The 115,343-nt window shown below is 37.8% G+C and carries 117 protein-coding genes (1 of these 117 only partly in view); 83 read left to right on the top strand and 34 right to left on the bottom strand.

Annotation, left to right across the window (positions count from 1 at the left end):
• Positions 1-633, top strand: partial view of a GIY-YIG nuclease family protein gene (locus tag AC1DEF_RS10075; protein WP_043982045.1) — the 3' portion only. It extends 168 nt beyond the left edge of the window; only the last 633 of its 801 coding nucleotides appear in the window; its start codon lies off the left edge, out of view; it ends in the stop codon at positions 631-633.
• Between the two features lie 50 nt (positions 634-683).
• Here the strand turns inward: AC1DEF_RS10075 and AC1DEF_RS10070 are convergent, their stop codons facing one another.
• Positions 684-995, bottom strand: coding sequence for a hypothetical protein (locus tag AC1DEF_RS10070; RefSeq protein WP_016763842.1), 312 nt, complete (start codon positions 993-995; stop codon positions 684-686).
• Between the two features lie 243 nt (positions 996-1,238).
• On the opposite strand from AC1DEF_RS10070, the gene AC1DEF_RS10065 reads away from it, so the two are divergent.
• From AC1DEF_RS10065 to proC, 4 genes are read left to right on the top strand one after another with little or no spacing between them, the layout of a single operon-like run.
• On the top strand, positions 1,239-2,126 hold the full coding sequence (locus AC1DEF_RS10065; protein ID WP_097823622.1) for a 5'-3' exonuclease: 888 nt from the start codon (positions 1,239-1,241) through the stop codon (positions 2,124-2,126).
• Positions 2,127-2,172: 46 nt separating this feature from the next.
• Complete coding sequence (locus tag AC1DEF_RS10060) at positions 2,173-2,520, top strand: YojF family protein (protein ID WP_013056714.1); 348 nt, start codon at positions 2,173-2,175, stop codon at positions 2,518-2,520.
• 23 nt (positions 2,521-2,543) lie between these two features.
• Positions 2,544-3,206 (top strand): bacillithiol biosynthesis deacetylase BshB2, encoded by a 663-nt coding sequence (gene bshB2, locus AC1DEF_RS10055; RefSeq protein WP_013056715.1) that lies wholly within the window; start codon positions 2,544-2,546, stop codon positions 3,204-3,206.
• A gap of 3 nt (positions 3,207-3,209) precedes the next feature.
• A complete protein-coding gene (gene proC / locus AC1DEF_RS10050) occupies positions 3,210-4,013 on the top strand; it encodes a pyrroline-5-carboxylate reductase (protein WP_029321359.1) in 804 nt (267 codons plus the stop codon).
• 159 nt (positions 4,014-4,172) lie between these two features.
• Here proC and AC1DEF_RS10045 read toward each other — a convergent pair whose 3' ends face one another.
• Positions 4,173-4,571, bottom strand: a complete 399-nt coding sequence (locus tag AC1DEF_RS10045) for a thiol-disulfide oxidoreductase DCC family protein (RefSeq protein ID WP_013082859.1) — start codon at positions 4,569-4,571, stop codon at positions 4,173-4,175.
• A gap of 149 nt (positions 4,572-4,720) precedes the next feature.
• On the opposite strand from AC1DEF_RS10045, the gene AC1DEF_RS10040 reads away from it, so the two are divergent.
• Positions 4,721-5,287 (top strand): RNA polymerase sigma factor, encoded by a 567-nt coding sequence (locus AC1DEF_RS10040; RefSeq protein WP_025752052.1) that lies wholly within the window; start codon positions 4,721-4,723, stop codon positions 5,285-5,287.
• Positions 5,284-6,045 carry an anti-sigma factor gene (locus AC1DEF_RS10035; protein ID WP_095379563.1) on the top strand — a complete coding sequence of 254 codons (762 nt, stop codon included), beginning with the start codon at positions 5,284-5,286 and terminating at the stop codon, positions 6,043-6,045. Before AC1DEF_RS10040 ends, AC1DEF_RS10035 begins: the two co-directional genes overlap by 4 nt.
• Before the next feature lie 42 nt (positions 6,046-6,087).
• Here AC1DEF_RS10035 and AC1DEF_RS10030 read toward each other — a convergent pair whose 3' ends face one another.
• Positions 6,088-6,522: an Hsp20/alpha crystallin family protein gene (locus AC1DEF_RS10030; RefSeq protein WP_013082862.1), complete on the bottom strand. Its 435-nt coding sequence runs from the start codon at positions 6,520-6,522 to the stop codon at positions 6,088-6,090.
• Positions 6,523-6,751: 229 nt separating this feature from the next.
• Here AC1DEF_RS10030 and AC1DEF_RS10025 point away from each other — a divergent pair, with 229 nt between their 5' ends.
• Both AC1DEF_RS10025 and AC1DEF_RS10020 read left to right on the top strand, forming a co-directional pair.
• On the top strand, positions 6,752-7,132 hold the full coding sequence (locus AC1DEF_RS10025) for a replication termination protein (RefSeq protein WP_013056721.1): 381 nt from the start codon (positions 6,752-6,754) through the stop codon (positions 7,130-7,132).
• Positions 7,133-7,506: 374 nt separating this feature from the next.
• Entirely contained in the window at positions 7,507-7,785 is a 279-nt protein-coding gene (locus tag AC1DEF_RS10020; RefSeq protein ID WP_025752053.1) for an AbrB/MazE/SpoVT family DNA-binding domain-containing protein, read from the top strand.
• A gap of 86 nt (positions 7,786-7,871) precedes the next feature.
• Here AC1DEF_RS10020 and AC1DEF_RS10015 read toward each other — a convergent pair whose 3' ends face one another.
• The gene (locus tag AC1DEF_RS10015; RefSeq protein ID WP_097823621.1) at positions 7,872-9,245 is read right to left on the bottom strand and encodes an MATE family efflux transporter; all 1,374 of its coding nucleotides are present in this window, start codon (positions 9,243-9,245) and stop codon (positions 7,872-7,874) included.
• A gap of 220 nt (positions 9,246-9,465) precedes the next feature.
• Between AC1DEF_RS10015 and AC1DEF_RS10010 the strand changes: the two genes are divergently transcribed.
• On the top strand, positions 9,466-10,218 hold the full coding sequence (locus tag AC1DEF_RS10010; RefSeq protein WP_013082864.1) for an SDR family NAD(P)-dependent oxidoreductase: 753 nt from the start codon (positions 9,466-9,468) through the stop codon (positions 10,216-10,218).
• Between the two features lie 31 nt (positions 10,219-10,249).
• Here the strand turns inward: AC1DEF_RS10010 and AC1DEF_RS10005 are convergent, their stop codons facing one another.
• Positions 10,250-11,761, bottom strand: coding sequence for a phytoene desaturase family protein (locus AC1DEF_RS10005; RefSeq protein WP_097823620.1), 1,512 nt, complete (start codon positions 11,759-11,761; stop codon positions 10,250-10,252).
• A 136-nt stretch (positions 11,762-11,897) separates the two neighbouring features.
• On the opposite strand from AC1DEF_RS10005, the gene AC1DEF_RS10000 reads away from it, so the two are divergent.
• Together AC1DEF_RS10000 and AC1DEF_RS09995 are read left to right on the top strand one after the other, a co-directional pair.
• Positions 11,898-13,001, top strand: a complete 1,104-nt coding sequence (locus AC1DEF_RS10000; protein WP_097823619.1) for a glycosyltransferase family 2 protein — start codon at positions 11,898-11,900, stop codon at positions 12,999-13,001.
• A complete protein-coding gene (locus tag AC1DEF_RS09995; protein ID WP_255255716.1) occupies positions 12,944-13,456 on the top strand; it encodes a glycosyl-4,4'-diaponeurosporenoate acyltransferase CrtO family protein in 513 nt (170 codons plus the stop codon). Before AC1DEF_RS10000 ends, AC1DEF_RS09995 begins: the two co-directional genes overlap by 58 nt.
• A gap of 2 nt (positions 13,457-13,458) precedes the next feature.
• Here AC1DEF_RS09995 and AC1DEF_RS09990 read toward each other — a convergent pair whose 3' ends face one another.
• A complete protein-coding gene (locus AC1DEF_RS09990) occupies positions 13,459-13,911 on the bottom strand; it encodes a hypothetical protein (protein WP_013082868.1) in 453 nt (150 codons plus the stop codon).
• Between the two features lie 670 nt (positions 13,912-14,581).
• Between AC1DEF_RS09990 and ltaS the strand changes: the two genes are divergently transcribed.
• The 3 genes from ltaS to AC1DEF_RS09975 all read left to right on the top strand — a co-directional run bounded on the left by ltaS (position 14,582) and on the right by AC1DEF_RS09975 (position 18,500).
• Positions 14,582-16,519, top strand: a complete 1,938-nt coding sequence (gene ltaS / locus AC1DEF_RS09985; RefSeq protein WP_013056729.1) for a lipoteichoic acid synthase — start codon at positions 14,582-14,584, stop codon at positions 16,517-16,519.
• A gap of 166 nt (positions 16,520-16,685) precedes the next feature.
• Positions 16,686-17,330: a 5-bromo-4-chloroindolyl phosphate hydrolysis family protein gene (locus tag AC1DEF_RS09980; RefSeq protein ID WP_043982059.1), complete on the top strand. Its 645-nt coding sequence runs from the start codon at positions 16,686-16,688 to the stop codon at positions 17,328-17,330.
• Positions 17,331-17,354: 24 nt separating this feature from the next.
• Positions 17,355-18,500 (top strand): toxic anion resistance protein, encoded by a 1,146-nt coding sequence (locus AC1DEF_RS09975; protein WP_013056731.1) that lies wholly within the window; start codon positions 17,355-17,357, stop codon positions 18,498-18,500.
• Positions 18,501-18,545: 45 nt separating this feature from the next.
• Here the strand turns inward: AC1DEF_RS09975 and AC1DEF_RS09970 are convergent, their stop codons facing one another.
• Positions 18,546-19,121 (bottom strand): hypothetical protein, encoded by a 576-nt coding sequence (locus AC1DEF_RS09970; RefSeq protein ID WP_097823618.1) that lies wholly within the window; start codon positions 19,119-19,121, stop codon positions 18,546-18,548.
• Between the two features lie 21 nt (positions 19,122-19,142).
• Positions 19,143-19,652, bottom strand: a complete 510-nt coding sequence (locus AC1DEF_RS09965) for a hypothetical protein (protein WP_043982061.1) — start codon at positions 19,650-19,652, stop codon at positions 19,143-19,145.
• Between the two features lie 139 nt (positions 19,653-19,791).
• Here AC1DEF_RS09965 and AC1DEF_RS09960 point away from each other — a divergent pair, with 139 nt between their 5' ends.
• Together AC1DEF_RS09960 and AC1DEF_RS09955 are read left to right on the top strand one after the other, a co-directional pair.
• A complete protein-coding gene (locus tag AC1DEF_RS09960) occupies positions 19,792-19,935 on the top strand; it encodes a hypothetical protein (RefSeq protein WP_165575249.1) in 144 nt (47 codons plus the stop codon).
• On the top strand, positions 19,936-20,703 hold the full coding sequence (locus AC1DEF_RS09955) for a polysaccharide deacetylase family protein (protein WP_043982062.1): 768 nt from the start codon (positions 19,936-19,938) through the stop codon (positions 20,701-20,703). It begins immediately after the preceding gene.
• Positions 20,704-20,742: 39 nt separating this feature from the next.
• On the opposite strand, the gene AC1DEF_RS09950 is transcribed toward AC1DEF_RS09955, so the two are convergent.
• Together AC1DEF_RS09950 and AC1DEF_RS09945 are read right to left on the bottom strand one after the other, a co-directional pair.
• The gene (locus AC1DEF_RS09950; RefSeq protein ID WP_043982063.1) at positions 20,743-22,221 is read right to left on the bottom strand and encodes a potassium/proton antiporter; all 1,479 of its coding nucleotides are present in this window, start codon (positions 22,219-22,221) and stop codon (positions 20,743-20,745) included.
• 165 nt (positions 22,222-22,386) lie between these two features.
• Positions 22,387-23,763, bottom strand: a complete 1,377-nt coding sequence (locus AC1DEF_RS09945; protein WP_097823617.1) for a M28 family peptidase — start codon at positions 23,761-23,763, stop codon at positions 22,387-22,389.
• Positions 23,764-24,088: 325 nt separating this feature from the next.
• On the opposite strand from AC1DEF_RS09945, the gene AC1DEF_RS09940 reads away from it, so the two are divergent.
• The 7 genes from AC1DEF_RS09940 (at position 24,089) to AC1DEF_RS09910 (ending at position 34,349) form a co-directional block, all read left to right on the top strand.
• Positions 24,089-25,372, top strand: coding sequence for an ATP-binding protein (locus AC1DEF_RS09940; protein WP_097823616.1), 1,284 nt, complete (start codon positions 24,089-24,091; stop codon positions 25,370-25,372).
• A 104-nt stretch (positions 25,373-25,476) separates the two neighbouring features.
• Complete coding sequence (locus AC1DEF_RS09935; protein ID WP_013082877.1) at positions 25,477-25,845, top strand: hypothetical protein; 369 nt, start codon at positions 25,477-25,479, stop codon at positions 25,843-25,845.
• Positions 25,846-26,098: 253 nt separating this feature from the next.
• Positions 26,099-27,493 carry an L-cystine transporter gene (locus AC1DEF_RS09930; RefSeq protein WP_097823615.1) on the top strand — a complete coding sequence of 465 codons (1,395 nt, stop codon included), beginning with the start codon at positions 26,099-26,101 and terminating at the stop codon, positions 27,491-27,493.
• 79 nt (positions 27,494-27,572) lie between these two features.
• Positions 27,573-30,554, top strand: coding sequence for a type I pullulanase (pulA, locus tag AC1DEF_RS09925; RefSeq protein ID WP_097823614.1), 2,982 nt, complete (start codon positions 27,573-27,575; stop codon positions 30,552-30,554).
• A 128-nt stretch (positions 30,555-30,682) separates the two neighbouring features.
• The gene (locus AC1DEF_RS09920) at positions 30,683-32,176 is read left to right on the top strand and encodes an aldehyde dehydrogenase family protein (RefSeq protein ID WP_013082880.1); all 1,494 of its coding nucleotides are present in this window, start codon (positions 30,683-30,685) and stop codon (positions 32,174-32,176) included.
• Between the two features lie 107 nt (positions 32,177-32,283).
• Positions 32,284-33,570: a cytochrome P450 gene (locus tag AC1DEF_RS09915; protein ID WP_080781701.1), complete on the top strand. Its 1,287-nt coding sequence runs from the start codon at positions 32,284-32,286 to the stop codon at positions 33,568-33,570.
• A 119-nt stretch (positions 33,571-33,689) separates the two neighbouring features.
• A complete protein-coding gene (locus AC1DEF_RS09910) occupies positions 33,690-34,349 on the top strand; it encodes a serine/threonine-protein kinase (RefSeq protein ID WP_097823613.1) in 660 nt (219 codons plus the stop codon).
• A gap of 13 nt (positions 34,350-34,362) precedes the next feature.
• On the opposite strand, the gene AC1DEF_RS09905 is transcribed toward AC1DEF_RS09910, so the two are convergent.
• Positions 34,363-34,641: a hypothetical protein gene (locus tag AC1DEF_RS09905; RefSeq protein WP_013082883.1), complete on the bottom strand. Its 279-nt coding sequence runs from the start codon at positions 34,639-34,641 to the stop codon at positions 34,363-34,365.
• A gap of 140 nt (positions 34,642-34,781) precedes the next feature.
• Between AC1DEF_RS09905 and AC1DEF_RS09900 the strand changes: the two genes are divergently transcribed.
• The 3 genes from AC1DEF_RS09900 to motB all read left to right on the top strand — a co-directional run bounded on the left by AC1DEF_RS09900 (position 34,782) and on the right by motB (position 36,675).
• Complete coding sequence (locus AC1DEF_RS09900) at positions 34,782-34,925, top strand: hypothetical protein (protein ID WP_014460421.1); 144 nt, start codon at positions 34,782-34,784, stop codon at positions 34,923-34,925.
• A gap of 129 nt (positions 34,926-35,054) precedes the next feature.
• Positions 35,055-35,849, top strand: coding sequence for a flagellar motor stator protein MotA (gene motA, locus AC1DEF_RS09895; RefSeq protein WP_013056745.1), 795 nt, complete (start codon positions 35,055-35,057; stop codon positions 35,847-35,849).
• Entirely contained in the window at positions 35,842-36,675 is an 834-nt protein-coding gene (gene motB / locus AC1DEF_RS09890; protein WP_025752068.1) for a flagellar motor protein MotB, read from the top strand. Before motA ends, motB begins: the two co-directional genes overlap by 8 nt.
• A 35-nt stretch (positions 36,676-36,710) precedes the next feature.
• On the opposite strand, the gene AC1DEF_RS09885 is transcribed toward motB, so the two are convergent.
• Complete coding sequence (locus AC1DEF_RS09885; protein WP_013056747.1) at positions 36,711-37,043, bottom strand: hypothetical protein; 333 nt, start codon at positions 37,041-37,043, stop codon at positions 36,711-36,713.
• 199 nt (positions 37,044-37,242) lie between these two features.
• Here AC1DEF_RS09885 and AC1DEF_RS09880 point away from each other — a divergent pair, with 199 nt between their 5' ends.
• Together AC1DEF_RS09880 and AC1DEF_RS09875 are read left to right on the top strand one after the other, a co-directional pair.
• Positions 37,243-38,196 carry an NAD(P)/FAD-dependent oxidoreductase gene (locus AC1DEF_RS09880; RefSeq protein ID WP_097823612.1) on the top strand — a complete coding sequence of 318 codons (954 nt, stop codon included), beginning with the start codon at positions 37,243-37,245 and terminating at the stop codon, positions 38,194-38,196.
• 19 nt (positions 38,197-38,215) lie between these two features.
• Positions 38,216-38,911 carry a YqjF family protein gene (locus tag AC1DEF_RS09875; protein WP_097823611.1) on the top strand — a complete coding sequence of 232 codons (696 nt, stop codon included), beginning with the start codon at positions 38,216-38,218 and terminating at the stop codon, positions 38,909-38,911.
• A gap of 3 nt (positions 38,912-38,914) precedes the next feature.
• Here AC1DEF_RS09875 and msrA read toward each other — a convergent pair whose 3' ends face one another.
• Positions 38,915-39,871, bottom strand: a complete 957-nt coding sequence (msrA, locus tag AC1DEF_RS09870; RefSeq protein WP_141425870.1) for a peptide-methionine (S)-S-oxide reductase MsrA — start codon at positions 39,869-39,871, stop codon at positions 38,915-38,917.
• Positions 39,872-40,148: 277 nt separating this feature from the next.
• On the opposite strand from msrA, the gene nhaC reads away from it, so the two are divergent.
• Positions 40,149-41,555 carry a Na+/H+ antiporter NhaC gene (gene nhaC / locus AC1DEF_RS09865; RefSeq protein ID WP_097823609.1) on the top strand — a complete coding sequence of 469 codons (1,407 nt, stop codon included), beginning with the start codon at positions 40,149-40,151 and terminating at the stop codon, positions 41,553-41,555.
• 179 nt (positions 41,556-41,734) lie between these two features.
• Here the strand turns inward: nhaC and AC1DEF_RS09860 are convergent, their stop codons facing one another.
• Positions 41,735-42,388, bottom strand: coding sequence for a GntR family transcriptional regulator (locus tag AC1DEF_RS09860; RefSeq protein WP_034275912.1), 654 nt, complete (start codon positions 42,386-42,388; stop codon positions 41,735-41,737).
• A gap of 361 nt (positions 42,389-42,749) precedes the next feature.
• Here AC1DEF_RS09860 and AC1DEF_RS09855 point away from each other — a divergent pair, with 361 nt between their 5' ends.
• The 8 genes from AC1DEF_RS09855 (at position 42,750) to AC1DEF_RS09820 (ending at position 52,723) form a co-directional block, all read left to right on the top strand.
• A complete protein-coding gene (locus AC1DEF_RS09855) occupies positions 42,750-44,162 on the top strand; it encodes an amino acid permease (protein WP_025752074.1) in 1,413 nt (470 codons plus the stop codon).
• A 296-nt stretch (positions 44,163-44,458) separates the two neighbouring features.
• Complete coding sequence (locus tag AC1DEF_RS09850; RefSeq protein WP_043982078.1) at positions 44,459-45,460, top strand: acyltransferase family protein; 1,002 nt, start codon at positions 44,459-44,461, stop codon at positions 45,458-45,460.
• A gap of 25 nt (positions 45,461-45,485) precedes the next feature.
• Positions 45,486-46,361 (top strand): peptidylprolyl isomerase, encoded by an 876-nt coding sequence (locus AC1DEF_RS09845; protein WP_043982079.1) that lies wholly within the window; start codon positions 45,486-45,488, stop codon positions 46,359-46,361.
• A gap of 364 nt (positions 46,362-46,725) precedes the next feature.
• Positions 46,726-47,400: a response regulator transcription factor gene (locus AC1DEF_RS09840; protein WP_013056756.1), complete on the top strand. Its 675-nt coding sequence runs from the start codon at positions 46,726-46,728 to the stop codon at positions 47,398-47,400.
• Entirely contained in the window at positions 47,390-48,817 is a 1,428-nt protein-coding gene (locus AC1DEF_RS09835) for a sensor histidine kinase (protein ID WP_043982080.1), read from the top strand. The genes AC1DEF_RS09840 and AC1DEF_RS09835 overlap by 11 nt, the downstream gene beginning before the upstream one ends.
• 129 nt (positions 48,818-48,946) lie before the next feature.
• The gene (locus tag AC1DEF_RS09830) at positions 48,947-49,123 is read left to right on the top strand and encodes a hypothetical protein (protein ID WP_427076238.1); all 177 of its coding nucleotides are present in this window, start codon (positions 48,947-48,949) and stop codon (positions 49,121-49,123) included.
• A gap of 216 nt (positions 49,124-49,339) precedes the next feature.
• A complete protein-coding gene (locus AC1DEF_RS09825) occupies positions 49,340-50,704 on the top strand; it encodes an allantoinase (protein WP_097823608.1) in 1,365 nt (454 codons plus the stop codon).
• A gap of 528 nt (positions 50,705-51,232) precedes the next feature.
• A complete protein-coding gene (locus AC1DEF_RS09820) occupies positions 51,233-52,723 on the top strand; it encodes a peptide MFS transporter (protein ID WP_016763874.1) in 1,491 nt (496 codons plus the stop codon).
• Positions 52,724-52,750: 27 nt separating this feature from the next.
• On the opposite strand, the gene AC1DEF_RS09815 is transcribed toward AC1DEF_RS09820, so the two are convergent.
• A complete protein-coding gene (locus AC1DEF_RS09815; RefSeq protein WP_013056760.1) occupies positions 52,751-53,155 on the bottom strand; it encodes a hypothetical protein in 405 nt (134 codons plus the stop codon).
• Positions 53,156-53,652: 497 nt separating this feature from the next.
• On the opposite strand from AC1DEF_RS09815, the gene AC1DEF_RS09810 reads away from it, so the two are divergent.
• The gene (locus AC1DEF_RS09810; protein WP_025752079.1) at positions 53,653-55,362 is read left to right on the top strand and encodes an NAD-dependent malic enzyme; all 1,710 of its coding nucleotides are present in this window, start codon (positions 53,653-53,655) and stop codon (positions 55,360-55,362) included.
• A 143-nt stretch (positions 55,363-55,505) separates the two neighbouring features.
• Positions 55,506-56,849, top strand: a complete 1,344-nt coding sequence (locus tag AC1DEF_RS09805) for a 2-hydroxycarboxylate transporter family protein (protein ID WP_013082898.1) — start codon at positions 55,506-55,508, stop codon at positions 56,847-56,849.
• A gap of 48 nt (positions 56,850-56,897) precedes the next feature.
• Here the strand turns inward: AC1DEF_RS09805 and AC1DEF_RS09800 are convergent, their stop codons facing one another.
• Both AC1DEF_RS09800 and AC1DEF_RS09795 read right to left on the bottom strand, forming a co-directional pair.
• Entirely contained in the window at positions 56,898-57,719 is an 822-nt protein-coding gene (locus tag AC1DEF_RS09800) for a Cof-type HAD-IIB family hydrolase (RefSeq protein ID WP_097823607.1), read from the bottom strand.
• A 226-nt stretch (positions 57,720-57,945) separates the two neighbouring features.
• A complete protein-coding gene (locus AC1DEF_RS09795) occupies positions 57,946-58,971 on the bottom strand; it encodes an LLM class flavin-dependent oxidoreductase (RefSeq protein WP_097823606.1) in 1,026 nt (341 codons plus the stop codon).
• A 327-nt stretch (positions 58,972-59,298) separates the two neighbouring features.
• Here AC1DEF_RS09795 and AC1DEF_RS09790 point away from each other — a divergent pair, with 327 nt between their 5' ends.
• The 12 genes from AC1DEF_RS09790 to AC1DEF_RS09735 all read left to right on the top strand — a co-directional run bounded on the left by AC1DEF_RS09790 (position 59,299) and on the right by AC1DEF_RS09735 (position 68,087).
• Positions 59,299-59,829 carry a hypothetical protein gene (locus AC1DEF_RS09790; protein WP_097823605.1) on the top strand — a complete coding sequence of 177 codons (531 nt, stop codon included), beginning with the start codon at positions 59,299-59,301 and terminating at the stop codon, positions 59,827-59,829.
• Positions 59,830-59,839: 10 nt separating this feature from the next.
• On the top strand, positions 59,840-60,364 hold the full coding sequence (locus AC1DEF_RS09785; RefSeq protein ID WP_097823604.1) for a GNAT family N-acetyltransferase: 525 nt from the start codon (positions 59,840-59,842) through the stop codon (positions 60,362-60,364).
• Positions 60,365-60,390: 26 nt separating this feature from the next.
• A complete protein-coding gene (locus AC1DEF_RS09780) occupies positions 60,391-60,657 on the top strand; it encodes a glutaredoxin family protein (RefSeq protein WP_043982088.1) in 267 nt (88 codons plus the stop codon).
• A 69-nt stretch (positions 60,658-60,726) separates the two neighbouring features.
• Positions 60,727-61,548: an amino acid ABC transporter substrate-binding protein gene (locus AC1DEF_RS09775; protein WP_097823603.1), complete on the top strand. Its 822-nt coding sequence runs from the start codon at positions 60,727-60,729 to the stop codon at positions 61,546-61,548.
• A gap of 74 nt (positions 61,549-61,622) precedes the next feature.
• Entirely contained in the window at positions 61,623-62,321 is a 699-nt protein-coding gene (locus AC1DEF_RS09770; protein ID WP_097823602.1) for an amino acid ABC transporter permease, read from the top strand.
• 27 nt (positions 62,322-62,348) lie between these two features.
• The gene (locus AC1DEF_RS09765) at positions 62,349-63,059 is read left to right on the top strand and encodes an amino acid ABC transporter permease (RefSeq protein WP_097823601.1); all 711 of its coding nucleotides are present in this window, start codon (positions 62,349-62,351) and stop codon (positions 63,057-63,059) included.
• Entirely contained in the window at positions 63,056-63,829 is a 774-nt protein-coding gene (locus AC1DEF_RS09760; protein WP_097823600.1) for an amino acid ABC transporter ATP-binding protein, read from the top strand. The genes AC1DEF_RS09765 and AC1DEF_RS09760 overlap by 4 nt, the downstream gene beginning before the upstream one ends.
• A 165-nt stretch (positions 63,830-63,994) precedes the next feature.
• Positions 63,995-64,717 (top strand): riboflavin kinase, encoded by a 723-nt coding sequence (locus AC1DEF_RS09755; RefSeq protein WP_097823599.1) that lies wholly within the window; start codon positions 63,995-63,997, stop codon positions 64,715-64,717.
• 1 nt (position 64,718) lies between these two features.
• On the top strand, positions 64,719-66,041 hold the full coding sequence (locus tag AC1DEF_RS09750; RefSeq protein ID WP_097823598.1) for an LLM class flavin-dependent oxidoreductase: 1,323 nt from the start codon (positions 64,719-64,721) through the stop codon (positions 66,039-66,041).
• 135 nt (positions 66,042-66,176) lie between these two features.
• Complete coding sequence (locus AC1DEF_RS09745) at positions 66,177-66,713, top strand: hypothetical protein (RefSeq protein ID WP_097823597.1); 537 nt, start codon at positions 66,177-66,179, stop codon at positions 66,711-66,713.
• Positions 66,714-66,809: 96 nt separating this feature from the next.
• On the top strand, positions 66,810-67,808 hold the full coding sequence (locus AC1DEF_RS09740) for an N-acetylmuramoyl-L-alanine amidase family protein (RefSeq protein WP_097823596.1): 999 nt from the start codon (positions 66,810-66,812) through the stop codon (positions 67,806-67,808).
• An 84-nt stretch (positions 67,809-67,892) separates the two neighbouring features.
• Positions 67,893-68,087: a DUF8096 family protein gene (locus tag AC1DEF_RS09735; RefSeq protein WP_043982100.1), complete on the top strand. Its 195-nt coding sequence runs from the start codon at positions 67,893-67,895 to the stop codon at positions 68,085-68,087.
• Between the two features lie 56 nt (positions 68,088-68,143).
• On the opposite strand, the gene AC1DEF_RS09730 is transcribed toward AC1DEF_RS09735, so the two are convergent.
• On the bottom strand, positions 68,144-68,524 hold the full coding sequence (locus tag AC1DEF_RS09730; RefSeq protein ID WP_013056777.1) for a plasmid mobilization protein: 381 nt from the start codon (positions 68,522-68,524) through the stop codon (positions 68,144-68,146).
• Between the two features lie 472 nt (positions 68,525-68,996).
• Here AC1DEF_RS09730 and AC1DEF_RS09725 point away from each other — a divergent pair, with 472 nt between their 5' ends.
• Together AC1DEF_RS09725 and AC1DEF_RS09720 are read left to right on the top strand one after the other, a co-directional pair.
• Positions 68,997-70,856: an N-acetylmuramoyl-L-alanine amidase gene (locus AC1DEF_RS09725; protein WP_477727358.1), complete on the top strand. Its 1,860-nt coding sequence runs from the start codon at positions 68,997-68,999 to the stop codon at positions 70,854-70,856.
• Positions 70,857-71,010: 154 nt separating this feature from the next.
• The gene (locus AC1DEF_RS09720; RefSeq protein WP_097823594.1) at positions 71,011-71,913 is read left to right on the top strand and encodes a GNAT family N-acetyltransferase; all 903 of its coding nucleotides are present in this window, start codon (positions 71,011-71,013) and stop codon (positions 71,911-71,913) included.
• 19 nt (positions 71,914-71,932) lie between these two features.
• Here AC1DEF_RS09720 and AC1DEF_RS09715 read toward each other — a convergent pair whose 3' ends face one another.
• Both AC1DEF_RS09715 and AC1DEF_RS09710 read right to left on the bottom strand, forming a co-directional pair.
• Positions 71,933-72,481 (bottom strand): DUF4825 domain-containing protein, encoded by a 549-nt coding sequence (locus AC1DEF_RS09715; protein WP_097823593.1) that lies wholly within the window; start codon positions 72,479-72,481, stop codon positions 71,933-71,935.
• A gap of 83 nt (positions 72,482-72,564) precedes the next feature.
• Positions 72,565-73,296 carry a ZIP family metal transporter gene (locus AC1DEF_RS09710; protein ID WP_097823592.1) on the bottom strand — a complete coding sequence of 244 codons (732 nt, stop codon included), beginning with the start codon at positions 73,294-73,296 and terminating at the stop codon, positions 72,565-72,567.
• 285 nt (positions 73,297-73,581) lie between these two features.
• On the opposite strand from AC1DEF_RS09710, the gene AC1DEF_RS09705 reads away from it, so the two are divergent.
• Positions 73,582-74,790, top strand: coding sequence for a cytochrome P450 (locus AC1DEF_RS09705; RefSeq protein WP_477727357.1), 1,209 nt, complete (start codon positions 73,582-73,584; stop codon positions 74,788-74,790).
• A 29-nt stretch (positions 74,791-74,819) separates the two neighbouring features.
• Here the strand turns inward: AC1DEF_RS09705 and AC1DEF_RS09700 are convergent, their stop codons facing one another.
• Positions 74,820-75,398 carry an LOG family protein gene (locus AC1DEF_RS09700; protein WP_097823590.1) on the bottom strand — a complete coding sequence of 193 codons (579 nt, stop codon included), beginning with the start codon at positions 75,396-75,398 and terminating at the stop codon, positions 74,820-74,822.
• Positions 75,399-75,707: 309 nt separating this feature from the next.
• On the opposite strand from AC1DEF_RS09700, the gene AC1DEF_RS09695 reads away from it, so the two are divergent.
• The 3 genes from AC1DEF_RS09695 to AC1DEF_RS09685 all read left to right on the top strand — a co-directional run bounded on the left by AC1DEF_RS09695 (position 75,708) and on the right by AC1DEF_RS09685 (position 79,039).
• Positions 75,708-77,039: an NAD-dependent malic enzyme gene (locus AC1DEF_RS09695; protein ID WP_477727356.1), complete on the top strand. Its 1,332-nt coding sequence runs from the start codon at positions 75,708-75,710 to the stop codon at positions 77,037-77,039.
• Positions 77,040-77,181: 142 nt separating this feature from the next.
• On the top strand, positions 77,182-77,664 hold the full coding sequence (locus tag AC1DEF_RS09690) for a PH domain-containing protein (protein ID WP_013056785.1): 483 nt from the start codon (positions 77,182-77,184) through the stop codon (positions 77,662-77,664).
• Entirely contained in the window at positions 77,657-79,039 is a 1,383-nt protein-coding gene (locus AC1DEF_RS09685; RefSeq protein WP_255255715.1) for a PH domain-containing protein, read from the top strand. Before AC1DEF_RS09690 ends, AC1DEF_RS09685 begins: the two co-directional genes overlap by 8 nt.
• A 31-nt stretch (positions 79,040-79,070) precedes the next feature.
• Here AC1DEF_RS09685 and AC1DEF_RS09680 read toward each other — a convergent pair whose 3' ends face one another.
• The gene (locus tag AC1DEF_RS09680; protein ID WP_097823588.1) at positions 79,071-80,429 is read right to left on the bottom strand and encodes a D-serine ammonia-lyase; all 1,359 of its coding nucleotides are present in this window, start codon (positions 80,427-80,429) and stop codon (positions 79,071-79,073) included.
• A 163-nt stretch (positions 80,430-80,592) separates the two neighbouring features.
• On the opposite strand from AC1DEF_RS09680, the gene AC1DEF_RS09675 reads away from it, so the two are divergent.
• Both AC1DEF_RS09675 and AC1DEF_RS09670 read left to right on the top strand, forming a co-directional pair.
• The gene (locus AC1DEF_RS09675) at positions 80,593-80,802 is read left to right on the top strand and encodes a cysteine-rich CWC family protein (RefSeq protein ID WP_097823587.1); all 210 of its coding nucleotides are present in this window, start codon (positions 80,593-80,595) and stop codon (positions 80,800-80,802) included.
• A gap of 1 nt (position 80,803) precedes the next feature.
• Positions 80,804-81,742 (top strand): carbohydrate kinase family protein, encoded by a 939-nt coding sequence (locus AC1DEF_RS09670; RefSeq protein WP_097823586.1) that lies wholly within the window; start codon positions 80,804-80,806, stop codon positions 81,740-81,742.
• A 24-nt stretch (positions 81,743-81,766) separates the two neighbouring features.
• On the opposite strand, the gene cyoE is transcribed toward AC1DEF_RS09670, so the two are convergent.
• Complete coding sequence (gene cyoE / locus AC1DEF_RS09665; protein WP_013056789.1) at positions 81,767-82,684, bottom strand: heme o synthase; 918 nt, start codon at positions 82,682-82,684, stop codon at positions 81,767-81,769.
• A 388-nt stretch (positions 82,685-83,072) separates the two neighbouring features.
• Between cyoE and AC1DEF_RS09660 the strand changes: the two genes are divergently transcribed.
• The 4 genes from AC1DEF_RS09660 to AC1DEF_RS09645 all read left to right on the top strand — a co-directional run bounded on the left by AC1DEF_RS09660 (position 83,073) and on the right by AC1DEF_RS09645 (position 85,589).
• Positions 83,073-83,690: a poly-gamma-glutamate hydrolase family protein gene (locus AC1DEF_RS09660; protein WP_043982121.1), complete on the top strand. Its 618-nt coding sequence runs from the start codon at positions 83,073-83,075 to the stop codon at positions 83,688-83,690.
• A gap of 95 nt (positions 83,691-83,785) precedes the next feature.
• Complete coding sequence (locus AC1DEF_RS09655) at positions 83,786-83,962, top strand: hypothetical protein (protein WP_013056791.1); 177 nt, start codon at positions 83,786-83,788, stop codon at positions 83,960-83,962.
• A 60-nt stretch (positions 83,963-84,022) separates the two neighbouring features.
• Complete coding sequence (locus AC1DEF_RS09650; RefSeq protein ID WP_097823585.1) at positions 84,023-84,631, top strand: methyltransferase; 609 nt, start codon at positions 84,023-84,025, stop codon at positions 84,629-84,631.
• Between the two features lie 523 nt (positions 84,632-85,154).
• Positions 85,155-85,589 carry a MerR family transcriptional regulator gene (locus AC1DEF_RS09645; protein ID WP_013056794.1) on the top strand — a complete coding sequence of 145 codons (435 nt, stop codon included), beginning with the start codon at positions 85,155-85,157 and terminating at the stop codon, positions 85,587-85,589.
• A gap of 60 nt (positions 85,590-85,649) precedes the next feature.
• On the opposite strand, the gene AC1DEF_RS09640 is transcribed toward AC1DEF_RS09645, so the two are convergent.
• The 3 genes from AC1DEF_RS09640 to AC1DEF_RS09630 all read right to left on the bottom strand — a co-directional run bounded on the left by AC1DEF_RS09640 (position 85,650) and on the right by AC1DEF_RS09630 (position 86,588).
• Positions 85,650-85,862 (bottom strand): hypothetical protein, encoded by a 213-nt coding sequence (locus AC1DEF_RS09640; protein ID WP_013056795.1) that lies wholly within the window; start codon positions 85,860-85,862, stop codon positions 85,650-85,652.
• A gap of 129 nt (positions 85,863-85,991) precedes the next feature.
• Entirely contained in the window at positions 85,992-86,138 is a 147-nt protein-coding gene (locus tag AC1DEF_RS09635; protein WP_013056796.1) for a hypothetical protein, read from the bottom strand.
• A gap of 141 nt (positions 86,139-86,279) precedes the next feature.
• The gene (locus AC1DEF_RS09630; RefSeq protein ID WP_043982124.1) at positions 86,280-86,588 is read right to left on the bottom strand and encodes a hypothetical protein; all 309 of its coding nucleotides are present in this window, start codon (positions 86,586-86,588) and stop codon (positions 86,280-86,282) included.
• 220 nt (positions 86,589-86,808) lie between these two features.
• On the opposite strand from AC1DEF_RS09630, the gene AC1DEF_RS09625 reads away from it, so the two are divergent.
• Positions 86,809-87,168 carry a hypothetical protein gene (locus tag AC1DEF_RS09625; RefSeq protein ID WP_097823583.1) on the top strand — a complete coding sequence of 120 codons (360 nt, stop codon included), beginning with the start codon at positions 86,809-86,811 and terminating at the stop codon, positions 87,166-87,168.
• A 76-nt stretch (positions 87,169-87,244) separates the two neighbouring features.
• On the top strand, positions 87,245-87,424 hold the full coding sequence (locus AC1DEF_RS09620; protein WP_097823582.1) for an H-type small acid-soluble spore protein: 180 nt from the start codon (positions 87,245-87,247) through the stop codon (positions 87,422-87,424).
• Between the two features lie 69 nt (positions 87,425-87,493).
• Here the strand turns inward: AC1DEF_RS09620 and AC1DEF_RS09615 are convergent, their stop codons facing one another.
• The gene (locus AC1DEF_RS09615; RefSeq protein WP_025752107.1) at positions 87,494-88,564 is read right to left on the bottom strand and encodes a DUF3900 domain-containing protein; all 1,071 of its coding nucleotides are present in this window, start codon (positions 88,562-88,564) and stop codon (positions 87,494-87,496) included.
• A gap of 161 nt (positions 88,565-88,725) precedes the next feature.
• A complete protein-coding gene (gene gltC / locus AC1DEF_RS09610) occupies positions 88,726-89,628 on the bottom strand; it encodes a glutamate biosynthesis transcriptional regulator GltC (protein WP_013056801.1) in 903 nt (300 codons plus the stop codon).
• Positions 89,629-89,762: 134 nt separating this feature from the next.
• Between gltC and gltB the strand changes: the two genes are divergently transcribed.
• Together gltB and gltD are read left to right on the top strand one after the other, a co-directional pair.
• Positions 89,763-94,316: a glutamate synthase large subunit gene (gene gltB, locus AC1DEF_RS09605; protein WP_097823581.1), complete on the top strand. Its 4,554-nt coding sequence runs from the start codon at positions 89,763-89,765 to the stop codon at positions 94,314-94,316.
• Positions 94,317-94,332: 16 nt separating this feature from the next.
• Positions 94,333-95,814: a glutamate synthase small subunit gene (gltD, locus tag AC1DEF_RS09600; RefSeq protein WP_013082931.1), complete on the top strand. Its 1,482-nt coding sequence runs from the start codon at positions 94,333-94,335 to the stop codon at positions 95,812-95,814.
• 33 nt (positions 95,815-95,847) lie between these two features.
• Here the strand turns inward: gltD and AC1DEF_RS09595 are convergent, their stop codons facing one another.
• Both AC1DEF_RS09595 and AC1DEF_RS09590 read right to left on the bottom strand, forming a co-directional pair.
• On the bottom strand, positions 95,848-96,327 hold the full coding sequence (locus AC1DEF_RS09595) for a hypothetical protein (RefSeq protein WP_097823580.1): 480 nt from the start codon (positions 96,325-96,327) through the stop codon (positions 95,848-95,850).
• Between the two features lie 52 nt (positions 96,328-96,379).
• The gene (locus AC1DEF_RS09590; protein WP_025752110.1) at positions 96,380-96,850 is read right to left on the bottom strand and encodes a staygreen family protein; all 471 of its coding nucleotides are present in this window, start codon (positions 96,848-96,850) and stop codon (positions 96,380-96,382) included.
• Positions 96,851-97,051: 201 nt separating this feature from the next.
• On the opposite strand from AC1DEF_RS09590, the gene AC1DEF_RS09585 reads away from it, so the two are divergent.
• From AC1DEF_RS09585 to AC1DEF_RS09575, 3 genes are all read left to right on the top strand, one after another.
• Positions 97,052-98,452, top strand: a complete 1,401-nt coding sequence (locus AC1DEF_RS09585) for a tannase/feruloyl esterase family alpha/beta hydrolase (protein ID WP_097823579.1) — start codon at positions 97,052-97,054, stop codon at positions 98,450-98,452.
• A 248-nt stretch (positions 98,453-98,700) separates the two neighbouring features.
• The gene (gene folD / locus AC1DEF_RS09580; protein ID WP_016763907.1) at positions 98,701-99,555 is read left to right on the top strand and encodes a bifunctional methylenetetrahydrofolate dehydrogenase/methenyltetrahydrofolate cyclohydrolase FolD; all 855 of its coding nucleotides are present in this window, start codon (positions 98,701-98,703) and stop codon (positions 99,553-99,555) included.
• A 362-nt stretch (positions 99,556-99,917) separates the two neighbouring features.
• Positions 99,918-100,517 (top strand): DUF3298 and DUF4163 domain-containing protein, encoded by a 600-nt coding sequence (locus AC1DEF_RS09575; protein ID WP_097823578.1) that lies wholly within the window; start codon positions 99,918-99,920, stop codon positions 100,515-100,517.
• 2 nt (positions 100,518-100,519) lie between these two features.
• Here AC1DEF_RS09575 and AC1DEF_RS09570 read toward each other — a convergent pair whose 3' ends face one another.
• Complete coding sequence (locus AC1DEF_RS09570) at positions 100,520-100,786, bottom strand: hypothetical protein (protein WP_043982140.1); 267 nt, start codon at positions 100,784-100,786, stop codon at positions 100,520-100,522.
• Between the two features lie 171 nt (positions 100,787-100,957).
• On the opposite strand from AC1DEF_RS09570, the gene AC1DEF_RS09565 reads away from it, so the two are divergent.
• Together AC1DEF_RS09565 and AC1DEF_RS09560 are read left to right on the top strand one after the other, a co-directional pair.
• Positions 100,958-102,382, top strand: coding sequence for a phospholipase D-like domain-containing protein (locus AC1DEF_RS09565; RefSeq protein ID WP_097824362.1), 1,425 nt, complete (start codon positions 100,958-100,960; stop codon positions 102,380-102,382).
• A 190-nt stretch (positions 102,383-102,572) separates the two neighbouring features.
• The gene (locus tag AC1DEF_RS09560; RefSeq protein ID WP_477727367.1) at positions 102,573-103,085 is read left to right on the top strand and encodes a GNAT family N-acetyltransferase; all 513 of its coding nucleotides are present in this window, start codon (positions 102,573-102,575) and stop codon (positions 103,083-103,085) included.
• A 423-nt stretch (positions 103,086-103,508) separates the two neighbouring features.
• Here AC1DEF_RS09560 and AC1DEF_RS09555 read toward each other — a convergent pair whose 3' ends face one another.
• Positions 103,509-103,940, bottom strand: a complete 432-nt coding sequence (locus AC1DEF_RS09555; RefSeq protein ID WP_477727355.1) for a MarR family winged helix-turn-helix transcriptional regulator — start codon at positions 103,938-103,940, stop codon at positions 103,509-103,511.
• 191 nt (positions 103,941-104,131) lie between these two features.
• On the opposite strand from AC1DEF_RS09555, the gene AC1DEF_RS09550 reads away from it, so the two are divergent.
• The 3 genes from AC1DEF_RS09550 (at position 104,132) to AC1DEF_RS09540 (ending at position 106,334) form a co-directional block, all read left to right on the top strand.
• On the top strand, positions 104,132-104,536 hold the full coding sequence (locus AC1DEF_RS09550; protein ID WP_043982144.1) for a CidA/LrgA family protein: 405 nt from the start codon (positions 104,132-104,134) through the stop codon (positions 104,534-104,536).
• Positions 104,506-105,198: an LrgB family protein gene (locus AC1DEF_RS09545; protein WP_043982145.1), complete on the top strand. Its 693-nt coding sequence runs from the start codon at positions 104,506-104,508 to the stop codon at positions 105,196-105,198. Before AC1DEF_RS09550 ends, AC1DEF_RS09545 begins: the two co-directional genes overlap by 31 nt.
• 263 nt (positions 105,199-105,461) lie before the next feature.
• Entirely contained in the window at positions 105,462-106,334 is an 873-nt protein-coding gene (locus AC1DEF_RS09540; RefSeq protein WP_097823575.1) for an STAS domain-containing protein, read from the top strand.
• Between the two features lie 120 nt (positions 106,335-106,454).
• On the opposite strand, the gene AC1DEF_RS09535 is transcribed toward AC1DEF_RS09540, so the two are convergent.
• Together AC1DEF_RS09535 and AC1DEF_RS09530 are read right to left on the bottom strand one after the other, a co-directional pair.
• A complete protein-coding gene (locus AC1DEF_RS09535; RefSeq protein WP_013082943.1) occupies positions 106,455-106,931 on the bottom strand; it encodes a hypothetical protein in 477 nt (158 codons plus the stop codon).
• Between the two features lie 68 nt (positions 106,932-106,999).
• Positions 107,000-107,572 (bottom strand): GNAT family N-acetyltransferase, encoded by a 573-nt coding sequence (locus AC1DEF_RS09530; protein ID WP_097823574.1) that lies wholly within the window; start codon positions 107,570-107,572, stop codon positions 107,000-107,002.
• Positions 107,573-107,812: 240 nt separating this feature from the next.
• On the opposite strand from AC1DEF_RS09530, the gene AC1DEF_RS09525 reads away from it, so the two are divergent.
• The 7 genes from AC1DEF_RS09525 to AC1DEF_RS09495 all read left to right on the top strand — a co-directional run bounded on the left by AC1DEF_RS09525 (position 107,813) and on the right by AC1DEF_RS09495 (position 115,104).
• Positions 107,813-110,107: an ArnT family glycosyltransferase gene (locus tag AC1DEF_RS09525; RefSeq protein ID WP_477727354.1), complete on the top strand. Its 2,295-nt coding sequence runs from the start codon at positions 107,813-107,815 to the stop codon at positions 110,105-110,107.
• A 13-nt stretch (positions 110,108-110,120) separates the two neighbouring features.
• Positions 110,121-111,086 (top strand): glycosyltransferase family 2 protein, encoded by a 966-nt coding sequence (locus AC1DEF_RS09520; protein WP_097823572.1) that lies wholly within the window; start codon positions 110,121-110,123, stop codon positions 111,084-111,086.
• Entirely contained in the window at positions 111,079-111,483 is a 405-nt protein-coding gene (locus tag AC1DEF_RS09515) for a GtrA family protein (RefSeq protein ID WP_097823571.1), read from the top strand. Before AC1DEF_RS09520 ends, AC1DEF_RS09515 begins: the two co-directional genes overlap by 8 nt.
• The gene (gene galU, locus AC1DEF_RS09510; protein WP_097823570.1) at positions 111,480-112,367 is read left to right on the top strand and encodes a UTP--glucose-1-phosphate uridylyltransferase GalU; all 888 of its coding nucleotides are present in this window, start codon (positions 111,480-111,482) and stop codon (positions 112,365-112,367) included. Before AC1DEF_RS09515 ends, galU begins: the two co-directional genes overlap by 4 nt.
• 144 nt (positions 112,368-112,511) lie before the next feature.
• Positions 112,512-113,186 (top strand): response regulator transcription factor, encoded by a 675-nt coding sequence (locus tag AC1DEF_RS09505; RefSeq protein WP_013056822.1) that lies wholly within the window; start codon positions 112,512-112,514, stop codon positions 113,184-113,186.
• Between the two features lies 1 nt (position 113,187).
• Positions 113,188-114,567, top strand: coding sequence for a sensor histidine kinase (locus AC1DEF_RS09500; RefSeq protein WP_097823569.1), 1,380 nt, complete (start codon positions 113,188-113,190; stop codon positions 114,565-114,567).
• A gap of 372 nt (positions 114,568-114,939) precedes the next feature.
• Positions 114,940-115,104, top strand: coding sequence for a YezD family protein (locus tag AC1DEF_RS09495; RefSeq protein ID WP_013056824.1), 165 nt, complete (start codon positions 114,940-114,942; stop codon positions 115,102-115,104).
• Positions 115,105-115,343 lie beyond the last annotated feature (239 nt).

Here is a 115,343-nt window from a genome sequence, read left to right as displayed (position 1 = left end):
GCTCACGTTGCAGGAAAAGGCGTTAGCAACACAAAAAAATTCCACAAAGAAATTTGTGCTGTTGGATATATTGAAGTGCATGGATTAAAAAAAGAATTAGATATGCTGAGAACGATGCTTGTAAATGGTTATTTTCCAAAATACAATAAACAAGATGTAAAAAGAGAAAATGAATACGACATTTACACCGTTCACGGCAGGGTCCTCAGGGATACAGGAGTTGATAAGAAAAAAGTCTCCAAGCGAAAAACGGTGCTAAAGCCAACGTTAAAAGAGATAGAGATTCGTCAAGAAAACAGCGATATTACATATGCACGAGTCGCAAATATGAATGCTGAAGATCGAGTGAAAAAATTGTGGTCTTGTCAAGAAGCAGGAGCGCAGCTACATCTTCCGGAGTCGAAAGTGTTAGCAATAAGTGACCGGCTCTTAAAAGAGCAGTATACATTTCAGCGGGATATGAAAAAGAATATGATGTTTACGATGCGGGATTTAGTTGTTATTCAAGTGTTGTTAAATTTAAATCCGACCCATGATTTGAAAAAACGAGAAATAAAGGAAGCCATCAGTTTAGTGCGTAAATTTGGCATAGAAGAAGCTCTTCGCATCTCTGAAAAACTACTCAAAACGTAATAAAATCCATGATCATTGTGATCATGGATTTTATCATTTATCATTCACACTTAAGCTAATTCGTCAATAACTTTTGGTAGAGCCATAATGGAAATAACGCAAAGTGAACTGACAACTTGATGCATTTCAAAAATGGCAATGATGAATAACATCAGTGATATATATAATTGAAGGCCTTTTAATCCCCACGGCTTGCGATCGAAAAAAAAGTCGCTAAGTACAAATACAAAGAAAATGAGCGAACTGAACAAAATAATCATGGATGTAGACATGGAACGATCATAAGCAATGATAAATAACAAAGCGAGAAGCGACACAACAGATATAACTTTTAATGTTTTAATCATCGTGTTTTTATTCACTTTTTTCACCTTCATTTGTAGGATTGATCTTTCATCCTCATTTTATAGGATAGTCAAAAGTTCTAAAAGCCAAACGAATAAATCATAACAACAATTTAACATCTTTATACTACATTTACATTGAGAGAAAAAAATGGGCGTGTTTTGAGCTTTGTACGCTTCATTGACGCGTGCAAAGAACAAGTGCTATAGTATGTGTGCTCTAAAAGCTAAAGGAGCAAAGTTTTCAAAGGACGTGACTATGTGAACGAAACACTATTAGTAATTGATGGATTTAATTTATTAAGCCGCTGTTATTTTGCTACTTCTTATGGCAGAGATGAAGCAGCGTTGACAAGAAATAGTAAGGGCCAATTTACGAATGCCCTGAGAGTAACGATTCAAAAAATGCATGCATTGATTCACCAATATGAGCCAAGCCATATTTTCGTCGCTTGGGATGTTAAGCGTGAGGATACAAAACGTAAAGATACATACGCCCTATATAAGCAAACAAGAGCAGAGCTGCCTGAGCCGCTGATTCAGCAGTATGAAACGTTAAAACAATTTTTTGACACAGTAGGCATTTATCAAATGTCATTGTCTTCTTATGAAGCAGATGATTTAATTGGAGCACTTGCAAGCAAGTGGAGCAAGGAAAAGCAAAGTCCAGGGTACATCTATAGCAATGACCGAGACTTGCTTCAGCTCCTAGATCAACATATTTCGCAAATTATTGCCAAAAAGCAGGTTGGCGATCTTGTTTATGGCTTCAAGCACTTTCAAGAAGAATACAATATTCATCCTCGTCAATGGGTGGACGTAAAAGCATTGCTTGGTGACAAATCGGACAATATTCCGGGTGTTCCTGGTGTAGGAGAAAAAGCCGCACTGCCTCTTATTCAACAATATGGCTCTATCCATGAAATTTATGCACAAATTGAACAATTAGATCCAGCTTTTAATCGTTACAAAAAAAAGCTGGCCGAAGGAAAAGAACTAGGTATGCTTAGTCGTGAACTTGCTGAGATTATTATAGACATTCAAGAAATCAGTATGTTGAATTGGGGATATTTAACATTTATGTATGATTATGAACGATGGAATAAAGAAATTCAAAGTCTAGAACTAAACATTAGGATTCGCTCATGATTTTTAGTACAATACAATTTATGAACATGAGAAAGGAGTAACAAGCGTGCAACCAATTCATAAAGAAACAGTCCAAAAAAAAATACAAACATTTTTAAATAAAGACGTATATGTACACCTTGAAACGACAAACGGTGCATATGCTTCACACGTAAATGAAAAAGTAATGACAGTTGGGGCTTTTATTCGCAATGGTAAAGTCACTATTTCAAACGGAAAGATAACTGGAGAAGGTCCTTATCGTGTAGGTCTTCAAATTGATTTAGGATGGATTTATGCAGAGGGATTAACAGATTGGGAAATTGATGAAGAAGGCCGACTTCTTCTAGCTGGGCATGACTTTGAAGGTCGTTTAGCAGTTGCCCTTCAATTAAGTGAACATCCGTTTTCATAACAGAAAAGAGAGGAGAATAGAACATGGAAGAAAGATTATTAATTGTATTTCCGCATCCTGACGATGAAGCGTATGGAGCAGCAGGAATGATCACGCAAGCTAGACAAAAAGGAACGCCCGTTACATATGCCTGTGTTACGCTAGGTGAAATGGGACGAAATATGGGTAGACCGCTGTTTGCTAACCGTGAAACTTTACCTCAAATCCGAAAAAAAGAACTTTTAGATTTAGCGAACGTTTTAGATATTCAAGACTTGCGTATGCTAGGGCTTCGTGATAAAACGCTGGAATTTCTTGATATTGATGTTTTTGCAGATAAAATTGAAGAAATCATTAACGATGTAAAGCCGACTCACATTTTAACACATTACCCTGGCTTTGCGGTACACCCTGATCATAATGCTACGGGTGCAGCTACGATTCAAGCGGTAAAACGTATGCCAAAAGAAAAGCGTCCGGTTGTTTGGTGTCATGCGTTTTCGAAAGATCGTATTGAACATATTGGAGAACCAGATGTTATTTTTGATGTAACAGCGATGAAAGATAAAAAAATTGAAGCGTTAAAAGCCCATCGTTCTCAAACAGAAGGAATGATGAACGCAATTGACTTCGATCGCTTATCTGACTATCCGCAAATGGAACGTTTATTAACTAGAGAAGAATTCTGGACATATAACTGGGAGTAACAGATGAAAAAACAGCGAATTTTATTTATTGGAGCAGGACGAATGGCTGAAGCTGTAGCGGCTGGTTTGGTTACGAGCAGCGCTGACAGTATTGAGGCAGTGGTGATGTCAAACAACGGAGATATTGAGCGGTTACAGCGTGTTGAAACAACGTACGGCGTACAAACGACGCAAAATTGGCGCCAAGAAGTTGACAATTCGGATGTTATTATTTTAGCGATGCCTCCCGAGGCCCATCCTTCCGTGCTCAAGGAACTTTCAACTCATTTAAATCAACAATTTGTCGTAACGTTAGCGGCAGGGATTGGTCCGAGTTACTTAGAAAGTCATCTTCCGCAGGATACGCCTGTCGCTTGGATTATGCCAAATACAGCTGCTATGATTGGACAATCGATGTCACTATATACACTTGGAACTTCTGCCACAAAAGAGCATAAAGAAGTGCTTCAAATGATTTTAAAAGGAATTGGTGAAGCGCATGAGTGTTCAGAGAAAGAAGTACATGAGCTAACGGCTGTAACTGGCAGTGCACCGGCGTTTTTATATTATTTTGCAGAATCGTTAATTGATGCAACTACTGCTTACGGTGTGGACGAAAAAACAGCCAAAGATTTAGTTATTCAAATGATGTATGGCTCTGTACAAATGCTGCATGAAACCAAAGATCCTGCGTCTTTAAGAGAGCAAGTAACAACTCCAGGCGGCGCTACTGCCGAAGGGTTAAAAGTGATGAAAGAACAAGACTTTTCCCTAATAATAAAGCAGGCAATTGAAGCAACGAATAAGAAAGCAATGGGTGGAAGCTAAAAAAGCTCGTACAACCATATGTTAGCTGAAAAATCCGAACTATAGTTCAGCATTCTTTCATTGGAATGTTGAATCAGTTCGGATTTTTTAATGAATAGACTTCCTTAACATACATATATTCCTCTTTGGAACTGTTTTTTCTCTATGGCCCAAACTTTTTTAGTCATCAACAAACCGCTTTTTCATATCAGAAGTTGGGAGCATGCAGTGCTGCTGTTTGCCAAACCACTTATATCGGTTGCGAGCGATCCAGTTGTATACTATATCTCGAATAGGTGCAGGAATGATAATGAAAGCATATAAAAATTTAACGGGTCCATCTAAGCGCTTGGCGATTTTTAAAGCAGCCGTTGATTTTACATATCTTTGGTTTCCATGAATATATACAATGCTGTCTAATTGCTCAGGAAGTAAGCCGTGAGAGGCTAGCTGCTGCTTTCCGAAATCTGATTGAAGAGAAGCGAAAGAAAACAAAGCTTGTTCATCATGTTTAATAATATATTGAACACTGCTATTACATAAATTACATATACCATCAAAAAGAATTAAATGTTTCATTGGACGATTTCGCTCCTATTCCATAAAAAAAGTATAATTACTTGTCATTTTTGAAAAATAAAGGTACGTTTAAAAGATGTGAAAGTGATCCAAATTCAAAGGTAATTCGATTATATAATAAGGACTCATAAGAGTTAAAGGAGAAGGGTATGAAAGAGCAAAACGACGTTGTCTTATACAATAGAATAAAAGAACGAGACAAAAAAGCCCTTGAACTGCTGTATGACAAGTATGAGCGAATTCTTTATTCGTTTATATACCGGTTAACAAATAGCTCTGATATTGCTGAAGAAGCTGTTCAAGAAGTGTTTATTAAGCTGTGGAGAGGAAAAGGAGTTTACAGCGATGAAAAAGGGAAGTTTTCATCATGGCTGTTTACGATTACAAGAAACACCGCGATTGATATTGTAAGAAAAAGAAAAAACGATCCTATTTTCTCAGAAGAAATTTTTGATTTTATTGAAGATGATCATCCTCAGATTGACGAGCAGCTTCAGTGGAAAGAAGAACAGCAGAGAGTGCGGCACGCTGTATCAAAATTGTCTGAAGACCAAAAAAAGATTATTCAATCCGTTTATTTTAAGGGATTAACGCAGCAAAAAGTAGCAGAAGAGCAGCAAATCCCATTAGGAACAGTAAAGGGTAGGGTGCGATTAGCGTTGCGGAAATTAAAAACATATTTAGGTACTGATGCAGAAGGGAGAGCTGATTCATGAGTATGTGCAATAAACTAATTGATTACTATAATGATCAGTTGACTTCCCATGAGAAAAAAGAGTTTGAAATGCACTTGAAAAACTGTCAAAGCTGTCAAGAAGAACTAAGAGAGCTGGAGGAAGTTCTTGGAGATCTAACGTATTTGACACCAGAACAATCTCCTCCGCCAGAAATGAAACAGCGAATACTTGCGAATGTATTCGAAGAAGAACAAGGTGAGACAAAGAGAGAACCAATCGCTTTAAAAAATGAAAAACAACATGCTGCGTCTAAGAAATCAAATAAAAAGTCCATCATTATTGGATTAGCTGCGGCACTTCTTTTATCCCTTGCAGGAAACAGCTACTTTCTGTTGAAAGATGGGGACAAAGGCAAACAAGAGCCAAATGTTTCGGTTGCTCCTCAAAACGAACCTCTTACATCTGAAAAAACAATGAAGCTGCAGGCAGAGCCGAACATTTCTGGCGAAGCAACAGCATCTCTTACGAAAAAAGGTGGAAATCTAAATGTGGTTATTCAAGCGAATAACTTGAAAAACGTAAAGGGGAATGAAGTCTATCAGGTGTGGCTCATAAAAGGTGATAAGCCTCATCCGGCAGGTGCTTTTGTAACAGATAAAAATGGAAACGGGACAGTGGTCTATACGATGAGCCAAAAAGAACAGACTGAAAAGTGGGATGTTATGGCGATTACTTTAGAACCGAACGCGAATAATAAGACGCCAAAAGGAAACATTGTGTTAAGTTCAGCGCTCTAACAAAAACCCTTCTGCTAACAGAAGGGTTTTTGTTACGTGCAGTTAATCATCTTCAAATTGTATGGCAATGGTTTGATCATTTTCTATCTTATTCAGTCGAATTTCCAATAATCCATTTTTGTACTTAGCGCGAACTGGTTCGTCTGTGTAGTGAAAAGGAAGTTTGACCGTGCGAGAAAATACGCCTGTATGGCGTTCGTTGAGCTTTAACTTTTGTTTAGATGCTTCATAAGCATAAGGAACGTTTCCTTCAACTGTTAATATATTTGCGTCCAACTTGATTTGAATGTCGTTAGTTGAATGCAGTCCAGGAACCTCAACGACGATAATGCCTTCTTTATCGGTTTCATATAAGTCGACGTTTGGAAATCGCTTGGGCAAGATGTGATTTAAATCGCTCCAAAAGTGATTTCCAAGCATATCTTCTACCTTATGCTGAATCGAACCCCAATCAATCTCTTCATATTTTTTACTCAAAGGAAACCCTCCTTATATTCACGTAAATTCCTTCTATATATATGAAAAAAAGAAAATTCAATGCCTGCTTACAAAAAATGAGAAAAACACGTAAATAAGTGAAAAAATGTGAGAAAAAAAAGAGATTTTGAGTGAAAAAGAAGGATTATGTAGAATAAAAAAAGTATAATTACGTATAGAGCTTTCTATTATCCTGAATGAAAGCAAGTATGTGAAGGAGGAAGTTGAGATGAGAGAAAAGCGTACATCCAGTGGTTTTCTATTAAAACAACGTGCTTTCTTAAAATTATATATGATTACGATGACAGAACAAGAGCGTCTGTATGGCCTTCGGTTATTAGATGTGTTAAGAGATGAATTTCGACCTTTTGGATTCAAACCTAATCATTCTGAAGTATACAAAGCCCTTCATGACTTGATTGAAGACGGTGTCCTCAAACAGGTGAAGCGTAAAAAAGAAGGAATGAAGCTTCAAGAAGTGGTTTATTATACATTTACAAATGAGGGAGAAGAGAAAGCTAAATTATATAAAAAACAATTAAAAGTAGAGCTGGAGCGGTGTGAAGCTATGATTCAAAAAGCTATTCGTGACAACTTCGGGTCCAAATGAACGTGTCTTTAGGTAGAAAAGACACGTTTTTTCTATAGCTGATTTTGTCGTCTTATGTCGGAATAAAAGTTATAAAATGGGTACAAAGTAGTGTAAAAGATGGATATATAGTTATATTATGGATAAAATACACACTTTTAACATATATGGATGAATTCGATTTTAAAGATTATGCACTATTCATAAATAGTGTACGAATTGATATGATACAAAGTGTATATAAATCTATTTAATGCGTTATTTGCCATATTTTAAGAACTTATAAACCGTTATCAGACCATCATTCAAGCATTTTGGTTTTAGCAACTCTGACGAATTTGACTAGATTTGTATCGAGAAGATATTATTTGTTTACTATGAAAGGAATGGATTTTATGAAGTCTACAGGAATTGTAAGAAAAGTAGATGAATTGGGTCGCGTAGTAATTCCTATTGAATTGCGCCGCATTTTAAATATCAACACAGGTGATCCAGTAGAAATATATGTTGATGAAGATATTATTATTTTACAAAAGTATAGCCCGTATGGTGCTTGCTTAGTAACTGGGGAAATTACGCGTGAAAACTTAACCTTTGGGAATGGAAACGTTGTGTTAAGTAAAAAAGGTGCGGAACAGCTTTTACAAGAGTTAGAGCGTACCTTAAATAAATAAGAAGTTTTAGGCCTTAGTATAAGGAAGAGTATCAATCCATCTTTAAACAAAAAAAGAACGTTCTTTTGAGAACGTTCTTTTTTTGTTTAAGCCGTTCGAGAAGATTTATTCTCCTCTAGCAGCTGTTTTTTTTGTATTTTTATCAAACGATACGCAAGTCCTGTTGCGCCTGCAGCAAGCCCCGCAATTAGTCCAATCCAATAGCCAAACGCCTGCAAATCGGTGTATTTTGCTAAAACAATGCCTAAAGGTAGACCAATTACCCAATAAGATACCAAGGACATTAAAAAGGTAACATTTACATCTTTATATCCTCGCAGAGCGCCTTGAATAGGAGCTTGAAGAGCATCAGAAAGCTGAAAGAAAATTGCATAAATCAAAAAATGAGAAGTTAATGCGAGTACCTCTGCATCTTTTGTATACAAAGAAGCTACTGATTCTCGAAGAGTAAATAAAAGACCTGCACAAACAAAAGCCATGCCAACAGCGATAGTTACACCGATCCTGCTATAGCTTCGTGCATCTTGATGACGCTTAGCACCCGCTTCAAATCCCACAACAATCGTTAAAGCCATAGAAATACTCAGCGGAATCATATAGAGAAATGAGGCAAAATTAATAGCTGCTTGGTGAGAAGCGATCGTAATGGTATTATACGAGCTCATAAACAGCGTGACGGCTGAAAAAATACTTGTTTCGAAAAAGACCGAAAAACCGATAGGTAAACCAATTTTTAATATTTCTTTCCAAGTAGAAAAAGAGATACAATGAAATCTTTTAAATAAATCGAAGTTAGAAAAAGGTTCTTTTTTATGAATAATTACAATGGATACAATGAGTATGCACCAATACGTAACGGCAGTTGCATAACCAGAGCCTACTCCACCCAAGTGGGGAAAGCCCAGCTTACCGAAGATTAATACATAGTTTAAAGCTACATTAACCGGAAGCCCTAAAATGGTGATAAGCATAGACGTACGAGTTTGCCCTAAAGCATCAATAAAGTTTCGTAAAACCGTATAAATAAAAAGCGGAATAATACCAAAAGATAAAGCAATTAAATACTGTTTGGCAATGCGCATTACGTTTGCTTCTAAATTCATCCCTTTTAAAATAGGATCAACAACAAAAAAGCCGATTAAAATAATAACAACGGCCATTAAAATGGAGACATAAAGCCCTTGAATGACGGAGAACGGAACTTTTTTCTTTTGATTAGCTCCGACAAGCTGTGCAACAATTGGCGTAATAGACATTAAAATTCCGCTTAGCCCTGTAAAAACAGGTACCCATAAGCTTGAACCAATTGCTACCCCTGCCAAGTCATCTGCACTTACCCTTCCTGACATCATCGTATCAAAAAAAGTCATTGAAAACATTCCAAACTGGGTGACCAATATCGGAAATAAAATAAAAACGAACTGCTTAACTTTTTGAGACGTTGAAAACGTTTGTTGCATTAAAAAACCCCCAATTTGAAAACATTTACACCAAAAAGCATTATATCACGCCGTGGCTTGTTTTTGCTAAGAGTTCTGACAATAAATTCAAAGAATGTATCCATAAAACGCGGTGATTTAAAAGGAGTAAAAAGGTAAAACAGTATATGATTTTAATTTTGACATGCAGTGAGCTATGATAGAAAGTATAGTAATTATCATTTAACGTGGAGGGATACGTGTGGATTTACAGTTGCAAAGTAAAAATGTACTTATTACCGGCGGGTCAAAAGGAATTGGGAAGGCTATTGCTGCTTTGTTTATTCAAGAAGGAGCAAACGTTGGAATTGCGGCAAGAGGAGAGGAAGCGTTACAGGATGCACAGTCAGAATTAGAAAACGTGCGTACATATACAGCAGACCTAACAAACGAATCAGACAGAGTTGCATTAATTGAGAAGTTCATTAACGACTTCGGAAGCATTGATATTTTAATTAATAACGCTGGAGGAAGTAATGGAAGCACCGCGATGGAAACAGATTTATCCCTTTTCAAAGAAGCAATGGAGCTTAACTACTTTTCAGCTGTCCACTTGAGCAAGCTAGCAGCGACGCGTATGACAAAAGATGCGGCAATCGTTAATGTTACGTCTATTTTCGGAAGGGAAAGTGGAGGGAAAGTCACGTACAATAACGCAAAATCAGCACTTATCAGCTTTACAAAGTCGTTTGCAGATGAAATGATTTCTAAAGGAATTCGTGTAAATGGAGTAGCGCCGGGAAGCATTTTGCATGAAACGGGTAATTGGAAAAAAAGAATGGATGAAAATCCGGAAAAGATTAAGCAATTTGTTGAAAACGAAATACCAGCAGGGCGCTTTGGAGAGCCGGAAGAAGTGGCAAACGCCGTTGCCTTTTTAGCATCTTCTAAAGCTTCATGGATAGTTGGTGCGACGTTAAACGTAGACGGTGGACAGTCAAAAATGAACTTTTAAAAAAAGTGCAGGAATTTCCTGCACTTTTTCATTATCCAATATCTTTTTGCATAGGAGGAATATGGAAATCTTCATTAATTGCGTCCGCTGTAAGCTGGCCAGATAATGTCACCATTGGCACGCCGCCTCCAGGATGTGTAGAGCCGCCTACAAAATAAAGGTTAGAAAGAAGCTGACTTCTTGCCGGAATTTTAAAACCTCCATTTTTCTTACGGTCAGTTGCTACGCCATAAATGGACCCGCCGTTAGCACCGTAAAGCTCCTCGATATCGGTAGGAGTAAACGTATATTCAAACTCAATGCTTGAACGTAAGTCTTCTAATCCCATTGCCTCAAGCTTTTTCAATACGACATCACGATAGCGGTCTTTTAATGCAGCCCAGTCGTCGCCTTCTTTTAAAGGAGGTACATGAGTAAGAACGAACAGGTTTTCTTTTCCTTCAGGAGCTTGCGTAGGGTCTGATTTAGACGATACGCCAATGTAAATTGTCGGATCCATGGCTACTTGACCTTTGTTAAAGATTGTATCAAACTCTTCTTTCTGATCCTTTGAGAAGAAGAAATTATGATGTTGAAGCTGCTTGTACTGTTTGTTAACCCCTAATAAAAGAACAAGGCCAGAAACAGTAGGTTCAAATTTTGCAAGCTGCTGAGTTTGCTTAGCTGCTTGCGCATGATTTTTTAATAAATAGCGGTAAGTTGGAATTGCTTCTAGATTAGATACCACAATATCTGCTGATAGGCTTTCACCGTTTTCTAGTGTAATTCCAGTTGCCTTCGCTCCGCTTGTTGTGATTTCTTTTACCGGCGTATTTAGATGCACAGTGACGCCAAGTTCTTGAAGGAGCTTATCCATCGCTTCAGCAATTTTGTACATTCCGCCTTTTACGTAATAAATACCTAATCCTAGCTGAACGTGAGCAAGCTGCGTTAATACAGCTGGTGCATGATAAGGAGAAGAACCGATGTACATAATTAAAAAATTAAACAATTGACGCAAATGTTTGTTTGAAAAATATTTGCGTGTAGTAGCATCCATAGACCTCATTGGATCCATTTGAAGCAGTTCTTTTACCGTGTGCATCGTTCGTAAATCGTGAAGTCCAGATAAACTTTTTTTATAAAAACTTTTTAAGTTCGATTCATACATTTTATTTGCATAAGATAAATAGTCAAAAAAACCTTCAATGTCTTCTGGAGCAAGTTCTTGAAGCTGCTGAAGCATGCGAGGAAGGTCACTGGTCAAATCAATTTGTGTTCCATCTTGGAAAAAAGTTCTCCACTGAGGCTCAATTCGTTCTATTGTTAAGTAGTCGTGGATATTGCGGCCTGCACTGTCAAACAGCTGCTCTAGCACCCACGGCATTGTTAAAATAGAAGGTCCCGTATCGAAAGAAAATCCTTTGCCGCTGCGAATATTTAACTTACCGCCAATTCGCTCGCTTTTTTCAACGATTGTTACATCATATCCATCAGCTGACAGACGAATAGCAGCTGACAGACCACCTAAACCTGCGCCTACAACAATTACTTTCTTTTTCATCTTTTTCCTCCTTATAAAACAAAAGCGAGTTGTCAACAATGTGTATAAAATGACTTCACGCAAAATAAAAATAGGTCTACAACTTTTTATTTTGTCCAGTTTGCTAATTTTCATACGTGAAGGAAAGGAGAAAAGGATGTCTTTTTTACTGGTTGCTCTTGTCTTGACAGCTACGCTTGTCATCACTATCCCTACATTTAAACGTGTAAAAATAGTAAGAAACAATATGTCATGTTTGTCCATTATTATTCCAGCTAGAAATGAAGAAAGAAACCTTACCTTTTTATTGCAGTCACTCCAGTTACGGAACGCTGACTTTGAAGTGATTGTTGTAGATGACAACTCAACAGATAATACTGAGAGGGTAGCCAAAGCATTTGGCGTAAAAGTAGTGCAACCGGGCGCACTTCCAGCTGGGTGGCTAGGAAAGTCATGGGCATGCTGGAATGGAGCACGAGAAGCAAAAGGCTCGGTGCTTTTGTTTTTAGATGCTGATATTACAGTAGAGAAAGACGGAATTGAAAAAGTATTTTTCTATTATCAACAGCAAGGGGGTGTGCTGTCGGTTCATCCTTATCACCTTGTTAAGAGGCCTTATGAAATGCTTTCTGCTTTATTTCACTATGTTACGTTTGCATCGATTGGCGCGTTTCACCCCTTTAAAAATTGGAAAAGTCCTTCTGTCGGTTTCGGGCAGTGCTTGCTTTGCAGCGCAGCCTCCTACTTTCAAAGCGGAGGCCACGAAGGGATAAAAAAAGAAGTGGTTGAAAATATGGCGCTGGTTGAGAAAATGAACAAACAAGGTGAATTTATTACGTGTATGAGTGGACAGGGAGCTCTTTCCATGCGCATGTATCCAAATGGTATGAAAAGCCTTATAAGAGGGTGGAGTAAAAGTTTTGCTTCAGGTGCGGGGAAAACGGAAGCCATTTATTTATTTCTAGTAAGCTTGTGGCTTACTAGCATGATTAATTATATCCTTTTTTTACCTACTCTATGGAATCAACATGCAGGCTTGGCAATTAGCAGCTATGTTTGCTATGTAAGCCTCTTATTTAATAGCTTAAGGAAAATAGGTTCGTTTCCTTTTTTTTCTTTGTGCTTATTTCCTATTCATGTACTGTTTTTTCTGGGTCTATTCGTATGGTCTTTCGTCCAAACGGCGGTGAGAAAGCAAGTTAAATGGAAAGAACGCAGCATATCTATAGAAGAAGAAAAAAAGAAGAAAGTGATAAAATGACAGGTGCTCACCTCTTAATTAATATCATGGCATGGTTTGTGATTCACATGTTGATCGCCTACAGATGCACAAAAATTTCTGCCTTTTATTTAAAGAAGGACCTTGCGCTGTTTAAGGTTCAAAGCTGGGAAACAGTTGGGATATATAAAAAATTCGGGGTGCACCGATGGAAAACGTGGCTTCCTGATGCAGGAAAGCTATTTAAACGAGGATTTTATAAAAAGAAATGGGAGAGTAGAACGAAGGAATATGCACAGCTTTTTTTAATTGAAACAAATCGAGCAGAGTTAACTCACTGGATCAGCATACTTCCTTCTATTCTTTTTTTTATATGGAACTCTCCTTCTATAGGTGTTTGGATGGTTATTTATGCGATTGTCGCAAACGTACCGTTTATTTTGGTTCAACGATATAATCGAATACGAATTCATCAAGTCGTTTTGAAACTCAAATGAAATTAATTCACGTGCCTTTGGCTCCGAGTAGGGGCCTCGGTTTTTATTTTTTTCTCCTTATTCGAAGACAACAACCTCTTGGATAAAAGAAAAAAAGAAGCAAAGGCGATATAAATACTAAAAAAGACTAAAAATCCCCATAAACCTGCTATGGCATCATCAAATTCCATATTGCCCCGGGTGGTAATTCCTTGCTGAATTTCAATGGCAAAAACTAAGACAAGCATAACGGTAAGGGTATAGATAAAAGAAATAGCTGTAATACTAAATTTCCACTTTGACAATAATTTAAAGATCATATAAACGCTTAAAAACGTGAGCAGTCCAATAATACCAATAATCCAGAAGTGAAGTTCTTTATCTGAAAGAGAAAATCCTAGTAAATAAAAAATATAAATTAATCCGTCGTGCAATACATTAATAATATTTGTAATGAAAACAATACATTCTTTCATTTTTTCTCCTTTATAAAAATGTAAGACGTTTAAACTTCTAGGTATACAAGCATGCATAGCCCATACTCATTCCAATTTTATATAAAAAATGCACTTTCTAGATCAGACGTTAAAGAGATCTGAAATTTCAAATAATATTTATAATTTATATTATAAACAAAAAGGTAAAAAAATAAAAATTTTCGATGCAAACTGACACATTTTTTTCAAATTTAAAGAAAGAAATAACTCAAAATATGTGGTTTACTGTAGAAAGAAAAGAAAATAAGAGGTATTGGTATAACAAATATTCACAAACGCTTTTATGCATTCTCTTGTAAAGGAGAAGGAAAACTAAGGCAAGTGTTAAATTTATATGTATAGTGGACAAAATAAAAAATAAATATAAAATAGTGAAACTTAAAGAGAAGCTGTCCGTATTAAATAGTGAGAAGAAAAAAAGCATAGGAAACATTTGTGTTTGAAAGCCGATATAGCTGGGAATAAGAAAGTAGTTATTTTCTCACGTTTGGTGAAAATTATACGTAGCGGTGTTGACAATTTTTTTAAAAGAGTTAAAATGTGAAAGAACAGATTAGCTCTCTTACATTTTTTGTAAGGGAGATTTCTTTTTACATTTACTATAAAAATAAAAGTGAGCTTAAATTTCAATAGAGACAGAGGTGGGAATATGAAACAGCTCATGACAAACGGTAAAAATATTTTTTCGAAACAGCTGCCGTTATTTCTAATTGCAGTTTTGTTGTTTTGGATTAAAACGTATACCGTTTATCGTATCGAATTTAACTTAGGGCTAGATAATTTTATGCAAAAGTTTTTACTTTTCATAAACCCAATTGGTTCGGCAATTTTCTTTTTTGCCATTGCACTACTATTTAAAGGGCGGGGAAAAGTACGAGCACTGCTTGGAATGAATTTTTTACTTTCATTCATCCTGTACGCAAATGTAGTATACTATCGCTTCTTTAATGATTTTATTACTGTTCCTGTATTGACTCAGTCAAACAACTTTGGTCAATTAGGCGGCAGTGCCATGGCTTTAATTAGCCCAACTGATATTTTATACTTCACAGATTTCTTTATTCTTTTAGTTTTAGTACTATGGAAAAAAGTTGACTTACCAGCAACAATTAGTCGACGTACTGTGACAGGTGTATTTTTATCAGGGATTTTATTCTTAAGTGCCAACATCGCACTAGCGGAAATGGATCGTCCTCAACTATTAACAAGAACATTTGACCGCAACTATTTAGTGAAATATTTAGGAACGTATAACTATACGATCTATGACATCATCCAGAGCTCGAAATCTTCAGCACAGCGCGCGCTAGCAGATAGCAGTGATGTGGCTGAGGTAGAGAACTATGCAAAAGCAACATATGCTGAGCCGAACAAAGAATATTTCGGTCAAGCAAAAGGCAAAAACGTCATCTATATTTCATTAGAGTCACTTCAGTCATTTATGATTGGTTATAAGTTAAATGGTGAAGAAGTAACGCCGTTCTTAAATTCACTACTAAAAGATCAGAACACAATGTATTTCGATAACTTCTTCCATCAAACAGGGCAAGGTAAAACGTCAGATGCTGAATTCATGATGGAGAACTCATTATTCGGCTTACCTCAAGGTTCTGTATTTACAACAAAAGCAAATAACACCTATCAGTCGCTATCTGGTATTCTAGATCAGCAAGGCTATACAACATCTGTGTTCCACGGAAATGGAAAATCGTTCTGGAACCGTGATGAAATGTATAAATCAATGGGTGTAGAAAAATTCTTTGATTCAGCTTATTACAATATGTCAGACGAAGATACGCTGAACTATGGTTTAAAAGATAAACCATTCTTTAAAGAATCAATGCCGTACCTAAAAGGCTTAAAGCAGCCATTTAGCGCGAAGTTCATTACGTTATCAAACCACTTCCCTTATCCGCTAGATAAGGAAGACCAAACGATTGGACCTCACAATACGGGAGATAAGTCAGTTGACCAATACTTCCAAACGGCTCGTTATTTAGATGAATCAATTAAGCAATTCTTTGAGGATTTACAGGCCTCTGGCTTAGCAGACAATACGATGGTCGTGATGTACGGTGACCACTACGGTATTTCTGAAAACCATAAGCGTGCAATGGGCAAAGTAATGGGTAAAAACATCAATGATTTTGAACAAGCTCAACTGCAGCGCGTACCATTATTTATTACTTCACCAGGCCTTAAAGGCGGCGTAAATCATACGTATGGCGGAGACGTAGATGTTCGTCCAACAGTGATGCATTTATTAGGTCTTGATACAAAAGACTATATTGACTTTGGTACAGACTTATTATCAAAAGAACATCAGCAAGTTGTACCTTTCCGTAACGGTGACTTTGTTACACCTAAGGTAACAAAAGTTGATCAGAAAGTGTATGACAACGCAACGGGCAAGCAGCTTTCAGATAAGGAAGCGAAACAGTATGATAAGTATGATGAACTAGTTAAGAAAAAGCTAGAACTATCAGATAAACTTGTTTACGGAGATTTACTCCGCTTTCATACACCAGAAGGGTTCAAACCAATTGAACGCTCGAAGTATGATTACAACAAGCGCGAAGATCAATAAAAAACAGGCAGCTTTTAATAGCTGCCTGTTTTTTTGTTTTGTGAAACCTTTAAAGGTTTTATCCGTATATAAATTATAACAGTAATCGTTTTAAGAGACGGGAAGACAATGGTATAATATGTATACGTTTAAAAGTTCGGTCACATTTGAGATAGGAGTGAAAGCGATGAAAGTCGTTCGAATCATAAAAAAGATTCTTGCCATTTGGGCAACAGGAGCAGTAGCCGTTCCGGTCAGCTATTTTGGATTTAGTACCACGATGACTCAATCCTTTGGCATTAGTATAGGAGTAATGGTCGTGATGAGCCTGTTTTTTATTATGAGCAGTGCTCGACGTCATTATCAAAATCCGTATAGAGAAGAAATTGCATACGTTCGTCATCAAGTAAAAGAGGCAAGAAAGCAATTAAGAACCATTGGAAGCTATCGTTTTAAAATTCGGTCTGTTCATATGTGGACAGAACTTTCTAAACTACACAAAGTAGGTAAAAGCATCATTGAAATGGTAGAAAAAGAGCCCGCACGATATAAAGATGTTCAGCCTTTTTTTACGAACTACTTACAATCAACGGTTACCGTCATTGAAAGGTATATGTTTTTATTATCAAAACCAACGAAAAGCATAGAAGTAAAAGAAAGTCTTCATGAAGCGGAAGACATGCTGCGCGGGTTATCAGGGAAGTATGAGCATTTATTAACAAATGCTCTTTCACAAGATAAGCTGACGTTAGATGTAGAGCTTAAAGTGCTAAAACAAGCATTTGAAGAAGAGCAGCCGTATATACCGACAGCTACTAATCGCACGAAGTAACGTAAATGCAAAGGATGGGATTTTATGATGAAAGAATATAATCAAAATCAATCGTTAGATGCGCTGCTTGATGATCCTTTTGCGTCGCCTACCCCGCAGGTACAATCGGACTCTCGCGCTGCAAAAAGAAACACATACGATGATTTGACACCGGAATATCAGGAAAAAGCACAGAAAATCGCAAATCAAATTGATTATAAAAATCAGCAGGCTATCTTACAGTATGGGGTAGCAGCTCAGTCAGAACTATCTCAGTTTTCTCAATCTGTACTACAGCATGTGCAAACGAAAGATACGGGACCAGTAGGAGATGTTATAGGAGATTTAATGAGTAAGATTCGCCAAGTGAATCCCGATGATTTTTCTGCAAAGAAAAAAGGAGTCATCGGTCGATTATTTTCAGGAGTCTCTAGGCCCATTCAAAATTTATTAACAAAATATCAAAGCATTAATGTTGAAATTGATAAAATTGCAGATAAGTTAGAGCGCTCAAAACAAATGCTGTATCGAGACATTACGATGCTAGATAGCTTATATGATAAAAATAAACAGTTTTACGAGGCGCTTAACGTCTACATTGCAGCGGCCGAATACAAGTTAGTGGCGCTGCAGAATGAAACGCTGCCCCAGCTTCAGCAAACAGCATCTCAAAAAAATGACTACTTGATGGCTCAGGAGGTCAATGATTTAAATCAATTTATCAATAGGCTAGAAAAACGAGTGCATGATTTAAAACTGAGCCGTCAAATTGCCATTCAAAGTGCACCGCAGATTCGATTAATTCAAGAAGTCAATCAGACCCTTGTGGAAAAAATTCAAAGCTCTATTTTAACAGCTATTCCACTTTGGAAAAATCAAGTAGTAATCGCAACCACTTTATTACGCCAAAAGAAAGCAATGGAAGCCCAAAAGCAAGTATCTAAGACAACAAACGACTTGCTTACTAAAAATTCAGAGCTGCTCAAGCAGAACACGATTGAAGTAGCTCGTGAAAACGAGGCGGGGATTGTCGATATCGAAACATTGAAAAAAACGCAGTCCGATTTGATTACCACGTTAGAAGAAGTGCTAAAGATACAAGAAGAAGGACGTACGAAGCGTACCGAGGCAGAATCAGAGCTGTATCAAATGGAAAAAGATTTAAAAACTAAACTATTAGATATGAAATAAAAAAAAGTCGGTTTACACACTTTGTAAACCGACTTTTTCTCTGTTTTATGCATTTTGAAGCGTTCTCGCCATTTCTAAAAACGGAGTTAAATCTCTTTCAGATTTAGGAGCAAAGATCGTTAATCGGAAAGTAGGGTGTTGATTTTGCTTTCGAACGAGAAAACCGTATGCGTTACTTTTATCATCTGATGCTTTGTACGCAGCTGCTATCTCTAAGTTATGGTGAATGAGGTGCGTATCAAGGGAAGCCACTTCTGAAAAGCCAGCTCTTAAAATTTTTTTTGTTTCTTTATTGAGCTCCTCTACACTTTTATTTGGTGGAAACACTTCAATCCGCATCCACAAAGCATCATTTTTTTTGTTGTAAATGACATCTTTTCGTGGCTCTTCTTCTGTAAACTTGTATCCTTCTAGTACGTAAAGCGTATAGTTTTGATTGGTGCTTCTTTTAAGATAACCTACCTCTGTTCTGCTGCTTCCTTTGTAAGGATAGGTGAACTTTTGCTGTGGCAAGCGTTCTTTTGGAATTTCTTCTTGTGTGTTAATAAGCTCTTCACGAAAAGCAGTTGAGCAGCCACTCATCAAACATATAAAGCAAACAAGAAATATCTTTTTTTTCATAGCTGGCTTCCTTATCTATTTTCATTCATGCGTTTTTACTGAGTTAACAATTGAAATTAACTTTTTTTCATCATCAGAATTTTTAGCTGTAATCATCGTGATTTTTAAAGCAGGGTGCCCCTTTGTTTCTCTTAGTACATATAGCTTTGCCGTTTCTTTTTTACTCCCGGATGTAGATGCAAACACAACAGGCTGAATAAATAGGGATGTAGAAGAAATTTTTAACGATTTTCCAAACTGGTCATCAAATAATTCTTTTGAGCGATCTAGATATGATTTGCTTGTACTTTCTTTCCTGGAAAGGACTTCAATTCGCATCCACGTATAGGGAGTCTTGGTTGAAAAAAGAATATCTTTTCCATCCTCTTCTTTTTGAAGCGTATATTCATTGGGCAATGAAAGAGAATATCCTTGTTCGCTTACGGTCAGCTGCTGATGTTTCGTATTGCTTTCACTGACTGCTTTAACAGAAGGCAGTATAACCATGGTTGTGCTTATCATTAACAGAAAAGCTAAATAAAATTTTCGCATGTATATATCTCCTATTCAAAACGCTAGACAGCGTGTAGTTACTATAAAAAAATGTTTTCGCCATATTAGAACCCGTAGGTTTATTTTTGACTTTTTGGTAAAGCTAAAAACACAATTAATTAGTAATGGAGAGAAGACTATGAAAAACCGTAAATCAACTTCTGCAGCTAATCGCCGTCAACAGCGCGTGTGTTTAGGTGATGAACGATTATTTGCAGTTGGTATTAAAGCGTTTATTGACAATACGCATGAAGCACACCTAGACAAAAAAGGAGGTCATTGAGTGAAATGGTACTTGTCAATTATCATTATTGTTTCCATTAATTTCTATGGTATTCAGGCGGATGCTGCAAAGAAGAGCAGATTTTATTATGAAAAAAAAGGAGATATCGTGTGGGAAGTTCCCATGAAAGACGAGAAGTTAATTGCGCTTACATTTGATGATGGACCAGATCCTAAATATACGCCGACCATTTTGAATTTATTGCAAGAGTACGGTGCCAAAGCAACTTTTTTTGTAGTCGGAGATCGAGTAACGTCGTTTCCCAAGCTTGCTCAAAGAGAAGTTCGTGAAGGGCATGAACTTGCTAATCATACATATAGCCATTTGAAAGTAAGGGGCCAGGAAGTAGAGAGAATTGAACAAGAAATTGAAAAAGCGGATGAACGTATACAAGCTATTACAGGAATAAAACCTTACCTGTTTCGTCCACCTACTGGCTATTATGACGATCGGGTAGTAAAAGCTGCTAAAAATCAGCAGTATACCATTATTCTTTGGTCTTGGCATCAAGATACATTTGATTGGAGAAATCCAGGCGTAGGTAAAATTGTAAGTCAAGTGCTTAACCATGCCAGGTCAGGAGATATTGTATTGTTTCATGATACGGGAGGAGATCGAACCCAAACCATTGAAGCATTAAAACAAATTTTACCGAAGTTAAAGGAAGAGGGGTATAAATTTGTAACGGTCTCAGAACTTTTAAAACATCACCCCAATTATAAATCTCTTTATTTGATGCAACAGCAAAAACAGCACTCCGTTCAATAATCGGGTGCTGTTTTTCTCGTAAAGACTTTAACCAATTTTTTAACTAGTTTTTCCTTCTCTTTCGTCCCCATCAGACGTATTTTTTTGGAAAAATGCTTTTACTTTATCCCGTTTTTTCTTCGAAATAAGAATATATAATGTATCACCTGCAAAAATTTGTGTATTTCCTCTAGGGGTAAGTAGTTTATCATCTCGAATAACAGCAGTCACTAAAATGTCTTCAGGGAGGTGAAGTTCTTCAAGCGATTTTCCTGATATATCTGCATGTTCCACGAGCTTCAACTCAATCATTTCATTTTTGGTTTTGCCCATCGAAACAAGCTCGAGACTGTGAGGAACCGTCTCTTTTTCACCTTGAGAAAGGTTTAGAAATTTGGCTAAAGGAGCGATTGTTGCTCCTTGAAGAAGAGCGGAAGTTAAGACAACAAAGAAAACGACGTTAAAAATGAGCGTGCTGTTCTCCAAACCTGCCATCATAGGATAAGTAGCCAATACAATTGGAACAGCTCCTTTTAAACCGGCCCAAGAAATAAACAGTTTTTCTTTGGAAGAATATTTAGCAAACATCATCGAAAGAAATACGCCGAGTGGACGAGCGACAAACATAAGTAAAAGAGATAACAGTATACCCTGCCAAATGATATCTAGCAGTTGATTAGGAAAGACAAGAAGGCCGAGTAAAATAAACATTAAAATTTGCATCATCCATGCAAAACCTTCGTTAAAGCGGACAATTGTGTGACGATAAGTTAGATCTGCATTCCCTACTACCACTGCCATTACATATACAGCAAGTAGACCGCTTGCTTCTACAAATGTGGAAATTCCATAGGTTAAGGCGGCCAATGACAATGTAAGCACAGGGTAAAGACCTGAAGAATCCAAATTAATTCGATTAATAATCCAAACGGATGCTTTTCCGAGTACTAAACCAAGTACCAGCCCGATTCCCATTTGCCAAAAGAAATTAAGGATTAATGAGAGGATAGGAGAGTCCGGATGTTGAATTAATTCAATAATAGAAACGGTTAAGAAGATGGCCATCGGATCATTGGAACCAGATTCTGCTTCTAGCGTGGAGTTTAATTTTTGGCGGATATTCTGTGTCCCTAGTACAGAGAACACGGCTGCAGCATCTGTAGAGCCAACGATTGCCCCAAATAAAAAGCCTTCAAGCCAAGTAACACCTAAAATATATTTGGCAAGTACACCCGTTAAAACTGTCGTAATGAGGACTCCGAAAGTAGCTAATGAAACGGAAGGGCGAACAACGCGTTTAACATCTTTCCATTTGGTCTGCACGCCTCCATCAAAAAGAATAATGATAAGCGCTAATATTCCGAATCCTTGTGTTAAAAGAGCATTGTCAAAGTAGATGTAGTGGCTAACAACCATTCCTACAATAATAAAGAGTACAAGCGAAGGGACTCCAAGGCGAGTAGAGAACTTTGCAGTAAGTACTCCTATGACAAGGAGAATAGATAGTAAAAGAATTGAATGGTCTACCGTAAAATCCAAAAAATACACCTCTTTTGTTCAAAATTTTTATGTAAGCAATAAATGAGGTTCCTCTATAATAATTGTAGCATAATGGATTTAAAACCTTGAGAAATCTGCTTATCAAAAAAAGAGATGCATAAACATCTCTTTTTTTGATCATGTATGAATAACAGGGACAGATTCTTATTTAACATCTTGCTCGTGATAAAGATGAGGAGCTTTAAATGTTGCTTTCTTTTTAACTGAAGAACCTTGTTGATCGGGACGGGAACGATCGTAAATAGCTGTTCCAACAATCTCAGCCACATCTTGAAGTTTTTCTTTGCTTATTTTATCAAGGGTATCTTCAGGCGTATGATACCAAGGTTCAGACGGACTGTGAATAAATAGAGCAGCCGGTATTCCTGCCTCTGCAAAAGGAACGTGATCACTGCGGCCGCCAGCTTGGAATGGCGTAGGTGATCCATTTAATCTTGTACTTGAAGCTTGAGCTAATTCTGTGACAAGATTTGGTGTTCCATCAGCTGTATTCATCACCAAATCTCCCGCATCTCGACTTCCCACCATGTCTAAATTAAACATTCCAACAATACGATTTTTCTCATCTTCAGATAGCTCACTAACATAATGCTCGGATCCTAGTAAGCCTACTTCTTCAGCTCCGAATGTAACAAATCGCAGTTCTGTATCAGTAGGAAGAGTTTTAAATACGCGAGCTAATTCAAGCACCATTGCTGTTCCAGAAGCATCGTCATTTGCCCCAGGCGCTCCGGCCACAGAATCATGATGAGCACCTACTACAATAATATCATTTGTTCCTTTTTTCTTAAAAGTAGAAGGTTTAGTAGCGGTTACATTATAAGATGTTCGCTCACTTACGACAGCTCCTTCAATTTTTACTGTACCTGAAGGCTTTTCGCCTTTTTGAATAGAAGTAAGAATCTTTTCACCTTCTTCTTTGGTAACAGCAAGAGACGGAATGTAGTTATCATTAGCGCCGCCAAGCGTTCCGCTTAGCTCACCGTCTGTATTATTAAAAATAATGACGGCTGCAGCCCCTTTTTCAGCAGCATTTAATACTTTTTCACCAAAAGTAATAGTGCCTCGCTGAACTAATACAATTTTACCTGTTACATCTTTGTTTGCTAAATTATCTTTTGTACCCAGCCCTCCATCTACAATTTCAGCAGTGACATTTCCATTGGTGCTATAAGTAAAAGTTGTTGGAGAGTAGCTGGTACCGTTTACGCTTAGTGAAAAACTAGCTGCTGGTGTGTAACCGGTAAAGGTAAAAGGCTCTACTGCGCTCTCATAGCCTAGTTTAGACAAACGCTTTTGAACAAATGTAGCAGCTTCGCGTTCAGCTTCAGTTCCTGCCACACGAGGTTTTTTTGAGAGATACGCAATGTCTTGATAAATTTTCTCAGCATTGATTTTTTTTAATACTTTTTGTTCAGAACTTTGATGGTGAGAAGCATTTGCAGAAGTAGAAGCTTGTACACTTGTAAAAGATAAAGTCAAACTTGTTGCTACAGCCAAAGAAATCACGGTTTTTTTCATTAAAATCCCCCTAAATTTATCGATGTAGTTGGTACTACTAGAATTTACAATATTAAGAAAATACAAAAAAGAGTATTATTACCTAAATGTTCCAGGATATTCCGTATCTAAATTCCTATTTTGATAGAGAAAATAATTCAAATAAAATGAAAATGTGGAAACAACTAAAGAGGATAAAAGAAACTGTGTCAAAAGTAATAAAAAAAGGTATTAGATAAGAATAAAAAAATAAGGTAAACTAGTTTAAAAGTAAGAAGAATATTCAGAACTTAATTGATGAGACATAGAGAGTATTCACTTAAAAAACAAAGGCTGGTGGGAAATATTGATAAAAAATAGGGAGGGTGTACGAAAAGCAGCGGCGGTAGCGGGTCTTCTGCTTGTAGGGGTGTACATCGTCTTTCAAACAATGGCATTTTTTAAAGGAGCATATGCTCTTAGCAGTTTGATAAAAGATAGTTTACTAGTGGGCGTAACGGCTGGAACGTTTTATTTACTTCATAAGCGTTCGGTTCATACCCAGGTGTCTGATGAACAGTATCAGCTTGCTACATTAATAAATTCAATGCCAGATTTTATTTGTTTCAAAGATGGGGCTGGCAAATGGGTGGCGGTGAATGATTTTGGAAGAGAACTTTATCATTTAAAGGGTATTGATTACAGGGGTAAAACCGATGCAGAACTTGGGGAGCTTGTCCCTTTCTTTCAAGCTGCTTTCTTACACTGTATTTCATCGGATGAAGAAGCTTGGAGGAAAAAGGAAAAGGTACGTACGGAAGAAGCGTTTGAAATACCAAACGGCGAGGTCAAAACATTTGATGTTATTAAAGTACCTGTGTTTTTTGATGATGGCTCAAGAAAAGCTCTTATCACAATTGGACGAGATATCACTCAGCAAAAGCTTGCAGAAGCGCTTCTGATAAAAAAGGAAAAGCTTTCTGTAGTAGGCGAATTAGCTGCTGGAATTGCTCATGAAATTAGAAATCCGCTTACGAGTATTAAAGGGTTTGTTCAGCTCATGAAAGAAACAGACCGATCCGCAATAGGGTATGCTAACATCATGCTTGATGAGCTGGAACGAATTAATGGTATTGTCAGTGAAATGCTCCTTTTGTCAAAACCTGAAAGTGAACATTTTCGCGTGTTTTCTCTTACAGAAGCGGTTAAGTATGTAATGAGTTTAACTTCCCATGAAGCTTTATTGAAAAACATTGACTTCTTATACGATGAACAAACAAATAACGCTAGTGTGTATGGAAATAAAAACCACCTTATTCAAGTATTACTTAATGTTTTTAAAAACGCAATTGAAGCCATGGATAGGCCTGGAAATATTTACATTACAATCAAAACAGCGAAGGATAACCATATTTTTATAGAAGTTAGAGATGAAGGAGTAGGAATTTCTAAAGACCGTCTAGAACATATAGGAGAACCGTTTTTTACTTTAAAAGAAAAAGGAATGGGGCTTGGATTAACAATCAGCTCCAAAATTATTCATGATCATCACGGTACCCTGCAGATTGAGAGTGAACAGAACAAAGGGACGATTGTTAAAATCCGACTGCCTCTGTATGTCGAAGATACGGCGGTTTTTGCAAGCAAATGAAATGTTGTAAACGAAAAGTAATGAAAACGTCATCCATTTCTTATTGCTAAACGCAGCCGTACATGATGTAATAAAAGAAACGAACATGTCAGGAAGGTAGCAAAATGAGACGTGCAGATCAAAAAATTATATTACCGTATACACCGGAAAATTTAAGAATGCTATTGCTTCAAGTATGTGACGGAGAAAATCCGTTTTCCCATCAGGACCTTACGTATTGGTGTGATAAATATACTCTCCATTATTATGAGTATGAAGCGGATGAAACGCAGTGGATGAATGATATGCAGCAGACAGATAATAGACAAGATCTAGCTAAATCCTATGCCATTGCTAAAGATATTGGCTGGCAGTGGTACTTTTATATGGCTAGAGGGACGACGCTATCTGATATTCAATATGTCGAGCTTCACGAACTAGAATTACCCAGACATTTGTTTGTAAAATGGCTAAATGAATTATATGAAATGTAATCCTATATATGAATTGTAGTACATCCGGTGTAATGAAAGAAAGACCATCTCTGGTAACGGGGCAAAAGACCACTGAAGTACATACAAGCGTAAAATAGAAAGCTAAGGAAAATCCTTAGCTTTTTTGTTTTGTCAAAATTATTCAAAAAAACTGTCTTCAGGAAAAAACATAAAACCTAGTTGACTTATTGGTATTGTTATATTATAAGTAATAGAGACATGATTTATGGAAAAAATTACAGGGGGAACATCTATGAATAACTTATTAGTCATCATAAACATCCTCATTATGCTCGCATTGCTTGCGGGGCTGTTTATGATGCAGAAAAAGCATGTATCATTTTCAAAGCGTGTGTTTACAGCGCTTGGACTAGGGATTATTTTTGGCTTTGCTCTTCAGTGGGTGTATGGTCCGACTCATGAAGTAACGATGACGACCGCCGATTGGTTTAGCATTGTAGGAAGCGGATATGTTAAGTTTCTGCAAATGATTGTTATGCCGCTTGTATTTGTATCGATTGTAGCGGCATTCACTCGCTTAAAATTGACGAGCAATATTGGAAAGATTAGTAGTTTAATTATTGGGATTTTGCTTGTCACAACAGCGATAGCAGCTGCAATTGGTATTTTTACAACAACGAGCTTTAATTTAGAATCTGTCCAAATTACAAAAGGGGAAGCGGAACTTCAGCGCGGAGAGGACTTAGAAAATAATTTATCTAGTTTAGAAGCAAAAACAATCCCGCAGCAAGTAGTAGAATTATTACCTGCTAACCCGTTTCTTGATTTAACAGGCGCACGTTCAACTTCCACGATTGGAGTTGTCATCTTTGCGGCATTTGTTGGAATTGCGTATTTAGGCGTGAAGCGTAAAAAGGCTGAGGAAGCGGCGTTATTTTCAAAAATTATTGATACGCTTTATGCAATTGTAATGCGTGTAGTGACGCTAATTCTTCGGTTAACTCCTTATGGAGTACTCGCAATTATGACCAAAACAGTAGCAACGAGTGATATTGATGCAATTGTTAAACTTGGAAAATTTGTTGTAGCATCCTATGTCGCATTGGCAGCTATGTTTATTGTTCATTTAGTTATTCTAACAATCATCGGTGTAAATCCGATCACATATGTTAAGAAAGTATTTCCTGTATTGGCTTTTGCTTTTACTTCCCGTACAAGTGCTGGAGCATTACCTTTGAATGTTAATACACAAACAAGACAGTTAGGGGTTCCAGAAGGAATTGCGAATTTCGCAGGTTCATTTGGTCTTACAATTGGTCAAAACGGATGCGCTGGAATATATCCAGCTATGTTAGCCGTTATGATTGCACCAACGGTAGGTATTGATCCCTTAACGCCTTCATTTATTTTCACGTTGATTGCCATTGTAGCAATTAGTTCGTTTGGCGTAGCAGGTGTTGGCGGAGGAGCGACATTTGCGGCTTTACTTGTATTATCTTCTATGAATTTGCCCGTAGCGCTAGCAGGCTTATTAATTTCAGTAGAGCCATTGATTGATATGGGGCGTACGGCGCTTAATGTAAGTGGAAGCATGACAGCCGGAGTCGTCACTAGTAAATTAACAAAAGAGCTAGATACAAACGTATATAACGATCAAACTATCTCACCTGAAACAGCAGAAGTGTAAAAGAGATACGTCATCCATAGTTAACATTGTTAACTATGGATTTTTTTTCTTTATCGACATAAAATAGGAAAAAATACTTATGATAACGCTTTCAAAAAAGGTTATAGTGAAAAATGTGTACGTACTTTATTTTACGGGAGGGTTTTCATTGAAATGTAGTTGGACTAAATATGCAATGGTACTGATGGCTTTACTCTTACTAGTAAGCTCTTTTTTTAGCCCATTTATGCAATCGTTTGCATCTGCAGCAGACTCAACTAAAATCACGATTCACTATCAGCCTGCTCCAAATGATACAAAGGAATGGGGATTATGGGTTTTTCCTGAAGGAGGAGAAGGGAAGCCTTACGTATTTACAGAGGAAGATCAATTTGGAAAAGTAGCGGAAGTTGAATTACCCGGTACTTATGACAAAGTAGGTTTTATTGTTCGAACAGAGTCGTGGGAAAAAGATGGAGGAGACCGCTTCGTTTCGGTGGAGAACGGTGAAGGAGAAGTATGGGTGAAAAGTGGAGATGAACATACATATACGTCTCCTCCTGACGGTGAATACCGAGATTTACCGAAGTTCGATAAAGTAAACGTTACCTTAAATTATCATCGGTACGACGGAGATTACAGCGGGTGGAACATTTGGACATGGCCAGGTGATGAAAAAGAAGGGAAGCAAATCGAATTTACGGAAGACACGAATTTTGGGAAGAGGGCGACCTACGCCATTAACAGTGGAAGTGGTAATTTATTTGACAAAATTGGTTTTATTGTACGCCATTCTACTAGTGACAGCGATTGGGAAAATAAAGACGGAGGAGAGCGCTTTATTACCAAGGTTGGTAAAGATGGGAATGTAGAAGTATGGATTGTTCAAGGACAAAATCGAATTTATTATGATAGAGCTGGAGTAGATATCACTCGGAAAATCACGAAAGCGACTATGGATACATTTAATCAAATCACCTTAGAAACAAACGTGCCGTTTGACTCTTCTAAGAGTTTAGGAGACATTGAAATTGACGGAGCTCAAATTGAGAAAGTGATACCTTATAAAGAGGGAGAAGACGCTGCTACTACTAAAGTTAAAATCATAACAAAACAGCCTTTGGACGTTACAAAAACGTATAAAGTGAAGCAAAAAGGCTACGGCTCAGCTGATGTAGTCAATGGAAATGTCGTTCGCACGAAAGAATTTGACGAAAAGTATGCATATAGCGGAAACGATTTAGGAAACACGTATTCTAAGAAACAAACAAATTTTCGCGTATGGGCTCCAACCGCAAGCGAAGCCAAGCTAGTGACTTATTCATCATGGAACTCCAAAGCTGTAAAAGAAATTTCTATGATCAAAAGTGAAAAAGGAACGTGGAAAGCGGAGTTAAAAGGAAATCATGATGAACTAATTTATACGTACAAAGTGAAAATTGGGAACAGCTGGAGCGAAGCGGTTGATCCATATGTACGAGCAACAACGGTGAATGGAGATCGCGGAGTTGTCGTAGATTTGCCTAAGACAAATCCGAGAAAGTGGAGTGCAAATAAGCCGAAATTTAAAAATCCAGAAGATGCGATTATCTATGAACTGCACGTACGAGATTTATCGTCTCAAAAAGAGAGTGGTATCAAAAATAAAGGAAAATATTTAGGCGTAGCGGAGTGGAAAACGAAAGGACCAAATGGAGTAAAAACAGGACTCAGTCATATTAAAGATTTAGGTGTGACGCACGTTCAGTTCCTGCCTATTTACGATTATCGTACGGTGGATGAAACGAAATTAAACGAGCCGCAGTTTAACTGGGGATATGATCCGAAAAATTACAACGTCCCAGAAGGTTCCTATTCAACAAACCCATATAATCCCAAGACGAGAATCATTGAGCTTAAACAAATGATTCAAACGCTTCATGATAAGCAGCTTCGTATGGTAATGGACGTGGTTTATAATCATGTGTATGCAGTGAGTGAGCATAGCTTTGATAAATTAGTTCCAGGCTACTACTTCCGTTATAAAGAAGATGGAACTTTATCCAACGGAACAGGTGTTGGAAACGACACGGCGTCTGAACGGAAGATGGTTCGGAAGTTTATTGTAGATTCTATTGCGTATTGGGCAAAAGAGTACCACATTGATGGGTTTCGATTTGATTTAATGGGGATTCACGATACAAAGACAATGAATGAAGTGAGAAAGAAGTTAGATGAAATTGACCCTTCCATTATCGTCTTAGGAGAGGGCTGGGATCTAGGAACCGAGCTTGATGCTAAGCTAAAAGCTAATCAGAAAAACGCTCAGGATATGAAGCGCATCGCTCATTTTAATGACGGTATGCGAGATGGTCTTAAAGGCAGCGTATTTTTTGATCATGACAACGGATTTGTTAATGGAAAACAGGGGCAAGAAAAGCTCATACAGCAAAGTATAGCAGCTGGAATAGATTATGATCATTCCACTGCCACGTATGAAGACCCGGATCAAGTTGTGACGTATGTAGAAGCTCACGATAACCATACGTTATGGGATAAGCTTCAGCTGACGAACCCTGCTGACACCGAGCAAACGAAAAAGCAAATGCATAAGCTTGCTTCTTCTATTATTTTAACATCTCAAGGAATGAACTTTATACATGCAGGTCAAGAGTTTATGAGAACAAAAGGCGGAGATCATAATAGCTATCAGTCACCCGATTCTGTCAATCAGCTAGATTGGAAGCGCCGAGCAGCTTTCAGCCAAGAAGTAGATTATATGAAGGGACTTATTGCGCTTCGAAAGCAATATTCCTCATTTAGAATGACGAGTGCACAGGCTATTCATCAAAATTTACGCTTTGTTGATGCACCAGCAAACGTAGTAGGTTATACGTTAAATGCTAAAGCCAATAAAGATAAAGCAAACGAAATAATGGTAATTCATAATGCAAATAAACAAGCTCAAACGGTTCATCTGCCTTCTAACAGAACGTGGAGATTACTTGTTGACGGCGAGCAGGCAGGAACAAAAACGCTCCGTACGGTGAAAGGAAATACAGTAAACGTTTCGCCTCTTTCGACATTTGTGCTAGTAAGATAAATTTTAGATAACTAGAATAAATGTAGAAAAATTCAGAATATTGTATGCGAAATTGTTGATTTTACTAGATAACATGGTAAAATATTCATTGTTAGCGTTTTCAAAATTCGTGGGGAGGTATGTATTTGATGCAAAATCTTGGAGCGAAAAAAGTTGAAATGAGTCCGAAAGTAGTGGAGTTTTTAAAAGGAGTAAAACAGCTATACATTAACGGCGAATGGGTAGACTCTGTTTCAGGAAAAACGTTTGAAACAGTAAATCCAGCAACGGGTGAAAAGTTGGCAGATGTAGCTGAAGCAAATCCAGAGGATATTGATCGTGCCGTCAGAGCGGCTAGAGAAGCCTTTGATCATGGACCTTGGACAAAGATGTCAGCAGCTGAAAGAAGTCGACTTATTTATAAATTAGCTGATTTAATGGAAACACATCAATTGGAGCTTGCGCAGCTTGAAACGCTTGATAATGGAAAACCAATTCGTGAAACATCAAATGCAGACATTCCACTAGCAATCGAACATTTCCGCTACTTTGCTGGGTGGTCAACTAAAATGGTTGGACAAACTATTCCTGTGCAAGGAGCGTACTTTAACTATACAAGATATGAACCAGTAGGAGTTGTTGGCCAAATTATTCCGTGGAACTTCCCGCTTTTAATGGCCGCTTGGAAGCTCGGAGCTGCTTTGGCAACTGGATGTACAATTGTGCTCAAACCAGCAGAGCAAACGCCGCTTTCTGCACTTTACTTGGCTCGACTAGCCGATGAAGCAGGGTTCCCAAAAGGCGTGCTAAACATTGTGCCAGGCTACGGGAAAACAGCAGGTGAACCGCTCGTTCATCATGATCTTGTCGATAAAATTGCTTTTACAGGATCTACTGCTGTCGGAAAAGCAATTATGAAGCAAGCTAGCGACTCCTTAAAGCGTGTGACGTTAGAGCTTGGAGGTAAATCACCAAACATTATCCTCCCGGATGCAGACTTAACAAAAGCAGTTCCTGGTGCGCTTTCAGGTATTATGTTTAATCAAGGACAAGTATGTTGTGCTGGAAGTCGTCTGTATGTCCAAAAAAGCTTATATGATAATGTCGTAGCTGATTTAGTTTCTCAAACGAAATCTATTAAACAAGGAAATGGATTAGCAGATGAGACGACAATGGGTCCGCTTGTATCTGCGCAGCAGCAAAAACGAGTGAAAACCTATATTGATAAAGGAATTGAAGAAGGAGCGGAAGTACTCGCAGGAGGAAACATTCCATTTGATCAAGGCTATTTCGTAGAACCGACTATCTTTGCAGATGTCGATCATTCAATGACGATTGCTCGTGAAGAAATCTTCGGTCCGGTTGTAGCTGCTATGCCGTTTGACGATCTCGATGATTTAATTGCCAAAGCAAATGATACAGCATATGGTCTAGCAGCGGGCGTCTGGACACAGGATTTAAAGAAAGCACACTATATTGCTCATGGTATTAAAGCAGGTACAGTTTGGGTGAACTGTTACAACGTATTTGATGCAGCAAGCCCGTTTGGAGGCTATAAACAGTCGGGAATTGGTCGTGAAATGGGAAGCTATGCGCTTGATAACTACACTGAAGTGAAAAGCGTATGGATCAATATGGAATAATAAGTAAGAATTTTTGTGAAAATCAATAGCATATCTTTGTGTGAAAAAGAGTAGTCTTTAGTGGACTACTCTTTTATTTGTTTAAGTCCCGCATTTTTAGAAAAGGAGTGATAACATTGCCGGTTATACAGGGCCCCTCGTCGTATAAGCTTACCGGTCACCTGCAAAAGTTTAGAGAGAACCCACTGGGTTTTTTGGAAAACTTGACTCAGTATGGAGAAATTGCAACATTTAGAGTTGCGCACAAACGCTTTTATGTAACGAGAGACCCTCAACTTATTAAAGATGTAGTCATTACAAACAGCAAGGCGTTTCAAAAAATTAAACTAACGCATATGTTTAAAACGCTGCTAGGCGAAGAAATGTTATGGACAGATGAAGCATTATATATGAGCCCCATTCAACCCTCACAACTAAAACAACATCTAACTTATAATAAGGAAGCAATCGCAAAAATAATTGAAAAGCATACGGAAACGTGGGAAGAAGGGCAGCTTCGAACGATAGTAAAAGACATAAGACAGATAGTCGTAGCTGTACTCCTTCAACTTGTATTTGGCATTTCGATTGAGGAGAAAGATAAAATTCACTATGTTCAAGCGCTTATGAGAAAAAAAGAAAAGTTAGGCAAAATTTATATTCGTCTACCTTTGCACCAGCTTGACTCAGATGAGCAGCTAGAACAACTCCTTTTTGAACGCGTTCAAATGCGTGTTCAAAACAAAACCGAAGGAAATGATTTACTGCAGTATATATTGAATTCTTACGGAGAAGACAGCGATGAAAGAGAAATATATGAACAGCTAAATTCTATATTCCTTTCGATGTATGAAATGATTACGCACGTATGCAGCTGGTCTATTCATTTACTGTCTCAAAATACTAGGGAGCACCTTCAGCTGCATAAAGAAATTCAAGCCTATGCTAGCGGCGAATCACTTTCAACCAAAAATCTGACCTATATGCGCAAAATAATTGCTGAAAGCATGAGGTTGTATCCGCCTCTTTGGCTATTTGGGCGTCAAGCACGTGAAGATATACAAATAGATGGCTACAGTATCAAAAAAGGGGAGATTATGTTAATTAGCCCTTATATGATGCATCGCCATGAAGATTATTTTTTAGAGCCAAGTGAATTTTTACCTGACCGTTTTGAAAAAGGAGGGTCCATTGATGTCCCAAGCTATATGTATATGCCGCTTGGGATTGAGCATCAAGCGGAAAGGGGCATGGACTATATCACTGAAATAGTAACCATTTTTCTGTCAGAAATGACAAAGCGCTTTTTATTTCAGCTGACTGAGCCCGAATCTATTGCTCCGATGGCGGGCGTAATGCTGAATATGAAAGAAGAACTGAAGGTGAATGTTCACAAAGTTCACGCGCAGTCTTGAATGAACGGGAATACTTTCCCTCTTTATATCAGGCTGTCAATTTATTGACACATCCTGCATTGAGATTTATCATAGGGTAATATTTGATAGAGATTACTGAAGGATTTTTAGAGGGGACTATGGATAAAACAATTAAACAGTTAGTGTCGCTAGTTGAAACATCATTACTAACGCAAGTTACGATTCAAAGTGAAAGTGACTATGATCCAGTTGAAGTTACGAACAAAACAAAAGAGTGGGTACTTATTGGTAAAGGAAACTATGCCGGTGTGTTTACGCACGAAAATTATCCTGAATTTGTCGTGAAAGTATACGGAAGAGAAATTTATGGTGTAAAGAAAGAAGCGCAAGTGTATAGACAGCTGGGCGTTCACCCAGCTTATTCTCAACTTTTTCATGAGGGAAAGACGTATTTGATTTTAAAAAGACTTACAGGCGTTACCTTGTATGATGCCGTCCAGCGGGGAATAAAGATTCCAGAACAAGTCATAAAAGATGTGAACGCAGCTTTGGACTATGCAAGAAGCCAGGGTTTAAACCCGTATGATGTGCATGGTAAAAATGTCATGATGAAAGATGGAAGAGGGTATGTGGTGGATATCTCTGACTTTTATAAAGAAGGTATTGATAAAAAATGGACAGACCTTGTAAAAGCTTATTACACCTTTTATCCGTTTATTGATAAGTACCATATCCGCTTGCCGTATCCGCTTTTAAACGTTATCAGAAAAGCATATCGTCTATATCGTAGAATCAAATCAAAAAGGAGTTTCCGCTAAAGGGAACTCCTTTTTAAGATGAAATACAGCGCAATACATGCTGCTGCTCAAAAGTTGGTTTTAATTTGAATAGAATGGTTTGTAGTATTTCAGATTGATAGACAAATTTTAGCGTATGTTTAAGGGAAAGAGGATGTAAGAAAGAACGTATTCTTTTTTCAGCATAACGTATCACCTGTTCTTCATAAAATAAAGTACGTGCGGAGATTTTAGCGTGAATGTCTTTTGTTAGTTCGATTGTAAACTGGATAATCAATAAATCAGTGTCTTTACAGTATTTTTCTAGTAGCATGATATCACCTCCATTTTGTCAACTCATTTACATAATCTTAATATAAAATTTACAAATGTCAATAAGACACGGAAAAATAAATGGTAAGACTGTTCTTTTTATATGTTGAATAAACAAGAACGTGACAGAGGTGAATAAACTTGAACATTAACGTCGGATTTGCCATTTTAGCTGATATTGATAATAAGATGACGGCTGCTATTTATGTGGAAAATCAAATTGTAGCGATTATAGCTGGACCTTCAGATATTCTGTATGAAAAGTTGAAAAAAGTGTTTTTATAATAGAGAAAAGCTGTAATTATAAATATGATTCATAAAAGGCTTAAAAATTCTATGAAATAGTCGAAATAAAAGATGAGGATAAAATACACAAAAAGAAAGAACAGGAAGTTAAGGATAGGAGAATTACATATGGATAAAACATCTTTTATTGGACTGATTTTAGGAATAGCCTCTCTTATTGTAGGTATGTTTTTCAAAGGGGTTAATCCATCTGTGTTAGGAAATCCCGCTGCTATTTTAATTATTATTGTCGGAACCGTCGGAGCAGTAGTGATTGCATTTCCTTCAAATGAAATCAAAAGAGTCCCAAAACTGTTTGGTGTCCTGTTTAAAGAACAAAAAATGCTGCAGCCCGTTGATTTAGTATCCATGTTTTCTGAATGGGGACAAGTTGTTCGAAAAGAAGGGTTACTATCACTTGAAGCCCAAATTATTGATGTAGATGACCCTTTCTTAAAAAATGGTTTGAATTTAGCTATTGATGGTCAAAGTGCGGATTATATACGAGACGTGTTGTCTGAAGAAATTGATGCTATGGAAGAAAGACATCAAACGGGTGCAAGTATTTTCGCTTTAGCAGGTACATATGCTCCAACTCTGGGTGTACTTGGAGCTGTTATAGGGTTAATTGCTGCGCTTGGGAACATGGAAGATACAGATACGCTAGGACATGCGATCAGCGCGGCGTTTGTTGCTACGCTTCTTGGTATTTTTACTGGGTATGTACTATGGCATCCGTTTGCAAATAAACTAAAGCGTAAATCGAAACATGAAGTAAAGGTAAAGTATATGATGATCGAAGGAGTGCTTTCACTTTTAGAAGGAGAAACACCAAAAGTAATTGAGCAAAAGCTGGCTTCTTATTTGCCAACAGCGGAACGTAAAAAGCTTCTTCAAGAAAGTGAAGTGGGCATAAATGAGTAGACGCAGAAAACGAAAGCATGAAGAGGACCATGTTGACGAAAGCTGGCTGCTTCCTTACTCAGATTTGCTTACACTTTTACTTGCTTTATTCATTGTATTGTTTGCAATGAGCTCAGTGGATGCGCAGAAATTTAAGAACCTTTCTCGCGCATTTAATGAAGCGTTCGTTGGAGGAACGGGCGTGATGGAATTTCAATCTCTGCAGGAATCTGAAGAAGCGGTTCAGCCTTCAAATACCCCTGCAGCTAAAAGTACGGAAAAAACAAATGAAGTGGAGACAGCCCCCAATCAGTCTCCTGCTTCTTCACAATCGTTAACGAGCGAACAAAAGGAGCAAACCATTCGAGAAGCTGATCAAGAAGAGCTTCAGCAAATTCAATCTAAAATTAATGCGTATATTCAAAAGAAAAACCTAACAAATCAATTACAGACTTCGTTAACCGAGGAAGGTCTCTTAATTTCCATTCGAGACAATGTATTGTTTGATTCGGGAAGAGCACAAGTTCGGAGTGAAGATACAAAAATCGCCAATGATATTTCAGAGCTTTTGGTGATTGATCCTCCTCGTAATATTATTATTAGCGGTCACACCGATAACGTACCTATTCGCAACGCTGGTTTTGAATCCAACTGGGAGTTAAGCGTGATGAGAGCAGTTAACTTTATGAAAGTTATCTTAAAAAACGATAAGCTTAATCCAAGCATGTTCAGTGCAAAAGGATTTGGAGAGTTCAAGCCGGTGACATCTAATAATACAGCAGAGGGACAAGCGAAAAATAGGAGGGTTGAAATATTGATTACTCCTCGTACAATTAAACAGCCGTAAAAGCAGTCCTGCTTTTACGGCTGTTTTTCTATGTGTCATAAAGCTAAGAGTCTTCTCTTTTCAAAGTTTCCTCGTACTAACTTGAGATCCATTCCATCTAAAATCAAGTCAATGAGAGCTCCTTTAAAGACATCCGCTGTTTTTTTCTTATCATTGGACTGCAAATATTGCACGCGATACCACTTGTCTTCAACTTGAAAGTACATAAAACGTCCATGCGTAAAGTCAATCCAAAACTTTGTAGGTTGTCCATTGAGATTTTTATAAACATATCCCCAGCTTCGGCCTTGGTGAGCGTCCTTCATTTTAGGGCGAGCTGTATTAAATACTTCGTAATATACTTTGTGCTTAATATCATAGAGCATCATATGACAGTCCTCCTATCTATAGACGTGCTAGCAGGTAAAGATATATTTGTATACAACAAGTATACTCAGCTGAAAGGAATCGTAGACTACTTTTTTGAGACAAGCAGAAATGCAGTTAAATGAAAAAGACAGTTTAAATTAGCTCAATCATTCCGCTTTTTTTATACTGTAAGTAAATGCGTTAAATAAGGAGGAAAAAATGAGACGAGTAGGAATAGTAGGTGCTGGAATGGCGGGCCTTACAGCAGCGGCTGAATTACAAAGAGAAGGAATAGAGGTCTTTCTTCTTGATAAGGGTAAAAGTGTAGGGGGACGAATGGCTACCCGAAGAGTAGGAGAGGGAAAAGCAGATCACGGAGCTCAATTTTTTACAGTGAGATCCGATGAATTTCAACAAGACGTAAATAAATGGATAGCTGATAGAAAGGTTAAGAAGTGGTTTGGTGACCATCATCCTCGGTATCAAAGTATGAATGGGATGAATGCGCTAGCTAAATATTTAGCTGAAGATTTACGCGTATACGTGAATCGAAAAGTTCAAGCTATTGATTTTCGAAACGGAAGGTATCAGCTGTATACAGAAGAAAATGAGATTTTTGAAGCGACTGATATCATTCTTACAGCTCCGTCTCCTCAGGTTGTTGAGGTACTTAATAATAGTAAGCTGCAAGCGGACCAATCAATTCTTAATACACTGAAATTTAGTCCTTGCTTGGTTGCTATCGTGGAGCTTTACACAGAGATGCTGTATGGTGATCATGGTCAAATCACGAATCCTTCTGGCACAATCCAAAGAATCGTTAATCATGAGCAAAAAGGAATATCAAAGACGCCCGTTCTTAGCATATATATGAATAAAGACTGGTCAGAAAAACATTTTGATGAACATGAACATGAGCTGCTGCGGGCGATAAAAAATGAAATAAAAGAATGGATAGGTGCAAATCATATTAAAAGCATTCAGTTAAAGAAATGGCGCTATGCAGAGGCTGAACAAGTTCTTCATCAGCCCTTTGCTAAAATTATGCCGTCGCTACTGGTGGCAGGAGATGCTTTTTTAAGAAGGGAAGACGAAACAAATCACTCACGGTTAGAGAGCGCATATTTGTCAGGGAAATCGGCAGCCGCTGAATTAATGGGAAAGAACATCTAGAAAAAGGAGGGACCAAGAAGTGAAAAATAATTGGATAATGAAACAAACGTGGAAAGATTTACTGTTTATTCATTGGCCTGTAGATCCGGCATTTTTGGCTTCTTTATTGCCTAGTCAGTTAGAGCCTGACACCTATGATGGTCAAGGATGGATTGCACTTGTGCCTTTTACGATGACAGACATTCGATTTAAAGGAACGCCCGCAGTTCCTATCTTTTCACGGCTATATGAGCTGAATGTGCGTACATATGTTACATATAAAGGGGAAAAAGGCGTTTATTTTTTTAGTTTAGACGCAAGCAATCCACTAGGGGTATGGATTGCTCGTCAGTTTTTTCATTTGCCTTATTACCACGCTGCTATGACATTCAACAAAACTCAGAACCATATTTCTTTTCAGTCAGTTCGAACGCACAGAGACTCACAAAAAGAGCGAGTAAAGCTTACATATAGAGGTATTTCTCCGTCCTATCGCAGTAGAGAAGGAGAATTAGCTCATTGGCTTACAGAGCGCTACTGCTTATTTACCACTCATCAAGGAAATGTCTACAGAGGAGATCTTTATCATGATCCTTGGGAGCTGCAAAAAGGGGAGTGTGAAATAAGAGATGATTCTATTACTCAGCCTTTTTTTCGTCCGGCGGACAATCGCGATTTAATTGTGCACTATGCCAATCAAGTCACTGCTTATTTTTATCCTTTTAAAAAAGTATAAATATCAAAACAAAATTAAAAAGTCTTCATACCCTTCTTCTTTAAGCTTCTCTTTTGGAATGAAGCGCAAAGCCGCGGAATTTACTTGATAGTATTCGCTGTTTTCTTCGGTTAATAGTAAACCCAAATAGTTATTTCCTTCTTTGCTTTTTAGTGCTGTTTCATGCTGCATCGGAACTTTTTTTATATTTCCGTATAAAATAGGGCGTTTGAAAACCGGCCACCCTGTATGGGAAGGGAGTTGATCTGACGTTTTAAACAGTGCTTCTCCCGTTAGAAGATCAACGTAAATTCCTTGTTTTTTGTTATTCCAATATAAATTTGTAAAAGGAGGTTCGGTTCCGTTTTCCTGCGTAACAAAATATTGCATGGGCGTTAGAACCTTTTTTAGATAGGAGCGGTCCGTTGGCCAATGCTGTGTCAAAAAATCAGTTCGCCCCGAGCCTTCTTTGTATAATTTATAGTGAAATGTGTTTTTTCGATAATAATCCTGCTGCTGCTCTTCTGCTTCATAAAAAGAAGAAAAAGGTAAAATAGGTGTGACGATAGCACGCTTAAAGCGTCCGCTTTGGGCTAAATTTTTTTTAGAATCGAAAGCCGCTTCTTTTTGTTTTTCGTCGTGATAAAAAATAATGGCTCGGTATGACGGTCCGCGGTCTGAAAACTGTCCGCCGGAATCCGTAGGGTCAATTTGCTGCCAATACAGGTTAAGCAGTTCTTCAAACGTAATATGAGAAGGATCCCATAAAATTTGTACTGCTTCTACGTATTCGCTTTCCTGTTTAGCTTCAGAAGTGATTTGTTTATCTTTAGCGTAGCCTGAGCGGATACTGCTGATTCCGGGAAGCTGATCAAAAGGAGCGACCATGCACCAAAAGCATCCTCCCGCAAATGTTGCATATTCTTTCACGTTACTTACCTCTTTTCGTTGAATGAAATAAATAAAAATATATTTATGCATTAAAATGTATAAAAAATCAGAAAGCGCTTTATAACTAGTCTTGTAAGAAAGCACGCTCTTGTGGTATTATGACCACTGGATAAAAGAAAAATGGCTTATTGTTTATACGAGTATCCTTATTTTATGTTCTTAAAAAGATGCAGTTTATTGTTTAAGCATTCAAAGAAGTACATAGGTTCAAGCAGTAAGAGGAACAATTAAAGAATAGAATAAGGACGTTTTACTCTTAAACGATACCACATTCCAGAATCTACATACCAGTTTAGGAGGAGCTAGTTTGAACACAACCCGTTTACCATCTATGTGGGAGATAATGATTGTGCTTGCTTTATTTTTAGCAGTTGTTATTTCATTTGCAACTGTTTTGGATTTACCTATTCAGCTCGCTTTATTTATTTCATGGTTTATTGTTATGGCGCTAGGAGTACGACTTGGGTATACGTATAATCAGCTGCAAGGAGCCATTACAAGAGGAATATCAAACGGCTTAGAAGCTATTTTAATTTTATTAGCCGTCGGTACGTTAATTGGAACATGGATTGCCGGAGGAGTTGTTCCTTCTCTTATTTATTTTGGACTAGAGTTTATTAATCCAACATTCTTTTTACTTGCTACACTTATCATTTGCTCTATTACCTCGATTTCAACAGGAACATCTTGGGGAACGGTTGGTACAGCCGGAATCGCGATGATGGGAATCGGACAAGGCTTAGGCATGCCGCTTCCTTTAGTAGCTGGAGCTGTGATTTCAGGAGCTTATTTTGGAGACAAGCTTTCTCCTCTTTCTGACAGTACCATTTTATCTGCGTCAATGGCTCGAGTGAACGTTATTGATCATGTAAAAGCAATGTTAGTGTTGGATATTCCTGCTTACGTCATTACGGCAGTATTATTTACGGTAACAGGGTTTATGTATGGAGGAAAAGATTTTGATGCTGGACGGGTAGACGGATTAAAATCTTCGCTGTTGGATACATTCCATATCAGCGGGTGGATGCTGATTCCGGCTTTGGCTGTTATTGTCCTTTTAGCATTAAAGAAACCTTCTCTTCCATCAATTGCCATTGGCTCATTATTAGGAATTATATGGGCAGTTGTCTTTCAACATATGGATGTGGCGAGCGCATTTAATACGGCTTATGAAGGATTTAAAATTAATACCGACAACACATTTTTAAGTGAGCTGTTAAATCGTGGCGGAATTTTAAGCATGGTCGGTTCCATTATTGTCATTATTTTTGGACTAGGCTTTGGCGGGTTATTAGATGAGCTCGGTGTCTTAGAAGTCCTGCTATCTAAATTCGAAAAAATTCTTGTCAATTCAGGAAACGTTACGGCTTCTACTATTTTGGTTGGATTATTAGGGAATATATTTGGTTGTGCAATGTATGTTTCATTAATTTTAACACCGAAAATTATGGAGAAAAGTTATGACAAGTTAAGAATACAGCGTCTAGTGCTTGCCCGTAACTCAGAAGTAGGGGGAACCTTAACTTCAGGGATGGTTCCGTGGACGGACAACGGTGTATTTTTAGCTACAACGCTTGGGATTTCTACATTCGCTTATCTGCCGTTTATGTGGCTCAGCTTTGTCTCTATTATTTTGGCGATTATTTACGGATATACTGGGAAATTCATTTGGTACGTAAAAGAGGAAAAACAGCGTTCTGCTATAGCAAAATAAAAGAGGCTGCGACAACAGTATGTTAGTTGAAAGAAGATCCGAACGATGAATTAAGATTCTTGATGGAGAATCAACTTCGTTCGGATTTTTTTATTGGTATGATAAACGTAGGTTTCATGTATTTTGTTGCTTCTAGCTGTTGACTGGATTGATTTAGTTATGTCTTAATCTCTTTTTGATCAAATCATTTCTGGATATTCGATTTTCCAGTGGACATTTTGAAGGTAAAGCTGAACATCCGCCTTTTTTTTCTGCTTCAGAAGTTTTAGAATATGGCGGTGATGTTCATTCATCACATGTAAAATGGCGTATAGCTCTTTATTGTCATCGCTAAAGTACGTTTGTCTGATGAATCCGTCTTGTAAAGATATAAGCTGTTCTTTTAAGGTCACATTACCGCATCGGTTCAAATATACTCGATGAAAATACGTTTGGTATTTTTGATAATCCTGATAATTTTCTAATTCAATCGAAACATCAATTTTTTTAATAAGCTCATCCATCTTCGTAAAATCGTCTTCCGTTAAGTGATCAATCGACAGGGAAGCTGCAAGACCATCTAAAGCACCGACGATTTCAAATACTTCTAGTTTTTTTGGTGTATCAATTTCCTTTACGGTAAATCCTCTGCGCGGTCTGTACTCTAATAGGTTGTCTGATGCCAGTTTAATAAGCGCTTCTCTCACAGGCGTTCGGCTGACATTCAGCTGAGAACAAATGCTGGCTTCATTTATTTTGTCGTTAGGCAGCAGTGTACCGTCTTGAATTTGACTTGCTATGTAGTTATATACATGATCTTTTAATGAATGATAAATCATAGGCCCCTTGTTCATTGTTTCCCCCTAAAATAAATATCGCATCAGCCGTTCTTTCTCATTATGTCATGGTGATGAAAGAGTATAAAAATAGCGTGAAAGAACGTACAGGTGTAAAAATAATCATATCATATCACTTCGTCTAATCTTAGTTAGAATATAAAAAATAGAATTATTGAAATATTTTTTACTGTTGATTGTTGTAAAAAATCTGAAAAATGATATAATCGAAAAAAGATTTAAGAAGTGTATATTGTATACAATATACAAAATTTGTACATATCGAAGAAATAGAGCCTACTCCTTCAGAGAAGAGACTATAGAGAATATGTAAATAAACCAAGTTTTTAGATGGGTTTACTATAAAAGGAGGTACATAATGGGAGAGAATACAACATCTATGAATCAGTTACAAAGAAAAATGAAAAGCCGTCATTTATTTATGATTTCTCTTGGCGGTGTTATCGGTACGGGGCTGTTTCTTAATTCAGGCTACACAATTAATGCAGCAGGTCCTGGGGGAACACTCCTTGCTTATTTAATCGGTGGATTAATTATGTATTTAGTCATGATATGTCTAGGGGAACTAAGCGTAGCAATGCCTGTGTCAGGATCATTTCAAGTATACGCTACGAAGTTTATTGGGCCTGGAACTGGTTTTGCGGTTGGCTGGCTTTACTGGCTGACTTGGGTGGTGTCTGTCGGTTCGGAGTTTACAGCGTCTGGATTGCTTATGCAAAGATGGTTTCCTGACGTTTCGGTTTGGATATGGAGCGCGCTGTTTGCCCTTTTATTATTTGGTTTAAATGCAACATCTGTACGTTTTTTCGGTGAAACAGAATTTTGGTTTTCAAGTATTAAAGTATTAACCATTATTGTATTTATTATTTTAGGCGCAGCAGCGATGTTTGGATTCATTCCCCTTAGCGGTCATGAAAAAGCGCCGATGCTTTCTCACTTTACAGGAGAGGGCGGTTTATTTCCAAATGGACTTATGCCTGTATTAATTACGATGGTTTCTGTTAGCTTTGCTTTTTCGGGAACAGAATTAATTGGTATTACGGCTGGGGAAACAGAGGATCCGGAAAAGAACATACCTCGCGCAATTAAAAATATCATTTGGCGTACGTTCTTCTTTTTTATTGGCGCCATGTTTGTACTATCTGGATTGATTTCATGGAAACAAGCAGGAGTGTTAGAAAGTCCATTTGTAACGGTATTCGATCAAATAGGTATTCCTTACGCAGCAGATATCATGAACTTGGTTATTTTAACAGCTTTATTATCAAACGCTAATGCAGGATTATATGCATGTTCGAGAATGCTATGGTCATTATCTGATCAAAAAATGGTCAGCACTTGGTTAGGAAAAGTAACGTCTAAAGGAGTTCCATTTAATTCGTTGCTTATCAGCATGGGAGTGGCATGTCTGTCCTTGCTGTCAAGCGTAGTTGCACCAACAACTGTTTACTTAGTATTAGTTTCTATTTCTGGATTTGCGGTTGTAGCTGTATGGATGGCTATTGCGGCTTCTCACTTTATGTTCAGAAGACGCTATATTAAAGAAGGGAATGATGTATCGAAGCTTGTTTACAAAGCTCCTTTATATCCTATTGTACCTATTTTAGCGTTTGTTTTATGCTTTGCTGCTTGTGTAGGACTGGCTTTTGATGAGAGTCAGCGTATCGCATTATACTGCGGTATCCCCTTTGTCCTTTTTTGTTACTTGTTTTATTATTTGAAAAATAAAAAAGGAAACAGAAAAAACGAAAGTCAGCCTATAGCAAAATAAAAAGCAGAAGACCTAGGTCTTCTGCTTTTTTTGCATACAAAAACACCCTATCCATCCGTACTGGTTAAGTGTCCCGCAACAAGCGAAATTGAATTGGATAGGGTGCGTATCTATATAGTAGAGAAAGAGGCGCCGTTTGTCAAACTTATTTAGCCGCGCCTTATTTAAAAATAGAACTAAGCAAGGTTTTCACTGTTTTTTCATTTTCACTATGTATAGTAAGGAATGTAAAGAAAAGATATTCGCAGCAGCACGTCGTACAGATCCGTAGAAGGCGAAAGAAAGGAGGAGATCAAATGGCTAAGCGGGATGCGTATTTTGATAACGTAAAATTTATTTTAATTGTATTAGTAGTATTTGGCCATTTGTTAACTCCCTTCATTAATGATGAACAGTGGCTACGGACGCTCTACATATTTATTTACACCTTTCATATGCCAGCGTTCATTTTAATAAGCGGCTATTTTGCAAAGGGATATCGAAAAAAAGGATATATGTGGAAGATGGCGAAGAAAGTATTACTTCCTTATATTATTTTTCAACTTATCTATGCGGTATACGACTATAAACTGTATGATGAATCCACATTCAAAGTTTCAGTGTTTCAGCCAGCTTGGTCGCTATGGTTTTTATTGAGTTTATTTTGTTGGAACGCCATGTTGTTCATTTTTACAAAAATCAAATATCCTTTAGCCGTTGCGGCAGTTTTAGGGATTATGATTGGCTTATACGAACCGCTGGAAACAACGTTAAGCCTTTCTAGAACCTTTGTGTTCTTTCCCTTCTTCTTAGCAGGATTTTATATGAAAAAAGAACATTTTAAAAAGTTGACGTCGGTTTCTTGCAAAAAAGTAGCTGGAGGCACTTTGCTGATTATTGCTCTATGGATCCAGTATATAGCACCGGACTTTGAGAAAGAGTGGTTATTTGGTTCAAAATCTTATGCCTCTTTAGGTGTAAATCAATTAGAGGGAATGACCATTCGTATGCTATTTTATAGCATCAGCTTAGCAATGACGATTTCCTTTCTAGCTTTGATCCCTACACAAACAATGTCCTTTACATCTCGAGGTGCTCAAACCTTTTATGTATATGTGCTACATGGGTTTCTGATTAAATATATACGCCTATCTTCTTTTGGAGACTGGATAGAAAGTGTACAAGGATACAGTATTCTTCTAATTGGAGCTTGTGGAGTGGCGTGGTTGTTGTCGAGTAAATACGTATCTACTATTGCAAGACCTTTAATTGAGCTTAAACCGTTACCAACGCGCAAAAGTTTAAGTTTAGGTAAGTAATGAGAAATGGAAAAGGAGTTTAACGATGTCTAAAAACAAAATAATTATGATTATTGCAGCCGTTGTGGTTATTGCTGCAGTAGCTATCGGTGCCGTAGCAATGAATAAATCAAAGGTGGTTGCTACCGTTGGTGATGAAAAAATCACAAAAGATCAGCTGTACGATGCTCTTCTTGCTCAAGGAGGATCAAGTGTCCTTGACTCACTGATTGAACAAAAAGTCATTTCAAAAGAAGCAGCTAAACAAAATATTAAAGTAACCGATAAAGAAATTAATGCTGAATTAGAAAAGCTTAAAAGTCAGTACGGGGGAGAAGATGCATTAAATCAAGCATTAGCATCTAGCGGTGTAAAATTGTCAGAGCTGAAAAAAGATTTAAAGACGAATATTGAGGCAAAAAAAATGGTCGAGTCGACTATTAATATTAAAGATAGTGAAATGAAATCGTACTTTGATCAAAATAAAGATTCACTAGCTACAGAAGCACAGGTGAAAGCTAGCCACATCTTAGTAGCAGATGAAAAGACAGCGAAAGAAGTAAAGGCAAAGCTTGATAAAGGAGAAGATTTTGCGAAGCTAGCAAAAGAATATTCAACAGATACAGCTTCTAAATCAGATGGCGGAAACCTTGGATACTTCAAAAAAGGTGATATGGTCGAAGCTTTTGCCAACAAAGCATTTTCAATGAAGGTAAATGAAGTAAGTGATCCTGTTAAAACAGAATACGGTTATCACATTATTAAAGTAACAGGCAAAAAAGAAGCGCAAAAAGCAACATATGAAAATAGCAAAGCAAAAATCAAGCAAACGCTGCTTGATCAAAAATACCAAACAGAGTATCCAACATGGTTACAAAAGCTAAAGAAAAAGTATGATATTACAAACAAACTTGATTCATAAATAATACCTTAACGAAATGAGGGGATGGATATGAAACAAACAGCGTCTTATAGTAAGTTAGAAAAAATCGTCGAGCAATTGAAGCACAGAGGTGTACGAGCTGAGATATGCCGGCGTGTTGTAAAGGTCACAGAAACTGTTAATGGATCAAATCCTTCATATTCAAATCAAATCGTTAGGCATTCATAAAGAGTACAAAAGACGCAAACTGCTGGACAGCGGTTTGCGCCCGTGCTGAGTATAGCTAAGGGAATTTAAAATGAAAAGAGATCAGTAGAGGCAGCTTGTTTCTGCTGATTCTTTTTGTATAATAAAGTAAACAAAAGGATGCAGCGACATGTATCGAAGGAAGGAGTTACGCGGAATGAATGTACTGCTAGCAGAAGATGATTTGCAGCTAGGTGAATTAGTTAGTTATATGCTAAAGAAAAAAGGAGGCTATAACGTCGAATGGGTGACGGAAGGGAATGATGCATATGATTATGCATCTGAAGCGCATTATGATGTGTTAATTCTTGACTGGATGATGCCCAATGGAGACGGAATCGATGTATGTAAACGTCTAAGAAAAGAAGGATACGCCGGAGCTATTCTGATGTTAACAGCAAAAGATGCGGTTCAAGATCGTATACAAGGTTTAGATGCGGGAGCGGATGATTACGTTATTAAGCCATTTGAAATTGACGAGCTGCTTGCAAGGCTTCGTGCTTTGTCTCGTCGTAATTATGCACCGATTTTAGAAGAAGAAGTAGAGATTGCCAGCATGATATTAAAAAGAGCAAGTCAAACCGTACAGTTTGACGAGGAGTTTATTCAATTAAGTCCTCGTGAATTTCAACTTCTAGATTTTTTAGTGAAAAACAAAGGACAAGTTCTTTCTCGAGATATTATTTTAGACCGGGTATGGGGATATGAATCAGATGTTTCAATTAAAACGATTGATGCGACGGTTAAACTTTTGCGAAAAAAACTAGAGAAATTTAACAAACAGGATCTTATTCAAAGCATTCGCGGAGTAGGCTACAAAATTGAAAGCTAAACTCCTTACAAGAGCTAAACAGAAAGTAAAACAAAAAGTAAAGCAAGATTTATTCAGCCAGACGCAAAATCGTTTAACATTCCGATATAGCGCATTACTAATGCTGTTTTTGCTATTATTCGTGTTTATTGTTTATGCATTGGTATATGTGGTTGTATCCAACAGTCAGCAACAAAACTTAAATAGCATGCTAAAGCAAGAGTCCCGAATTGTCCAAAGCATCTTAATTAAACAAGCGATAAACAGCTCGAATCAACAGTCAAAAGAAGAGTACAAAAACATTGTCGTAGCCGGTGAAGATCAATTTTTTTATTACGTAATCAGTCCTGAAGGGGACCTTATTATGGGAAACGAAGCGAGCGAGCGGCTTCGCTCTAACTTATTAAATTTAATTGATGGCTGGATCCCTATTGAAAATGAAGTGAGGAAAGAACGAATAAAAGCCCCGCGCCCTAGTTTCGAACATATTGAAGGAGTAAAAGGGCAAAACGGGGAAGGCAAAATAGATATTGATTTGATGATGGCGGGTGAACCTATTTTTTATAAAGGTCAATTTTTAGGGATGCTTTATATTGGAAAAGACGTTTCATTTCTTTATCAGTTGTTAAAGTGGCTCCTTATTATTATGCTGAGCCTTACCGTACTGTTTGTAGGAGTAGCCATTTATATCAGCCGCTTAATGTCAAAACGGGCCATGGTCCCAATTGAAACAGCTTTTCAAAAGCAAAAAGAGTTTGTGGCGGATGCATCCCATGAGTTAAGAACGCCGCTTAGCGTTATGCTTTCTTCTATCAATGCTTTAGAAATGCAGGAGGAAGTAACAGAAGATCCTTTTTCTAAAAAATTAATCAATAATATGAAAGCTGAAGTGAAGCGCATGACGAGTCTCGTCAGTGATTTGCTTACGCTTGCACGTTCAGACTCTAATAAAGTAGAAAAAGCAATGATGCCCTTTGATATTACAGATGCGGTGCAAAAGGTAATGGAATCCGTTGAAACTCTAGCGGTTTCTAAACATATTGATTTGCAGCTGGATACACCGGAAAAATTAGTGGTAACTGGAGATCAAGAGCGTCTAACTCAGCTGATTTACATTTTGTTAGATAATGCGATTAAATATACGACTCCTCATGGAAATGTCAACATTCAAGTAGTTCAGCATGGAAGTGAATGTATATTAAAAGTACGTGATACGGGCGTTGGGATTCATCCAGATGAAAAGGATCGAATCTTTGACCGCTTTTATCGTGCTGACAAATCGCGATCTCGTCAAATGGGAGGTCATGGGCTAGGCTTAGCAATCGCTAAATGGATCGTAGAAACACATAAAGGGAAAATTGACGTAGAAAGTGAACAAGAAAAAGGAAGTACATTTACAGTAAGGTTGCCAATGTCACAAAAAGTGAAAAAGAGTTAAAAGAGGCTGTGACAAAATTGGTTGAAGGAAGATCCGAACGAGTTTGATTCTTGATGAGGAATCAAACTTGTTCGGTTTTTTTATGTTTAGGGTGAACGTAGATTTCATGTATATAGTTGCTTCTAGCTGTTGATTGGTAGGCAAGGCGAAGATTCCTGCGGGAAAAGCGAAATAGGAGGTGAGAGCCCGCAGAAACGAAAGGCTTGCACGGAAATCAACAGCAGTGTCACAAGCGATCTATACTTGTCCCTTTATCCAATTTGTTCGTCCATTCATTTATTTATGTCTCAATCTCTTTTTAGTTAGTGAAAGTGACCAAATAAAAAAGAAAAGTTTAGACAAAATAGCGAGTGTAAAAATCAGATAATTCAGTTATATTTACTAGCGTAATAACCAGTCTATGTGTCAGGTTTCTTTACAAGGATAAAGACTTTTTGAAGGAAACAATGCATGATAGAACAATAGCAGACTGCTTCGTTTAATAAGAAAATGGAGTAGTTAAATAAAGGGGAGTTTGATAACATGTACGATTTAATTATTCGGGATGGTTCGGTCGTATTAGAAGACGAAATAGTAAAAGCGGATATAGGGATTAAAAAAGGAAAGATTGCAGAAATAGCGCAAGGTGTTAGCATACCAGCAAAAAAATACGTAGATGCTAAAGGCAAATATGTTCTGCCTGGAATGATTGATATTCACGTGCATTTTGATGAACCGAGCCGAGACCATTGGGAAGGGTTTGATTACGGTTCAGCATCTATGGCCGCAGGAGGCTGCACTACATATTTTGATATGCCTTTAAACGGCGTTCCGCCTACCGTAACAGAAGCAGCGCTGTGGGAAAAGAAAAAGCTGGCTGATCAAAAGTCAGTAGTAGATTATGGTCTATGGGGAGGGTTGGTTCCTGGTAATAAAGAAGAATTAGCCAAAATGGCTCATTCGGGTGTAATAGGTTTTAAAGCATTTATGTCAGAAGCCGGTTCTGAATTTGATTTCTCAGATGACCTCACATTATATGAAGGAATGAAAGAGATTGCAAAACTAAATAAAGTGCTTGCCCTGCATGCTGAAAGAAATGACTTAATACAAAAGATTGAACAGGCTAAACAGAAGCAAAAGCAAACTGCTATTAAAGATTATTTAGAAACGCGACCGATTGTAGCAGAAGTAAACGCAGTAAAGCAAGCGCTTGAGTACGGTGAAGAAACGGGATGTCCGCTTCATTTTGTACACATTAGCAGCTATGAAGCAGTGCAGCTTATTACGGAAGCAAAGAAGAATGGAATGAACGTTACGCTTGAAACTTGTCCGCATTATTTACTTTTTACAGAGGAAGACTTTGAAGAAATTGGCGTAACGGCTAAGTGTGCACCTCCTCTTCGCAGCAGGAGTCAAAAAGAAAAATTATGGGCTTGTATTCAATCAGAGGAAGTAGATATGATTTCTTCGGATCATTCTCCTTGTCCGATTGAGTTAAAAACAGCTCATCAGAATGATTTATTTAAAGTTTGGGGTGGAATATCAGGCGGTCAGTACTCTTTGCAAGCAATGATTAGTGAGGGAGCCATCAATAGAGGGATTTCTCTTTCTCACATTTCAAAGCTTGTATCAACGAATCCAGCTAAACGATTCGGTTTATACCCTAAAAAAGGAAGCATCTTGCTGGGATCCGATGCGGATTTGGTTATCGTTGATCTGGATCAAACTGAAAAAGTGACAAAAGAAGGAATGGTTTTCAAACATAAGCACAGTATATATGAAGGAACGGTATTTAATAGCGTTATTTTAACTACCATTAATAGAGGAACGATTGTATACAATAAAGAAGAAGGTGTGTTTCCTCTTCACAAAGGACAAATGGTAAACGGTGAATACGTAAAATTGTAGGTACAGTGAAAAAAGAGATGAAAAATAAACCTTTTATCTCTTTTTTTACATAAAAAAATGAGGATGACTTATATTAAAGGTAATACATAGGGGGAAAATGAGTATCTACTATAACAAAACAGATATTTTTAAAGAGGTTTTTATTATTCTGAAAAAGTATATTTTCGATTGAGGGAAGCATAACGAAAAAATAATAAAGCTTCTTTTTTAATATAGAGAAAAAATTTCCAAAAAGAAAAATATTATCTGGTTGTATGAAAAGTAGATAATCAGATGCTTTGTAATCAAGGGTTTTGTATAAAAAAAATTTCAAAAAGATATTTCAAGAAAAGAAATCTTGATTTGAAGCTTTTTATAGGTGCAATTTTATAATGAAAAACCGTATTTTATGCACTCATTGTAAAATTCTGATATTGACAGAATCATTTTATAAGAATAAAATTTTCTTGTTTCTATTTTTTTATATCATCATAATTTTTTGACAGTTTTGTCTATGGTGGTTTACGGTTGAAAGAGAGGTTAAGGAATATGTCGGTAGAGAGAGAAAAAGTGTATGAAACAGTTCCTCAAAAAGGATTCTTCGGACATCCTAAAGGGTTATTTACCTTGTTCTTTACAGAATTCTGGGAGCGTTTTTCATACTATGGAATGCGTGCGCTACTTGTATTGTACATGTACGATACAATTGCAAACGGTGGATTAGGAATGGAACAAGGAACCGCTTTAGCGATCTTTTCTATTTATGGTTCCCTTGTTTATATGTCTGGAATTATTGGCGGTTGGATTGCAGACCGCATTTTAGGTACGTCTAATACGGTGTTTTACGGTGGTATATTTATTATGCTCGGCCATCTAGTGCTTGCGTTGCCAGCAGGTGTAACCGCGCTGTTTATTTCAATGTTCTTAATTATTATCGGAACAGGTTTATTAAAACCAAACGTTTCAAGCGTTGTGGGCGATATGTATAGCCCTACTGATAACCGTCGAGATGCTGGATTTAGTATCTTCTATATGGGTGTAAATGCTGGAGCATTTATCGCGCCGCTAGTTGTTTCAACAGTAGGTGAAAAGTATAACTACCACTTAGGTTTTGGAATCGCGGCAGTAGGAATGCTTTTAGGTCTAATCGTATTTATGGCTACACGAGGCAAAAACCTAGGTCGTGCAGGCAGACAAGTTCCAAACCCTTTAAAACCAGAAGAACGTAAAAAAGTTTTTGGTACCATTGCACTTGCTGTAGTTGTACTGGCAATCTTTATTGTACTGACTTCTTTAGCGGGCATTTTAACTGTTGAAGGCGTTATTTTATTTGTAAGTATTTTAGCGATTGTTATTCCTATTATTTACTTTGTTGTTATGTATAAGAGCCCCAAGACAACAGCTGATGAGCGTTCACGCGTATTAGCGTACATTCCTCTTTTTATCTCTGGAGTAATGTTCTGGGCGATTCAAGAGCAGGGATCAACAATTTTAGCAACATATGCAAAAGATCATACGCAGCTAACGTATGGTGGTTTTAAAATTCCAGTTGGCTGGTTCCAATCGTTAAATCCACTATTCATTATTATATTTGCGCCAGTTTTTGCAGCGGTTTGGGTAAAATTAGGAAACAGACAGCCTTCTACACCAAAGAAGTTTTCGTTAGGACTTTTATTTGCAGGGCTTTCTTTCCTTGTCATGGTTATCCCGGCTAGCATTCATGGAAATGAAACGTTAGCGAGCCCGCTATGGCTAGTGCTAAGCTTCTTCTTAGTTGTAGTTGGAGAGCTTTGTTTATCACCAGTAGGGCTATCAACTACAACAAAACTAGCACCTGCAGCGTTTTCTGCTCAGACGATGAGTTTATGGTTCCTAACAAGCGCAGCGGCGCAGGCAATCAATGCTCAGCTTGTTCAATACTATGAAAACATTTCGCAAGTTGTTTATTTTGCTGCATTGGGCGGAGTGTCGGTCATTTTAGGTGTAATTGTGCTAATGATTTCGCCAAAAATTCAGCGTTTAATGAAAGGTGTTCAATAAGAAAAACCGTCCTTAAGGACGGTTTTTTTATGATTTATTTGAAAAAATATTCATGAAGGAGGCGTAGGTCTGATCGTCCTCACCCTCATAGAACGCAAGATTTAAAAGTCTGTTAAGTTCGTTTGTTGATTTTTCAGTTTCTGCAATAATTTGATGCATATGAGCAATTTTAGACATAGATCCGTTGCCATGAGCATTTTTGATTTGATTTAATGTTAAATGAAGCGATAAGACCTCTCGGCGAAGAGCTTGTCTTAATTCAGAGGAAGCAGGGATAAAAAAGCGTTTATAAAAATAACTCGCTTCTTCAAACACCAATTCTCCATTTTCTAGCTCTTTAGCCGCAATTTCTTTAATCTCTTGATCGTCTAATCGACTGGCCGCTTCTTCGATAAGAAATCCAAAAATAATAGCCGTATCTGGTTTTAACATACAATAACCTCCATTATTATAAAAAAGAACTATGTAGTTAATATGTATAGATAGAAAGGAAGAAATATTCATAGTAATTCACTAATCAGCATAGACAAAAAAATAAAAAATATTCTTTATAGGTAAACTAAAATTATTTCAAAATAAATTTTTTATAATTAAACATTTTTTTCATATTAAAGGATTATTTTTACTTTTAAGAAGAGATGAATAGAATAAAGAGGGTTCTTAGTACCTATATAAAAAGAAAATTGATAAAAGATATTAAATTCAGAAATTTCTACCTCTTTATAACTGAAAAATTGCTCTACTAAAATAGTTGACAGCAGAAATAGATAGGCATAAAATATACTATTGTCAAATGAATTAGCAAGCTATTCATAAAAAGTTAACGGACATTTGAATAATATGAGTAATATTCATATAAGGTATTAATTACTTAAATCTAACCAACTTGTATGCTTGTCATACAAGTCTACAGAAAGGAAGATAGTCGTATGCGCAACGTATTTTTTGCAGATAATGAAACAATTGAAACGACTTTACGTGGGAAAGAAATTTTAGGAGCTCCAATGTTAAACAAAGGAGTAGCTTTTACAAAAGAAGAGCGTAAAACGTTAGGATTAGAAGGTTTACTTCCTCCAATGACTTTAACTTTAGATGAGCAGGCAAAGCGTGCATATGAGCAATTTTTAGCTCAGGCAGATAATCTTGGTAAGAATGTGTATTTAAACGATTTACAGAACCGTAATGCTGTATTATTCTATCGTTTATTGCAAGATCACTTAAAAGAAATGCTTCCAGTTGTTTATACACCAACAGTTGGACAAGCAATCCAAGAATACAGCCACGAATATCGCCGTCCGGGTGGCGTATACTTGTCAATCGATAATGTAGAAGGCATTGAAGAAGCTCTTAAAAATATCGATGCAAATAGTGAAGACATTGATTTAATGGTTATTACAGATTCAGAAAGTATTTTAGGAATTGGTGACTGGGGCGTTGGCGGTATTAATATTGCTATCGGTAAATTAGCCGTATACACAGCTGCAGCAGGAATCGATCCAAGCAGAGTACTTCCAGTTGTTCTTGATGTAGGAACAAACAACGAAAAATTATTAAATGATCCTTTATATATCGGAAACCGTCATGAACGTATCCGCGGTGAGCGCTATGATCATTTCGTAGATCAATTCATTTCAAAATCTCTTGAAATATTCCCTAATGCACTGTTACACTGGGAAGATTTCGGTAATGTAAATGCTCGTAACATTATTAACAAGTACGGAAAAGAAATTCTAACGTTTAATGATGATATCCAAGGAACAGGTGCTGTAACGCTTGCCGCTATTTTCTCAGCAGTTCAAGTGTCTAAAATGCCACTTCGTGACCACCGCGTTTTAATCTTTGGACCGGGTACAGCAGGTATCGGTATTGCAGATCAAGTTCGTGACGCAATGGTATTAGACGGTATTACAGAAGAAGAAGCATACAAAAACTTCTGGGCAGTTGATTTCCGAGGCCTTTTAACAGATGACATGGACGACTTATTAGGTTTCCAAACGCCTTATGCACGAAAAGCAGAAGAAGTGAAGGACTGGAACCGTGAAGAAGACAAAATTTCTCTTCTAGAAGTTGTCAGACAAGTGAAGCCAACAATCTTAATTGGTACGTCTGGTGTAGCAGGCGCGTTCTCAGAAGAAATCGTAAAAGAAATGGCGAAGCATGTAGAACGCCCAGCTATTTTACCAATGTCAAATCCAACTCCGCTTGCGGAAGCTACTCCTGAAAACCTATTAAATTGGACAGAAGGAAAAGCGCTTGTAGCGACTGGAAGTCCGTTTGAACCAGTTAACTACGATGGTGTGGAATATGAAATTGGTCAATCTAATAATGCTTTTGTTTTCCCTGGTCTTGGTCTTGGATCAATCGTGGTAAAAGCAGAAGTTATTACAGACAGCATGTTTGCAGCATGTGCACACGCTGTAGCTCAAATGGTAGACAGCAGCAAGCCGGGTGCTTCATTACTACCACGCGTAGAAGAATTACGTGAAGTATCCTATAACGTTGCTTTAGCGGTTGCTAACGCAGCAATTAAAGATGGCGTTGCAAAAGAAGTTCCAACAGATGTTAAAGCGGCAGTAAAAGCAGCAATGTGGGAACCAACATACAAAGAAATTAAAGCTTTAGAAACAGTAAATGCTTAATTTTTAGATAGAAAAAGCACAGCTTCTGAAAAAAGAAGCTGTGCTTTTTTTAGTTACAAAAAGAATTCTTAAGTTACATAACGTATATAGTTTTTTGAAATTTGTGTATGATTCTCTATATTAGAACCACAGGGGGTTATGAGATGAATACAGCACGTAAATTGGAAACGTTTACTCAAGATTCACAGCCTGAAAATAAGGGTTTTTGGAACCGAATCAACAATATTAAAGTAGGAGTTATTCCTCTGCCGCTATACGTTTTACTTGCATTAATTGTATATGGCGCGGCCGTTTACAACGAGCTTCCTCCAGATATGATTGGCGGATTTGCGATTATTATGGTAATGGGAATGCTGCTTGGTGATTTAGGATTAAAAATTCCGATTTTAAAAGATATTGGCGGCCCAGCTATTTTATCACTGCTTGTACCTTCCGTATTAGTTTTTTATAATGTTTTAAATCCCGCATCTATGGAAGCGGTAACAACTTTGATGAAAACATCAAACTTTTTATACCTTTATATTTCTTGTTTAGTAGCCGGAAGTATTCTTGGTATGAACCGTAAAGTTTTAATTCAAGGCTTTACACGTATGTTCGTACCGCTTGTATTAGGTACGTTAGCCGCTGTAGCTGCAGGCGTAGCTGTTGGGATGTTATTTGGTTACGGAGCAAAACATACATTTTTCTATATTGTTGTACCAATTATTGGAGGAGGGATTGGTGAAGGTATTTTACCACTTTCACTTGCTTATTCTCAAATTTTAGGTAGTTCAGCAGAATCTTTTGTGTCGCAAATGATTCCAGCTGCTGTTATCGGAAACATCGTTGCTATCGTATGTGCTGGCTTAATGAAGCGTCTAGGAGAGAAAAAGCCAGAATTAACAGGTAATGGAGTTCTTGTGAAGACAAAAGGCGGAGATGGCATCTCAGAAGATACAAATATCAAGAAACCAGTAGATTTTTCGTTAATGGGCGCAGGTCTTTTAATTGCATGTAGTTTCTTTATTTTCGGGGGCTTAGCACATAAGTTTTTAGGAATTCCAGGTCCAGTTTTAATGATCGTAGCGGCAACGCTAGTCAAATGTTTACAAGTAATGCCTGCTAAGATGGAGCAAGGTGCTTACCATATGTACAAATTCATTTCTACGAGCTTAACATGGCCGTTAATGGTGGGGCTAGGGATTTTGTATATTCCTCTTGAAGATGTAGTGAAAATTGTTACACCAGGTTATGTGGTCGTATGTGCAGCAGTTGTTATTGCTATGGTAGCAACGGGTTATTTTGTAGGTAAAATGATGAAAATGCATCCAGTGGATGCTGCAATTGTAACAGGTTGTCACAGTGGTTTAGGAGGTACGGGAGACGTAGCGATTTTATCAGCTTCCAACCGTATGTCACTTATGCCATTTGCTCAAGTAGCAACAAGACTTGGAGGCGCTTCCACTGTTATTTTAGCTACGCTTCTTATGAAACTTTTAGGAGTATAAAATCAAAACAAAAAAGCAGCTCGGTTCGTATGAGCTGCTTTTTTTGTCTTATGAAACGCTAACAGGTTTTAAGATAAATTCTTCCACAACTTTTGCCACACCGTCGTTCATGTTTGTATCTGTTACATGGTTGGCTTTTTCTTTAATATCTTCAGGAGCATTTCCCATTGCTACGCCAAGTCCTGCAAATTCAATCATGGCAAGATCATTATAACTGTCGCCAATGGCAATCACTTCATCGCGTGTAATGCCAAGCTGTTGAATTAATAAGTGGAGACTTGTCCCTTTTGTGACGCCTTCTTCTGTAAATTCAAGGAAGTATGGTTTAGAGCGCATTACGCTTAGCTCTCCTTGAAGTTGCTTTTGAAGTTTCTTTTCAACGTGAACCAGCATTTCCGGTTCTGCAAGCATGAGTACTTTTACAACAGGTTCTGTAACGGCATCAGTAAAAGATGAAACAACACGGATCGGCAGACCTGTAATGTCACTTTCAATATCGGTAAATTTATTTTCTACTTCGGTTATAATTTCATCTCCCACGTACGTATGAATTAAAACGCCTTCTTCGCGGCTAATATCGTCGAGACGTGCAACAGTTCTCGGAGACAATGTACTGCTAAATAGCTCTTCATTTGTTAGGCAATTAATGATTTTTGCCCCATTAAACGATAAAATAAAGCTTCCGTACTTTTCTAATTCGAGCTCTTTCGCAATGTGAACCATTCCGTAAGTTGGTCGTCCAGAAGCAAGTACAACTTTCACTCCCGATTCTTGCGCCTTCATTAATGCTTCTTTTGTGGGCGGAGAAATAGTGTGATCATCGCATAATAGTGTATCATCCAAATCTAAAACAATCATTTTGTAAGGCATATTTTTAAATTCCCTTCTTCTACTAGACTCATATCTTCATATGGTACTATAAAAAAACGTTTGATTCAATTTAATGATTTTTTGAAAAAATGAGAGGTATGCGTATACTTTGTTTGAACTCCTCGGAAGTAGATAAAACAATGAAAAACACGAACTAATAATCGGTAATTTTGATTATTAGTTCGTGTTTTATTTCTGCTAAAACACTTTTATCTCAGCTTCTGGATTAGTAAGCAGCTAGAGTTTGATTAATTTTCTGCACATCTCCTTCATTGAATGCTTCTTTTAAGAGCGTATAAGATTGCTTTTTTTGTTCGAAATTCTGAATAGCGGTAAGTATGATAAATTCATCAATAGAAAATTCCTGTTTCAAAGCTTGAAGCTTTTGACGAATGGTTTCTTTTGTACCGTATATAACGTTTGCTTCTTTTTCTTCAATTCGATAGCTTTCTTTGGACTGCTGACCAAATTCGTCAGCTTTTTCTTTGGACCCTAATGTAGCGGACTTCCCATTTTGTAAGTATACTTTAAATATTTTTGTGCTGGATGCTAATGCTTTTGCTTCTTCTACGGTATCCGCTACGATGACGGAAAGGGCAACGACAAGCGAGCGTGCGCGAGATGAAACGTGCTGATTATAGACAGAAATCGCTTCTTCCAGCACTTTTTGATCGCCATTAATAAATTGAGCAAATACATAAGGAAGGTTTAATGAACCCGCAAGCTCTGCGCTTGAAGCACTTGCTCCCAGTAAAAATATATCTGCCGATTTTTCGGGCCTTGGATAGGCTTTTAAACCGTAAAGAGGGTGATCTTCCGGCAGCGTATCGTTTAGGTATTGTTTAAGTTCTATCAGTTTGTCTGTTAAGGACTTAGTGGGCTGAGAGTTTTGTTGCAAGGCTTGAGTAGAATGAGGTAGTCCTCCTGGTGCTCTACCGATTCCAAGATCGATGCGATTTGGAGATAATGAGGCTAAAACATTAAAATTTTCTGCTACTTTATAAGGGCTGTAGTGCTGAAGCATAACACCACCTGAGCCGATACGGATATGATGCGTTTTAGCGAGCAGGTGAGAAATTAACACTTCAGGTGATGATCCTACAACATGTGCAGAGTCATGATGCTCCGCTACCCAAAAGCGGTGGTAGCCAAGTTCTTCTGCTAGCTGAGCTAATTGTATAGTATGCTGAAATGCATCTTCAGCACGCTCACCTTCATAACGTGGGCTTTGATCTAAAATACTTAATTTCACTGAAAACACTCCTTAAAGTTGATAAAAAAGGTAAGAATAATTGGGATTAATTTTAGCAAAGGATTTTCCAGATGAAAAGAGTTTTTTTAAAGAAAAATATTTTTTGAAAAATAAGTTGACTTTGCCATTTTGAGGCTATATAGTTGAATCATCAAACAGAAAAGCCGATAAAACAACTTGGATAAATAAGAATTAAGTGAGTATGTTTCAAAGACACTTCACTTCATTCTCCGGTTTTATCAAACAAACAGTTAAAGCTGATTGGTCTACCAAAGGCTCCTGAGGAAACTCCAGGAGCCTTTTTGCTATAAAAAGGAGGGGAAGAAAGTGAGCGATGTATGTATTTTATATAACGGAAGCTCTCATAATTATCAACAAATAGCTTTAGTGAAAGATGAGCTAGAAGCTTGCTTAACCTCAAAAGGAGTGCACGCAGAAACTATTTTGTATCATGATGTACACGCTTTGAAGCAGGAAGCACAGAAGGAAGTAAAGGGATTTATTTCAAAATTGAACCAAGCTAAAAGTATTATCGTTCTGTTATCTGGAGTAAATGAAACATACGTACAGTCTTTTGAACGGCTAACAAAAATATTGCCAGAAGATTTATTGCATGAAAAAATACTTCTGCCAATTCTTATTGGTGAAAATGTGAATTCTTTACTAAAAGCTAAGTATGATTTAAAACTTTTAGCGTCTTTTTTAGGTAGGCCTTATTGGCTCAGCAGTCTTTTTCTGCTGCATGAATACGTCTCTTTTACAGGCATCAACAATGCGAATGCCAAAAGTCGTTTAAAGGAAGCTGTGGATGAGCTGATTTATAAAGCCGATCTATCTCTTCAAACATTTATAAAATGAGGTGAAGAAAATGAGTGAATTATTTCGATTAGCAACCGTAGAAGATGCTAAAGAACTGTTGAATTTAACACTTCGAGCATACGAGCCGATTCGAGAGCTAGGAATTAAGTTTCCAGCCGCAACGGCAACGATTGAACTTGTAAAAGAAAACATTCAAAACAGCCGTTGCTACGTGCTGGAAAGTGATAAAAAAATCGTAGCTACGATTACAGCAAGAACGTATAAAGAAATAACGAACTGGCCTTTCTTATGGTGGTTTGCCGTAGATCCTTTGGTTAAAAAGAAAGGAGTAGGTTCTAAACTCTTAACATGGGTTGAAGAAACGATTATTCGAGATCAACTGGGGGCTCCTGCCGTTACATTAGCTACTTCTGATCAACACCCGTGGTTGATTCCTATGTATGAAAGGAAAGGGTATGAACGCTTTTTTGAAGTCGATCAAGGAGAAGAAGGAAAAGGCGTATTCTTAAGGAAAATCTTACATCCCGAAAGATATGAGTTAGAAAAACACAAGGAGTTACAAAAAGCTAATTAATCATTTAAAAGAAAAGAGGAAAAACCATGTCAGCAAAGATTTTATTATGGAATCGAAAAGGTTGTCATCATTGCGAGGAACTAAAAGCATATTTTCATGAGAAAGGATATCAATATGAAAGTATCGATGTAGAAGGAAAAGATTATTTGCGGGATTTACTTGAAATTAAATACGGTATTCGCCATGTACCGGTCGTTGAAATTGGAGACGAGGGGCAGTTTAAAGGAGTAATTGAAAAAGATTATGAACAAATAGAAAAATTGATTGAAGACTATTCACCAATCGTTAAATAGCTGGAACATCTATTTTATTCATTCATTAAAACAATAAATTATTTTGAGACATAGTGAGGGACAAAACACATGAAAAAACTACAGCTGATAGCTATCTTTTTATCACTTCTTTTATTACTAGCCGCTTGCGGAACACCAAATAAAGAAACAGCGGCTAACGCAAGCAAAGACAAAGTACAAAAAATTATTGTAGGAACAGGTACGCAATTTCCGAACATTTGCTTTCTTGACGATAAAGGAAATCTAACAGGGTATGACGTAGAACTTGTTAAAGAAATAGACAAACGTCTTCCAAACTATAAGTTCGAATTTAAGACAATGGATTTTTCTAATTTACTTTTGAGCTTAGAATCGAACAAAATTGATTTAGTAGCCCATCAGATGGAAGTAAATGAAGAGAGAAAACAAAAGTTCCTTTTTAACAAAGAACCTTATAATATCTTTCCGCTACATGTAGTTGTAAACGAAAAAAATACGTCTATTAAATCAATTAAAGATTTGAGCGGTAAAAAGGTAATTGTAGGAGCAACGAGTAATTCTGCTAACTTAATCGATAAGTATAACAAAGAACATGGAAATAAAATTAATATCGTCTATTCAGGCCAAGGATCTGATGATACAAAAACGCAGCTGAAAACAGGGCGTGCGGATGCCACGATTAGTACGCCGTTTGCAGTTGACTTTGTCAATAAACAAGCGGACGCAGAGCAAAAAGTTGTAGGGCCTGCTATTTCAAATTCAAAAGTATATTTTATGCTTCGCAAAGATGAAACAGGTTTACAAAAAGATGTGGATAAAGCGCTAAAAGAAATAAAAGAAGACGGAACATTGACAAAATTAAGTAAAAAATGGCTGGGAGAAGATTATACAAAAGCAGCTGGAAATAACTAAAGCACTTACTGTGACCCAAGCCTTGAACTTGGGTCCTTTCGCTACCTGTAGAGGGAAACAAAGGAGAGAAAAAGATGGGAAAAGCATTTGATATAGAGTTGATTTTCACCTCTATTCCTCAAGTATTATCTTATTTGCATATTACAATTTGGATTTTGATTGCTTCACTTGTGATTGGCAGTACCTTGGGATTGTTTATTGCCCTGCCTCGTATTTATAAAATACCGGTGTTAAGTCAAATAGCAGCAGTTTATATTTCTTTTATGAGGGGAACCCCTATTTTAATTCAATTATTTTTAGTTTTTTACGGGATACCTGCCCTTTTACAATTGATTCATATTGACGTTTCAAGAATGGCTCCGCTCGTATTTGTTATTATCACGTATTCACTGAGCACGGCGGCGTCTTTTTCTGAAATGATGCGCGGTGCCATTAATAGTGTAGATAAAGGGCAAACCGAAGCAGCTTATAGTATAGGAATGAGCGGAAAACAAACGTTCACTCGAATTGTGCTGCCGCAAGCTCTCGTTGTAGCCTTTCCTAACTTTGGAAATCTTGTGATTGGGTCCTTAAAAGATACGTCTTTAGCCTTTACCATTGGTGTGATGGATATGATGGGAAGAGGAGATACCATTATCGCTGCAACGGCTCATGCAGTGGAGGTATATATCGCACTTGCCATTATTTATTATTTGGTGGCGATTATATTAGAGAAATTTTTTGTGAAATCAGAACAGAAGCTGCAAAAACATGATCAGCCTGTTCATATATAAAACGAGCTTACTAAAAGAGGTGTAAACATGATTATTGATGTACCGTTTATATGGACAGCATTTGTAGAAATTTTAAAGGCATTACCTTTAACACTCCTTATTACCACCGGTCCGTTACTAGGCGGGTTGCTTATTGGTATTGCTGTTGCGGCTGTGAGAATCAATTCAGTAAAAATAATAACGCCAATTGCCAACGTATACGTATCATTTTTCCGAGGAACGCCTGCTATTCTTCATATTATGGTTATTTACCTAGGGTTCCCGTTATTTATTAATAAAGTATCGAGTTACTATGGATGGGGCTTCAATGCAAACAGCATTCCTATTGTCGTATTTGTATTAATCGCTTTGTCTTTTACAGCGGGAGCTTATATGTCAGAGATTATTCGCTCTGGTTTGTTAGCTGTAGAAAAAGGACAAATTGAGGCCGCGTATGCCATTGGGATGAATCGTTTTCAATCAATGAAACGAATTGTTTTTCCACAGGCGTTTGCTTTGTCTTTACCGAATTTATGTAATATTTTCATCGGCTTTTTGCATACGTCTTCTATCGCATTCATCGTATCGCAAAAAGAGCTAAACGGTGCTGCTAATATCGTAGCTTCGAATAATCTCAAGTTTTTAGAAGCCTATATTGCTGCTGCTCTTATTTATTGGATGCTGACGATGTTAATAGAAGGGATAACAGCGCTGCTTGAACGAAAATTAACGGTTTATAATCGAGGAGGGGTTGTATGATTGTACTAACAAATATAAGAAAAACATTTGGTGATAATACAGTATTGGACGGTATTGATTTAATTGTTAAAAAAGGCGACGTTGTGACCATTTTAGGACCGAGTGGTTCTGGAAAGACTACGTTTTTACGCTGCATTAATTTCTTAGAAAAAGCAGATGAAGGAGAAGTTTCGATTGATCAATTAACGGTTCAGTGCCAAAAGCCAAACCGCAAAGACATTTTAACTCTTCGACAAAAAACAACGATGGTTTTTCAGCAATACAATTTGTTCAAACACAAAACCGTTATTGAAAATATTATGGAGGGGCTAGTTATTGTTCAAAAGCTGCCAAAGGAAGAAGCGAAACAACGCAGTTTAGACGTCCTTGAAAAAGTGGGGCTTGCTGAAAAAGCAAATGCTTATCCAAGTCAGTTATCAGGAGGTCAACAGCAGCGAGTGGGCATTGCTAGAGCGCTTGCTTTAAATCCTGAAGTCATTTTATTTGATGAGCCGACGTCTGCTTTGGACCCTGAACTGGTGGGTGAAGTACTGTCTGTTATTCGTAAAATTGCTGAAGAAGGAATTACAATGATCATTGTTACGCACGAAATGAGTTTTGCCCGTGAAGTTTCTAATCACGTGGTATTTATGGACGGAGGAAAGATTGTCGAACAAGGTCATCCTGAAGACATATTTTTAAACCCAAAAGAAGATCGAACAAAGCAATTTTTCAAGCGTATTAACCCAACGCATTCTCCTTACTCTTATATTTATGAAAAAACAATCTAATATTTTAATCGAAAACCAACTTGACTCATAGGAATAATAAGTATATGATGAAATCATCAAATTAAACAAACCGACTAGATCACTAGAGGTTCTTTGCACAATGTCACACATTGTGCAAAGAACCTTTTATTTTTTACTAGACTTAAGGGAAGAAGGGTGAACGTAGTGAATAGAGGAGCATTAAAAGCTAAAACAAGCAAAAAACTTATTATAAAAGGGCAGGTTGTACCTGGAAGGCAGCAAGGAAGACACTTAGGGTTTCCAACAGCTAATATAGATACTCAGCATGAGGAATTAAAAAATGGCGTGTATGGTGTCCTCGTTCATCTGCGGGGACTTGAACATATAGGAGTTATGAATGTAGGGGTTAAGCCGACATTTGGATCGGAACTATCTAAAACATTTGAGGTTCATATTCTGGATTTTAACGACGTTATTTATGGAGAGACAGTTCAATGCGACGTGATCTTTCGGGTGAGAGGAGAGAAAAAATTCCCTTCTATTGAATTTTTAAAGCATCAAATTAAAGCTGATACGCTACAAGCAAAGCAAAGATTTCAACATATGGGTTATGTATCTAGTGAAGCTTCAGCTTCCAAGCTAGGGCAAACGAGATATTTAAATCTGCCTGATCTCCAGTTTTTTAATTGGTGCCACAGTCAATTCAGAGTCAATAAAGGGATTTACAATACAATTGATCAATGGTTTTATGACGAAGGAATTGAAAATATTCATCCTAGAAGAGTTCACGTTATCGCTTTTTTGCAATTTGCACAAGAAGGAAATGGAAGAAAGACAGAAAAAGAAGGAGTCCTTCGCTTTGGAGCAGGCGGTTTAACCAATCAATTACGAGAATTTATGAATGGGTATGAAAAAGGAGAATGGTAATATGACACATCAAAGACAATTAAAGCTAGGGGCTATTATTCATGGAGTCGGAGGTAATATGGGGGCGTGGAGACATTCTGAAATTTTGTCAGATGCCAGCGTTAATTTCGGTTTTTACAAGCAGCAGGCTCAAAAAGCGGAAGAAGGAAAATTTGATTTAGTGTTCATTGCCGATGGGTTATATATCAATGAAAAATCGCTTCCGCATTTTTTGAATCGTTTTGAACCTCTTACTATTCTATCAGCACTTGCTTCTGTCACTTCTCATATTGGCTTAGTCGGCACTCTATCGACTTCGTATAGCGAGCCGTTTACGGTGGCTAGACAATTCGCTTCACTTGATCATATTAGCAGCGGCCGAGCGGGATGGAATGTTGTAACATCTCCATTAGAAGGATCTGCGCTTAACTATGGAAAAGAGCACCCCACTCATGACAAACGCTATAGAATAGCTGAAGAGTTTCTAGAAGTAACAAAGGGATTATGGGATTCTTGGGAAGATGATGCATTTATTCGAAATAAAGAAACCGGACAATTTTTTGAGGAGAAAAAGCTGCACCGATTGCATCATAAAGGCGAATTTTTCTCTGTAGAAGGTCCGTTAAACATTGGGCGCTCAGCTCAGGGGCAGCCCGTAGTGTTTCAAGCAGGATCTTCTGAAAGCGGAAAAGATTTAGCAGCAAAAACGGCTGACGCAGTGTTTACGGGACAAGACAATTTAGAAGAAGCAAAAGCTTTTTACCAAGATGTAAAATTGAGAGCCGCAGCGCAAGGACGCAATGAAAACGAACTTTTAATTTTTCCGGGAATTGGTCCTATAATTGGTAGTACAAACGAAGAAGCCGAAAGAAAATATGAAGAACTTTCTCAATTGGTGACAATTGAACATGCGCTAAACTACTTAGGACGCTTTTTCGATCATTTTGATTTTTCACAGTTTCCATTAGATGATGCATTTCCTGACTTGGGGGATATAGGGAATAATAGTTTCCGCAGTACAACCGACAAAATTAAAGAAAACGCCAAAAAATATAAGTGGACACTGCGAGAAGCAGCGCTGCGAATTGCTACACCTAAAACACAATTTATTGGGACGCCAGAGCATATCGCTAATTTGATGGAACAGTGGTTCGAAGAAAAAGGAGCTGACGGCTTTATTATTCATTCAAGCGTTCCGCATGGCTTAGATGACTTTGTTGAACATGTTGTACCGATACTGCAAGAAAGAGGCCTGTATCGTACAGAATACGAAGGGAGTACGTTAAGAAGTAACTTGCATTTGAATGTTCCTAAAAATCGCTACACACAGGTAAAAGTTAACTGAAGTGGATTCAAAGAGACTCGAAGGAGTCTCTTTTTTAATATTTTTAATATTAAAAATATGGTAAAATTCTTTTTGTAGGTTATTCGTTTCAGTTCATAAGGCCTAAAGGGTTTTGAATACCCGGAAAGGAGTCAAATGGAAAAAAGACATAAAAGTAAGAAGAAGCGTATGATCATTTCGGTATCTTTATCCTTTTTTTTAGTCGGGGGAGGAGCGACAGGATGGATATTGTACCAAAACGGAAAAATTCCTTTTTTATCACAGCAAAGTATAAAGGCAAGTGCCATTAAAGTGGATCAACAAAAAGTTGATAAGCTGGAAAGCAGCGATCAGCAGGCAAAAGACTTTATTGCTGAACATCATGACGTACTAAATGATTTGACGGGGTGGAGTGCCATTGAGCATCCAGACTGGCCTGCCGTACAAGAAGAAGCCACAGCCATTAATAATACGATTGGCACGATTGAAGTAAAAGATTCTGTTTTAAAGAAAGACTTTCAGCATATGGAGAAGCTCGCTGGACAGCTAGAGCAGACGAAAGATCAAGCACTGTTAAAAGAGCTTCATCGTTATTTTCATGACTTAGATGTTGTGATCAATGAAGACGATGGATCAAATACATATTTTGATGTTACCAGCTATGGTAAATCAGTTGTAAAGACTTCTAAATGAGTCATAGTAAAAAGCTTTATACATAAAAGTAGTTTTATATAACAAACGTCTTCGCTTATTCATGCATATGCTACGGATAAGGAGGAGACAGGTTATATGAAAAAAATTTATTTAGATGCAGGTCACGGAGGGGCAGATCTAGGGGCTGTCGCCAGCGGGTTATATGAAAAAGACTTAGTGTTAGCTGTTCAACAGTACATCATCTCTTTTCTTTCTACTCACTATGAAGGATTTTCTCTTTGTACAACGCGTACAACCGATGTGTTTTTGTCATTAAATGAACGGGTCAACAAAGCCAATGCGTGGGGTGCTGATGTATACTTATCTATTCATATAAATTTAGGCGGCGAAACGGGATATGAAGATTTTATTTATAGCAAAAATATAAATAACCAAACCATTGTGTTACGAAACGATATTCACGATCATGTGAAATTTGTTCTCACTAAATACAATCACTTTAACCGAGGCAGGAAATTGGCTAATCATAGTGTGTTAAGACGTTCCTATATGCCGTCTGTACTAACTGAAATCGGGTTTATTGATACAGAAAACGATGCAAAGCTCTTAAAAAATCCTCAATTTCTAAAAGATATGGGGGTGGCATATGCACAAGGGATTGCGCAGTTTTTAAACTTGGAGTCTAAATCTACAAATTCTGTGGGAGATTCTGACGAGGAAGGTTTTCCAAAGCCTACTTTTTTATATAAACCTTTATGGATAAAAACAACCGAGGATACGGAGACGTATAAGGATGCAAATATGTCAGAGAGAACAGGTTATTTAAAAAAGAATACCTTCTTTCAAGTTTATGGTGAAACACGTGCAGCCTGGGTGATGGATGGACAACATTTTATTGAAAAAAAAGATACAATCATTGAAGGAGAAACCATCACAACTGCGGAATTAACAAAAGAGAATATGGAAACATTAAAAGTGTTTGTGACAAAAGAGAAATTAGAAACAGCCGTAACCTTTTCCAAAGAAGGAGCCGCGGCAGCCATCATTACCCTTCGCGATAAAAAAATACTGAATGTAAAAGCATTTTTAGATAGAGAAAATTGGTGGTACAAAGCTGAACGGATAAAAAAATAGTGAAAAAACCTGCTTGTTTTTTGAAGCTTTCACCCTAGTAATTTTACTTATTTTTGATAGAATATAAAGAGCTGAATCGTAAAGATGCATAAAGGTGTGATGGAAATGGAAGAGCAACAAGAAGCGATTGATTTAACAAAAATATATGTATATGAGGAGTTTCCGGATAAAGTTGCAGGCAGATGCGATAACTGTGGACATGTGAAATTTAAAAGCTTAGTAAAAGACTTTATTTTTATCCGTACATGCGCAAAGTGCGGCATGAAAAAAAGCATTTAAATCCCTACTTCTTTATAAAAAACGCTCTTTTCTGAAATGAAAAGAGCGTTTTTTCTCTATTTAACGTATAAATGATCGCTAAGCTGCTCTGAAATAGTCTCTACATCTTCTTGTACATGTTTTTGTTTTTTCATCATTTCTAGTAGGATTTCTTCAAGATTCTGTGAATGGTTTTGCTTATCTTTTGGTTTATGTAAGTACTTTGCAATTTGATGCATATTATTGCTTAGCCGGCTTAGTTCAGACTCAATCTTTCGCAGGTTAACCAATAGTTCCACACCTGCTTCTTTGCCGATTAAAGGAGGCTTAACTTTTCCATCCATAATAAATTTTCGAATGAGAGACGTTCGTTTTAAATTATAGTGTTCAATAAGTTCCTCTAATTTTTCTTTTTCTTCTTCATTCAACTTAATTGCTGGAATGCTGTGTCCTCTCATAAGGTATCTCCTTTCAAGAGCAGTTCTTGCTGCGTTCAATCATATGTAAACATTCTCTTGTCTTTAATAATAGCAACCTTTTCCATGGTTAACTATGGTGAAAAGTTACTAAAATGTCGAACGTACAGTCTGTTAAAAAACTGGTAAATTAAGAAATTTGGTTTAGTAATAGTTGAATTATAGAAGGAATGTCATTATCTACAATATTGCTGCTTTATTAAAAAGGCAGCAAAAGGGATGAATGGACCGCTGTTGTACTCAACCATTTTTGAGAGCGCAGCTTTAAAGAAGAGGGATGATTTTTATGATTTTTTCCTCATACCACATCTTTCCTCCTAGTAACTCTGTCGAATCTTCTAGACTATTGTCTCAAGGGAATAGAAAGAAAGAAGACGAAATGGTTGAGAACGAGGTAAAGTCATATTATGTCTTTATTGACCTCATTTACATACTTTACGGGGGAGGAATACGTTTGAAACTAAAAAAAAGATTAAAACTAAATAAGATAGGGGTAGCCATGCTTACGGCTGGTGTCATATGTACAGCTTATATGCCCCTTCATACGCTGCAAAAGCCTGTAGTCGCTTTGGCGGCAGAGAATCAGTCAGATTCTTTAGAGCGAGCATTTGCACAAGCATCTAAAGAATTTGGTGTGCCAGCTTCGCTTTTAAAAGCAATTTCCTACAACAAGTCGCGCTGGGAAAGTCATAATGGAAAACCTAGTGCAGCCGGGGGATACGGTCTTATGCATTTAACAGACATCCCTTCTTTAGAAGATGGAAAAGGAAACGGAGCTGTGCCTTCAAAACCAGCATATGATAAACAGCAAACTCTCTCCTTAGCTGCTAAGCTGCTTAACTCAGATAAAGAAAGATTAAAAAAAGATCCTGTGCAAAATATTCGCGGTGGCGCTGCTGTGCTGGCTTTTATCGCAAAAGACAAAAATGGAAACATACCGTCCACTGATCAAAAATGGTACGATGCAGTCGCCGCTTACAGTGCTTCTCAGGATAAAGAAAACGCTCAAGTATTTGCCGATGATGTATATGAAACGTTGGAAAAAGGAGCAGAGCATACAACGTCAGACGGACAGCATCTTAAAATTTCCCCTCAAAATATAGATATGTCGATTCCTCGTGCTGAAAATTCCAATACGAATAAAGCGGATTGTCCGGCATCTTTAAAATGTGAATACATCCCTGCTTTTTACGGGAAATTCAGCGAAAGTCCTTCAAATTATGGAAACTATGATATTGCAAACCGCCAAAAATCAGATGTTCGCTATATTGTTATTCATGATACAGAAGTAAGTTATGATGGAACGATTGATTTGTTTGCTAACCCTAATAGAGCCGCTGCAAACTATGTAATCCGTTCAAGTGATGGTCACATCGCACAGATGATCCATAACAAAGACGTAGCATGGCATGCAGGAAACTGGTATTTTAATACACACAGTATTGGAATTGAACATGAAGGATTCGCCCTTGAAGGATCTACTTGGTTTACGGAAGAAATGTATCGTTCTTCGGCAAGACTCGTACGCCACCTTGCCAAAGAATATAATATTCCATTAGACCGAGCTCATATTATTGGTCATGATGAGGTGCCGGGTTTGTCTCCTAAGGCTCAATCAGGTATGCATTCAGATCCCGGGCCGTTTTGGGATTGGGGGCACTACATGAATTTAGTAGGAAGCCCGGTCGAGCGCCAGCATACAAACAAACTAGCCGTTACGATTAATCCAGTCTTTCAAAACAATCAGCCAGAAGTATCAGATGCACCAAAGCAGCCGGCCAACTTTGTGTATTTGCATCAAGCTCCCAGCAATGATTCACCGCTGCTGAATGAGCCTGCAGCTTCAGGGCCTGGAACGAAACAAACGTTAGACTGGGGAAGCAAAGCAGTAACTGGACAGACGTATGCAGTAGCTGAGACAAAAGGAGAATGGACAGCGATTTGGTACGGAGGACAAAAAGCCTGGTTTTATAATCCGCATAATAAAAATACAAGTGAAGGTACAGGCATATTATTAACGCCAAAACCAGGGAAAGAAAGCATTCAAGTGTACGGAGGAGCTTTCCCGGAGGCTTCAGCCTATCCTTCTGATATACCAGTTAAAGCTATGGTGCCACTTCAGTATAAAATTTCTCCAGAGCAGGTGTACGTGGGGGTAGAGAAAGTAAGGAGTGACTATTACTATGCCCCAACTTTTACAACAAACCCAAACGATCACAAAATGATTGTTGGAAAAGACGAATATTATCAAATTTATTTTAATCACCGCTATGCGTTTGTGAAAGCGTCAGATGTAGAGGGTAAAAGACAATAGAATAGAGTGTTAAAAGAAAAGAAAGAGACAGGGTGTTTAAATGGTATGTCTCTTTCTTTTTTTTAAAACCACAAAAATTCAGAAGGTTATTGATGATGTTTTCTTATAATGATTTTCTAGCTTATTATCTTTTTACAAAAGGAAGGAATGTCCCGTGATTATAATTAAGCCTCTAAGCCAGTGTTCTTTTTCTGATGCATTACAAGCATTCAATAAGGGTTTTGAAGATTATTATCTTCCGATTGAGCTGTCACTAGATCAATTCACTTGTAGGTTTGGTTTTGATCAGCTATCTGTCGACCATTCTTTTATGGCTTTTTATAATAATACACCAGCTGGAATTATGTTAAATGGAATAAAAAAGGTCAAGGGAAAAAAACATGCTTGGAATGGAGGTACAAGCGTAGCCTTACCTTACCGGAAAATAGGAATTGGAGAAGCCTTACTAAAAGCTACACTTGAGAGATACCAGCAGCAAGGAGTAGTGGAAGCCAGTCTGGAAGCATTTAAAGTGAATGAAAAAGCCATTCACCTTTATCAGAAATATGGATATGAGATTGTAGATACCCTTTTATTTCTAAAGCATAGAGGTAGTTTTCACGCTTCTTTACTTAAAAAGAAGAATCAGCTTACGTATTCGTTAAAGCGAAGGCTTGCAAAAGATATTCAGAACCTACCCTTTTATACATACGATGTTCCGTGGAAAAATCAGTTTGACTGTATTCGTGATGGAGAATCGTTTATTGCGTTGAATGAAAGAAACGAAGAAGTTGGCTATCTGTTATTTCAAAGGAATTTTTCTTCCATAGGCATTGTGAATTCCATTACTTTTTATCAAGGAAGCGTTAAGGAACATATCTCAAATTCAGAGGACGTTCTGGGCTTTTTATTAGCAACTATTTTTAATATGTATGGACCAATTGCTTACAATACATATAATGTACCTGAAAAAAGAAATAGCTTACTCGTGAAAATGTTAAAATCATTTGGTTTTCAAGATTTATATACAGATGAAGGAATCAAACTTGAGCAGGTGTTTATGAAAAAACAGCTTTAAAAGCGGCCATGGGCCGCTTTTACTGCATTTCTGTAATTGGATGTGCATCATAAAATTCCTCGATTTTTTCTTGCTGTCCTTCGAATTTTTCTTTCCATACTTGTTTCACGTCATTATAATTCCGAAGATCTATTCCGTAGAAGTCCTTTAACTCTTTTCGAGTAATGGTGATTGTCTGAGGAACAGTCGTATTAATAGTAAAGTGAACGCTGTCAGCATTTTGTACGGCAGAAAGTAAGATGGTTGCGTTATGTAAAAGTATGCGTTTGGTTTTAACAGACGTCCAGCTTTTTTCAAACGTATGCTGATTATTATTTATTGCAGCGTAATTAATTGTTAAGTAATAAGGTTTTTGCGTATCTTGGAAGGTTATACCTTTTAAATAAACGTGTCCTGGAAGCTTATTTGTAATTTCCTCTATTGAAGCCTCATGTTTTGAAGAAGAAGTATGTTGAATAGAAGAAGCAGAGACTCTTTCGGCAGACAGATTATTATGAGGTGCATAAGCACACCCTGATAGGCAAGTGAGTACTGTGCAAAGTGTAAGAGAAGCATATATTTTTTTCATAATGGTAACTCCTTTTATTTATATCTACTTGTAAAGACGAAAGACTTATATATTTTGTTTCATACAAAATATAAGTTTATTCATTAAAAAGACATATAATCCAAAATAATAGAAGTTAATAACCCTAATGAAGCAATAAAACCAATAACAGGACCACCTTCTTCAAAAGCTTCTGGCAACATCGTCGAAGCAACCATTGCCACAATGCCACCACCGGCGAATGAGGCAATAAAACCCATCATGTTTGGGGTAGCATTTTGAAGAAATAGATATCCAATCCAAGAACAAAGAGCCGATATAAAGAAGACAGAAAGCCATAATGAAAAAATTTTCTTTTGCTTATATTGGCTTTTTAGTAGTCCGCTTGTCCCGGAGATTCCTTCGGGTATATTGCTGATAAAAATAGAAACAACAAGCAGCCAGCTAACGTGGTGCTGTTCAATCAAACTTGCGCCAATCATCAGTGACTCAGGTATAGCATCCATAATGGTACCAATAAAAATGGCTAGTCCCGAGCTAGCGGGGACAAGGTGGTCCGAACGTTTTCTTTTGTGAGCGCCTTTTTTAGCTAAGGAGATGTCAAGAAGAGTAAAAAGTGCTGAGCCTGTTAAAAAGCCTAAAGAAGAAGAAATGATTCCTGCTTCTTTTACCGAATCTTGAATGAGCTCGTAAGCAGCAGCTCCTAACAAAACGCCCGTGCCAAAAGCCATAATATAAGCAGTCAACGGTTTTTTTAAAGGTACAAAAATAGCTATAATAGCTCCAATTAATACAGCTGAGCCTGAGACACCACCCCACATAAGGGCATCTATCACATGAGATCCCTACTTTCTTACGTACTTACTTGTAGTGTAACCATCTCTATGATTATTATGAAACAAGATAAATGAACTAAAAAAATGGAAAAAAATCACTTATTTAGACCTTAAATAAAATAAGTCTTCTGTATAATTGACAAAATTTTCTGATTATGTCCGTTGAAAGTGAAAAAACCTTGTGATAGTCTGATCAAAAGATACAAAGATGGAAAAAAATTCTTTGATCTGTAGAAGGTTAAAAAACTTAACGAGGTCACTTTTAAACGAAAGAAGGAATACGAGATGAATTCAAAAGCAGTAAAAAGAGAAAATCGCTATGCTAACTTGATTCCTATGCAAGAAATCAAATCAGTTGAACAGCAACTTTACCCATTTGATATTTATAACAGTCTGCGTCAAGAGGCACCTATTCGTTACGATGAAAGCCGAAACTGCTGGGATGTATTTGATTATGAAACAGTAAAGTATATTTTAAAAAACCCGTCGCTTTTTTCATCCAAACGAGCAATGGAAGAACGCCAAGAAAGTATTTTAATGATGGACCCTCCAAAACATACAAAGTTACGAAACTTAGTAAACAAAGCTTTTACGCCAAGAGCTATTCAGCACTTAGAGAGTCATATTGAAGAGATTGCAGATTATTTATTAGATGAAGTAAGCAGGAAAAAAAAGTTTGATATAGAAGACTTTGCTGGACCACTGCCGATTATTGTAATAGCAGAATTGCTAGGAGTACCAATCCAAGACCGAGAACTGTTTAAAAAATACTCCGATGACTTAGTGAGCGGTGCTGAAAATAATTCAGACGAAGCTTTTGCGAAAATGATGCAAAAGCGTAATGAAGGCGTGATTTTTTTACAAGGGTATTTTAAAGAAATTATCGTGGAGCGTCAGCAAAATAAACAAGAAGATCTCATTTCGCTTCTTTTAGAAGCAGAAATCGACGGCGAGCATTTAACAGAAGAGGGAGTGCTGGGGTTTTGTATTTTATTGCTAGTAGCAGGTAATGAGACAACGACAAACTTAATTACGAACGGAGTCCGGTATATGACAGAAGACGTAGACGTGCAGAATGAAGTTCGTCAAGACATATCGCTAGTTCCGAACCTGGTAGAAGAAACGCTTCGCTATTATCCTCCTATTCAAGCGATTGGACGCATAGCTGCTGAAGATGTAGAACTTGGAGAGTGTAAGATTAAAAAAGGGCAGCAGGTAATTAGCTGGGCAGCAAGTGCAAATAGAGATTCAGCTAAGTTTGAACGGCCTGACACTTTTGTCGTGCATCGTAAAACAAATCCTCACGTGAGCTTTGGATTCGGCATCCATTTTTGCTTAGGAGCACCGCTAGCAAGAATGGAAGGGAAAATTGCTTTTACTAAGTTACTAGAGAAAGGCGAGTTTTTAAAAGTTGAGAATCAGTCTTTAAAGCCAATAGGCAGCCCTTTTGTTTTTGGCGTAAAAAAATATGAGATTACTTTTAATAAAGCTTAAAAAGCGAGCGCAAATTATGCGCTTGCTTTTTAGCGTTCAGTGTTCCATTTTTGGTCCTCTGAAGGAGACGTGTACGTGTCCATTGAAGAGATAAGCTGTTCAGGAGTATCAGAAATATTGATGAGACGAATAGCAGAATCTGTAGAAAACCCTTCATCTACGGCATGCTGAACCATTTGCATAAGCGGGTTGTAGTAGCCGTTCACATTTAATAACCCTACTGGTTTTTTATGTATACCAATTTGAGCCCAGCAAAGAGCCTCAAACAACTCTTCAAATGTCCCGAAACCTCCAGGAAGCGCAATGTAACCATCAGCTAACTCGTGCATAGTTGCCTTTCGCTCATGCATGCTCTCTACTTCGATGAGTTCTGTCAGCGCGGTATGAACAATTTCACCGCTAAACAAACCGCGGGGCATAATGCCGATGACTTCGCCTCCATGCTGAAGCATTTCATTTGCGACTTCTCCCATCAGGCCCATTCGTGAGCCTCCGTAAATCAGCCGGTAGTTTTTTTGGGCCATGTAGCGTCCTAGCGAGACGGCTGTCTCTTTATATTCTGTTTTTATTCCAGCGCTTGATCCTGCAAATACACAAATTGATTTCAACTGCTTCACTCCTTTGTTTCTTTTCTATATAAGTCTTTTCTGTTTATGAAGAACAAATTCCTTCTTAATAATTTATGAATTTTCACAATGTCATCGCTTGATTATTCTAAAAACTTTGCTTATAATCAAAGCGAAACGTCTGTTTGAAAGCGTTATCTATTGCTTTTCTTTTAATAGAAAAGACAGTACGTATGGATCTACTTGTAAGATAAGTAGGTAACATGAACTTATAGGAAATTTGACCGTTTTAAACGCTTCATTTAGTAAGTGTACGCACTTGCAGGATTAAGACAAGGGGGATATGGGGATATGATGAACAATTTAATACGCACATTAATGGTACAAACACCGACCGTACCAGGAAACTTAGGAAGAGTAGCAACAGCTATCGGAAATGTTGGAGGAGACATTGGCGAGGTTGAAACCGTTAAAGTAGGACATAACTACACCATGAGAAGCATTACGGTTCAAGTAGAAAGTGAAGACCAGCTTGAGGAATTGCTTGAAGCGGTTCGCAGTTTAGAAGGCATTACTTTACATACAGTATCAGATGAAGTTCTTCATGCCCATGAAGGCGGCAAAATTCAAATGAAAAGCAAAATGAAAATTGAGTCGATCGCTGACTTAAGAAGAGTATATACCCCTGGTGTAGCAAACGTTTGCCGTGCTATTCAAGAACAGCCGGACAAAGCGAAGATTTATACGAGCATTGGAAACATGGTTGCGATTGTAACAGATGGTACCGCTATACTAGGATTAGGAAATATTGGTCCAGTTGCAGGAATGCCTGTTATGGAAGGAAAAGCTGCGTTATTTGATCAACTTGCCAATGTAAACGCTATCCCTATTTTGTTGAATGTAAATGAGCCGGAAGAAATCATTCAAACGGTTAAAAATATTTCACCGGGATTTGGCGGCATTTTACTAGAAGATATAGGGTCGCCTCACTGCTTTGAAATTGAAGAACGTTTAAAAGAAGAGCTCGATATTCCAGTTATGCATGATGATCAGCACGGAACAGCAGTTGTGACGCTAGCAGCAGCTATCTCAGCTTGTCGCAGCACAGGTGTGAATTTGAAAGAAGCAAAAGTAGGACAAATCGGCTTAGGAGCTGCCGGCATCGCTACTTGCAGAATGTTCATGGCTTACGGTGTCAAACAGGTGATAGGAGCTGATAAGTCTCCTGAAGCGAATGAGCGCTTAGTCAGCTACGGTGGAAAAGTAGCGGATTCATTAGAAGAGCTTATGGAGAACTGTGACATTGTTATTGCGACAACAGGTGTACCTGGATTAATACAAAAAGAATGGATCCGAAAAGGGCAAATCATTCTAGCACTTTCTAATCCAAAGCCAGAAATTGAACCTGAAGATGCTCTTGAAGCAGGAGCTATTTACGCTACGGATGGAAGGTCAGTGAATAATGTACTTGGCTTCCCAGGTATTTTCAGAGGAGTGTTAAATGCGGGGGTGCGTGATATTACGCATACGATGCTTGTAGCTGCAGCTGAAGCCATTGCAAATTCAACGCGTCCAGGCGATTTAGTTCCTCATCCTCTTAATCTAGCTGTACATGAAGCAGTATCTGAAGCAGTTGAAAGAGCGGCTGTTGTACACGGAGAGAAAGACGGCGTTTATCGATAACAAACAAGGCTGCCTCGAAATAGGCAGCCTTGTTTGTTTTTTATCAAAAAATAATAAGAAAATAGCAAACTGTGAAACTTTTTTCCTTTTTTAACGTAATATAGTAATAGAAATAGTAAAAAAGGTAGAGAAAGGAGTTTTTATGGAGTTTGAACATTTAAAGGGCAAATTGCCCCTCGAGGCTAAAAAAGCGATGCGCTGGCAATCCATTTTTACGCATAGCCTGTGGCTTCTTGCAACAGCGGGTTATTTTCTACTCGTTCATTTTTTTGATTGGTGGTCAATTATTGGATGGATATCAGCTGGATTATTAGTCGTGAGCTTTATCATATATACAATTATAGCTCCAAATGTATATATGAATGTATATTCATATGAAGTCACAGATACTCAAATTGATGTACAAAGAGGGCTATTCATCTGGTATCATACGAAAATTCCGCTTGTGAAAGTGCAGCACGTTGAAACATTGACAGGGCCGATTTTTCGGAAATTTGACTTGGCATCTGTTAAAATCATTACAGCAGCTGGAAGCGTCGAAATTCCTGCACTTGTACAAAGAGATGCTGAAGCACTGCGAGAGTATATTGCTAGACTAGCAGAGGTAGATGATGAAGATGAGTAAGCGGCTGCATCCGCTATATATTGCAATAGCATTTATTGAACATATAAAAAATAATATCCTGCCTTTTGTGTTTGTATTTATTGTCAATCGGCACCTATTGTTTACATATTGGTGGGCAACGCTGTTGGCGGGAGGCGTAGTCGCTTTATTTGCTTTTTTTACTTGGAAGGAATTTCGTTACGAGGTAACAGAAACGGAAGTGCGTCTGTATAAAGGGATTTTTAAAAAAGAAAAACGATTTATTCAACGCAATCGCATTCAATCGATTCAGTTAGATCAGCCGTTTGTTTTTAGAATTCTTCGCTTAGCCCGGCTTCGTATTGACACGGCCAGCAGCGGTACGGATGCTGAAATTGATTTATCTGGTATTTCACTAAAAGAAGCGCACCATCTTAAAGATACGTTAAAGCTGTCGGGGAGTCAGCCGGAAATAAGGGAAAAAAGTCCTGAACGTACGATGAAAGTGTCGGTGAAACAGCTGGCGTTAGCTGCTGCGTTTTCCGGGAATTTTGGCTATATATTTGCTGCTCTTGGTTTTCTCTATCAGTATATTGATACGTATATCAACCGCTGGTTGAAGACAGCTTACGAAGAAGTGATTCATCAATCGATGCTTGGTTTATTTGTATTAGTGGCTGTAATTGTGGTGCTTGCTTATTTGCTGTCTATTGTTTTATATGTAATACGATTTGGCGGTTTTACAGTAGAGCGCTACGATCATTATCTACATATTAAATACGGATTGTTAAATAAGAAATCCCTTACGATTCCTTTTCATAAAATACAGGCTGTTACGATAGAGGAAGGGTTGGTCCGGCGCTTATTTGGATGGTCTTCCGTTTCGTTAAACGTCGTAACCTCTGATTTAAAAGAAAAGGTCTATTTACACCCGTTTATCCAGCAAAAAGAGATTTCAGCATTAATGAACGTATATGTGCCGCACTATGAATATATAAAGTGTCCAAGAAATACAGCGATTCAATATGCGTGGTATCCATTACTATTACCGGTCTTGTTATTTGCGGCAGCAGGGATTGGCATTAGCTTTTGGAAATCAATGTTTGTGTGGATTATTGCTGTGCTATGCCTTATATACGTACTTATTCACTTGTTGGGCTATCGTCAAGGCGGCTTGATGATGAACGATGTATTTGTCAGTATTCGATCGCAGTTTTTAACACGAAAAACAACGATTATTAGAAGGAAGAAAATAGAAGAAATTGAGGTGTTTGCAGGCACTTTTTTATGGAAAAAAGGATACAGGAAAATAAAAATTGCAACTATGGGTACAAGCGGAAGCTATAAGTCCGGATATTTTCCATTTGAGATTTGGCATCCTATCTTTCTGCAAGCTACTTCAGCTAAAAAGGCATGAAGAACATCATTGTTCTCCATGCCTTTTGACGTTATCTATTCATTAAATTTTTCCCTTGCTCGTAATAGCTGTTCATCACTTCAACTGGCACCATACTGCCTCCAGTTGACCATACAAGGTGAGTAGCTTTTGACATATCGTTTTCTAGTCCTTGCGCTTGTATATAGGACGACCCGCTTTCCAACAGGTGGAGAGGGCCTTGTAAACCAGCCGCTGCTGAAGGTTCTATATACATGTTTTCACGATTGGCTAGCTCATAAATAAATCGGAAAAGCTGATCATCTTCTACGGTATAAATTCCGCTAATAAGCGATTTTATCGTTTCACCTACAAAGCTAGATGGCCTTCCTACAGCTAGTCCATCGGCAGCTGTTACATTGTCAAGTCCAATATCCGTAACGGAAATGCCGTCATGCAGCTCGGTCATTAATCCAAGCAGCATGCAAGGAGAGTGAGTAGGTTCAGCAAAAAAGCAGTGAACGTGATCACCGTATATTGCTTTTAGTCCAAACGTAATACCGCCAGGACCTCCGCCTACTCCGCAAGGCAAATAGATAAATAAAGGGTGTTCGGCGTCTACTTGAATCCGCAGCTCGGCTAGCTGCTTTTTCAAACGTAAAGCCGCCACGGAATAACCGAGAAATAAATCTCTAGACTGTTCATCGTCAATAAAATGACAGGCGGGGTCTGCTTCGGCTTGCTTTCGTCCTTCCTCCACGGCTTTTCCGTAGTCAGACTGATATTCAATAACGGTTACACCTTTAGAACGAAGCAGATCTTTTTTCCATTTTTTAGCGTCCGCTGACATATGGACCGTGACGTTAAAGCCGAGAGTAGCGCTCATAATACCAATGCTTAAACCTAAATTACCGGTAGATCCTACTGCAATAGAATAAGAAGAAAATAACTTTTCACATCGTTCTTCAGCTAGAAGAGCGTAACTGTCTTCCTCGGTAAGCAGTCCTTCTTTGATAGCAAGACTTTCAGCAAATTTTAATACTTCATAAATACCGCCTCTTGCTTTAATAGAACCTGATATGGGAAGAGCGTGATCGCATTTCATCAATAATTTTCCTTGCAGCTTATTATTCATTTGTTGATTTAAATAGTCTTTCATGTATGCAACTTCTTGAAGAGGTGATTCAATGATTCCTTTTGATGCTTTCAGCTCCGGAAAAGCGATTTGAAGAAAAGAAGAAAAGCGAAAAAGTCGTTCTTTTGCATCTTTTATATCTTTGGTATGTAAAGAAAGAGAAGAAAGTGCTTTTTGAGCAGGTTTTATATAAGGATTTATCCAAAGTATTTCCTGTTTATTGATTAAAGGTGTTAATAAAGGATATTCATGCATCCATGTAGCAAGGGGTTTTTGGTGAAATAAATGAGTTGTCATAAAAGCTCCTTTCGCAATATGTTATTTCCTTTATATGTATAGTACCAAGAATAGAAGAAGTTGAAAACGAAAATATCAAAAAGCAGAACGCACATTTTAACCACCTCTTGTATACTAATAAAGATAATCTATACAACTGCATAGAAAAAAAGGAGAGGAATTCATGCCATTTTCAGGCGATGATAGCAGATGTCCTATCTGCGGAGAAAAAAATAACTGTGCTTCTGTACAAGGCAGAGAAATAGAAAAGTGTTGGTGCATGCAGAAAGTTTTTACTCCTGATCTGTTTAAACAAATTCCTTTAGGAAGCAGAGGAAAAGCGTGTGTATGTGTCAAATGCGTTGGGAGACAGAAGAAAGAAGGTGAGGATTAACTTGAAAAAAGGAATTATTTCATACGGTGAGGCATTTATTGATTATATTGCTAAAAACGAATTTAACACTAGCTTTGCCCCTTTTTTAGGAGGCACAACCGTTAATGTAGCAGTCGGCGTTCAGAAGTTAGGAGCAAAAGCATATTATATCTGTAAGTTAGGCAGTGATGAAACAAGTGATTTTGTAAGAAAGAACCTTTTAATTGAAGGAGTGAATCAAAGCGGCTGTGTAATATCGGAGACTAAAAAAATTTGTGAAGTGTATGTACATAAAAGTAAAGAAGGAGATCGTTACTTTCATTCCTACATAGATTCTACACCTCATGAGCAAGTGTACAAACATGAGCTGCAGGAAGCTTTATTTGAGCAGGCAGCGATTTTTTATTTTGGATCAGGTACGTTGTTTCATCCGATTTCCCAGGAAACTACAAAAGAAGCTGTGAAGCTCGCAAAAAAACATCGTATGCTTGTAGCGTTTGATCCAAATATTCGAATGAAAAGATGGGAAAGTGAAGCAGCATGTAGAAATATCGTGACACCGTTTTTGTCCGAAACAGACATTTTGAAAATCTCTCAAGATGAGCTCCTATTTTTGATGAATTCAGCAGACCTGACAGAAAGCCTAGAAAAACTGAGCGCGTATCATATTCCGTACGTATGGGTCACTCAGGGAGAAAATGGCGCAGCAGCCGTTACTGCAAATCAAACGCTTCATGTGAGTGCAAATGAAGTGCAGGTGATAGACACGACGGGAGCGGGTGATGCATTTATGGCAGGAATTTTATGGTGTGTTCACGAAAAAGGATTACCTGAAAGTGAGGAGTCACAGAAGCAGTACACAATGTTTGCTAACGCGTTAGGTGGAGCAGTTTCGGCAAGGTACGGAGGAATGATTTCGCTTAAAGCAAAAGATGTATCTAGTATAAAAGCAGGTAGCTGATAGCTACCTGCTTTTGAACGTTTATTATTTAAAAAATGACAGTATAATCATAAGGGCAAAAATAATCGTAAGATGGTTCAATGAGAACACAAACATTAAAGTAGCCCATTTTGTATCTTCTAATTTTTTAAATCCAACAATTCCAAGAAGCATCCATACTAGTGTTAAACCGAACATTGTAAATGCGATAATTTTACTAAACGACAAAAATAAGAAAGATGCCGCTAGCAAAATAACTAGGTATACAAGCGTTTGGACTTTGGAACGACGGATACCTTTTACTACAGGAAGCATTGGTACACCTGCGGCTTTATATTCCTCAAGTCTTCTAATGGCAATAGCGTAGAAGTGAGGAGGCTGCCATAAAAACATAAATACAAACAATCCAATGGCTACCGGATGAAATAAGTCTGGTGAAATAGCGGCCCAGCCAATGATTGGAGGCATAGCTCCAGAAATACTTCCAACTTCGGTATTATAGATAGTTGTACGTTTTGTGAGCATAGTGTAAGGCACTACATAAAAGAAAAATCCTAAAATACCCATAATGGCGGCCATGTTAGAAACTAAAAATAAAATGCCTACACCGATAACAAATAAAGCCAGTCCTAACCATAGAGCAAATTTAGGGTTGACCGCTCCTGTTACCGTCGGTCTGTCTTTCGTACGTTTCATGATCGCATCAATATCACGGTCATAGAAGTTATTAACTGCCCCAGCTCCTCCTACGACAAAGGATGTCCCAATTAAAGCCAAAATAATGATAGGAATTTGTGTCACAAAGCTTAAGTCATTAACAGCAATTGCGAGACAAAGCCCAGCAACCATTCCTAGTGAGTTCGATTTAATAATCCCAGTTTTTATAATAGCACTGATTACTTCCCGGGAAAAATACTGATTGATAGGAAGTGATTCCTTTGTGATAACTTCGGTATTTTTCACAGCAATTCTCCTTTTTGAGCTTATTCCTACATGAATAAACCTAATCTTTATTAATCAACTAAACTATTTTAACAAAAAAATATCGTAATTACATCAAGGTTGCTCGTAAAATTTGTTAACATTCCTTGAACTTTTTAAAAAAACAAAGAATAATGTCGAATTACCAATTAAAAATAAGTACATCCTTTATTATAAGATAAAAATGGAATGCTTAAAAATGAAAATTTTGACTATCTGGTGAACTTTTAACGAGCAAGAAACTCGAACTTAATCGTACCATATTTATTGGTAATTGCAATCACATAGTGTGTGATGAAAGAAAAGATGTGGTACATTAAAGAAAGAACTAATAAGTTTGTTTACTATGTCTTATTCACAAGGAGGATATATGATGCCAGATAAATATGCTAGCTTCTCTGAACTTGCCTCTCATGAAGTATACAACCAAGACTACAAAATTCAATTCGAAATCAGACCTTCTAACATTATTATGCTTGCGATACACGGCGGAGGTATCGAAACTGGAACATCCGAACTTGCTGTTGGGCTAGCAGGAAACGAATACTCGTACTATATATTTGAAGGGTTAAAGAAAGCAGGAAATGCCGATCTTCATATCACATCCACTCATTTTGATGAACCTCATGCGCTAACTATTATATCGAAAGAAGACTATGCCGTATCTTTTCATGGATACAATGATAAAAGTGAAAAACACACTAAAATCGGCGGTGCTGACAAGGCATTAAGATCCAAAGTGTATGAAGCGCTTGTTTCCAAAGGTTTTAGTACAGAAATTTTATCAGATCAAGACCCTTTTTCCGGTACAAGCCCTAGAAATATAACCAATAAAACAGCTAGGCGGATGGGTGTGCAAATTGAGATAAGTAAAGCGCAAAGAGAAGCTTTTTTTGCAACTAACACGAGAAATGAACGTAAAAATTCGAAAACTCAGGAATTTTTTGAGTATATATCAGCTATTAGAAGTGCATTTCCTCTTAGATAAATCAGATACGTTTAGTATTTATTAAACAGGTTAGATTTATTACGGACATGTTTGTGGTATACATATAGTAACTACATATACTGGAGGAGATAATCATGAAAACATTTGACCAAGAAGATACCCTAGAACGTCTTAAAGCCTCTTATCGATATTTAAAAAGCGTAGACGTACGGGGAATCAGCACATTAGATGATCAAAAGCGAGCGGAAGCTGTGCAGTTAATCGAAGAGATTGGTCTTAAAATATCAGAAATGCGTGTGAAAGTAGAGTGAGAAAAAAGAGAAGGACATCTGTCCTTCTCTTTTTCAACAACTATAAACAGGAGATTGGCCATGAATGAGCAATATTATGACGCTTTATTAAATATAAGAACAACGGGAGAACAAAAGGGATTTAATGATTCATTTCATTACCATCGTTATGAACCCACGCCTTATAGTGCATTAGAAACACTTTTCACTCAGTATGAGCTAACAAGCAGCGATAGAATTGTCGACTTCGGGTGTGGAAAAGGAAGGCTAAATTTTTATGTGAACTACCTGTGCAATGCCACCGCCGTAGGGATAGAAATGAATGAACACTTTTATGAGCAGGCCATAGATAACCAGAGGCGCTATTTGAAAAAAGCCAAGGGCCGCAAACATCCTATTCATTTTCAGTGTTGTTTAGCCCAGGAATATAAGATTCATCCATTAGACAACTGCTTTTATTTTTTTAATCCTTTTTCAGTTCAAATCTTTATCCAAGTAGTGAACAATATTTTGCTTTCGTGGGAAGAGAATAAGCGCGAGATTGATTTGATTTTATATTATAGTTCGGAGGATTATCTTCATCACCTCGAAAAACATCCTTCTTTCATTTTAAAAGAAGAGGTAATGCTGCCAGAGTTGGATCGTAAAAACCCATATGAACGGTTTTTGATTTATAAAGTAGCTTATTAAGACGATCTATTTACTGTTTGATAATGCTGGATCTTGCCGGTTCTATTTAACAAATCAGCAGGAGGTGGAAAAAGACCTGCTGATTGTATTTATAACTTTTTAGAAATTAAAGCATAACACTTTATTATGTAAGCGCTTTCTGTTATAATGAAATTAGGTTGGATAGCATGCGTGGCTATCGGTGTACTCAGCGCAGGCGGGGCTAGTACAGAAAGAGAAGGCTACATACAAGTTAATAAACATTTAGTGGATAGAAATAAGAACTCTCAAAAACAAATTTATTAATTTGTATGCTAAATCGTAAATTAACAAAAACGGCACTTATGATAAGGTTTTAGAGAAAAGAACCCAGCATATACTGTATAAGCAATTTTTTTACTCTAAAAAAGGGTAAAGAAATTGCTTATTTATTTTTAAATAAGTGCACAGCTGTTCAGATTTGTTTTGAGATATCTAGCGTTAGTGTATAATAGTAACAAGTATGAAAAGTTGACATTGTGAATTGATTAAAGGGGATTTAAAAATGAGTGAACTAAAAATAGATGATGTAGCGAAGCAAAGCGGTTTAACAAAACGTACGATTCGTTATTATGAACAAATTGGACTGATGCCAGCACCTCCAAGAAGTGAAGGTGGATTTCGTCTGTACACTGAAGAACATGTAGAATTTTTAAAGAAGATTACGAATGCCAAAGAAGTCATGGGTTTTTCACTTCAAGAATTACAGGAATTTCTTGCTTTAAGTGATACTCTTGAAATACAAAAGATGGATTATAGGCAAGTGAAAGGAACAAGTCAACAAAAAGAAAAGTTAGAGCAAGTGTTACATACGGTAGAAGAGCAGCTCAAGCTGATTGAACAGAAAAAGAAAAATATCTTAAAAGTAGAGTCTGACCTTCTGTCATTGAGAGATCGTGCTAAGACTGCAATTGTAAAATTTGAGCAGGAAGAATCATAAAAAGCAGGCGCATTCACCAGAAGAGTGCGTCTGCTTTTACGGTTTTTATAGGGCATTCATTTATGATTGTGAAGTGTTTTCTTCTAGCTGTACCCCTAAAAGAAGTAAAATAGCCTGTATTCCATCGGCTTTTCCACTGTGAAAGCTTCTTGTTTCAGCATCCAAAGCTTCATTTACAGATTCCATCATATTTGATTCGTACAAGTCTAAAATTAATTGTTTTCCTTCCGGACTCAAATGCAGCTGCCCGCGTTCCTTCATTTTAAACTTCAACTTCTTCAACTCCCTTTCCCATAATACTATCAGTATACAAAAATAATAACATTTACGTAAACGTTAATTTTTGTATATGGACAGAAGAACGTATTGAGTATAGGTACTAAGTGAGGTGAGAGATACTGATTATCCTTTGCTTGTTTTAATGTTTGTCAGCTTATAGCCGCAAGCTGAGCATGTATAGATAACGTTTTGATTGGACTGAGCAGTTAAAACGGTAGCAAGCTCTTTTTGAGAATGACAGTTAGGACAAATAACAACAGGGGATTTCATGTGATTTTCTCCTTTTCTTTTTCATAGTCAAATTTTATTTTATGTAAAGTTTAATCAAATATCCTGTGTGCTATCAAAAATGACAGAAGACATGTAAAAAAGCATTCTCGCTCAAAAGAAACGGGAATGCTTAAGGTGAGTTTAAAATCCGTCCTGGCTTGCTGTAAATGGAATGTTAAGTCTTCTTTCTACATTGCGTAAGCGCTGATTTAATCTGTTTATACGATCAGTATGTCGCTCCACAACGCGATTTAAACGAGTAATTTCTCTGACTTGCTCCTCATTTTGTCTCTCAAGGGCACGAATTCTTCGTTCAAATCCTCCAAGATTTTGAAGCTGCTGTCTTTCATCGTATTCTTCATGCTGTGGTACGTAAGGGGGGTAGTATTGTTGAACTGAGTAATCAACTTGCTGAGGACTGTATCCAGGGTTGAAATAATAAGGGTTCATTAGGGCACCGCTCCTTTTACATAGTAATTTCAAATCAAACACGATATAACGTATGCGAAGATAAGAAAAATGCTATAGGCACATACCTAAAGACATTCTATATTTAAAAAAGGAAAGTATTTTTAAAAGTCAAAAGGAGATAGCCGGTCCTTTCTTGAATATGCAAAATAGAAAAGCTTCTTTTTTAGACACTTTATTTAAGAAAGAGGGAAAGTGACCGATGGCTCAAGGAAAACAAAAACCAGCACCTAAAATAGAAGAATCAAAAGCTCCGCCTGCAAAGAAACAAAAGTCGAAGAGCCGAAGCACTAAAAAAGCGGAGCCTCCTACATCGCCCTGGGTAAAAGCTGCTTCCATTTTATCTAACATTGATTTCATTCGTTTGTTTCGAGTGCTGTTTCTTGCTTTAGTGGTTGCTTTTATTGTGTATCAATATATTTTACTTACAAAGGGAATCTTCATCAAAACATATGCGGCCCTTTGGCATCATCACAAAATGCTCTTGCTGGCTGGAGCTGCATTCATGACCTATACTTCTTTCGTTTTTTACCTTGGCTACCGCACAGCTAAAAAACGATAGAACTGCTCTAGGGGCGAATAGCATTTATTCTTTGAGCAAACCTTATATGTATATCAGCATAGAGGGGGGAAGAAACGTGGACAAGCAGCGAGCAAAACAAATTGCTGATTCACCCGTTATGGCTAACGTTACGTATAACGATACGGCCGTTTATATTCAACATGTAAGCGAAGGAAATGATACGGTAAGAATTTATCCGCTAGGTCAGCCGGAAAATGAACAAAATGTTTCCGTGAGCCAATTAGTAGAGAATTAAGGTGGATAAATAGAGCTGGTTTTTCAGTTAAATAAAAGCTAGAGAGCTACATAGCTCTCTAGCTTTTATTTATTCTTCCCATTTCTTACTGCTGATCTTTTCAATAATCCCGTGCAAATCACCAGGCTTATGAAACTCAATCGGCGAAGCGCCTTTTTCAAACAGAATCGATTCTGCTTCAATTAACGCCACGTAGCGTCCGTTTACTTTTGCTAAGTGAATATTTTCACCGAAATCAGCTAACAGCCCTTTAATCTCTGTTTCGCCAAGCTTCATTTTAAGCTCCGCATCAGGCGTATGCTCGACGATATGAGCAGCAGCTTCCATGACTTGATGCGTATCTAGACGTTCTTGAAGCTCACGCTTTTCACTTGTTGCCCACAGTTCCATGTCTGACTCAAACTGTTCAAGTTCTACGCTTTCTGCTTCAAACGTTTCGCTGACGTGTTCACGCACCATATCCATCACTTGTGTTTTCATAATCTCGGGCATCGGCTCGTTGTAGTCAATAAATTTCAAGAAGTCCTCAAAGTAACGGGCGTGAGACGCTTGATGTATGACGAGTTCACTTTCTTCGACCATGCCTTCTTCAGGCATGTAGGGGTATTGAATAGATTTCATGTTTTTAGTAGTAATCGCCATTTCTACGTGACGAATAAGGGTTGATTCATCTGAAATTGAAGCCACTTTTGGTTCGAAGTCACATTTTAAAATAAACACAAAAGCATGATCAAAATATTTTCTTGGAACAGCAGATACAACTAAAAATGCTCCTCCTCGAACGGCTGCAGTATCAAGGTATGCATTGATAAACTGTTCGCTATTTTCTTCAAATTCTTCTTTGGTGGTGGCAAAACGAGTGCGGTGAAATAAATTATAATTAGGGTTTGAGTCGAGAGCGTGCCCTGGTTCAACTATAAAATACCCGAGCTTTGTAGGCACTTGTTCTGCTTTGGGGTGTCGCTCTACTTTGCGTTTTACAATTTTTTTAAATTCACCGTCTAAAAAATCTTTAATGGAACTTTCGTCATATTCTTCTGTATCAAGCGTTTGAAAATGCTTATATTGTTTAGAAGCCTGTTCTTCTTTTCCTTCTACTTGTATTACGTAAAATGATAAAAAATTAATTTTAAAATCCATAGCAGTCACCTTGTTTCTTTTTAGTCAGTTACTTCAGTATAAGAAAGAGTCCGGTAAGCGTCAATGCCTGTTAGATTTAGGGGAAGAAGAGCTATTTATACAATTGATCAGCTGAGGAATAGTGTATAAAGCAAAGAATAAGAGAGGCAGGGGGGCCTCTCTTATTTATACTGCTCCAGCCGTTCAAAAAAGGTTTTGACAAACTTATAAAAAATTTTATCAGAAGGTGCTAAATCACGATTTCGAGGAATAATCATCCCGACTGTACGCTGAAGCTGCGGCGTATGAATAGGGAGTTTAGTCGTAAAACGAGGAGTCGTTTCAGACACTGTGCTTTCAGGAAGAAGCGTGACGCCGATTCCTGCGGATACAAGACCTTTAATCGCATCTAAATCTTCTCCTTCAGATGAAATATTGGGCATGAATCCTGCTTGTTTGCAAGCGTCGAAGGCCATTTTATGTAAAATGAATCCTTTTGGAAATAGCACAAAATCTTCATTTCTTAAATCCCGTAGCCGAATGTTATCCCGTTCAGCGAGCGGATGATGAGAAGGAACAAGGGCTAAAAGATTTTCAGTGAATAGAATATGGCCTTCTATACTCTGGTCCTCTACAGGTACAGGACCTAAAAAAGCAATATTAATATCTCTTTTTTTAACCGATTCAATTAAAAATTTATACGAACCTTGTCTAAGATGAAAAGCAACATTTGGGTGTTCTTCTTTAAAGGCTGATATAATAGTAGGAAGAAGGTGACTGGCAAGGCTTGTGGGAAATCCGATTTTAATCGTTCCTCTTTCGGGATCCAGGTATTCATCAATTTGTTCTTTCGCATAGTCAATAGCTTTCATAGCCGTCTCCGTATGCTCAAGAAAGACTTTTCCTATTGCTGTTAACTTGACATTTCTTCCTTCGCGTTTGAATAAACTAACACCTAGCTCAGACTCCAGGTTCGCGATTTGACGGCTGATCGCTGATTGAGCTACATGCAGATATTCTGCCGCCTCAGATACGTGTTCTCTTTTTGCAACTTCCATAAAATAGCGTAATTGACGCAGTTCCATAGGCATCCTCCATCTATATATATCAAAATTAGATTAGTTTTATCTAAATTATATATTGTTTATATTGATTTGAAAACTTACAATGTAAACAGGTGATCTTAAAAAGATAAAGAAAACGAACGGGGGAGAAGAAGATGACATACAATCAAATGCCAAAAGCTCAAGGTCTCTACCGTCCTGAATTTGAGCACGATGCATGTGGAATCGGACTATACGCTCAATTGAAAGGCGTAGCGTCACATGATATCGTTAAAAAAGGACTAAATATGCTTTGCCAGCTTGACCATCGAGGCGGACAGGGAAGTGATCCGCTAACAGGAGATGGAGCTGGATTAATGGTACAAATTCCACACGCGTTCTTTAAAAAGACATGCGTTGAATTGAACTTGCCTGAAAAAGGTCGTTATGGAGTTGGAATGATCTTTTTCTCAAATAACGAAGACGAGCGTCGAGAAATCGAAGCTTATATTAATAAATTAATTGAAGAAGAGGGACAAACGTTACTAGGTTGGAGAACTGTACCTGTAAATGTCGGAAAAATCGGAAAAGTTGCAAAAGAAAGCTGTCCGTACGTACGACAAGTATTTATTGGGGCAAATGACAGTATTCAAGATGACTTAGCGTTTGAACGCAAGCTATATGTTATTCGTAAGCAAGCGGAAAATTGGGCGCAAGCGCGTCAAAACCGTTTTTATTTTACGAGTCTTTCAAGTAGAACAATTGTGTACAAAGGGTTATTAACGCCTGAGCAAGTTGATGCTTTTTATCTTGACCTACAAGATGAAGATTTTACTTCAGCGTTCGCTTTAGTGCATTCTCGCTTTAGCACAAACACGTTCCCAAGCTGGGAAAGAGCACATCCAAACCGTTATTTAATTCATAACGGTGAAATCAATACGCTTCGCGGTAATCAAAACTGGATGAGAGCACGTGAACAACAGTTTGTTTCGGACGCATTTGGTAAGGATTTGCCGAAGGTTCTTCCGATTTTAGATGCTGAAGGAAGCGACTCCTCCATGTTAGATAATGCGCTAGAGTTCTTTGTATTGGCCGGCCGTAAGCCAGCGCATGCAGCGATGATGCTTATTCCAGAGCCTTGGTCTGAGAATCCGCACATGTCAAAAGAAAAACGTGCTTTCTATGAGTATCATAGCGCATTAATGGAGCCATGGGATGGTCCGACTGCTATTTCGTTTACGGATGGAAAGCAAATCGGTGCTATTTTAGACCGTAACGGTCTACGTCCAGCTCGCTACTATGTTACAAAAGATGATTACATCATCCTTTCATCAGAAGTAGGCGTCATTGATGTTGAAGATGAAAATGTATTATATAAAGATCGTTTAAGCCCAGGTAAAATGCTTCTAATCGATTTAGAGGAGGGCCGAATTATTTCAGACGAAGAAATTAAATCTGAAATGGCACACGCTGAGCCTTATCAAGAGTGGTTAGATGAACAGCTGGTAACGTTGCCAGAAGTGCAGGAAGAAAAATCTGAATACTTCGATGATTTGGTCATTCGCCAGAAGTCATTTGGCTACACGTATGAAGATATTCATAAATATTTAGTTCCAGTTATTACAGAAGGAAAAGATCCGCTTGGTTCAATGGGTAACGATACTCCATTAGCCGTGTTGTCTGATCTTCCTCAATCGCTGTTCAATTACTTTAAGCAGCTATTTGCTCAAGTAACGAATCCACCGATTGATGCTATTCGTGAACAGTTGGTTACATCGACAATGACATTGCTTGGTGCAGAAGGGAATTTACTGCATCCAACCAAAGAAAACATTCATCGAATTCAGCTTGAGACGCCGGTTTTAACAAACGATCAAACTGATCAGCTGAAGTCTGCCATTCATCCGGATTTCAAAAGTGCCGTTATATCTGCTGTATTTACAAATGATTTAAAAGCAGATCTTGATCGCGTATTTGCTGAAGCTGAAGCGGCAATTAACGCAGGTGCTAGCATCCTTGTTCTGACAGACCGTGAAGCGGGAGCTCAATCCGTAGCTATTCCAGCTTTATTAGCTGTCAGCGGGCTGCACCAGCACCTAGTGCGAAAAGGAAACCGTACAAAGGCGAGCATTGTAGTGGAAACGGGAGAAGCGCGTGAAGTGCACCATTTTGCAGCGCTGATTGGTTACGGCGCAGACGCAATTAATCCATATCTTACTTTTGCAACATATCAAAATGAAATTAACGCAGGTACGTTGAACGTATCGTATGATTATGCTGTTGAGAAATATGTAAAAGCCGTTACTGAAGGTGTCGTAAAAGTAATGTCTAAAATGGGTATTTCAACGGTGCAAAGTTATCGGGGCGCACAAATTTTTGAAGCGGTTGGAATCAGTGCAGAGGTTATCGAGCAATATTTTACAGGTACTGCCTCGCAGCTTGGCGGTATCGGTTTAGATGTTATTGCAAAAGAAGCAAAAACGCGTCATGACAATGCTTATGTTGAAACAATTGAGCAAACGTTAGAATCAGGAAGTGACTTTCAGTGGAGACACACGGGCGAGCATCATGCGTTTAATCCAAAAACAATTCACACGCTGCAGTGGGCTTGCCGTAAGGGAGATTACAGCTTATTTAAAAAATTCTCTGAATCGGCTAATGAAGAACGCATCGGTTTCTTGCGCAATCTGTTCTCGTTTAATGGATCGCGTTCATCTATCTCCATTGATGAAGTGGAATCAGTTGATTCGATTGTAAAACGTTTTAAATCAGGTGCTATGTCGTTTGGATCTTTAAGTCAAGAAGCTCATGAAACATTAGCGATTGCGATGAACCGTTTAGGAGCACGCAGCAACAGTGGAGAAGGCGGCGAGCATCCTAGCCGCTACACTCTGGATGAGAATGGAGATAATCGCCGCAGTGCGATTAAACAAATCGCTTCTGGGCGTTTTGGGGTGAAAAGTCACTACCTTGTGAATGCAGATGAGCTTCAAATTAAAATGGCACAAGGTGCAAAACCTGGAGAAGGCGGTCAGCTTCCAGGAAACAAAGTATATCCATGGGTGGCAGATGTGCGTGGATCAACGCCAGGAGTAGGCTTAATTTCACCTCCTCCACACCACGATATTTATTCGATTGAAGATTTAGCGCAGCTTATTCATGACTTGAAAAATATAAACCGTGATGCACGAATCAGCGTCAAGCTCGTTTCAAAAGCAGGTGTAGGAACGATTGCTGCCGGAGTAGCAAAAGGAGTAGCGGATGTTATTGTCATTAGCGGTTACGACGGAGGTACGGGAGCATCTCCAAAAACAAGTATTAAACATACTGGACTACCGTGGGAACTTGGCTTAGCAGAAGCTCATCAAACACTTATGTTAAACGGTCTTCGTGAAAAAGTAGTGCTTGAAACAGATGGGAAATTAATGACGGGTAAAGATGTAGTCATGGCAGCACTTCTAGGAGCAGAAGAGTTTGGTTTTGCTACGGCACCTTTAATTGTTTTAGGCTGTATCATGATGCGTGCGTGTCACTTAGATACATGCCCAGTTGGAGTGGCGACGCAAAATCCAGAGCTTCGTAAAAAGTTCCTGGGAGAAGCGGACCACATCGTTAACTATATGAAATTTGTTGCACAAGAAGTGCGCGAAATTATGGCTGAACTTGGATTTAAAACAGTGGATGAAATGGTTGGACGTACAGACGTATTAAGCGTTAGCGAACGTGCAAAAAATCACTGGAAGGCTCAGCACTTAGACTTAACAACTCTTTTATATCAAGCTGAAGGTGTACGTACCTTTAAAACACCTCAAAATCATAAAATTGACGAATCTCTTGATATGCAAAAGATTTTGCCTGCGGTACAGCAAGCAATCGAGCATAAGTATCAAGTCGAGTTAGAACTTCCAATTTCTAATATTAACCGTGTAGCTGGAACAATTGTGGGAAGTGAAGTTACAAAACGTTACGGTGAGAAAGGTCTGCCAGAAGATACGATTACTCTTCGATTCACTGGCTCAGCAGGACAAAGTTTTGGTGCGTTTGTTCCAAAAGGAATGTCTATGTATCTAACTGGAGATGCAAATGATTATATCGGAAAAGGTTTATCAGGAGGTAAAATCATTGTTGCTCCACCTAAGGAAACAACAGCTGTGTCAGGCGAGAATGTTATCGTTGGGAACGTTGCATTTTACGGTGCAACAAGCGGTGAAGCTTATGTTAGCGGGCTAGCAGGGGAACGTTTTGCAGTTCGTAACAGCGGTGTGAACGTAGTGGTTGAAGGAATTGGCGATCATGGCTGTGAATATATGACTGGCGGACGCGTTGTCGTATTAGGCGATGTAGGTAAAAACTTTGGTGCAGGAATGTCAGGCGGTATTGCTTACGTATTTGCTGATGATCAAGAAGCATTCAAAAACCTTTGCAATAAAGACATGATTGGGTTTGAGGGCTTAAAAGGCGAAGAAGCAGAAGAAGTAAAAGAGATGGTTTCAAATCATCTGAAATATACGAACAGTCATAAAGCAGCATTTGTCTTGGAAAATTGGGAACAATCACTTTCAAAATTTGTAAAAGTGATTCCGAATGATTATAAACGCATGATGAATCGCATTGAAGAGCAAAAAGCAGCTGGACTAACGAAAGAAGAAGCAGCTATGAGTGCGTTTGAGGAGAATGCAAAACAAGAAAAGAAAGCATCGGCAAAACAACAAGAAGCGGTAGCTCAGTAAGAAAGGGGAGAGTACGATGGGAAAACCAACAGGATTTATGGAAATCAAACGTGAAAAAGGGAAGGAACGTGACCCGTTAAAACGTTTAGGTGATTGGAAAGAGTATGCTGCTCCTTTATCTGATGAAGCGCTAAGCCGTCAAGGGGCACGATGTATGGATTGTGGCACACCTTTTTGCCACATGGGAATGGATATTAATGCTTTTACTTCTGGATGTCCAATCTATAACTTAATTCCAGAGTGGAATGATTTAGTTTATAAAGGACGCTGGAAAGAAGCTTTAGAGCGTTTAATGAAAACGAACAACTTCCCGGAGTTTACAGGACGAGTTTGTCCTGCTCCGTGTGAAGGTTCCTGTACGCTTGCTATTTCAGATCCAGCCGTTTCGATTAAGAATATCGAACGCGCTATTATTGATAAAGGCTTTGAGAATGGGTGGATTACTCCGCGTATTCCGGAGAAGAGAACAGGTAAAAAAATTGCTGTTATTGGCTCTGGGCCAGCAGGCTTAGCAAGCGCAGATCAGCTGAACCAAGCGGGTCATTCAGTAACGGTATATGAAAGAGCAGATCGTGCTGGCGGTTTATTAACATATGGAATCCCGAATATGAAGCTAGATAAAGAAGTAGTGGAAAGACGTGTTCGCTTATTGACGCAAGAAGGTATTGATTTTGTAACGAATACGGAAGTTGGAAAAGACATTACTGCTGAAGAGTTAAAAGAACAATATGATGCTGTAATTTTGTGTACAGGGGCTCAGAAGCAAAGAGATCTAGTATTAGAAGGTCGTGAAGCAAAAGGAGTTCACTTTGCAATGGACTACTTAACAACTTCAACAAAAAGCCTTTTAGACTCTAACTTCAAAGATGGTCAATTTATTGATGCTGAAGGAAAAGACGTTATTGTTATTGGAGGCGGAGACACTGGAGCTGACTGTGTAGCTACTGCTCTTCGTCAAAAATGCCGCAGCGTTGTTCAGTTTGGTAAACATCCTCAACTTCCTGCTGAGCGTACGGCAGATAATATGTGGCCTGAATATCCACATGTATTTAATCTTGAATATGCTTATGAAGAAGCACAGGCGAAGTTTGGGGACGATCCACGTGAATATTCAATTCAAACGAAAAAAATCGTGGCAGATGAGCAAGGCAATCTAAAGGAACTTCATACGGTTCAAATGGAAAAAGTAAAAGGTGAAAATGGACAGTACATCTTTACCGAAATTCCAGGAACAGAAAAAGTATGGCCAGCTCAGCTTGTCTTTATTGCGATTGGGTTTGAAGGTCCAGAGCATCCGGTTCTATCAGCGTTTGGTGTTGAAACGAAAAATCGTCGCGTAGATGCAGCGTATGGAAATTACAAAACAAATGTTGAAGGTGTTTTTGCTGCTGGTGACGCTCGTCGTGGGCAAAGTTTAATCGTATGGGCTATTCATGAAGGTCGTGAAGTAGCTAAACAAGTTGATAGCCATCTAATGGGAGCAACTGTATTACCATAACAAAAAACCGTCACAATTGTGGCGGTTTTTTGTTTATCTAGTATTTGGCACTTCATTTCCTCTACGTAAATTCTCAAATGAAACGGTTAAAATCGTGCTGGTAATTCGAACTTGTGAAGCGGGGGAAACGCTGTATAAGTTAAAAAGTTCAAATATCCAGGGGTCACGTTTTTTTAACTGTCGCGCGGCTTTTTCAACGCGTTCGTTAATAGATCCGCTGTAATTGTTATAGTTATCATCAACAAATCTTACAATGGAACGAAATAAGTATTCTGTTAGTTTGCTATCCATCCCGCCTCGTTGAGCATCTCTGTAGATGGACTGATACTGTCGTTTTAAAATTTTCATCACTCTGTCTACATCGCGTGTAGATCTAACTTCCTCTTCTTCATGCAGGATATAAGAAAATAAGTCTTCATTGTATCTATAAGGTTCTAAATAATTTTCATTCGTAGTAGGAACCACTGGATGGTAATAGCGCGGCATATAGGGGGAAACCCATTGACTGTACATGAAACATTCACACCTTCCTCGTTCATTTCCCATTAGTTTATGCACAAGCGTGCTAGCTGCTGCATGTTTGTTTTAAATAAAATTTAGGAGTTTGATAATAGGACCACCCTCTAAATTCTTGATAAGTCGATATAAAATAAATGTAAATTGGTGTATTTAGCAAGTCGGGATAATGTTGAAAAAACGCTTGATCTCCGTAAAACATTGCTTCTAAAGCAAGGGGGAGTTCACGACGGAAAATTTGATAACGAAGCTGCGCTTGCTCGCGGCTGAACTCGCCTCCGCTAACAAAAACTTCGCCTTGAATAACTGCTTGTCGGTCTGTTACGTGAAGCGCAGCTAGTACTTCATCACGCATATTTTTATCTATCGCCTTGTTGTTATATGAGCATCCGATGCTTAAAAAAAGCTGACCGGTTGTATCAGAATGAGTAAGAGTATATTTTCTTCCGGAAACCGGATAGGAGGAAGTAGCAGGGGGAATAAGAGTCGTAGAAAGTTTTGAAGGATTAAACGAACTCATAGTCATTGACACTCCTTTTTTTGAATAAATTTCAATATTATACGGCGCTATAGGCTCAGTTGTGATAAATGTCTACTTTCTTTCTGTAAGAAAGGCGTTTTGATGTACTTTTTGAGAAAAGGATGGTAATATTTAGCTGGAATTATGCGTGTACAGTCCCCAAGAGTGTCTTCAAAAGCAAATGTGAATGGAGGTTATCACTTGAATATCACAACGTTTGACGGTAAGTATGGAAACTGGCTAACGACTAAAAATCCTCTTCAATTTCAAGCAGCGACTGCCTATGGGAACATTGGGCTGGCTCCTATCTATTGGGGAACAAAAGAAGAAAAAAATGGATGGTATTACATGTATCAGCCTGAAGAAATAACGGGCGTTCAAGTAGAAGGTGAAGTTGATGGTGGTAAATTTCTCATTCGAATTCCTGATGATTGGAATGGAAAGTTAGTTATGTCAGGAGTCCCAGCTACCCGAGATGAGAAATCAACGGATTTACTATTCAGTGACTATGTGTTGGCAAAAGGGTTTGCGTTTGCTGCTTCTGATAAAGGAACTCAGGGAGAAGAAGTGAGAGATGATCCATTTGCTAAAGCAAAGAACGCTCTAGTCAAAGAAGAAGACTCCATTAGAAAATGGCATATTCAATACCGAGAAGTAACAAAAATAGCTCAGAGATTTTTGTTTGAAAATTATCGTCACAAACTTCAAAAAGAAGTGACGGAATATTTTGATATAAAAACGTATGCGTTAGGTATTTCTAATGGGGGTTATGTTGTTCGCTATGCTTTAGAAAACGATGGGAAAAATGGGGAGCCTCAGCTTTTTAATGGAGGCGTTGAATGGGAAGGGGTTATGTGGCGAGCTGATCACGATAACTTGATTACTTCCTTAACCCCTGTTGTAAATCATGCCGAAGAAGCACTGTACACCGTAGGTGAATCGCAAAAAGAAGCTTTGCACCGTTTGTATCAAGCAGGGTTGCCAAAAGGATCTGAGTTTTTATGGCCATATCATGATCAGTATTATTGGTTTTTAACGCTTAATATATATAGAGATGAGTTTGACAGTCAAGCACCTGGAAGCATTCCATGGCAAAAATACTTGACTCTTTTTGAAAACGGAGTTAGAGATCGTTCATTAGATTCTATTTTTGAAAAGTATGATTATCAAGAAAGACCGCAAGATGTAAAGCAAAGAGTTCGTGAAATTGAAAATACAGGTGATATTTCCGTTCCGTTGATAAGCATTACAGGGTCGTTAGATGCTCTTATTTTTCCGGATATTCATGCTTTTCCTTATGAACAACTGGTAAAAGATTCTGGTAAGCAGCACCTTCATCGTCACTATGTAATTGAAAATGGCAACCACATTGATAGCTTAGTATGGAATCATCAAATTGACCCAGATCGAAAGCTTCAGCCTCTCCTGCCTTATGTGTATCAAGGATTTGAACTGCTATGTGATTGGGTGGAGAATTTTGAAGAACCTCCGAAAAATAAGAAAATAAGTGCGCCTCTCAAGGAAATGCATGTAAAGGATCTAAAAACAGAGGAAGACGTGCTGCCGTTGACTACAAAGAAAAGCATATCAACAGAAAAATAAATCGTTCAAAACCGTGCCAAAGGTGCGGTTTTTAATTTGGAAAAGCAATGTTTGAATAAAAACACCTTTGGTGAATACAAAATATTATAGTACGATAAGAACGGAATATACGTTATTTGTTATTTATTTTCATCTATTTAAAATAAAAATAATAAAAACATTGAACAAAACCGAACTTTTGTGTTAGATTAATAACTATAATTCGTACATTTATTAAATGGCTACAGTTGAAAGGAGCAAAAAACATCATGACAGCGAAAGTAATTAAAGGAAAAGAAGTAGCGCAAGAACTGCGCGCCGCATTAAAAGAAGAGGTAGCTCAATTAAAAACAAAAGGTATCGTTCCTGGTTTAACCGTGATTTTAGTAGGAGAAAATCCTGCTTCTCAATCATATGTAAAAGCAAAAGCAAAGGCTTGTGAAGAAATCGGTGTTGCATCTGAAATTATCAAACGTGACGTATCGATTACTGAAGAAGAGCTTTTAAACGAAATCCATCACTTGAATGGAAATCCATCTGTTCATGGTATTCTTATTCAACTTCCATTACCAAAACATATTGATGAAAAAGCAGTATTAAATGCTGTATCTCCTAAAAAAGATGTAGATGGCTTCCACCCAGTAAGCGTAGGGAATATGGTTATTGGCGATGAGTGCTATTTACCATGTACACCACACGGTATCGTTGAGTTAATTAAACGTTCAGGTGAAGAAATTTCAGGTAAACATGCGGTAGTAATTGGACGAAGCAATATTGTTGGTAAACCAGTATCCATGCTGTTACTTCAAGAAAGTGCAACGGTAACAATTGCTCACTCTCGCACAAAAGATTTATCTGCTTTAACAAAACAAGCTGATATTCTTGTGTCAGCTGTAGGACAACCTAGACTTATCAAAGCAGATGATATTAAGCCGGGTGCCATTGTAATTGATGTAGGTAACACAATGGAAAATGGTAAACTCGTTGGTGATGTTGATTACGAAGCGGCTTTAGAAGTTGCAGGTTATATCACACCAGTACCAGGCGGAGTTGGTCCGATGACCATCACAATGTTATTGAAAAATACGGTAGACGCTGCTAAAACAATTAACAACGTAAAATAATAAGAAGTAAAAAAGAGGCTGAGACAAAGGTATTTTCGTTGAATGAAGATCCGAACGAGTTTGATTCTTGATTGAGAATCAAACTCGTTCGGATTTTTTCATTGATAAAGTCAACATAGGTTTCATGTATGGAGGTGCTTCTAGCTGGTGATTGGAGGGCAAGGCGAAGACTTCCGCAGAAAGCGAAATCTTGCGCGGAAATCAATAGCGGTGTTACAAGTGACAATACTGGATAATTTATCCAGTTTGTTCGTCTTTAGGTTGGATTGATTTCGTTATGTCTGAATCTTTTTTTGCTTCAGTAATGGAATGGAGGCTAATAGAATAGAATGTAACAACCTGTATACAAAGAGGAGGAAGCGATGGTTACGTTGCCTGCAACCGTATATTCTCAACAAATGGTGAAGAAAAAGTTAAACGTTTACTATCCAGTTGTACATTTGACTAATCAAGCTGTTCAGCACAGCATGAACAGTAAAATTTTGCAGCGCACGAATGAATTAATTCGTCAGCAGGGATATGGAGAAAATCCGGATACAGAAGAAACGGGTTATTATGAGTTGAAAACAAACGAGCGAAATGTGCTCAGCTTAACACTTGTCAATTTTGCTTATTCCGGGGGAGCGCATGGATTGACCGTTGTCGTTCCATTAACGTTTAATGTGCTGACTGGAAAAACGTATCAAGTCAAAGATCTATTTAAAAAAGACAGTAATTACGTGAGCATTCTTTCTAAAATAGTAGGAGAGCAAATAAAAGAGCGTGATATTATGGTTCTTGGAGAATATAAAGGAATTAAACCAGATCAAGATTTTTATATCGCCGATAAGTCACTTGTGCTCTTTTATCAGCTGTATGACCTGGCTCCTTACGCATATGGAATTCCTTACTTTCCAATTTCTATCTACGCTATTCAAGATATTATTGAAGATGAAAGTCCACTTGGACAAATGTTTGGATAAAGTTATAAAAAATTGCGGTGCGGCCGTACGTATCTTTTTAATTCGGCCGCTAACTGCTGACGAAGCGAACGAACGCCAATCGCTTCAGCAATATCTTTTGCTACAGGAAATACCCCCACTTTAGTGATATGAACACGAAGATAACCCTCATACAAGCATCCTCGGTCTGCATGCTTGATTTTGGTGCGTACAACAGCTTCTATTTTATCGTTTTCATTTTGCAAAGGGTAAGAATCTGTAATATGAAAACGAAAAGAATATTCCTCCATCACCATCATCCTTTTTCTATGATATGTACTAGCATACTACACAAATAGTGAATCAGAAAAAATAAATGTGTCAAAAAGGCAAAGCGCAAAGCAATCAAGGAAGCAGTTTCTTGTATGTAATGATTATTATTTGTGAACGATAACAGAAAAAGACAAAAAGCTGGAGTTGCGATGATAAAAATAGCATTCAAAGGATTACTTATTATTTTATCTCTATATATTCTGTACGTGGTTATAGCGGCGGTGGTTCTCTTTTATGTACCTTTAAAAACAGGAGAGGAAACGACCTCAATTAAACCGGCTAGCTTTTTTGGTCACAGGGAGTCTACGGACCGAGTGAGACTTCTTGAAGATGGTTATGAGGCAGGAAGAGTTCGTATTCAAATGATTCAAGAAGCTGAGAAATCGATTGATATTGCATATTACTCAATAGGAAAAGGAGAGTCAACTGATTTAATTATGGCCGCTCTTTTTAAAGCAGCTGATCAAGGCGTCCATACTCGCGTTCTTTTAGATGGGATAGCTAACGGCTTGCGGGGAAACCGAAGAGGCGTGCTCTACGCATTAGCCTCACATCCTAATATTGAAGTGAAGTATTACGAACCGCTTCAATTGTTTAAACCTTGGGCGTGGCAAAATCGTATGCATGACAAAATAATGATTGTAGACGGACAGCTAGGTATAATAGGGGGCCGGAATATAGGGGACAAATATTTGGCTAAAAAGCCTCCTCCAGACTTTGTTTATGATCGTGATGTCTTTATTACAAACAGTAAACATAAACAAGATAGCGTCATCACTCAAATGCAAAATTATATAAATGAATTATGGGCTCATCCTTACACTAAAAAAGCTTTTTATCATCTCACGCAGTACCAGGTCGATCAGGGAAAGAGGATGAAAGCTTTGCTGCTGCAGCAATATGATAAAGCTAAGCAAGTAGGAGAAACGTTTGCAACCCCTAAGATTAATTGGAATGCTTCCACCGTTCCTACAAAGCGTGTTTCTTTTATTCATAATCCAATTGAACGTTTTAATAAAAGACCTTTTATGTGGAAAACGTTTATTAACCTAGCGGAGGGAGCTAACCGCTCTGTTCTTATTCAAAGTCCTTATGTGGTGCCAACCAATGCGATGAGAAAGTATATCACAATGAAAAAGAATCCAGCTGTTCAATGGACGCTACTCACAAATTCAGTGACATCTACGCCCAATGTGTTGGCTTTTTCCGGGTATATAAGTATGCGTGATACGATTGTGAAGACGGGTGTAAAGCTTTACGAATATCAAGGACCTTATTCGATTCATGCAAAGTCTGTGATTTATGATCAAAGACTCAGTGCCGTAGGCTCTTTTAATTTAGATTCCCGTTCTACATTTTTGAATAATGAATCAATGGTCATTATCGATAGTCAAGAATTTGCAAAAAAGCTGACGATGGCGATGGAAAACAAAATGGATAAAAGTATCCTTATTGCCAACCATAAGCGATGGATTAAATCTCCTGACATCCAAAAGAAAGAAGAACCTGTTATGAAGCGGACCTTCCTATACGCCCTTGCAAAAGTGACGAGGTTTTTTAAGGAATTTATTTAAACAATCGGCAGTAGAACAAAAAGCACTCAATGGATATACCATTGAGTGCTTTTTGTTACATATCTTATAAATAATTGAATAAATAAACTTATCACATAACGTAAATTATCCTCTTTTATTTATTGGAAAAACTAGGTAGTATAAACATAATAAACAAAAAGGAGGAAGGCACGTGGAGACCGCCGTTTTAATGAAACCAGATGCAGCTTATAAAGAGGCTTATATGAGCTTTTATCATGAGTGGAAAGCAAGCGGAGAAAAAATGATTCCGTGGGTAATTGCTAAAGATACTGCTTACTTTGAAAAAATGGTTCAAGAGTTGTTAGATGCAGAAAAAGGGATCGGATTAAAAAAAGGATATGTACCCGATTCCACCTACTGGCTAATGCATCACGAAAAAGTAATAGGCGTAGTTAATATCCGCCATGAGCTAAGTGAAATACTGCGAAACAGCGGAGGACATATAGGTTATGGTATTCGGCCAAGCGAAAGACAAAAAGGATATGCGAAGCTGCTACTGAAGTTATCTCTTCAAGAAATTAAAAAGCTGGGAGTTCAACGGGCATTAGTTGTGTGTGATGATTGGAACACTGCTTCTCGTCGAACTATTCTGGCAAACGGTGGTATACAAGACGAGGATTATATAGAAGAGGACGGAGCTGTCGTTCAACGCTTTTGGATTCATACGGATAAAATGGCATAAGAAAGAGGTGAATTTTTCAACTCTCCTCTTTTATGCTTAGTCATATTGTTTTAAAGCTAACTTCAGCCGCATATAGGTATACATGGCGTATGCCTGTCTTCCTTTTAAACTGTACGGATTTGCTTTGGAGCAAAGACAGTTAAGAAATTGCTCATCACATGAGCGGCATGATCCATAATCTTCATAGCATAAATCATGGTATTTACAGCAGCAGTCTACATCATTTACAGGACATCCGGGACCACTGCATCCGGGACCACACCATTTATAGCCGGGGAAGAGGCAGGGCGTGGCTTACCGTTTGTTCGGAACAGACATAATCATACATCCTTTTCAATAGTCTCTTTACATTAAATGCAAAAAAGAGAAAAGAGACAGGGACAAACACCTTGCAGTAGCAGCCTAATTTTTATAAATTTCTATTTAATCGATAAATGCGTCATTCATCCGCATTAGTAGTTTGCCAAACAGCTCCTTTTCTTCATTTGACCATTTTTTTAACATACTATGATAGCGTTCAAGGCGCATTTGCTTATCAGTTTGCAGCATTTGTTTTCCACGTGGTGTGATGTCAAATAGGCTGACGCGTCCATCCGAAGGATCAGAAGAGCGGGAAATAAGCTTTTTGTTTTCTAAAGCAGATGCTTGTCTAGACAAAGTTGAAATGTCGAGTTTAAATGCTTCTGCCAGCTCTTTTACACGAGCTGGTCCAAATTCATCTAATTGCCGCAATAATAAATAAGCTGATCTTTCTAGATTTCCTATTTTATTTTCAGAATTATCAAGATAGACGGCTCGTCTAATAAAGGTAGTAAGTTCATATTCAATCAATTCAATTGAATTTTTTTCTTGCATTATAATCTCTCCTTACAAAATCATTCATTGACAAAGAAATATATACTTGTATAATACAAATGTATATATAGTTGTATAGTACAAGTAAAAGTAGGTAAAGTAAAGGATGTTTATATAGTTAAATGTTAGACAACATGACAAAATAAAGAGAGGAGGACAGCTGTTCTTTATCTATAGGACAGCGACCTATAATGAAAGTGATACGAATCATTTTACAAATCGCGATTCTTTATGCTTTTTCTATGATTGGCGAAGCCGTTCATCACATGCTTCACCTGCCTATTCCAGGCAGTATTATAGGCTTAATTTTAATGCTCATTTGCTTAACGTGCAAAGTTGTTCCCATCAAGGTGATTGAAGACGGAGCAAGTTTCTTGTTATCTTTTTTACCTTTATTATTTATACCAGCTATGGCGGGAGTGATGAATTATCCTTCGCTTCTTTCAAGTAGCGGAGCGATTTTGTTTTTAATTATTGTGCTTAGTACAATCATTACGATGGCTGCCGCGGGGGCTGCCAGTCAACTTTTAGAAAAGAAAGCGAACAAACGAAAGGAGAAACAACAGTGCAAGAACTCTTTATCGCGCTCTTTATAATTATAGCAACAGTTGCTCTGTATCTAGTCATGGCGAAAGTATACGTACGGTTCTCCTACCCAATTCTTATTCCAGTGTTAACTACAACCGTATTCGTTATTCTTCTTTTGCTTGCTTTTCATATTTCTTATGACGAGTATATGATTGGAGGCAAATGGATTAATTCACTTCTGGGGCCAGCGGTTGTTGCATTAGCGTATCCACTGTATAAACAGCGTGAGATGCTAGTGAAATACAGCATTCCTATTATTGGAGGAGTGTTTGTAGGATTATTTGCAGGCATGATTAGCGGACTTGTGTTCGCTGAAGTATTCGGCATTGATCGAAGCCTGATTTTATCTATTGTTCCTAAGTCTATTACCACTCCCGTTGCAATTCAAATTGCCACGGGACTAGGAGGGGTGCCATCCATGACTGTGGTATTTGTTATGATTGCAGGCTTTTCGGGAGTAATTCTTGGACCTTTACTTTTAAAGTGGATTCGTATTAAAAGTTCTTTAGGAAAAGGAATTGCCCTAGGCAGCGCTTCTCATGCGCTAGGAACTTCTAAAGCATTTGAATACGGTGAACTAACGGTATCAATGAGCTCGGTATCAATGACGTTAAGCGCTGTACTGGGCTCGGTTTTTGGGCCGATTGTTGTCTGGCTATTCCAAGTGTAAAGTGAGATAAGTAAATACGGAAAACAATCCTGTTTGAGTTCAAACAGGATTGTTTTCTATGTCAAATGACGAATTTTATTCGCAGCAAACTTTCAGTTGTGCGGCTCTTACTCTGGTACTATAATAAAAAGAAAGAAAATTCATAAAATAACCGCTTTTTTGTTATTTTTAGGAAGGCTAGTCAATTGTCGGTTGGGTAAGTAGGCTTAGTCAAGGTTATATACGCAGTAAAAATAGCAGAAAAGAGGAGCTGAACGTATTTTATGAAAGAGGAGCTCGTGTATATAGGAAAAAAGATTATTGAACATAAATATAGCTTGTCAGAAAAATTAGCGGAACGTTTAGATGCTACCCATCCCCTAAGTCTAGAGGAATTAAAAGAAAAGCAAGTTTTGAAGTGGCGAGTGCTAATTATGGAGTACTTTGGAAGAGCGCTATTTGAAGAGCAAGAGGCTGTACTTAAACTTGTTAAAGAATGGGCACTTGATACGGGGAAGTATGCAGTAGAAAAAAATATTCCTTTAGAAAAAGCATTAGGGACCCTGCCAATCTATCGCAGCGTTATTTGGGATGTATTTACACGAGAGCTAGAGGAGCATCAGTTTGCTGCAATTACCATGCTGCATGTCAGTGAGCGAATTGATCCGCTTTTAGATACGGTAACATGTGTTTTTGGTCAAATTTATGATGAGCATAATCGATACATGATGAATTTAGCTTACACGTCACTAGAAGAACTGTCAGTTCCGCTCGTACCTGTCACAAAAGGTATCGCTATTATGCCGATTATTGGAGAAATTGATACTCATCGCTCGCAAGTTATTATGGAAACTTGCTTGAAAAAAGGGACAAGCCTTCAATTATCCTATCTTATTTTGGATATTTCAGGTGTCGTGATTATTGATACAATAGTAGCAGACAATCTGTTCAAAATTCATCGATCTCTCAAATTAGTAGGAGTGGAAGCTATTATAACAGGGATACGACCGGAAATTGCCCAAACGGTAGTGAAACTGGGAATTGATTTTAATCAAATTAAAACAGAAGCAAATTTAGAAGCAGCGCTTTTAAAAATTGGGTTTAGACGTCCTGAAGAACATAGCCGCGCGGATGTGTCATCACGGCGTATAAAATGACCGGTTATGAACATGCAATGGGGATATTCATTCTTCTAAACGTCGGTATGAAATATGGATTTCAGCAGATAGAAAGTAAGCGCATAGTAAAAAAGCGGATGTTAATCAACATCCGCTTTTTTACTTAATAAATGCCATATGCCATGGTAGCACAAAAGCATAAACGAGGAAGTATACCACTATTGAATAGATAAAAAACCAGCCGTTTAAATGCATATAGCCACTTTTAATCATTCCGTATTCTATGAGTAGTGAACCAGCGCAAAAGAGAAGTGATAAAACCCATTTATTTTTAGCTGTTAAGTAAGTCAAAAATAAAATGGAAAGGGAAGGTGGAATAAATGTATAGCTTAGAATATCTCCAAGTCCTGTAACTTTTGGATCTCCCAAATCAATCATGTTAAAAACACGCGTAATGATAACATCACAAAGCCATCCGACAAACCCAACTACGCAAAACGTGATATAAAAATCTCGCCAAGTTAGCTGTCGTTTAAATAAAACAAGGGCAAGAATAAATAAACATAAACTAACGGTAATCGGAAACCACAAACCATGTGCAGATAAGTCTAAATGCTGAATTGCTTGCTCCAACATTGTTCACCTCAAAAGAAAGAGTTAGTGTTGAAGTTAGCCTATGTTATGGAAGGTATTTTATACATTTTCTACGCGTTGCGTGTATATTCTTCTCGCAAGATTGAATATAACTTTAAGTCTTGATGAGCTCCTTTAATAAACATGGCTTTTCGAATCGTTCCTTCATAAGACATACCGATTTTTTTCATTACTTTCTCAGATGCAGCATTTTCAACAAAGCACCTCGCCTGAATGCGCACTAAATCCATTTCTTCAAATCCAAACGCAATTACTTTTTCAGCTGCTTCTGTAACAAATCCCTTATTCCAATATGCTTCAGAAATCGCATAGCCAATTTCCGCAATGCGATGTGTAGGGTTCCAAGTGACAAAGTCAATGGTGCCAATACATTTTTTTAAGGCTTTGATTTCCATAGCCCAAGGAGAAATGGATTGGTTGCTGTACTGCTTTAGAACGAAGGAAACAAACTCTTTTGTATCTTGAAGCTTTCGGTGCTTTTCCCAATTTACATATCTGCTCACCTTTTCATTTGAGGCATATTCAAACATGTCACGCACATCTTTTTTTGTAACTCTCCGCAAGCGAAGTCTTTCGGTTTCTAGTGTGGGTAAATTTCCGTATATATCTTTTACTTGAATCATAAAGTTGTCTCCTTTCTCAGCAAGAAGTGGATGAAATGTTGATAATAATGTTTCATAGAAGCTGCAGCATTCCAAAAATACGCTTTCTATTTCATGTGCTTGATTCTTTAATTGTAAAATATTTCATTGGTGAGCGTAAGAGGTCAAATGGGTTTTTAAAAAATAAAAAATTATTTTTTCTGTTCATAATCAGTTCACATATGCTTGTTAGACTAAAGTCAGAAATTAAGAAGGAGTGAAATGAAACACATGAACAGTGAAGTGAAAGAAGAACGAACTTCAAATAAAAACAGAATAGACTTATTTTTAGTTCCCATTGTTTTAATTGCAGCATTTTTGAACTTATTTAAAATTTGGACAGATGAATACGCCAACGCTTATTACACGGCAGCTGTCAAAAGTATGCTTCAAAGTTTTCATAATTTCTTTTATGCATCTTTTGATCCAGGAGGCTATGTAACGATTGATAAGCCGCCGGTTGTATTTTGGATTCAGACAATTAGTGCCAAAATATTTGGATTTCACGGATGGAGCGTCATTCTACCGCAAGCATTAGCAGGCATCGGTTCAGTCCTTTTACTATACGTACTCGTAAAACGTACGTTTGGCGTATGGGCTGGGAGATTTGCTGCTCTTGCCATGGCTCTGACGCCAATTGTACCTGCGGTAAGCCGAACAAATAATATCGATAGTATGCTTGTATTTACATTATTAGTAGCAACGTGGATGTTATTTCGTGCTGTGCGTACGGCTAAATTTGGCTGGGTGTTAGCAGCTTTTGCGATGATTGGTGTTGCATTTAATATGAAAATGCTTCAAGCATACATGGTTTTACCAGCATTTTATGTTTTCTATGTAGTGGCAACCAAAATCACTTGGAAAAAGAAAATTGCTTTTTTAACAACAGCAACTGTACTAATGCTCGCGGTTTCTGTCTCATGGGCAGTTGTAGTGGATTCAACTTCTGCTGATAAGCGACCTTATATGGGAAGCAGTCAAACAAATTCAGTTTTAGAGCTTGCTTTTGGATATAACGGTATTAATCGTTTAACTGGAAATACAAGCGTGACGGGAAGCAGTCATAAGCAGCCTGCTCAAACTGAGCAGCAAACAGCAAGCAGTGAAACAAAACAAAATAGTAATTCAAGTGCTGATTCTTCACAAAGCTCAAATCAAAGAAAAAGCAGCTCTTCCCAAAAGATGCAGGCTCCAGGCGGAGGGAATCAAAACGGAATGTTCAACACGGGGAATCCTGGTCCCTTCCGACTATTCCAAAAAGGGTTATCAGATCAAATCAGCTGGTTATTACCATTTGTAATCTTTTCAATCGTGGGTTTATTTGCCGGAGTAAAATTTAAAGGGCCTTACACGACAAAACAAAAAGAAAGTTTATTTTGGTTAGCGTGGCTGCTACCAGTAGCTGTCTTCTTTAGTATCGCAGGATTTTTCCATCAGTATTATTTAATTATGCTGGCACCTCCAATCGCTGCATTTGCCGGAGCGGGAGCAGTAGCTTTATGGAGCATGTACAAACAGCATAATGGCTGGAAATCATGGCTGCTGCCAGGTGGTATTTTAACAACAGCAGCACTTCAAGTATATATTATGTCTCCTTATGTCAGCTCAATCGGGGCAGCGCCAATTGCAGGTGTAGGAGCACTGGGCGTCATTTTAGCTCTTGTTTTAGCTGTTCGTAAACAGCGTAAAAATTCGTTGACGAACTACCTGGGAGCCGCAGCGATGGTTGTCTTACTTGCGATGCCGGCGTACTGGGCGATGACACCAATTATTTATGGTGGAAATAGCATGCTTCCATCAGCAGGTCCTGATTCTTCAAGCGGTATGGGAGGACCTCCAAGCACAGCTACAAATAGCAAACAATCTGGCTTTAACGGCATGCAGCCTCCAGGAAGCTCTAGCGGCAATTCATCATCGAACAATCAAATGCAGCCGCCAAGCGGTCAAATGCCAGGTGGTTCGTCCAATAATGGTCAAATGCAGCCGCCAAGCGGTTCTTCAAACAGTGGTCAAATGCAAATGCCAGGCGGTTCATCCAATAATAGTCAAATGCAAATGCCAGGCGGTTCATCCAATAATAGTCAAATGCCAAATAGCTTTTCAAGCAAATCATCATCTTCAAAACGAAAAAGTGGAGGGATGAACGCAGAAGTAAACCAAAAGCTACTAAACTATTTAACAAAAAATAATACAGGTGAAAAATATTTATTTGCCACAACGGATTCAACTTCAGCTGCACCTTACATTATCAAAACGGGCAAGCCAGTAATGGCAATGGGTGGATTTAGCGGTTCAGATCCAATTTTAACGGTAAGTAAATTAAAAGCCATGATTAAAAAAGGTGAAGTGAAATATTTCTACTTGTCTGGAATGGGCAAGGGAGGTCAATCTGACGTTATCACGTGGATTAAAGAAAATAGTAAGGAGATTCCTTCTTCCAAGTGGCAGTCTACTTCATCAAGTGCTCAGCAAGGGCCATTTGGAAACGGAACACTATACGAAATAACGCTTAAATAAGGAGGGCATGAACATGAGTTCCATCGTTAAATATTCTATTGTTGTTCCTGTCTACAACGAAGAAGAAGTGATTCATGAAACCTACCGCCGTCTCACAGAAGTGATGCGTTCAACGAAAGAAGCTTACGAGCTTCTTTTCGTGAACGACGGCAGTAGAGATCGAACAGCAGAAATCATTAAAGAGTACAGTGAGCAAGACCCAGCGGTTGTTTTATTAGATTTTGCCCGTAACTTTGGTCATCAAATTGCTATTACAGCTGGTATGGATTATGCAAGAGGAGAGGCGGTCGTTGTGATTGATGCTGATTTGCAAGACCCGCCCGAATTGATTTTAGAGATGATTGAAAAATGGAAGCAAGGGTTTGACGTTGTATACGCTAAGCGTACAAAGCGAAAAGGAGAAACATACTTTAAAAAACAAACGGCTGCTATGTTTTATCGCTTCTTACGTGCGATGACCGATATTGATATTCCGCTTGATACAGGGGATTTCCGTTTGCTAGATCGCAAAGTGTGCAATCAAATGAATAGCATTCAAGAAAAAAATCGCTTTGTTCGGGGATTAGTAAGCTGGGTTGGCTTTAAGCAAACAGCAGTAGAATATGAGCGAGACGAGCGTTTGGCCGGGGAGTCGAAATATCCTTTGAAAAAGATGCTGAAGCTTTCAATGGATGGTATTACATCTTTTTCATATAAGCCATTAAAGCTAGCTAGCTATGCTGGTGTAACTCTATCTGGTATCGGTTTTATTTATCTTTTAGTAGTGCTGTATTTGAAGTTATTTACAGACAGCACCATCACCGGGTGGTCGTCATTAATTGTCATTCAGCTATTCTTTAGCGGCATCATTTTAATTATTCTTGGTATGATTGGAGAATATATTGGCCGCATCTACGATGAAACAAAAAATCGTCCACTCTATATCGTCCGTGAAAAGTATCAGCTTGAAACACGCAAGGAAGTATCACTTCGTGACTAACAAATGGATATCTTTTATTAAATTTGCGTTAGTAGGAGTTGTAAATACACTGATTGATTTTGTAGTATACGCACTTTTAACAACAATCGGTGTTAACTACATACTAGCGCAGTGGGTTTCATACAGTGCGGGCATCTTAAACAGTTATGTCATGAATCGCAAATGGACGTTTGAGAGAAAAGAAAAAAGCAGTAGGCGTGAAGTGATTTCATTCGTGATCGTAAATTTGATCACTTTATCCCTAACATCATTTCTGTTGACTGTTCTATATAATAAATGGGGTATATCGCTGCTAATCAGTAAACTTTTAATTACAATCGTAAGTATCGGTATCAACTTTATTGGTACTAAATTATTTGTATTTACTACTAAAAAAGAAAGAGGGATTCATATATGACGATAAAAAAAGCAGTTATTCCAGTAGGTGGTTTAGGAACTCGATTTTTGCCAGCGACAAAAGCGCAGCCGAAAGAAATGCTGCCAATTGTCGATAAGCCTGCTGTACAATATATTGTAGAAGAAGCTGTGAAATCAGGCATTGAAAGTATTATTTTTATTACAGGACGAAACAAAAAATCAATTGAAGACCATTTTGATAAATCAATTGAGTTAGAGCGAATGCTTGAAGAAAAACACAAGTTCCAAATGCTAAAAGAAGTACAAACGATCTCATCAATGACCAGCATTCACTATATTCGTCAAAAAGAGCCGTTAGGACTCGGTCATGCTATTCTTTGTGCCGAACAGTTTATTGGAGATGAGCCGTTTGCCGTTCTTCTTGGAGACGATATTATGACTTCTGAAGAACCTGGGCTCAAACAGATGATTCAAGCGTATGAAACGACTAATCAATCAGTTATCGGAGTTCAAAAAGTGGATGTTGAAGAGGTATCAAAATACGGAATCATTCAGCCGAAAAATAAATCTGGCAGCCTTCATGAAGTGAATGACTTGATTGAAAAACCATCGATAGAACAAGCTCCGTCAACTATTGCCGTTATGGGCCGCTACATTTTAAATCCTTCTATTTTTTCTTATCTAAAAACGATTGAAAGAGGGGTAGGAAATGAATTACAATTAACTGATGCACTGCGTGTGGTATGTGAAAAAGAGCGATTGTTTGCTCTTGAACTGGAAGGACAGCGCTTTGATATTGGAGATAAGGTAGGCTATATGAAAGCGATGGTAGAAGTTGCATTAAAGCGCAGAGATTTACGTCAAACGTTTTTATCGTATTTGGAGGGAATTGTAGAAAAAGAACGAGCAAACAACTTCAGCTAATAAGAGTTAATCCGTTTGTTCATATTCAGTTCATATTTGAAGTATAAAATCATTGTATGATCTTATGCGGCTCTCTGTTTACTATAAACAGAGAGCTTACTGTGCGTAAAAGCTGGACAAACTTAGGAATAGGGAGAGACATGTATGATTCAAATATTAGTTGCAGATGATGATCAACATATTCGAGAGCTGATATCATTATATTTAGAAAATCAAGGATTCAAAATTATAAAAGCAGCAGATGGTGAAGAAGCGTGGGCGAAAATGGAAGAGTTTCGAATTGATCTAGCGGTCGTTGATATCATGATGCCATTTAAAGACGGATGGGAACTAACAAAGGAAATTAAGGAGTATTTTGATATACCGGTTTTAATGGTAACAGCTAGAGGCGAATCGCATGATAAGCTAAAAGGATTTGATATCGGAACAGACGACTATGTCGTGAAGCCTTTTGATCCTCAGGAAATGGTTGCTCGTGTAAAGGCTCTTTTACGCAGATACCGAGTAGAAGCTAACAATGTAATCTATATGGGGAATATAAAACTAGACCGTACCAAATTAGAGATGAGTGCAGGAGAAACAAGCGAACAGCTGCCGTTAAAAGAGTTTGAATTACTGTTCACGTTAGTTAGTTCTCCAGGAAAAATTTTTACTCGTGATCAGCTTATTCAATTAATTTGGGGATATGATTATGAAGGCGATGAGCGCACGGTAGACGTTCACATAAAACGTCTGCGAGAGAGGCTTAATCATATGAAAAACGTCGGTATGGAAATCAAAACAATTCGCGGACTAGGCTATAGAGCAGAAGGGTGTTAACGTGAAATCAATTTATGTAAAGCTGGTTCTGTCGTTCATCATTACAATTTTATTGAGCGTTGTGATTACCGTTGTCGTCACGACATTTCTTAGCAAGCAGAAGCTCGAAATGCGATTAGGTCAGGATATGGTGAAGATGGGAGAAGATTTTATCGATTTGTACGGAGCAGAAGACTCGGACAAAGCTGCAAGGTTTTTATCTAATTCATCATTCATTCATTTTTCGTTTATTATTATTGATGATCAGCATGAAGAAAAAGTATTAGGACAGCCAGGACCGCCTATTCCAATTACACCGAAAGAAGTAGATCAAGTATTAGACGGGAAGCGTTATTCTAATTTAAACGAGGAAAAAGATGATCGTCCACAGCCAAACGTAGTGGGTCTTCCTTTTAAAGAAAATGGACGGTCGTATGCTCTATTTATTCAGTCTCATCCACAGCGGCAATTTTCAGTTATTCAAGATGTTCAAAATATCCAGCTTATTACGATTTTATTAGTGGGTATTGTATTATTTGCATATGTTTCAATGATTATTATTAAACCGATTAAGCGTCTCAGTACAGCGATGAAAGTTGTCGGACAAGGCGAATACAATGTGCAAGTCGAGCACGCAGCGAATGATGAAATCGGTCTGTTAACTAAAAATTTTAATCAAATGACTAAAGAATTAAACAAAATAGAAACGATGAGGCAAGAGTTCATTGCTAGCGTTTCGCATGAGATTCAATCACCGCTGACCTCTATTCGCGGTTTTTCAGCGGCACTTAAAGATGATATCGTCAGTGAAGATAAAAAGATACAATATTTAACGATTATTGAAAAAGAAAGTACAAGACTTTCTCAGCTTAGTTCCAATTTGCTAAAGCTTGCTTCTCTAGACTCTGAACATCAAACGCTAATGCTGCAGCCATACCGCCTGGATGAACAAATCAGGCATGTGGTCATGGCTTTAGAACCTCAGTGGACAAAAAAGAACATAGAAATTGATCTTGATTTATCAAATGTTCAAATGGAAGCAGACAAAGATTTGTTAGAGCAAGTGTGGCTGAACTTAGTAACAAATGCTATTAAATATACGCCTGAAAATGGATTTGTGAAAATATCCATTTCTCTAAAAAACGAAGAAATAGACGTGAAAATAAAGGATAATGGAATTGGTATTGCCGAAGAAGATCAAAAATATATTTTTGAAAGCTTTTATAAAGTAGATAAATCGAGAACGTTAAAAGGAAGCGGCCTCGGTCTAGCCATTACAAAAAAAATTGTTCGGCTGCATGAGGGCGCAATACGTGTTGAAAGCAAAAAAGAACAAGGAAGCATCTTTACGGTAACCCTGCCTATCCAAAAAAATAGGACTAAAAAAGACTCGTCTGTGTAAGTTCATGCAGATGAGTCTTTTTTATTAGGTCAAAGATATAAAAAAAATTAATAATATCTATTTATTTTTTTAATCCCTACTTGACATATAGGTAAAGTGTAAATAATATAGATAGTATAAATCTTTTGAAAAAATTGGGATGCTAAAGAAGCTGATCGGTCAACCGAAGGCTCATACTTGTTCGCTACTAGTGTGGGCCTTTTCTGTACATTGGTTGTGGTCATTAAAATCTCAATCTTCAACTGAACATATGGGGAGGATTACCATGTATTTATCTTCTGCACATTATACAAGTACTTATAGATGTTGTTCGCTTTGTTTATTCAACTGCAACTAAAATATAAATTTATCTATGAATAGGAGAATGATAAAATGGCTTCAATTACACAAGAAAAATTAGATTATATTGTTAAATTACTAACTGAAATCAACTATGGATCTGTACTAATTACCCTTCACGACGGACAAATTACTCAAGTGGACAGCACGGAAAAAAACCGCTTTTTAGCTAAAAGCAAAGTAGCAAGCCACAAATAAGCCTATTTAAATACGTATTTAGAGAAACTGAAGGGCCAGCCTAGCTAGCGAATGCTTGGCGGCGGGGCAAGCAAGTACCGTACTAAATATAGAAAACGTGCGTATTCGAAGAAAAATTGACTTTCTTTCCGGTTAAAGATTTAGAATTTTTTGAATTAAAATTGAGTTATAGGTTGTATGAGTATGACGATGAGAAGTATAAAGCTGCTAAAGCAGCAGCTTTGTACTTTTTAAAATTA

The organism is Priestia sp. 10L35 (assembly GCF_056395685.1).
The sequence above is the reverse complement of the archived record's forward strand: the minus strand, read 5'-3'. Positions and strand labels throughout refer to the sequence as shown.

Coding starts and splice junctions, on each gene's coding strand:
- bshB2 (WP_013056715.1), top strand. CDS start 2,544: ATGGAAGAAAGATTATTAATTGTATTTCCGCATCCTGACGATGAAGCG.
- proC (WP_029321359.1), top strand. CDS start 3,210: ATGAAAAAACAGCGAATTTTATTTATTGGAGCAGGACGAATGGCTGAA.
- AC1DEF_RS10045 (WP_013082859.1), bottom strand. CDS start 4,571: ATGAAACATTTAATTCTTTTTGATGGTATATGTAATTTATGTAATAGC.
- AC1DEF_RS10040 (WP_025752052.1), top strand. CDS start 4,721: ATGAAAGAGCAAAACGACGTTGTCTTATACAATAGAATAAAAGAACGA.
- AC1DEF_RS10035 (WP_095379563.1), top strand. CDS start 5,284: ATGAGTATGTGCAATAAACTAATTGATTACTATAATGATCAGTTGACT.
- AC1DEF_RS10025 (WP_013056721.1), top strand. CDS start 6,752: ATGAGAGAAAAGCGTACATCCAGTGGTTTTCTATTAAAACAACGTGCT.
- AC1DEF_RS10020 (WP_025752053.1), top strand. CDS start 7,507: ATGAAGTCTACAGGAATTGTAAGAAAAGTAGATGAATTGGGTCGCGTA.
- AC1DEF_RS10015 (WP_097823621.1), bottom strand. CDS start 9,245: ATGCAACAAACGTTTTCAACGTCTCAAAAAGTTAAGCAGTTCGTTTTT.
- AC1DEF_RS10005 (WP_097823620.1), bottom strand. CDS start 11,761: ATGAAAAAGAAAGTAATTGTTGTAGGCGCAGGTTTAGGTGGTCTGTCA.
- AC1DEF_RS10000 (WP_097823619.1), top strand. CDS start 11,898: ATGTCTTTTTTACTGGTTGCTCTTGTCTTGACAGCTACGCTTGTCATC.
- AC1DEF_RS09995 (WP_255255716.1), top strand. CDS start 12,944: ATGGAAAGAACGCAGCATATCTATAGAAGAAGAAAAAAAGAAGAAAGT.
- AC1DEF_RS09990 (WP_013082868.1), bottom strand. CDS start 13,911: ATGAAAGAATGTATTGTTTTCATTACAAATATTATTAATGTATTGCAC.
- ltaS (WP_013056729.1), top strand. CDS start 14,582: ATGAAACAGCTCATGACAAACGGTAAAAATATTTTTTCGAAACAGCTG.
- AC1DEF_RS09980 (WP_043982059.1), top strand. CDS start 16,686: ATGAAAGTCGTTCGAATCATAAAAAAGATTCTTGCCATTTGGGCAACA.
- AC1DEF_RS09975 (WP_013056731.1), top strand. CDS start 17,355: ATGATGAAAGAATATAATCAAAATCAATCGTTAGATGCGCTGCTTGAT.
- AC1DEF_RS09970 (WP_097823618.1), bottom strand. CDS start 19,121: ATGAAAAAAAAGATATTTCTTGTTTGCTTTATATGTTTGATGAGTGGC.
- AC1DEF_RS09965 (WP_043982061.1), bottom strand. CDS start 19,652: ATGCGAAAATTTTATTTAGCTTTTCTGTTAATGATAAGCACAACCATG.
- AC1DEF_RS09960 (WP_165575249.1), top strand. CDS start 19,792: ATGAAAAACCGTAAATCAACTTCTGCAGCTAATCGCCGTCAACAGCGC.
- AC1DEF_RS09945 (WP_097823617.1), bottom strand. CDS start 23,763: ATGAAAAAAACCGTGATTTCTTTGGCTGTAGCAACAAGTTTGACTTTA.
- AC1DEF_RS09935 (WP_013082877.1), top strand. CDS start 25,477: ATGAGACGTGCAGATCAAAAAATTATATTACCGTATACACCGGAAAAT.
- AC1DEF_RS09930 (WP_097823615.1), top strand. CDS start 26,099: ATGAATAACTTATTAGTCATCATAAACATCCTCATTATGCTCGCATTG.
- pulA (WP_097823614.1), top strand. CDS start 27,573: ATGATAACGCTTTCAAAAAAGGTTATAGTGAAAAATGTGTACGTACTT.
- AC1DEF_RS09920 (WP_013082880.1), top strand. CDS start 30,683: ATGCAAAATCTTGGAGCGAAAAAAGTTGAAATGAGTCCGAAAGTAGTG.
- AC1DEF_RS09910 (WP_097823613.1), top strand. CDS start 33,690: ATGGATAAAACAATTAAACAGTTAGTGTCGCTAGTTGAAACATCATTA.
- AC1DEF_RS09905 (WP_013082883.1), bottom strand. CDS start 34,641: ATGCTACTAGAAAAATACTGTAAAGACACTGATTTATTGATTATCCAG.
- motA (WP_013056745.1), top strand. CDS start 35,055: ATGGATAAAACATCTTTTATTGGACTGATTTTAGGAATAGCCTCTCTT.
- motB (WP_025752068.1), top strand. CDS start 35,842: ATGAGTAGACGCAGAAAACGAAAGCATGAAGAGGACCATGTTGACGAA.
- AC1DEF_RS09885 (WP_013056747.1), bottom strand. CDS start 37,043: ATGATGCTCTATGATATTAAGCACAAAGTATATTACGAAGTATTTAAT.
- AC1DEF_RS09880 (WP_097823612.1), top strand. CDS start 37,243: ATGAGACGAGTAGGAATAGTAGGTGCTGGAATGGCGGGCCTTACAGCA.
- msrA (WP_141425870.1), bottom strand. CDS start 39,871: ATGCATAAATATATTTTTATTTATTTCATTCAACGAAAAGAGGTAAGT.
- AC1DEF_RS09860 (WP_034275912.1), bottom strand. CDS start 42,388: ATGAACAAGGGGCCTATGATTTATCATTCATTAAAAGATCATGTATAT.
- AC1DEF_RS09855 (WP_025752074.1), top strand. CDS start 42,750: ATGGGAGAGAATACAACATCTATGAATCAGTTACAAAGAAAAATGAAA.
- AC1DEF_RS09850 (WP_043982078.1), top strand. CDS start 44,459: ATGGCTAAGCGGGATGCGTATTTTGATAACGTAAAATTTATTTTAATT.
- AC1DEF_RS09845 (WP_043982079.1), top strand. CDS start 45,486: ATGTCTAAAAACAAAATAATTATGATTATTGCAGCCGTTGTGGTTATT.
- AC1DEF_RS09840 (WP_013056756.1), top strand. CDS start 46,726: ATGAATGTACTGCTAGCAGAAGATGATTTGCAGCTAGGTGAATTAGTT.
- AC1DEF_RS09825 (WP_097823608.1), top strand. CDS start 49,340: ATGTACGATTTAATTATTCGGGATGGTTCGGTCGTATTAGAAGACGAA.
- AC1DEF_RS09820 (WP_016763874.1), top strand. CDS start 51,233: ATGTCGGTAGAGAGAGAAAAAGTGTATGAAACAGTTCCTCAAAAAGGA.
- AC1DEF_RS09815 (WP_013056760.1), bottom strand. CDS start 53,155: ATGTTAAAACCAGATACGGCTATTATTTTTGGATTTCTTATCGAAGAA.
- AC1DEF_RS09810 (WP_025752079.1), top strand. CDS start 53,653: ATGCGCAACGTATTTTTTGCAGATAATGAAACAATTGAAACGACTTTA.
- AC1DEF_RS09805 (WP_013082898.1), top strand. CDS start 55,506: ATGAATACAGCACGTAAATTGGAAACGTTTACTCAAGATTCACAGCCT.
- AC1DEF_RS09800 (WP_097823607.1), bottom strand. CDS start 57,719: ATGCCTTACAAAATGATTGTTTTAGATTTGGATGATACACTATTATGC.
- AC1DEF_RS09785 (WP_097823604.1), top strand. CDS start 59,840: ATGAGTGAATTATTTCGATTAGCAACCGTAGAAGATGCTAAAGAACTG.
- AC1DEF_RS09780 (WP_043982088.1), top strand. CDS start 60,391: ATGTCAGCAAAGATTTTATTATGGAATCGAAAAGGTTGTCATCATTGC.
- AC1DEF_RS09775 (WP_097823603.1), top strand. CDS start 60,727: ATGAAAAAACTACAGCTGATAGCTATCTTTTTATCACTTCTTTTATTA.
- AC1DEF_RS09770 (WP_097823602.1), top strand. CDS start 61,623: ATGGGAAAAGCATTTGATATAGAGTTGATTTTCACCTCTATTCCTCAA.
- AC1DEF_RS09765 (WP_097823601.1), top strand. CDS start 62,349: ATGATTATTGATGTACCGTTTATATGGACAGCATTTGTAGAAATTTTA.
- AC1DEF_RS09760 (WP_097823600.1), top strand. CDS start 63,056: ATGATTGTACTAACAAATATAAGAAAAACATTTGGTGATAATACAGTA.
- AC1DEF_RS09750 (WP_097823598.1), top strand. CDS start 64,719: ATGACACATCAAAGACAATTAAAGCTAGGGGCTATTATTCATGGAGTC.
- AC1DEF_RS09745 (WP_097823597.1), top strand. CDS start 66,177: ATGGAAAAAAGACATAAAAGTAAGAAGAAGCGTATGATCATTTCGGTA.
- AC1DEF_RS09740 (WP_097823596.1), top strand. CDS start 66,810: ATGAAAAAAATTTATTTAGATGCAGGTCACGGAGGGGCAGATCTAGGG.
- AC1DEF_RS09735 (WP_043982100.1), top strand. CDS start 67,893: ATGCATAAAGGTGTGATGGAAATGGAAGAGCAACAAGAAGCGATTGAT.
- AC1DEF_RS09730 (WP_013056777.1), bottom strand. CDS start 68,524: ATGAGAGGACACAGCATTCCAGCAATTAAGTTGAATGAAGAAGAAAAA.
- AC1DEF_RS09715 (WP_097823593.1), bottom strand. CDS start 72,481: ATGAAAAAAATATATGCTTCTCTTACACTTTGCACAGTACTCACTTGC.
- AC1DEF_RS09705 (WP_477727357.1), top strand. CDS start 73,582: ATGAATTCAAAAGCAGTAAAAAGAGAAAATCGCTATGCTAACTTGATT.
- AC1DEF_RS09695 (WP_477727356.1), top strand. CDS start 75,708: ATGATGAACAATTTAATACGCACATTAATGGTACAAACACCGACCGTA.
- AC1DEF_RS09690 (WP_013056785.1), top strand. CDS start 77,182: ATGGAGTTTGAACATTTAAAGGGCAAATTGCCCCTCGAGGCTAAAAAA.
- AC1DEF_RS09685 (WP_255255715.1), top strand. CDS start 77,657: ATGAGTAAGCGGCTGCATCCGCTATATATTGCAATAGCATTTATTGAA.
- AC1DEF_RS09680 (WP_097823588.1), bottom strand. CDS start 80,429: ATGACAACTCATTTATTTCACCAAAAACCCCTTGCTACATGGATGCAT.
- AC1DEF_RS09675 (WP_097823587.1), top strand. CDS start 80,593: ATGCCATTTTCAGGCGATGATAGCAGATGTCCTATCTGCGGAGAAAAA.
- AC1DEF_RS09660 (WP_043982121.1), top strand. CDS start 83,073: ATGATGCCAGATAAATATGCTAGCTTCTCTGAACTTGCCTCTCATGAA.
- AC1DEF_RS09655 (WP_013056791.1), top strand. CDS start 83,786: ATGAAAACATTTGACCAAGAAGATACCCTAGAACGTCTTAAAGCCTCT.
- AC1DEF_RS09650 (WP_097823585.1), top strand. CDS start 84,023: ATGAATGAGCAATATTATGACGCTTTATTAAATATAAGAACAACGGGA.
- AC1DEF_RS09645 (WP_013056794.1), top strand. CDS start 85,155: ATGAGTGAACTAAAAATAGATGATGTAGCGAAGCAAAGCGGTTTAACA.
- AC1DEF_RS09635 (WP_013056796.1), bottom strand. CDS start 86,138: ATGAAATCCCCTGTTGTTATTTGTCCTAACTGTCATTCTCAAAAAGAG.
- AC1DEF_RS09630 (WP_043982124.1), bottom strand. CDS start 86,588: ATGAACCCTTATTATTTCAACCCTGGATACAGTCCTCAGCAAGTTGAT.
- AC1DEF_RS09625 (WP_097823583.1), top strand. CDS start 86,809: ATGGCTCAAGGAAAACAAAAACCAGCACCTAAAATAGAAGAATCAAAA.
- AC1DEF_RS09615 (WP_025752107.1), bottom strand. CDS start 88,564: ATGGATTTTAAAATTAATTTTTTATCATTTTACGTAATACAAGTAGAA.
- gltC (WP_013056801.1), bottom strand. CDS start 89,628: ATGGAACTGCGTCAATTACGCTATTTTATGGAAGTTGCAAAAAGAGAA.
- gltB (WP_097823581.1), top strand. CDS start 89,763: ATGACATACAATCAAATGCCAAAAGCTCAAGGTCTCTACCGTCCTGAA.
- gltD (WP_013082931.1), top strand. CDS start 94,333: ATGGGAAAACCAACAGGATTTATGGAAATCAAACGTGAAAAAGGGAAG.
- AC1DEF_RS09595 (WP_097823580.1), bottom strand. CDS start 96,327: ATGTACAGTCAATGGGTTTCCCCCTATATGCCGCGCTATTACCATCCA.
- AC1DEF_RS09590 (WP_025752110.1), bottom strand. CDS start 96,850: ATGAGTTCGTTTAATCCTTCAAAACTTTCTACGACTCTTATTCCCCCT.
- folD (WP_016763907.1), top strand. CDS start 98,701: ATGACAGCGAAAGTAATTAAAGGAAAAGAAGTAGCGCAAGAACTGCGC.
- AC1DEF_RS09575 (WP_097823578.1), top strand. CDS start 99,918: ATGGTTACGTTGCCTGCAACCGTATATTCTCAACAAATGGTGAAGAAA.
- AC1DEF_RS09570 (WP_043982140.1), bottom strand. CDS start 100,786: ATGGAGGAATATTCTTTTCGTTTTCATATTACAGATTCTTACCCTTTG.
- AC1DEF_RS09565 (WP_097824362.1), top strand. CDS start 100,958: ATGATAAAAATAGCATTCAAAGGATTACTTATTATTTTATCTCTATAT.
- AC1DEF_RS09560 (WP_477727367.1), top strand. CDS start 102,573: ATGAAACCAGATGCAGCTTATAAAGAGGCTTATATGAGCTTTTATCAT.
- AC1DEF_RS09555 (WP_477727355.1), bottom strand. CDS start 103,940: ATGCAAGAAAAAAATTCAATTGAATTGATTGAATATGAACTTACTACC.
- AC1DEF_RS09550 (WP_043982144.1), top strand. CDS start 104,132: ATGAAAGTGATACGAATCATTTTACAAATCGCGATTCTTTATGCTTTT.
- AC1DEF_RS09540 (WP_097823575.1), top strand. CDS start 105,462: ATGAAAGAGGAGCTCGTGTATATAGGAAAAAAGATTATTGAACATAAA.
- AC1DEF_RS09535 (WP_013082943.1), bottom strand. CDS start 106,931: ATGTTGGAGCAAGCAATTCAGCATTTAGACTTATCTGCACATGGTTTG.
- AC1DEF_RS09530 (WP_097823574.1), bottom strand. CDS start 107,572: ATGATTCAAGTAAAAGATATATACGGAAATTTACCCACACTAGAAACC.
- AC1DEF_RS09525 (WP_477727354.1), top strand. CDS start 107,813: ATGAAACACATGAACAGTGAAGTGAAAGAAGAACGAACTTCAAATAAA.
- AC1DEF_RS09520 (WP_097823572.1), top strand. CDS start 110,121: ATGAGTTCCATCGTTAAATATTCTATTGTTGTTCCTGTCTACAACGAA.
- galU (WP_097823570.1), top strand. CDS start 111,480: ATGACGATAAAAAAAGCAGTTATTCCAGTAGGTGGTTTAGGAACTCGA.
- AC1DEF_RS09505 (WP_013056822.1), top strand. CDS start 112,512: ATGATTCAAATATTAGTTGCAGATGATGATCAACATATTCGAGAGCTG.
- AC1DEF_RS09495 (WP_013056824.1), top strand. CDS start 114,940: ATGGCTTCAATTACACAAGAAAAATTAGATTATATTGTTAAATTACTA.